This is a genomic window from Nevskia sp. (assembly GCF_051860985.1).
GTDB lineage: Bacteria > Pseudomonadota > Gammaproteobacteria > Nevskiales > Nevskiaceae > Nevskia.
The window spans coordinates 57131-169113 of sequence record NZ_JBIMKV010000007.1 but is presented as its reverse complement, the minus strand read 5'-3'; the positions used below and the strand labels follow the sequence as shown (position 1 = coordinate 169113).

Sequence of the window (111983 nt, the reverse complement as noted above, 5' to 3'; positions counted from 1 at the left end):
CGCACTGGCAGGTGGTGAAGCGCGACGCCAAGGGTGCGAAGTCCGAAGGCGACCACGAGACCCTGGCCGTCGAGCATGTGCCGAAGGCGGTGCTGAACGTGGCCGTGCAGGCGGCGCGGGCGGTCGGCGACGGGCTCTACGGCGTCGACCTCAAGCAGTTCGGCAACGTCGTCAAGGTGATCGAGGTCAACGACAACCCGAACATCGACTGGGGCGTGGAAGACCTGGTGCTGAAGGAAGCGATCTACCGCCGGATCATGGCCTACTTCGTCAAGAAACTGGATGCCCAGACCCGGATGCGCGAGCCGGACTGATGGCTGCCGCGCCTGAGCTCGCGGCCGGCGCGGTCATCCGTCGCGGCCGGCCTCGCGATGTCGACGCGATGCAGGCACTGGAAGCGCTGTTCCCGTCCGACCGCATGTCCCGGCGCAGCCTGCGCCACCTGCTGCAGGCGCCAACGGCGCGGGTGCTGGTGGCCGAAAACGGCACCGGCGCGATGCTCGGCAACCTGATCGGCCTGCGCCGGGCCGGCAGCCGGGCGATCCGCATCTACTCGGTGGTGGTGGCCCCGGAGGCGCGCGGCTCGGGTCTCGGCCGGCGGCTGGTCGAAGCGCTGCAGGCGCTGGCCGCTTCCGAAGGCTGCCAGCGCGTAAGCCTGGAAGTGCGCGCCGACAATGCCGCCGCCCGGGCACTGTACGACCGGCTCGGCTACCGCACGGTCGCCGCCTTGCCCGGCTATTACGACGACGGCTCGGACGGCCTGCGGCTGGCGCGATCGATCCCCTGAGCCTTGCCGGGCAGCACCGGCGCCGTAGCCGGGGCGTCGAGCGACGCCGGCCAGCGCCGCCGCCGTAGCCAGCGCAGCCGGAAGGCGACACGCGCCGCGTGGGCCACTTCGTTCAGGTACCAGGCATTGACCGCCGCGCCGACGAACGCGCCCATCAGCGGCAGCGAGCCGCCGGCCTTGGCCAGCCCGAGCCGGCGGGCGATCGCCGACGACAGGTTGCTGATGCTGAACACCGTCGCTTCCTTGGCCAGCTCGCGTTCGGCGGCGCGTTCCAGACCATCGCGAATCGCGGCATCGCTGGCAGCGGCGTCGTGCTCGATCGCCTCCAGCGCTGCCTGCTTCTCTTCCAGCGTGTTGGCCGAGGCCAGCGCGAAGATCGCCACCGGCAGGCGCTTCAGTGATTCGTCCGTGCAGTCCTCGCCGTAGCACAGGCCGGTGCGATGAATCACTCGGAACGCCTGCACCAGCAGCGTCGGCACGTCCGCCACCAGCCCGGCCGCACCGGCGACGCCGAACAGCGCACCGCTGCCGCCGGCCAGCGCCGCGCCGCGCCGGCCGATCCTGGCCGCCACCCGATCGCAGGATTCCAGCGACCCGGCCGCCAGCGCCGCCAGATCGTCGACACCGGCCGCCCGCAGCACCGAGCGGCGATCGGCCATCCGCGCCGAAGTGCGCTGCACGCCGTCGAGCGCCGCGCGCAGCCAGTCGACCGGGATCGTCCGCTGCACCGCCTTGGCCGCCGGCGACAACGCACGGCCGAACGCCTGGCTGAAGAAATCCGGCGCGTCGTTGCGCCATTCGGTGATCCGCGCCAGCTGCTCGTGTTCGTACGGCGTCGGCGCTTCGGCACTGCGCTTGCGTGAGGCCATGGCGTAGGGGGATTCAGGAAAGGGATGCCGGAGTGTGCCTCGCGCCGCCGTTCGCTGCGCGGGCCAGCGGCGATCGGGCATCATTTCCGGCATGTGCCTGATCGCCTTCGCTTACCACGTTCATCCCGCCTGCCCGCTGGTGCTGATCGCCAATCGCGACGAGTTCCACGGCCGGCCCGCCGCCCCGCTCGGCCCCTGGCAGGACTACCCGGACATTCTCGGCGGCCGCGACCTGCAAGCCGGTGGCGGCTGGCTGGCAATCGACCGCCGCCGGCCGCGTCTGGCCGCCGTCACCAATTTCCGCGAAGCCACGCCACCGCAGCCGGCGCAGTCGCGCGGCGAGCTGGTGCGCGGCTTCCTCGCTGGTGATGACCTGGCGGTGGCGTTCGCCGAACTGCGCCGAGTCGACGGCAACGACTACGGCCCGTTCAACCTGCTGCTGTGGGACGGCGACGACCTGATCGTCGCCACCAATCGCCCGAAGCCACATTGGGAAGCCGTGCAGCCCGGCATCTACGGCCTGTCCAACGGCCGCTTCGAATCACCGTGGCCGAAGACCCGTCAACTGGTCGCCGCGCTGCGCCAGTGGCTCGACAGTCCCACCGGCCGCAACGCGCTGCCGGACGAAGCCGCCGACCTCGAACCGCTGTACACCGCGCTGGCCGACGAGCATCGGCCGGCCGACCGCGAGCTACCCGACACCGGCATCGGCCTGGAACGCGAACGGATGCTGGCCTCCGCGTTCATCACGCTGCCCGGCTACGGCACCCGCGCCAGCCAGATCGTCATGCTCGGCCGTGATGGCCGTGCGCTGTTTGCCGAACGGCGGTTTGGTGCCGATGGTGAGTTGGTGGGTGAGGCGCGGGTGGTGGTGGGGCGCGGCTGAACGGCATCAAGCCAAACGACGTTGGAGACGCCCTGCGGCGCAAAGTCCAGGCCGTTCAGGGATGCGGGTCTTGCCAAAATTTGCCAAACAACCCACGCTCCCGCCATGAGCACGATGAACATCTCTCTGCCTGACACCCTCAAATCCTTTGTCGACGAGCAGGTCAGCCAGCGTGGTTACGGCACCAGCAGCGAGTACGTCCGCGAGTTGATCCGCAAGGATCAGGATCGCCTGCAACTGCGCGGCCTGCTGCTGGCCGGAGCAGCGTCGCCTCCAGCAGCACCCGCCGATGCCCGCTACTTCGAAGGCCTGCGGGATCGGGTACGTAACGCTGCCCAACCCACTGCAAAGGGGTGAAGGCCAAACCCGTCATCCCGCGTGAGCAGGCCAACCGGGATGTGGATGCGATCATCACCGACTACCGAAATAGTGCGGGCGCAGCGGTGACCCTCGGCTTCATCGATGCGCTGGAAAAGGCCTACCGCCATATCGGCCGCCATCCCGCCGCAGGATCTCCGCGCTACGCCCATGAGCTCAGCCTGCCGGGGCTGCGCGCTCGGCCGCTGACGCGCTACCCGCACCTCGTTTTCTACATCGAGCAGCCGGACCACATCGACGTCTGGCGTGTGCTGCATGGACAGCGGAATATCCCGGCGTGGATGCGGGAGCCCGATGGCGCATGACCGCGCGACCGTAGGGCGGACCGCGACCCGCCGATATCGGAAGAATGAATGCAGTACGCGTAGCCCGGATAGAGCGCAGGGAAATCCGGGAAGCACCATCTCCGACGTGCGCGGCGCCCCGGATTTCGCGTTGCTCTATCCGGGCTACGTCGACTCGAACGTACGTTCATCCCCTCAACCGCAACGCCCCATCCACCGGCAGGATCACGCCATTCAGGTAGCCGCTGGCGGGCGCCAGCAGGAACGCTACCGCACGGGCGATTTCGTCCGGCTCGCCGAGGCGGGCCATCGGGATGCGGGCGAGTTCGGCGGCCTGCTGCTCGGCGTTCAGCGCCGTGGATTCGGCCCACAGGATGTGACCCGGGGCGACTCCGTTCACGCGGACACGCGGGGCCAGTTCCACGGCCAGCGTTTCGGTCAGTGACCACAGCGCACTCTTGGCGGCGTTGTACGGCGCGAAGCCGGGCCGGGCGTGACGGGCCAGCGTGTCGAGGATGTTGACCACCGCCGCCCGGGCGCCGAACAGCGGCAGGCAGGCCTGGGTCAGCAGCAGCGGCGCCTTGAAGTTGGAGGCGATCAGCGCATCGAACACGGCCGCCGTGATCGATCCCATCGGCGTGCGCTGGTAGCCGGAGGCGTTGTTGACCAGCGCGTCGAGCCGGCCCCAGCGGGCATGGGCGGCGACGGCCAGCCGGGCGATGGCGGCATCGTCGGCCAGATCGGCCTGCAGCACGGCGGCGGAATCGGCGCGCCGTGCGTTCAGGCGGGCGGCCAGCACCGCGCCATCGGCAACCGAGCTGCGGCAGTGGATGACCACGTTCATGCCGCTGCCATGCAGGCATTCGACGATGGCCGCGCCGACCCGGCGCGCGCCGCCCGTGACCAATGCCACGCCCGACAGCCTGTCCTGCGTCTCGTTGCCCATCACCGGTCCTTTATCCTGTTGCGGGCCGCATTATCGGCCATCGCTGCAGCCCTTCTCCGCCCCGCCACCGGCCCGCGAATCCCGTGAACGATCTGCTGCACGTCATCCTGCTCGGCATCATCGAGGGCATCACCGAGTTCCTGCCGATTTCCTCGACCGGCCATCTGCTGCTGGCCGAGCAGTTCGGGCTCGGCCAGCGTTCGGAGCTCTTCAACATCGTCATCCAGGCCGGCGCGATCCTGGCGGTCACGGTGATCTACCGCGAACGGCTGTGGCGGCTCGCCACCGGCCTGGACGACGCCGGCCAGCGGCGCTACATCGCCAAGCTGGCGGTGGCCTTCCTGATCACGGCGGTGCTGGGGCTGATCGTGAAGAAGCTCGGCTTCGAGCTGCCGGACCAGATCACGCCAATCGCGCTGGCGCTGGTGATCGGCGGCGTCTGGATGCTGGCGGCCGAATGGCTGGCCGGACGGCGGCTGGCGCATGGCGAGATCCTGTGGACGGTGGCGATCGCCGTCGGCATCGGGCAGGTGGTGGCCGGCGTGTTTCCCGGTACCTCACGCTCGGCCACCACGATCTTCGCGGCGATGCTGATCGGCGGCGCCAACCGGGCGGCGGCCACCGAGTTCGCGTTCCTGGTCGGCATCCCGACCATGTACGCCGCCAGCGCCTATTCGCTGTACGGCGAGCTGAAGCACGGCGGCGGCAGCGAGGACTGGGGCCAGCTGGCGGTGGGCTTCACGGTATCGGCGGTGGTCGCCTTCATCGCGGTCAAATGGCTGCTGCGCTACATCCAGACCCACCGCTTCACCGCGTTCGCCTGGTACCGGATCGCGCTCGGCGCCGGCCTGCTCGGCTGGGCGGCGCTCGGCTAGGCGCGCAGCCCCTAGGGCGCCAGCGGCACCCGCAGCAGCGGCGCGCCGACGCCTTCGCTGCTGATGAACATCGACTGCCCGTCGGCGGTGACCGCCAGGGCTTCGGCCTGGCGCAGGAACGGCAGCGAAATCACCTCCGGTGCGGCGGCGAGCGCGGCGATCCACGGCTGGCCTGCGCTGCGCCGCCAGCGCAGCGCGTTCTTGTAGGTCAGCACCAGCAGGCTGCGACCGTCCGGGCTCAGGTCCATCGCGGTCGGCTGGCCGAAGTAGGCGGCCTGCACCGGATTCGCGAGGTGGTCGAGCGGAGTCGGCTGCGGCACGCTGGCGACGTCGCCGAGCCATTCCGCTATCGCCACGCCGACCGGCGGCCGGTTGCGCGGCAGCGGCAGCCGGTACAGCCGCTTCGGCTGCTCGCGCTTGGTCAGCAGCAGCACGCTGTGATCGGCTTCGTCGACCGCCACCGCCTCGCAGTCGCGCGGGCCGCCGTCGTAGCGGAAATCGAGCTGCCAGAGCAGCGTCGCCTTCTTGCCGCTGCGGCCCGGGTCGCGCACCGCGTACAGCGTGACGCTGGGCCGATCGCCGCGGTTGTCGCCGACGTCGGCGATCAGCAGCGCCGGCTGCCCGCGCCAGGTGAAGGCGCTGATGTCTTCCCAGTCGTACGCCCGGGCACCGGCCACGGCGAGCCGGCCAAGGTCTTCACCAGCCACGCCGATGCGGAACAGTTCGGCCTTGCCGCCGCTGTCGTTGTGGCCCCAGAGCACGGTGGGATCGGCTTTGGAAACGGTCAGGCCGCTGAGTTCGTCGAGCCGGGGCGCGGCCAGCCGAGTGGCATCGGGCTGCGACAGCAGCACGCAGGAGTTCAGCAGCAGGACAACGCCGAGCAGCAGGCGGCTGAGGGCGCGGCCGGGGCGGACGTCGGCAGGGGTCATAGCCGGGATCATAGCGGGGCGGTCGGGCCATTCGGCCCGGATGACGCCCACAAAAAACCCGGCAGGCGCCGGGCAAAGTCGAGAAGAGACGAAACAGATAAAGCAAGAGCCTTGCCACGTTTCGTCGAGCGCCGCAATCTGCCGATCGCCGCCCTTGCCGAGCCTCCGAAAGATGCCCATCCACTGGCTACAACACGCTGATTTTGAAGACCTTGGCTGCATCGGCCCCTGGCTTGCCGAACGCGGCCATGCGGTGTCCGGCACGCGGCTGTATGCCGGCGAGGCACTGCCCGACCCTGCGGATTTTGAAGCACTGATCGTGATGGGCGGGCCGATGAACATCTACGAATACGCCGCGCACCCGTGGCTGCGCACCGAAAAGGCGCTGATCCGCGCCGCCATCGACGCCGGCCGGCGGGTGCTGGGCATCTGCCTCGGTGCCCAGCTGATCGCCGACGTGCTGGGCGGCCCGGTCCGCCGCAACGGCGAGCCGGAAATCGGCTGGTTCCCGGTCGAACTGAACGCCGCCGGCCTCGCCGAGCCGGCGTTCGCCGGCCTGCCGCCGCGCTTCACGGCCTTCCACTGGCATGGCGACACCTATGCGCTGCCGCCCGGCGCGCGCGGCCTGGCCCACAGCGAAGCCTGCGCCCAGCAGGCCTTCAGCTGGGGCGACGGCCGGGTGCTGGGCCTGCAGTTCCATCTGGAAGTGACGCGCGACAACGCGGAGGAATGGCTGCGCCACGAAACGCTGCAGCCCTCGCGTCATGTGCAGACGGCGGACGCGATCTTGGCCGATACCGACGCCTTCGCCGCTAACAACGCGGCGATGCGGGCGATCCTCGAACGCTTCCTGCCGGCCGCTTGAGGCCGGCGGCCGCGCGTCTCAGCTGGCCGGCTTGGCGCGGTCGGCCGGAATCACCGCGATGGTGAGCCGGGAAATGCAGACCAGGCGATCGTCGGCGTCGGTCAGGCGGATCTCCCAGACCTGCGAGGTGCGGCCGACGTGCACCGGCCGCGCCGTGCCGGTGACCAGGCCGCTGCCGAGCGGCCGGATGTGGTTGGCGTTGAGATCGAGGCCGACCGGCACGCCGATCGCCGGGTCGGTCGCCAGGAAGGCGGCGATGCTGCCCAGTTCCTCGGCCAGCACGCAGGACGCACCGCCGTGCAGGCGGCCGTAGGGCTGCACGGTGCGGGCATCGACCGGCATGGTGCCGCGCAGGAAATCGGGCCCGACTTCGGTGACCCGAATGTCGAGGTGATGACCCATCGTGTTCGGCGGGGTCGGCAAACCTTCGCCGATGGTGACGGGGCGCTTCCAGAGGCTCATGTCGGTGTCGCGAAAAGTGGGAGGGGCCGCCACTGTAACGCCTGCCGGCGGGGGCCTCCGATAGACTCGCCGCTCCTTCACGGCCGGCCGGAACCTTCATGCCTCGAACTGCGCTACTCGTCGGAGCCACCGGGCTGGTCGGTGCCGCCCTGCTCGATCGCCTGCTGGCCGCGCCGGACTACGCGCAGATCATCGTGCTGGGCCGGCGGGCACCGGCCCGCGCCCATCCGAAGCTGCGCGCGATGACCTCGACGCTCGAGGATCTCGATGCGCTGGCCGATCCGCTGGCCGCCGACGATCTGTTCTGCTGTCTCGGCACCACCACCCGCGCCGCCGGCGGCAAGGCCGGGCTGGAACGGGTCGACTACCACATGGTGCTGGCCGTAGCGCGCGCGGCCCAGGCCGGCGGCGTGACGCGCTTCTTCGGCGTTTCCGCCGCCGGCGCCAGCGCCACCTCGCCGGCGTTCTACTCCCGGGTCAAGGCCAGGATGGAGCGGGCGGTCGGCGAGGTCGGCTTCGCCGCCGTGCACCTGTTCCGGCCGTCGCTGCTGCTGGGCGCCCGCAGCGAATCACGGCCCGGCGAAGCCCTGGCCCAGAAGCTGGCGCCACTGCTGGCGCCGCTGTGCATCGGGCCGTTGCGCAAGTACCAGCCGATCACGGCCGCCGAGGTCGCCGACGCGATGCTGCAGGTGGCCCGCAGCGATACCCGCAGCGGCACGGTGATCCACGACCTGCCGCTATAGGCGGCGGCTATTCGGCTTCCAGCTGCCGGCGCAGCGCGGCGAACTGGGCTTTCTCGGCATCGCTGGAAACCGGGTAGCGCAGGTCCAGCTGCTGCAGGCGGCGGACGATGATGTCGGCCACCGCTGCCCGCATGAATGGCTTGGAATCGGCCGGGATCGCGTACCACGGCGCGTGCTCGCGCGAGGTTTCGTTCAGCGCGTCCTCGTAGGCGTCCATGTAGGCGTCCCAGTGGGCGCGCTCGGCGACGTCGCCGGCCTGGAATTTCCAGTTCTTCTCCGGCTCGTTCAGGCGATCGAGGAAGCGGCGGCGCTGCTCCTCGCGCGAGACGTTGAGCCAGAACTTGAGAATCACCGTGCCGTTCGCCGCCAGGTGCCGCTCATGATCGCGGATCGACTGGTAGCGCTGCTTCCAGAATTTCTTCGGGTGCCGTCCAGGCTGCGGCCGCTGCGCGCCGAGCCACTCCGGGTGCACCTTCACGACCAGCACTTCCTCGTAGTAGCTGCGGTTGAAGACGCCGATGCGGCCGCGTTCCGGCAGCAGGCGGGCGCTGCGCCAGAGGAAGTCGTGGTCGAGTTCCTGCGGCGTCGGCCGCTTGAACGAATGCACCTCGCAGCCGGCGGGGTTGACGCCGGTCAGCACGGCGCGAATCGTCGAATCCTTGCCGGCCGCGTCCATCGCCTGAAAGATCAGCAGCAGCGCATGGCGATCGTGGGCGTAGAGGATCTTCTGCAGGTCATCGAGGGCGGCGACGCTGTCGCGCAGCTGCTCCTTCAGGACATCGTCGTCGGCCGCGCCCTTGGGCGGCGCGGTGCGTGCCTTGCGGACCCGGAAGCGGCCGTCGTCGGGCACCAGGAACGGGCTGTCGACCGGCTGCGAGCCGTCGTCCTTGCTCATGACGTCACCACGGCTGGCGGCCCGGGCAGCACGTAGAACAGCACGCAGAAGAAGTGGAAGGCGCTGCCGGCCAGCACGAAGACGTGCCAGATCGCGTGGTGGTAGCGCAGCCGCGTGGAGGCGTAGAACAGCGTGCCGAAGGTGTACGACAGCCCGCCGGCCAGCAGCAGCCAGAGACCGGCCGGCGGCACGGCGGCGATGATCTCGCTGCCGGCCACGACGCCGCACCAGCCCATCGCCAGGTAGACGCCGAGCGACAGCCACTCGAAGCGGCCGGTGGTGAAGATCTTGAACAGGATGCCGACTGCCGCCAGCCCCCAGGTGAACACGAACAGGCGCATGCCCCAGGGGCTGTCAGCCAGCGCGATCAGCGTAAACGGCGTGTAGGTGCCGGCGATCAGGACATAGATCAGGCAGTGGTCGATGACCCGGAAGATGTGCTTCGGGCGCGGCAGCGGAATCGAATGGAACAGCGTCGAGGCCGCGTACATCAGGATCAGCGAGGCGCCGAAGATCGACCCGGCCAGCAGCTCGCGGGAACCGCCGTAGAGCACCGCCCGCGCCACCAGCACGCACAGGCCGATGATCGCCAGCACCGCGCCGAGACCGTGGGTGAGGCTGTGCGCCAGCTCTTCGCCGAAGCTGTACAGGTTGTGGGTGGCTTCGCGGACCACGGCGCGCACGCGCGCCTCGCCGGGCGGCGCGCTTTCGGCGGCGTCGTGAATCGAGTTGTCAGCGGATTCGTTAATGCCCATGCCCCGTATCGTGATGGCCGGCGACCGGCTTGATCTTCAGCGTCGCGCCATCAGTGGCCACCACGCGGACCCGGCTTCCACTCGCAAGATCAGGACCGCTGACCCGCCACACCGAGTCGTCGAGCCGGGCCTGGCCGACGCCGTTGACGATGTCCGACACCAGGGTCAGTTCCCGGCCGACGAGCTGCCGGCCGCGCTGGTTCAGGCCGTTGTCGGCGTCATCGCTGCGGCGCATCGGCCGGAACCGGAACCAGGCGGCGACCGCCGCCAGCGACAGCAGCGCGAACAGCACGATCTCGCCCGGCCAGCTCAGGCCCGGCAGCACCCAGGCCGCGAAGCCGGTGACGAACGCCGCCGCGCCGATCCACATGAAGAAGGTGCCCGGCGTCAGCACCTCGGCGACCAGCAGCAGCAGGCCGAGCACCCACCAATGCCAGAAGATGAAGCCGTCGTTGAGCAGGCTGTCCATGACGGTCTCCCGGACCCTAGCGCGACGGAGCCTGCTGGCCAGCTGCCTTGCCGGCCAGTTCGGCGATGCCGCCGATCGCCCCGATCACGCTGGCCGCTTCCAGCGGCATGAACACCAGCTTCTGGTTGCTGCTGGTGGCGATGTCCTTCAACGCCTCGATGTAGCGGGTGGCGACGAAGTAGTTGATCGCCTGCACGTTGCCCTGGGCAATGGCCGCCGACACGCTGGCGGTGGCATTGGCTTCCGCCTCGGCCTGCCGCTCGCGGGCCTCGGCATCGCGGAACGCGGCTTCCTTGCGGCCCTCGGCATCGAGAATCGCCTGCTGCTTCTCGCCTTCGGCCTGCAGGATCTTCGACTGCCGCTCGCCTTCGGCCTTGAGGATCGCCGCCGCCCGCGCCCCCTCGGCCTCCAGGATCTGGGCGCGCTTCTCGCGCTCGGCCTTCATCTGCCGGGCCATCGAATCGACCAGATCGCGCGGCGGCTGGATGTCCTTGATCTCGATGCGGGTGACCTTGATGCCCCAGGGGCTGGTCGCCTGGTCGACGACCGCCAGCAGCCGGGTGTTGATGTGGTCGCGCTGGCTCAGCAGTTCGTCGAGATCCATCGAACCCATCACCGTACGCAGGTTGGTCTGCGTCAGGTTCAGGATCGCGTACTGCAGGTTTTGCACTTCGTAGGCGGCGCGGGCGGCGTCGAGCACCTGGAAGAACACCACGCCGTCGACGCCGACCATCGCGTTGTCCTTGGTGATGACTTCCTGGCTCGGCACGTCGAGCACCTGCTCCATCATCGACAGCCGCCGGCCGACGCGGTCGACATACGGCACCAGCCAGTGCAGGCCGGGCGTGAACGTGGCGCGGTATTTCCCGAACCGCTCGATCGTGTACTCGGTGCCCTGCGGCACGGTGACCACGCCCTTGTAGACGGTGACCAGGGCGAACGCGAGCAAGGCAAGCGCGAAGTAGGACATGGCAGTGCTCTCCGGAAGGCGGACCCTTTCGAGTCTACGCGAGCCGGATTGCAGATCGGCTTGCTCGGCCGGGCCGGCCGCGCGTCAGCCGCGCGCGGCCTTGCTGGCCAGCCAGCGATCGATCACGGCTTCCAGCACCGGCAGCGGCATCGAGCCCGGCGTCAGCACCACACGGTGGAATTCCTTGAGATCGAACTGGTCGCCGAGCTGGGTCCTGGCCCGCTCGCGCAGTTCCAGGATCTTCAGCATGCCGAGCTTGTAGCCCAGCGCCTGGCCCGGCCAGACCAGATAGCGCTCGATCTCGGCCGTCGCCTCGACCTCGGCCATGCCGGTCTTGTCGATCAGATAGGCCAGGGCCTGCTCGCGGCTCCAGCGCTTCTGGTGCATGCCGGTGTCGACCACCAGCCGCACGGCGCGGAACATCTCCGCCTGCAGACGGCCGAGGTTGTCGAACGGGTCCTTCTCGTAGCCCAGCTCCCAGGCCAGCCGCTCGGCATACAGCGCCCAGCCTTCGGCATAGGCATTGAACGGCAGCACGGTGCGAAACACCGGCACGTCCTTCAGCTCCTGCGCGATTGCGATCTGGAAGTGATGGCCGGGAATCGCTTCGTGATAGGCCAGCGTACGCATGCCGTAGCGGCTGATCTCGTCGACCTTGCGCAGGTTCGCGAAGAACACGCCGGGCCGCGAGCCATCGAGCGCGCCGGGCTCGTAGTAGGCACCAGGCGCGGAGGCTTCCTTGAACGCCGGAATCGCCTTGACCTGCACGCCGAGCTTCGGCCGCACGTCGAAATACGGCCCTAAGCCCGCGTCGATCTCGTCGATGATCTTCTGGTAGTCGGCCAGCACCTGTTCGCGCACGCCGGGGGCGCTGGCGTCGTACTTGAAGCGCGCATCCTGGGCCAGCGCCGCCACCCGGGCGCCAACGCTGCCTTCGCGGTAGCCCTGCGCGACCAGCAGCGCGTTCATCTCGCCTTCGATGCGCGCCACTTCGGCGAGGCCGATGTCGTGGATCGCGTCCGGCGACAGGGTGGAGGTGGTCTGCTGGCGTACGCACCAGGCGTAGTAGGCGGCGCCGTCGGGCAGCGCCCAGACGCCGTTGTTGTCGGTGACCTTCGCTGCCAGCGCTTCGAAGTTCTCGATCAGCCGGCCATAGGCGGGATAGACGACGTTGTTGATGCTGGCGGCAGTGCGCGCCAGCAGCTGCTTGCGCGTGGCTTCGTCGACATCGCCGAGCTTGGCGAGCTTCTCGGCGAGGCCGGTGTACAGCACGTTCTCTTCCGGCTTCTTGGCGATGAACTCGCGCATCTGCTTCAGCGTCTTGTCGACCACGAACTTCGGCGGCCGGATGCCGCGCGCCTCGCGCAGCTGCTGGCCTTCGAGAATCTGGTCGAAGCGGACACCGAACTGGTCGAGGCGGCTCAGGAAGCTTTCGACGTCGGCTTCCGAGTCGATCGGATGCTGGCCGAGCAGGAAGCTCGGCAGCTCGCTCTGCTCGCCGGCCGTCGGGTTCAGCGGATAGCTGTGGAACATCCACGGCTCGCCGGCCACCGAGGTGGCAAGGAAGTTCTCGAGGATGTCGTAGGACAGCTGCCGGCCTTCGTCGAGCTTGGCCCGGTCATAGGCGTGCAGAACATCGAGCTCGCTCTTCACGAACGCCGCCTGCTTCTCTTGCGCCGCCACCGAGGCATCGCTCAGGCGGCGATCGAAATAGCGGATGCCGAGCGGGTGGGGCGCCAGGCTTGTGACCAGCTCCGGGCTTTCCAGCAGGAAGCGCACGAACACCCGATCGTAGAAACGGTCGATCGAGTACGGCTTGAACCAGCCGACGTTGGCGATCCACAGGCCGGCACCGAGCACGACTACCAGCACCAGGCTGGCGATGATCTTCAGCAGCGTTTTCATCGGTCTGTCCCTTGTTGAAACGCGAAGACCTACCCGTCCACGTCATTCCGGCGCAAGCCGGAATCCAGAGCCGCTCAGACAGAACCCGAGCGCGCGCAGCGGTGTGCCGCACACTGGATTCCGGCTTGCGCCGGAATGACGATGGAGGTGTTTGTCACGAACCGGACGCCGCCGCCATCGGATCGGCCGGCAGACTCCAGCCGCAGCTCTGACCCTGGTTCTGCTGTTCCAGGTAGGCCTTCAGCGGCGCGAAGTATTCGAGGATCGCCGAGGCGTCCATCTGCCGCGTGCCGGTCAGCTTTTCCAGCGTTTCCGGCCACGGCCGGCTCTGGCCGGCGGCCAGCATCGCCATGAACTTCTCGCCGGCGGCCTTGTTGCCGTAGATGTCGCACTCGTGCAGCGGGCCGGTGAAGCCGGCCGCTTCGCACAGCGCCTTGTGGAACTGGAACTGCACGACGAAGCTCAGGAAGTAGCGCGTATACGGCGTGTTGCCGGGGATGTGGTACTTCGCACCCGGGTCGAAATCGTCCTCGGTCCGCGCCAGCGGCGGTGCCACGCCCTGGTATTCCTCGCGCAGCTTCCACCAGGCCTTGTTGTAGTCGGCCGGAGCCACCTCGCCGGAGAACACCTTCCAGCGCCACTGGTCGACCAGCTTGCCCCACGGTAGGAAGGTGATCTTGTCGAGCGCCAGCTTCATCTGCGAGTTGATCACGGCACGCTCGTCAGCCTTGGCGTCCTTGACCAGACCGATCTTCTGCAGGTGGCTCGGCGTCAGCGACAAGGTCACGGTGTCGCCGATCGCTTCGTGGAAGCCGTCATGGGCGCCGCCCTGGAACACGGTCGGCTGATCCTTGTAGAGCAGGTAGTAGTAGATGTGGCCAAGCTCGTGATGGATCGTGGTCAGCGATTCCTCGTCCGGCTGGATGCACTGCTTGATGCGGACGTCGCTGTCGCCGTCCATCGGCCAGGCCGAGGCATGGCAGACCACCTCGCGGTCGCGCGGCTTGACCAGCATCGACTTGGTCCAGAACGAGTCCGGCAGCTTCGGCATGCCCAGCGAGGTGTAGAAGTCCTCGGCGGTGCGGGTCATCTTCTCGGCGAACACGGCATCGGCCTTGTGCGACAGGTCGGCCAGTTCCACGGCCGACGGCTTGCCCTTGTAGCCGGCCAGCAGCGTCTTGTACTCGGCATCGCGCTGCGTCTTCAGCACCGCGCTGACATCAAGATCCGACACGCCCTTGTACGGCTCGACCAGCGGATACAGGTTGGCCCACTGCTGCGCCCACATGTTGCCGAGCAGGTGCGCCGGGATCGGCCCGGATTTCGGCACCACGGCGTCGCCGTACTTGGCGTTGAGCTTGGCCCGCACATGGCAGTGCAGCGCGTCGTACAGCGGTTTCACCTGGCCCCAGAGGCGCTCGGTCTCGGCCGAGAAATCGGCCGGGCTCATGTCGTAGCCGCCGCGCCACCATTCGCCGGCATCGGCATAGCCGGATTCCTTCGCCGCGCCGTTGTAGAGGCCGACGAAGTTCTGGTACTCGTCGCGAATGGGTTTGGCGGTGGCGTGCCAGCCGGCCCAGGCTTCGGCGATTTCCGCCGGCGTGCGCTTGCCGTCGATGTTGTTGACGATCTCCTCGATCGCCGGCAGCGACAGGCACTGCTCGTTGCCGGCCGCGTTCTTGTGGCACCACTGGCCTTTGCCGTAGTTCGCTTCCATGTCCGACAGCACGGTGGCCAGCTTGCTGCGGTTGGCCGGATCGCTCGGCGCCACGGTGTTGAGCCGGATCAGCGCCAGCGCACGGGCGGTGTCGGGCTTCAGATCCTTCAGCGCGTAGTACGGCTTGGCGGCCTGGCCCTGGTTGTAGTTGAACTCCAGGAACTGCTCGCCGTACTTCGAGGCGATCAGCTGCGAATCGTCGGTGATGTAGGTCGCCTGCAGCCACTGCGCCGAGGCGGCGTACTTGCCGAGTTCCTTGGCCTGCTTGCTGAAATCGGCGACGAAGGCATCGGCGTCGGCTGCGGAGACGGAAGCTGCGGCAGCCGGCGTCGCGGCGTCGGTCGCCGGTGGCTTGCTGCAGGCCGACGCGCCAAGCGCGAGGCCGGCGACGATCCCGGCGCGGATCAGATGGGAGGGCATGTCAGTAACTCCTTGAAAGGGGGCGGGGCCTGGCCCGATGCGGTCGGACGCCGCCCGCTGCGAAAAGGTTTGATCGCACGGCAGGCCATCAGCGCACGTTGCCCATCAGCCGCTTGATCGGCTTGGCCATGATCGCCATCAGCAGACCCAGGGTCAGCGCCAGCGCGAAGATCATCAGGTAGCGGTGCGGCGCGCTGGCGATGTCGTCGGCACCCAGATGGCCGGCGATCAGCCCGGACAGCAGGTTGCCGAGCGCGGTGCCGGCGAACCAGGTGCCCATCATCTGGCTGACGAAGCGCGGCGGCGCCAGCTTGGTCACCGCGCTGAGGCCGATCGGCGACAGGCACAGCTCGCCGAAGGTATGCAGCAGGTAGGTCAGCAGCAGCCAGACCGGCAGCACCTTGGTGCCGGCGCCGCCGGTGACCACGATGTCGGCCGCCCAGGCGATCACCACGAAGCCGAGGCCCATCTGGATCAGCCCCAGCGCGAACTTGGCCGGGATCGACGGCTCCAGGTTGCGCCGGCCGAGCTGCACCCACAGCGCTGCGAACACCGGCGAGAAGGCGACGACGAACAGCGGGTTCAGCGACTGGTACCAGCTGGCCGGATGCTGGCCGTCGCTGAAGAAGCTGCCGAAGGCGCTGCGATCGGTGAAATCGCGGGCGAACAGGTTGAAGGTCGAGCCGGCCAGTTCGAAGCCCATGAAGAAGGTCGCGGCGCCGAAGAACAGCACCAGGATCACCGACACCCGCTTGGCTTCGTCGGCACTCAGCTTGCCGAACAGGAACACGTAGCCGAAGAAGAACGCCGCGATGATGACGATCGCCACACCGACCTTCTCGGCCAGCGCCACCGGCTCCAGATCGAACAGGCCAAGCGCAGCGGCGGCGACCAGCGCCGCGAACAGGCCCAGGCCGACGCCCAGCGCGGTCCAGGCGCTGCGACGCTCGGCCGGCGTCTTGGCGCTGGCATCGTCGGCGCTCGGCGGCAAGGTGGCGCGCATGACGTGGAACTGCACCAGGCCCAGCAGCATCAGCACGCCGGCGCCGGCGAAGCCGACCTGCCAGCTGATCTTCTCGCCGATGGTGCCGACCAGCAGCGGCGCCATCACCGCGCCGACATTGATGCCCATGTAGAAGATCGAGAAGCCGGCGTCACGCTGGCCCGACGGCAGGCCGTCGTAGAGCTTGCCGACCATCGCGCTGATGTTCGGCTTCAAGAGGCCGACGCCCAGCACGATCACCACCAGGCCGAGGAAGAACAGCGTGCGGTTGCCGGTCGCCAGCAGGAAATTGCCGAGCGCGATGATGGTGCCGCCGGCGATCACCGCGTTGCGCTGGCCGGTCAGGCGATCGGCGACCCAGCCGCCGGGCAGCGAGAACAGGTAGACGCAGGACAGGTACAGGCCGTAGATCGCATTCGCCTCACCTTCGGTGAGGCCGAGACCGGGATTGCCGCCGACCACCGCTGCCGTCATGAACAGCACCAGCAGGCTGCGCATGCCGTAGAACGTGAAGCGCTCCCACATTTCGGTGAAGAACAGGGTGGCGAGGCCGCGCGGATGGCCGAAAAACGTCGGGTTGGACATGAAGTGGGGCGGGAATCGGGTCAGCGCCGACTATGGCGGCGGCTCGGCGGGGGGGTCAATGACGCACCGCAAAAACCGGGCCTTGCCGTTGTCCGGCCTCAACGGGCCGCGTCCGGGCCGGATCCGCAGCGCGCTGCGGCGGGCCGGCGCCCGGGCGATGTGAAACGGGAGTCACCGGCGCGCTCCTATAATCCGCTGACAAAACCTGCGGTCGAATTCACGACCGCGCCAGTGTCCAGCCCAGGTCCCGCCAACGTGAAGCCCACCCGCCTGCTGTTCTCCGCCACTCGTGGTGCGCGTACGTGAAGGCGCTGATCGAGTTCGCGTTCCTGCTGGCGCGCTGGCTGACCCAGCCGCTGATCCACTGGATGAAGTACCGCGTGGCGCCGGATGCCGCGCTCGGCACGCTGGCGCTCGACCCGCTGAAGCCGGTGGTCTACGTGCTGCCGCAGCGCTCGTGGATCGATCGTTTCGCGCTGGAGAGGATCTGCCGCGATCTCGGCCTGCCCAATCCCGGCCGTTCGGCGGCGGCGCTGCCGACCGTCGATCGCCCCGGCCTGGTCTACCTGCCGGCGCTGCTGGAAACCTTTGCGCCGAAGCATCCCGGCGACACCGATCTGGCGCGGCTGATGGCAACTGCCGCAGCAACGCCGGCGTTCGACGTGCAGATCGTGCCGGTATCGATCTTCTGGGGCCGCGATCCGGGCAAGGAAACCTCGCTGTTCAAGCTGATCTTCGCCGACAGCGTGCAGGCCGGCCGGGTCCGCAAGTACCTGATCGGTGTGGCCAACGGCCGCCATGTGCTGGCCAACTTCGGCAAGCCGCTCGGCTACCGCGACTATCTGGTCAGCGTCACCGAGGACATCGGCGGCAGCACCGAGCAGGCCTCGCAGAAGCTGGCGCGGGCGCTGCCGCGCGCGCTGCATTTCCACTTCCTGCGCGCCCGCACGGCGGCCCTCGGCCCGACCTTGCTGCGCCGTGGCGTGGTGATGAAGGGCGTGCTCGAATCGCCCGGCGTGCGGGCGGCGATCGAATCGGAAGCCAAGCGCCAGAACCTGCCGATCGAGAAAGCCGAGGCGCGCGCCCGCAAGTGCATCGACGAAATCGCCGCCGACTACTCCTCGACCACGGTCCGGGTACTGGAACGGGTGCTGGAAGCGATCTGGAATCGGGTCTTCAAGGGCGTCGAGGTCAAGGGCCTGGAACGGGTCCGGGCGCTGGCGCAGTCGCATGAAATCGTCTTCATGCCGTCGCACCGCAGCCATGCCGACTACCTGCTGCTCAGCTACGTCCTCTACACCAACGGCCTGGTGCCGCCGCACATCGCCGCCGGCATCAACCTGAATTTCTGGCCGGTCGGCAGCCTGCTGCGCAAGGGCGGCGCGTTCTACATGCGCCGCAAGTTCAGCGGCGATCCGATCTACACCGCCGTGTTCCGCGGCTATGTCGACAGCCTGATCCGGCGCGGCTACTCGATCGAGTTCTTCCCGGAAGGCACCCGGTCGCGCACCGGCCGGCTGCTGCCGCCGAAGACCGGCCTGCTGGCGATGGTGGCCGAATCCGGCCTGCGCTCGCGGGCCCGCAAGGTGGCGCTGGTACCGGTGTTCCTCGGCTACGACAAGGTCTTCGAGGTCGGCAGCTACTTCAAGGAACTGAAAGGCGCGAAGAAGCAGAGCGAATCGGCCGAAGGCCTGCTGAAGGCCACCAAGATCCTCGGCAAGAGCTATGGCCGCGCCTATGTGAACTTCGGCGAGCCGGTGATCCTGCAGGACCACGCCGACACGCACCTGCCGGGCTGGCGTGCGGCGCTGGCCGCCAATCCGGACACCCGGCCGGAAGGCTTCAACAAGTGGGTGCGGATGCTCGCCTACGAGCACATGCGGCGCATCAACGCGGCGGCGATCGCCAGCCCGGTCGGCCTTGCCGCCTGCGCGCTGCTGGCCGCACCGCGCCGGGCCGCCACCGAGGACGAACTGGTCGAGCAGATCGGTCATTTCATCGACCTGCTGGAGCCCTGGCCGGGCGGCGACGAGCTGATGCTGCCGACCCCGGACGCCAAGGCGGTGCTGGACTGGGCGGCGCCGGTCGCGCGCATCCAGCGCATCACCCATCCCTGGGGTGACCTGCTGGCCGCCAACGGCCGCGACGGCGTGCTGATGACCTACAACCGCAACAACATCCAGCACCTGTTCGCGGTGCCGGCGCTGATCGCGGCGTTCTTCCGTACCCGTGGCGTGCTGTCTGACGAGCTGGTGCTGACCGGCTGCCGGGCGCTGTACCCGTTCCTGCGCAACGAGTTCTTCCTGCCCTGGCCGGTCGCCGACTGCGAGCGGATCGCCCGCGGCTATCTCGACAAGATGCTGGCCACCGGCCTGCTGACGCGCGACGGCGACTCCCGCCTGCGCCGCCCGGAAGTCGGCAGCGACGCCTACTCCGGCTTTGCCGCACTCGGCCGCGTGCTCGGCGAAACGCTGGAGCGGCAGGCGATGGCGGTGCTGCTGCTGACTGAGGAAAAGAAGCGCAGCGGCACGGTGAAGCGCGAACAGTTCGAAACCGACTGCCGCCTGCTGGCCGAGCGGATGGCGGTGCTGACCGGCCGCGAGGCGCCGGAATTCTTCGACAAGGCGCTGTTCTCGGCTTACCTCGACACCCTGATCGAGGTCGGCGTGGTCAGCGCCGGCGCCGGTGGCGTGCTGACCGTCGACACCCGCTGCGAACGGATCGCCGAACGCTCGGTGGAACTGCTCAGCGACGAGACCCGGCAGACGCTGCAACAGTTGCTGGCCCGTCGCCGCACGCCGAAGCCGGCCGAGGCGGCGGCCGGCCCGGCGCCCGAAAGCGCGCCGGAAGCCGCGCCTGCGGCACCGGAAAACCCGGCCGGACCCGGCGGATTGAACGCTCCGGACGCGCCAATGTCCGACAGGAACGCTGGGCTATAATCCGGCCGCATTACGGCGGGTCCACCCGTCGAACCCGCTCACGAACCCTTGTCCACAGGTATTGAATCCATGCTCAAGCATTCTCGCGCGCTGCTGCTGATGGCTGGCGCCGTGTTCCTCGTTGCCTGCTCGAAGCCGGCCACCGACTCGGCCGCCGCCCCGGCTGCCGGGAACGCCGACCTGGCCACCGACGCCCAGAAGTTCGGTTACGCGATCGGTGTCGATCTCGGCCGTTCGCTGGCCACGGTCAAGGACGAAGTCGACCTCGCCGCGCTGAAGAAGGGCCTCGATGAAGTGGCTGGCGGCAAGGAGCCGCGCCTCGACGACGCCGCGCGCGAAGAAATCAAGAACTCGGTCTCCAAGAAGATCCAGGAGAAGCAGCTCGCCGAACGCGCCAAGGCCGCCGACGAAGCTAAGGGCAAGGGCGAGGCCTTCCTCGCCGAGAACGGCAAGAAGCCGAACGTCAAGACCACCGCTTCGGGCCTGCAGTACGAGACCCTCACCGAAGGCACCGGCGCTGCGCCGACGGCCTCCGACAAGGTTGAAGTCAACTACAAGGGCACGCTGCTGAACGGCGAAGTGTTCGACAGCTCCTACGACCGCGGCCAGTCGGTGACCTTCCCGCTCGCCAACGTGATTCCGGGCTGGACCGAAGGCCTGCAGCTGATGAAGGTCGGCGGCAAGACCAAGTTCTACATCCCGGCCGCGCTGGCCTACGGCGACCGGGGTGCCGGCGGCAAGATCGGCCCGAACGAGACGCTGATCTTCGAAGTCGAGCTGCTGAAGGTCGAAAAGGGCGACGCCCCGGCCGAGAAGAAGTAAGTCTCTCGGCTTGGCAGCACAAGAAGCCCGGCTCTGCCGGGCTTTTTGCTGCCCGCTTGAAATCCCCGGACGGCGGCCGAATGATTTCCGGACCGTTGCCCCCGCGACCCGGAGAACCCCATGGATACCTACCGCCGGCTGTGGCGATCGGATGACGAGAAGATGATCGCCGGCGTCTGCGGCGGAATCGCCGAGTTCCTGGGCTGGACGCCGCTGTCGGTGCGCGTGCTGTACGTGCTGGTCTCGGTGTGCTCGGCGGCGTTCCCCGGCTTCATCGCCTATCTGGTGCTGTGGTTCGTGATGCCACGGGCACTGCCGCCGGCCGACGACGCCGGGCGCCGCAATCCAGCGGTCTGAGCCGGGCGACGCGGCCCGGCGCTCAGACGCAGTTGGCGGCCTCGACGGCGCGGGCGGCGCCCAGTTCGGCGTTGAACTCCTCGTCGGTGTAGCGCGATGGCTCGCCGCCATCGAGCCCCGGCTTGAACAGCCGGCGCGCGGTCTTTTCCTCAAGGAAGGCGATGCGTTCGCGCGCCTTGGCGCAGCGCTCCAGGGTTTCGGCCTTCAGCTTCAGGCCGGCTTCGCGGGTTTTCGGCCCGCCGCCGGTGGCGCTGTCCCGACCCGGCCTGGCCACCGCTGATGCTGGCGGCGCAGCGCCGGCGGGCGGCGCCGACGGCACCGCGATGCGCGTGAACGGCACGCCTTTCGGCGGCGCGTCCTGGGTGAACTGGCGAACGCCGTGAGCATCGGTCCAGCTGTAGATCGACGCGCCGGACACCGCCAGCGGCAGGCAGACGAGCAGGCTCAGCAGCGGGCGACGGATCATGGCTGGCAGTCTAGGCAGCGGCCGCAAGCCGGACAACGAACGGCGCCGAACGGCCGGATCGGAGCGCCTGCCCGGCCGCGTCGCTCAGCGCTTGGCCGGCACAGCGCCGACCGATTTCGCCCAGTCGGCCGCCCGGCCCGGCTGGAATTCCTCGGCTGACGGGCTCAGCAGCACGGTGGCGCCGGCCTGGGTTTCCAGGCCAATGACCAGATAACGCCGGGTCGGCAGGTCATAGACGACTTCGACCGCCGGCAGCAGCACGTCGCCCTGCTGGCGCACGTGCACTTCCTGGACGCGCTGCAGGCGATCGTCGCGGCCGTAGAACTCCACCAGCAGCACCTGCCAGCTCGCTTCGTCGATGTAGTAGCTGCGCCGGGGGAAGGCGCTGCTGCGATCCGACGCCAACGTGGCATCGAGCTGCAGCACGCGGCGCGGCTCGTAGCGCAGCAGGCTCGGGTCCGGATGGCGGGGGCCGAGCACGGCATCGAGCGGGCGATCGCGGGCCGTGAAGCGGTCGGCGGCCCAGGGCACCAGCAGGTCATGGCGAGCGACCAGCTTCCAGCGCCAGCCATCGGGACTGCCGCTGAAGCCTTCGCGCTGGTCGTCGTCATACAGGCCGTCGCTGCCGATCACGGCGGTATCGGCACCGACTTCGGTGGTCGGCTTCAGGCTCGACAGCGAAGGGCCAGGGCTGCGCTGCCAGGCTTTCACGGTGCCGTCGCGCGCTTCGTGGATCAGCTTCAGGTTGCCGGCCAGCCGGGGCGGCGCGCTGATGCCGAACAGCTGCTGGGCCAGCAGCGGCGTCCGCTCCGGGCCTTCGGCGTCGATCCCGCGCAGGAAGCGGCTGCGCTCCTGCAGATCGACCGGCAGCGGCGGCATATCGTCGGTCATCACCACCATCTGGGTGTGCCGCGTGCGGCCGGTGCCGCGCCAGCGCAGCAGATGGTTCCAGATCGCCTTCAGGCCACCCTGCGGGTCGGTGTTGTCGATGTCCGGGAACGGCAGGCCGCGCCCGAGTCCGACCAGCGCGCCGGTGTCGTCGATCCGCGCCTTGCCCGCTGTCGCCTGGGTGTCGGCAGCGAAGGCCGGCGGCGGCAGGTAGGGCGCGCTGGCCGGGTGCACCGGCATCCGGAAGCTGTCCGGCAGCGCCGCCACCAGCGCCCGCTGGCCGGGGCTGAGCATCGCTGCATGGGCCGTGCTGTTGCCCTTGGAGATCGCGTAGCGCGGCGCGTCGTCCGGGGTGCCGAGCACCGGCGCGGGTTCGACCACCGCTCCGGCCTCGCCATCGGCGGCTTCGGCTATGGCCGGACTGGCCGGCAACGGCAGCTCGACGCCGGTGTCGGCCTGCTGGGCATGGACCGGGAACAGGGCAAGCAGCGCGGCGGCCAGCAGGCCGGACAGCGGGTGGGCAGATCGCATGGCGGGCAGATCACGACGAAAGGGCCGGCAACCATAACGCGCGGCAGCGACGGCCGGGATGAACCGTCGGCCCATCGGTCCGATTCGCTTGCCGCACGGGGACCCGCACCGTACATTCGTCGACATACCCTGACGTATGGAAGCCGCAAGCGATGTCCATCGACGTACCGCCGCAGCCCCGCGCCCCCCGTGGCGGCGACGCCGCATCGGCGAAATCGAGCCTGAGCCGCGAGGCCTGGGGCGAAGCGGCGCTGGAGGCGCTGGCGGTGGGCGGCCTGGAAGCGGTGGCAGTGGAGCCGCTGGCGCGCCGCCTCGGCGTCACCAAGGGGAGCTTCTACTGGCATTTCCCGAGCCGCGAAGCGCTGCTGCGCGAGGCGCTGGCGCTGTGGGAAAAGCACGAGACGGTCGATGCCCGCGCCGGCGTCGAGGAACTGACCGACCCGTACGAGCGCATCGTCCGCCTGTTCAAGCAGGGCAACGCCAGCTACAAGGCCGGCCGGCTGTACCTGGCGCTGGCGGCGTCGAGCGATGACCCGGTGGTCGGCGCGGTTGTGCAGCGGGTGTCGTCGAACCGGCTGGCCTACCTGCACCGCTGCTATCTCGATCTCGGCCTGTCGGACGTCGATGCGCGGCTGTGGTCGACCTTCGCCTACGCCACCTTCATCGGCAACCAGCAGGTCCATCGCGACACGCCGGAGCAGTTTCCGGCCGGCGAGGATTTCCGCGCCTACTTCAAGCTGATGCTGAAGACGCTGATCCCGCGGCCGGCGGGTGACGCGGACCGCGCCGACACCCCCGCCTGAAAGCGCGGCAGTGTCCCGCGCCCCGGTTCGCGAGCAGAATCGCGCACCGGCGACGGCCCTCGGCAGCCTGCCGCCGGCCCCTTCGATCGCCGGACGAGGAGCGCTGCCCATGACATCCCGACTCAACATCTTTTCGATCGCGGCGCTGCTGGCCGTCTGTGCCGTCGTCCAGCCGCTGCCGGTCCGCGCGGCCGCCTATGGCGAGGTTTCGGTGCTGGCCCAGGTGCCGATTCCGAACGGCTTCCCGGAAGGCATCGCGGTGCGCGGCAACCGCTTCTACGTGGCCGGGCCGGCAACGCTCGGCACCGCCTTCAACGGCAAGCCGTCGCGGGTGTTCGAGTACGACGTCGCCAGCGGCGCGCTGCTGCGCACCCTCGAAACCCAGGGCGAGCAGGTGTTCGGCGCCGAGCACGCCAATTCCTGCCTGAGCTTCGACGGCGCCGGCCGGCTGTACGTGCTGAACAACCAGCTCGGCACCTTCCGGCTCGATCTGGCGACGAGCGTGCAGGCGCAGTACACGCCGGCCTATCCCGACCTCAAGTCCTGCTCGATCCTCAACCGCGCGCCCTGCTCGCCGACGGTGCCGAACCTGCCGGCGCTGCCGAACGACCTGGCCTTCGACGACGCCGGCAACCTCTACGTCACCGACAGCCTGCAGGCGACGATCTGGAAAGTGCCGCCCGGTGGCGGCCGGCCGCAGGTCTGGTTCCAGGATTCGCGGCTGGCCTCGCCGTACGTCGGCGTCAACGGCCTGCGGCTCTCGCCGGATCGCAGCCGCCTGTTCTTCACGGTGACGCTCGATTTCCTCGGCATCGGCCACGTCTACAGCCTGCCGCTGGTCAGCAAGCCGAAGGCCAGCGACCTGCGCGAGTTCCGCCGCTATCTGGCCGGCGGCCCGGACGGCATCGCCTTCGGCGCCAGCGGCCGGCTCTACGTGGTGCTGGCGCTGCCCGGCCAGAGCGGCATCTCGGTGCTGAATCCCGACGGCAGCGAGTTCGCCCGGATCGGCAATCCCGGCCTGAACCTGATCAAGCCGTTCGATTCCCCGGCCAATCTGGCGTTCGACGGCCTGGGCAACGCGCTGGTCACCAACCACGCGTTCGCCACCGGGCTGCTGCTGCCGAACCAGTTCCAGGTCCTGAAGGTGTTCGTCAACGACACCGCTTCGCCGCTGGCCGAGCCGCTGGTGCCGTGACGGCGCGGGAGCCGACGCGATGACCGATGCCGACCTGCTGCGCGCGCTCGGCGAATCGCCCACCACCCGGCGACGTTTCGCCCTGCTGCAGGCGATTGCCGGCGCCGGCTCGATCTCGCAGGCCGCAAAGGCGGTCGGCATGTCCTACAAGGGCGCCTGGGACGCCATCGACGCGCTGAACAACGCCGCCGATGCGCCGCTGGTGCACCGGCAGACCGGCGGCCGGCGCGGCGGCGGCACCGTGCTGACCGCGCGCGGCACCGAACTGCTGGCGCTCTACGAACGGCTGCGGGCCGAGCAGCAGGCGATGGCCACCCGGATCGCCGAATCGCATGCCCATGCCGCCCGCGACCTGCCGGTGCTCGGCCGCCTGACGATGCTGAGCAGCGCCCGCAACCAGCTGGCCGGCCGGGTGCGGGCGATCGACGCCGGTGCGGTCAACGATCGCATCGTCATCGCGCTGGCCGGCGGCCAGCCGCTGGTGGCGACCATCACCCGGGAAAGCACCCGCGCGATGTCGCTGGCGCCGGGCACGCCGGTCACCGCCCTGATCAAGGCGCCGTGGCTGATGCTGGCCACGCTTGGCGATGCCGGCGCCGGCGGCTGCTCGGCGGAGAACCAGCTCGACGGCGTGGTGCGCCGGATCGACCGCGGCGCGGTCAACGGCGAGGTGGTGCTCGAGCTGGCCGGCGGCCAGACCCTGGTCGCCGTGGTCACGATCGAAGCGATCGAACGCCTCGGCCTTGCCCGTGGCGGTACGGCGCGGGCCCTGTTCGCCGCCGCCAGCGTCATCCTCGTCCGTCTCGGCTGATCCGGCCGCCGCTGTCGGCCTGCGCCTTCGGCCGACGCTATTCCATCGCTATATACTTTCTACCTCATAAAACGAATGACGGGGAATCGCGATGGGCATCCAGACGCGCCGCGCAGCGGCGGCGGGCGGACTTGGCCTGCTGATGCTGGCCAGCCAGCCGGCCACGGCGGACGACAGCGGTTCCGAGGCTGGCGCCGCCGCCCCGGTGTTCTCGCTCGGCGTCGTCGAAGTGCGCGGCGCCCGCTCGCCGATCGTCACGCCGGCCGAATCGGTCAGCGCCGAGGCGATCCAGACCTGGCATCGCGATGACTTGTCGGAGGCCATCAGCCTGCTGCCCGGCGTGCACCTGCAGAACGTCGGCCAGCGCCGCGAGCGGCTGATCGCGGTGCGCGGCTATAGCTCGCGGCAGGTGCCGCTGTTCATCGACGGCGTGCCGGTCTACGTGCCGTACGACGGCAATGTCGACTTCAGCCGCTTCGGCGTCGACTACGTGTCCGAGATCGTCGTCGGCAAGGGCCTGGCCTCGCTGCTGTACGGCCCGAACGTGCTCGGCGGGGCGATCAACGTGATCAGCCGCAAGCCGGTGGCACCGCTGGAAATCAGCGCCGCCAGCCAGTTCGAGCAGGGCGAGGCCGGCGGCACGCTGGCCTCGCGCGCCACCGCCAGCGTCGGTGGTCGCCACGGAAGCTGGTACGCGCACGCCACCTACGCGTACTTCGAATCCGGCGGCTACGCGCTGCCCGACAGCTTCAAGCCGACCGCCAACGAGGACGGCGGCCGGCGCGAGAACAGCGGCAGCGGCGACCAGACGATCGCCGCCAAGGTCGGCTACACCTACCGCGATGACGACGAGATCGCGCTGGCCTATTACCGGCAGGACGGCCAGAAGGATTCGCCGCCGTACGCCGGCCGCGCGCCGGGCGTGCAGGCGCGCTTCTGGCGCTGGCCCTACTGGGACAAGCAGAGCTTCTACCTGTCGACCCGCAACGGCCTGTTCGGCAACCAGGCGACGCTGCGCACGCGCGTCTACTACGACACCTTCCGCAACAGCCTGTCGAGCTACGACAACGCCCGCTATTCCAGCTTCACCCGGCCGTTCGCGTTCCAGGACAGCGCCTACAGCGACTACACCTACGGCGGCAATGCCGACGTCGAATGGCGCTGGAACCCGGACCACGCCACCCGCGTCGCCATCCACGGCAAGCAGGACGTGCACCGCGAGCGCGACGCCGCCGGCCTGCCGCAGGAACGCTACGAGGACTTGAGCGGCGCGATCGCCATCGAGCATGGCTGGCGGCTGACCGAGCGGGTGACGATCACGCCCAGCTACGGTTACTCGGTGCAGCGTGGCCTGCGCGCCGACAACGTCTCCAACGGCAGCACCACCCGCTTTCCGCCCGGCCGCGCCGATGCCCAGAACGCCGAGATGGTGCTGGATATCGCCGCCACCGCCACCGGCCGCCTGACCGCCGGCTTCAGCCGCAAGACCCGCTTCCCGACGATCAAGGACCGCTACTCGTTCCGTCTCGGCTCGGCGATTCCCAACGCCCAGCTGGCGCCGGAATCGGCGTGGAACTACGAGTTCGGCTGGCACGAGCGGCGCGGCCGCTGGGAACTGGACGCCACGCTGTTCCAGAGCGATCTCGACGACGCGATCGAGAACGTCACCATTCCCGCCGGTCAGTGCAGCGCGCCGAATCCGACCTGTTTCCAGCTGCAGAACGTCGGCGAGCAGCGCAATCGCGGCGCCGAGCTGGCGTTCGGCTGGCAGTGGTTCGACGCCTTGAAGATCGACGCCCAGGCCACCCTGCTCGACCGCGACAACCGCAGCCGGCCGGAACTTCGCCAGCTCGACACGCCGGAGCAGAAATACCGGCTGGGCCTGCGCTGGACGCCGCTGGCCGGCGTCACCGGCAAGTTCGAGGCGCAGTACGAGACGCGTCGCTGGTCGACCACCGATGGCGCCCGCTACGCCAACGGCTACACGTTGCTGAACAGCTTCGTGCGCTACGCGCCGGGCCTGGTGCCCGGCCTCGGCATTGAAGCCGGCCTGCGCAACCTGGCCGACCAGAAGTACGCCTATCAGGAAGGTTTCTTCGAGCCAGGCCGCACCTGGCTGCTGCAGCTCGACTGGCGCCTGACCGGCCGCAGCGCCGGTGCCGGGCAATGAACGCGCACCGGATCACCGGCGGCGCGGCGCTGCTGCTGGCGCTGCTGGTCGCGCCGCCGGTGCTGGCGCAGGGCGCGGACAGCGGCTGCACGGCGTTCCGCTGGAACGTCGCCGCCGAGCGGGCGCTGTTCGAGAGCGACGGCACGGCGCTGACGGCGGGCGGCGATGCAGCATCGGCCGCAACGCTGCCGCTGGCGCGGCTCGCCCGGGTCAGCCTGCCGGCGCAGGACACGGTCGACTACCGGCTGCCGCCAGCCAAGCTGAAGCTGGCCGATGGCGCGCACGGCGGCCTGCTGCGTTTCACGGTGCCGAAGGACGGCGAGTACCGCATCGCCCTGTCGTCGGCGCACTGGGTCGACGTCGTCGACGACGCGACGCTGCTGCCGTCGCTCGACTTCCACGGTGCCAGCGGCTGCGCCGCGCCGCGCAAGCTGGTGCGCTACCGGCTGCCGGCCGGGCGGCCGCTGCTGCTGCAGCTGAGCGGCGCGGTCGACGCCACTGTCGGCGTCACGGTGACGCCGGAGCCGTGAACCGGCGCGTCGCCTGGCTGCTGCTGGCGGCGCTGCCGGGCCTCGCCGTCGCCACGGTCACGCCACGAGTCGCCTTCACCGGCAGCGGCGATCCGCAGGCGCTGCTGCAGCCGCTGGACGCCGATGGCCGTCACCGCCAGCAGCGCGGGCTGGCGCTGTTCAACACCGATCACGTCGTGGCCGGCACTGCCGGCGCGGCGGCGATCGACGGCCTCGGCCCGGTCTACAACGCGGCCAGCTGCGACGCCTGCCACAACAGCGGCCACCGGGCGCGCGGCCCGATCGCCGACGGGCCGCTGCCGCTGGCGCTGGTGATCCAGCTCGGCGCGCCGGCCGGAAGCACGCCGCCGTTCGGCGCGGTGCTGAACGCCCAGGCGCTGCCAGGCGTGCCGCCGGAGGGTCGCGCGAGCCTGCGGTTCGAGCGGCGCAGCGGCCGCTATCCGGACGGCCAGCCGTGGCAGCTGCGACAGCCGCGCTACCGGCTCACCGCCGAGGCCGCGCGCCGGCTGCCGAAACGCACGGTGATCCGCCCGCGCATCGCGCCGCCGGTGTTCGGCATGGCGCTGCTCGAAGCAGTGCCGCTGCCGTCGCCGGGCCGCTTCGGCTGGCAGGCGGCGGTACCGACGCTGGCCGAGCAGACCGCGATCGCCTACGCCCACGAGATGGGCATCACCAGCCGGCTGCGGCCGGCCGACGACTGCGGCGCCGCCGAGCGCCGCTGCCGGGACGCGCCGAACGGCGGCGAGCCGGAGCTGGCGGATGCCGATTTCGACGCCGTGCTGGCTTTCCAGCGCGCCTTGCCGGTGCCGGCCGAAGCGCCGCTGGCCGGCGACGCCGAAGCGGCCGGCCGCGCGCTGTTCATCGCCACCGGCTGCAGCGGCTGCCATCGCGAGCAGCTGGCCGTCGCCGGCATCGACGGGATCGACGCCATCACCGCCTGGACCGACCTGCGCAGCCACGACCTCGGGCCGGCGCTGGCCGACCGCGATCTGGCCGGCCGCCGGCAGCCGACCCGCTTCCGCACCGCGCCGCTGTGGGGCCTGGCGGCCGCCAGGGCCAAGGCGCCGCTGTTGCTGCTGCACGACGGCCGCGCCGCCAGCGTCGAGGAAGCCATCCTCTGGCACGACGGCGAGGCCCGACCGGCGCGGCGAGCCTTCGAGCGGCAGACCGCCACCGCACGGACGCTGCTGCTGGCCTGGGTCGAAGGCCGCTGAACCGGCCGGCTGGCGGCGGACCTGGCAAAGCGGGACGAGACTGGTCCGGCTTCCGAAAGCCTGGATTCATCCTCCATTTCTTATATTTTCTAGGTTCCGCACCGGTTCGCATGCCGCTCTGACGATAGATGCAAACCGGGGCAGAACCAGCAAAGGAAACGGAATATCAAACAATTTTACAATTAATTTCAATATTTTATGAAATTTCGATGCCAACCAGGCCACCGCTGATTTCACTCACCGATGCTGGCAAACGCCGGATCGGGCATCGATTGTCTCGATACCGACAATATTCATATTTCCACAAGGTAGAAGCGGCTTCGACGCTGGAAAGTATGGTCCGAACCGGACTTTCCGGAGTGCTTGCCCGTGTTGTCATCCCTGTTGTCACGATGGTCGGCTGCAACCGTCGTCCTGCTGGCCCTGCTCGGGCTGTCCCCTGTTCCCGCCAAGGCCGCTGACGAGGCCCCTGCACAGCGTCTCGACGACAGCTGCGGCTGGACCGAGCCGAACGGCAACACCGCCTACCCGGAAACCCATGCCCGCTACTTCCGGCTGGCGCTGCCGCGCAACAATCGCACCCGCGGCCTGCGGCTGCGGATCGACGGCGTCTACCTGGCATCGCGCTACTTCTCCTACCAGTTGTACGGTGGCGCCTTCGACGCCATCGATGCACTGGCTGACTACCAGATCCAGCCGAATCCCGGCAGCCAGTCGCCGCTGGCCGGCATCACCCGGATCGATCCGGCCGTCCGCCCGGGCGGGCAGTACACGGTCTACGTGGTGTTCGCCGACAAGCCGGCGAGGCCGGCTCCGAACACGCTGTATGCCGGCGATCTCCGGCTGCCGTTGGGCCGCAACTACCTATTCCTGCGCGCCTACCTGTCCACCGGTCTGGTGCCGCTGCCGCGCATCCGCTACCAGCAGGACGACGGCAGCCCGGCGCCGGACGGCCTGTTCGAGCGCAGTGCCTGCAACGACAGTGCGCCGCCGGCTTCTCTGAACGACGGCGGCCCGGATGGCAGCAAGGGGAGCGAGGCTCCTGCGGCCGGCGCGAAGGCCGCACCGGCCGGCGCTGGCCTGCTGGCCGGTTCGACCGGCCGCGACATCCGCTTCGAGGTCTACCAGCCGCGCCGGGCGCTGGGCAGCGGCGTGGTCTACAACCAGAACGCCGGCTTCATGTCGGCCAAGATCGAGCGCCGCGACGAGCTGGTACTGGTCCGCTTCCGCGCGCCAAGCGTGCCGGGCCGACGCGGCGCCGTGGTGCCGGATGTCCGCTACTGGTCGCTGTGCCAGAACCGCCACCTGCTGCAGACGGTGATCGCCTGCGTCGCCGACCGCGATGCCGCCATCGATGCCAGCGGCTACTTCCACGCCGTGGTCGGCGACCTCGCCGGCCGGCCGCTCGGCGCCGATGCCCAGCACGGCTTTTCCTACCTGCCCAGCGCCGGGCTGCTCGACAACGGCCTGCTGATCGTCCGCCAGCTGCTGGCCCTCCCGGACTTCCCGGGCGCGATCAACGCAGTGCCGGCCGATGCCGATCCGCAGACCGTGCTCGGCGACTACAACCCGCAGGCCACCAGCTGCCCACGCGCCGTTTTCAGCGCCCGCATTCGGGCCGGCGACCGCGCCGCACAGATCTTCGCCGCCTGCCGCGCGGCGCGCTGACGCGCCGCAGAACCTCCCCGCGTCAACCCTGCGGGTCGTATTTACCATTGGGCGGTGGATCGCCGCGCGCGACGATCCACGCCGAATACGACAAGCGCCATCGCAACAAGATGGCCACCAGGGGAGAACCGCATGATCCGCAGAACCATCGGCCGGCGCCGCGCCGGCCTTGTTGCCGTGCTCGCTGCGACGGCAGCCTTCCTGACGGCCTGCGGGGAATCCGCCGGCGCGCTGCCGCCGGCCGGGTCGGCCCATCTTGCCGCGCCGGCCGTGGCCGCCGCTGCCGTGGCCAAGGCGGTACCGGCAGCGACGCCGGCACCGGTGGCCCGCACCTACACGATCTGTCCCGGCGCCAATGCCACGCGCGAAGCGCTGACGGCCTTCTTCGACGCCCGCGAAGGCGACACGATCGCCTTCTGCGCCGGCCGCTTCAGCCTGTCGACCGGGCTGATCATGAACAACAAGCGCGGCATCACCATCAAGGGGGCCGGCCGTGACCGGACCATCCTGAGCTTCAAGAATTCCGATGCCGCCGAAGGGCTCAACGTCAGCCACGCCGACGGCATCGTCATGCAGGGTTTCACGGTGGAGGACACGCCCGGCAACTCGATCCGCGTGTTCCGCAGCCGCTACGTGACGTTCCGCGACGTGCGCGCCCAGTGGTCGGACTACAAGACCTGCTCGACCCGCCTCGACGCGCCGAACTCCTGCACCCGGCATGGCGCCTACGGGCTCTATCCGGTGCTCTGCCAGCACGTGCTGATCGAGGATTCCGAAGCCTTCGGCGCCAGCGATGCCGGCATCTACGTCGGCCAGACCTCGGACGTCATCGTTCGCCGCACGCGCGCCGAGTACAACGTGGCCGGCTTCGAGTTCGAGAACACCTACCGCGCCGAGTTCGTCGACAACGTCGCCACCAACAATACCGGCGGCTTCCTGATCTTCGACCTGCCGGGCCTGGCCCAGTACGGCGAGAAGAACCTGGTCCACCGCAACCGCGCCTACAACAACAACTTCCCCAACTTCGCCCCGGCCGGGAACATCGTCGGCAGCGTGCCGAAAGGCACCGGCATGCTGGTGCTGGCGTCGGATCAGCTGGAGATCCGCGACAACGAGATCAGCGACCACGACACGATGGGCATCGGCATCGTCAACTACGGGCTGATCGATCCCAACGAAGCCGACCTGCGCTACGACTTCTACCCGGAAGGCATCGAGATCCACGGCAACCGCTTCCGCGACAACGGCGGCACCCTGCAGCTGCCGAGCCCGCAGCGCGGCGAGGCTTCGCTGCTGCCGCTGCTGCTGAAGCTGAAGAACTACGGCCGCTCCGCGCACATCGTCTGGGACGGCAGCGTCGATGCGCCGAACGGCTGCACCGAGTATCCGAAGGATGCCGCCGGCGTGCCGCTGAACCAGCCGAACCCGAACGAGACCGGCCGCACCGAAGCCCGCAGCGACGAGCGCGGCCGGCCGAACTACGGCCCGAACGATCCCGGCCCGAACTGCGGCGGGGCACGCTACAACGCCTGGAAGTTCAACACCGCCGGCCAGCTGAAGCTGCCCGAGAACGGCCTGTGCATCGCCGAAGACAACCAGTTCACCAGCACCCGGCTGCTGACCGCGTTCGCCACGCCGTTCGTCAATGCCCGGCTGAGCACCAGCGAGCCAGGCCAGCTGGCGCTGGACCTGCTGAAGCCGGTGTCGACCGACCTCCGTCCGCACCGCTGCCAGCTGCCGGCACGGCCGGCGCCGAGGCTGCAGCTGCCGTTCGTGCCGGACCCGGCCAACGGCGACCGCCGGCCGTCCGACGCCGAAGTGCAGGCGGCCTGCAGCGGCGGCCGTCCGGGGCAGGTCAACCGCGCGGCACTGGCCTACAACTGCCCGCGGCTTGACCAGTACGGCCTGTTCGCCAACCCCGCCGACCCGCGCACGCGGCCCGTGCAGGGCGTGGAGTACGACCTCAACACGGCGCTGTTCAGCGACTACTCCACCAAGTACCGCTTCCTGTTCCTGCCCGAGGGCCAGCCGGCGAGCTATCGCGATCGGACCAGCCACGGCGTGGTGGCGACCTTCGATTTCCCGGTCGGCACGGTGATCGCGAAGAGCTTTTCGTTCAAGGCCGGCAACGCCGAGAACGTGGTGGAAACCCGGCTGCTGATCCGCCGCCAGACCGCCACCGGCCCGACCTGGGTTGGCCTGCCGTATATCTGGCGCACGCTCGGCGACGGCAGCCGGGTCGCCGAGCTGCACGTCGAGGGCGGCACGGCCAGCGTCCGCTACGACTACGTCGATCCCGATCCGGAAGTGGTCGGCAGCAACGGCAAGCGCCTGCGCTACACCGGTGCGGTGCCGCGCTACACGATCCCGGCAGCGCTGAGCTGCGTCACCTGCCATGGCAACGATGACCGCGAAGCCGGCGCGGCGCCGATCGGCCCGAAGGCGCGCAACCTCAACAAGGCGCATCGCTACCCGGACGGCACGGTCCAGAACCAGCTGCAGTACCTGAGCCAGCGCGGCCTGCTGAGCGGCCTGCCGGCCGATCTGTCGGCGATCGAGAAGCTGCCGCGCTTCAACGTGCCGGGCGATGCCGGCGACCTGCCCGGCTCCGATCAGGACCTGCATCACCGCGTCCGCGCCTACCTGGAAGTGAACTGCGTGCATTGCCACAGCGGCGGCGGATCGGCCGCCAACTCCGGCCTGTTCCTCGATTCGTTCCGGCCGGTCGACGTGCGCTACGGCATCTGCAAGCGGCCGATCGCCGCCGGCCGGGGCTCCGGGGAAGGCCGCCGCTACGACATCGTGCCGCGCGATGCCGGGACCTCGATCCTGCCGTTCCGCGTGGGCTCCAGCGAAGCCGGCGTGCGGATGCCACCGGTCGCGCGCAGCGTCACCCACGGCGAAGCGGCGGCGCTGATCACCCGCTGGATCGACGACGTGCTGCCGACCGCCGACACCGAAGACAACAGCTGCTCGGGGCTCGGGCTGCTGCGCCGCTGAGCGGCACTACAGGCGCATCGGCGAAAGCGGCGACGGAACCGCACGCGCCCCCGAAGTCCGGGCATTCCGGGCTTCGAGGGCGCGGTCGCCGGGCCGCGGCCGGCGGGGTTGTCAGCGCCGCGCGGGCCGCTGAAGCTAGCGGCCCTTTCCTGCCGAATCCCGCTCATGGAATCCAGTGTCCTCATCGGCCGCGGTGCCGACGCCGACAGCCCCCAGCAGTGGCTGCTGGCCCGCTACGGCAATCGCCACGGCCTGATCGCCGGTGCCACCGGCACCGGCAAGACGGTGACCCTGCAAAGCCTCTGCGAAGGCTTTTCCGACCTTGGCGTGCCGGTGTTCGCCGCCGACATCAAGGGTGATCTGTCGGGCCTGTCGATGGCCGGCAATGCGGCGCCGAAGCTGGTCGAGCGGGCGGCTCACGTCGGCCTGACGAACTACGCGCCGACCGTCTACCCGGTGGTGTTCTGGGATGTCTTCGGCGCCCAGGGCCATCCGCTGCGCGGCACGGTGTCGGATCTCGGCCCGCTGCTGCTGGCGCGACTGCTGGGCCTGAGCGAGGTGCAGGAAGCGGTGCTGCAGCTGGTGTTCAAGTACTGCGACGACCAGGGCCTGCTGCTGCTTGATCTGAAGGATCTGAAGGCCGCACTCAATCACGTCGCCGAGAACGCCAAGACGCTCGGCCCGGACTACGGCCTGATCTCGAAGGCCTCGATCGGCGCGATCCAGCGCGGCCTGATCGCGCTGGAGGCCGGCGGCGCGGAAAGCTTCTTCGGCGAGCCGGCGCTCGATCTCGACGATCTGATGCGCCAGGACATGACCGGCCGGGGCGTGATCAACATCCTGGCCGCCGACCTGCTGTACCAGAAGCCGGCGCTGTACTCGACCTTCCTGCTGTGGCTCCTGTCGGAGCTGTTCGAGCGGCTGCCGGAGGCCGGCGATCTCGACCGGCCCAAGCTGGTGTTCTTCTTCGACGAAGCGCATCTGCTGTTCACCGATGCGCCGAAGGCGCTGGTGCAGAAGGTCGAGCAGGTGGTGCGGCTGATCCGCTCGAAAGGCGTCGGCGTCTACTTCGTCACCCAGAACCCGCTGGATCTGCCGGACAACGTGCTCGGCCAGCTCGGCAACCGCGTGCAGCACGCGCTGCGCGCCTTCACGCCGCGCGACCAGAAAGCGGTGAAGGCGGCGGCCGAAACCTTCCGGCCGAACCCGAAACTCGACGTGACCGAGGTGATCCAGCAGCTCGGCGTCGGCGAGGCGCTGGTGTCCTGCCTCGGCGACGGCGGCGTGCCCGGCATCGTCGAACGCACGCTGATCCGGCCACCGCGCTCGCGGATCGGCGCCATCAGCGCCGACGAACGCAAGCTGGTGCGCGGCCGCAGCCCGGTCGGTGCCAAGTACGACACGCCGGTCGATCGCGAATCGGCTTACGAAAAGCTCAACGCCCGCGCCACGGCAGCGGCCGAAGCCAGCGCTGCGCCGCCGGCGGCCACTGCCTCCGCCGGCAGTGGCTGGTGGGACCAGGGCAGCGCCCAGCCGCCTGCGCCTCCAGCCGACAAGCGGCCCGCCGCAGCGCGGCCATCCAATCGGGAATCAGTGCTGGAGGCCGCCGCCAAGAGCGTCGTGCGCAGCGTCGGTTCGCAGGTCGGCCGGGAAGTCGGCCGCCAGTTGCTGCGCGGCCTGCTCGGCTCGCTGGCTGGCGGCAGCCGCCGTCGCTGAATCCCCGTCCCTCCTTCGATCCCGATCCGCCGTGAAAGCTATCCGTGTGCTGCCCACCACGCTCGCCGCACTCGGCCTGCTGGTTTCCGTGCTGGCGGTCACCCCGTGCGCGACCGCAACTGCGGCCGCCGCCCCGCCGGCACTGACGCTGGACAAGTCCGTGCTGCTGATGCGCCACGGCTTGCGCTCGCCGAACCAGACGCCGGAGCAGCTGGCGAAGTCGGCCAGCCGCCCCTGGCCGGCCTGGCCGGTCGGGCCGGGGCTGCTGACGGCGCGCGGGGAATCGCTGCTGCGCTCGCTCGGCGGCTGGTATCGCCTGCATTACGCCGACGCCGGCCTGCTGCCGGCCAGCGGCTGTCCGGCGTCCGGCGCCATCACCAACTGGGCGGACAATGCGGCGGCGCGCATTCCGCTGAGCGGTCAGGCGGTGCTCGACGGACTGGCGCCCGGCTGTGATCTCAAGGTCGCGTTCGCGCCGCAGACGGCGCCCGATCCGCTGTTCAACCCGGTGGGCGCCGGCACCTGCCCGATCAAGGCCGGGCTGGCGCTGAAAGCAGTCAGCAAGGCGGCCGGCGGCGATCTGGATGCGGCCTCGGCCAAGGTCCGGCCGGCGCTGCGCCAGCTGCAGGCACTGCTGCGCGTCCGCAGCGTGGCGGGCTGTGCCGACGGTGCCTCGTCCTGCGGCCTCGACGGCGTTGCCAACCTGCTCGGCGAATCCCCGGACGGGCCGAAGCTCGAGGGCGGCATCGCGCGCGCCGCAACCATCAGCGAAAACTTCCTGCTCGCCTATGCCGACGGCCGGCCGGAAGACGAGATCGCCTGGGGCGAGGCCACAACCCCGGAGGCACTCTTCGAACTGGCGCCGCCGCGCAACCTGTTCCTCGCGCTGACCCGCAAGCCGCCGTACCTGGCGGCGCGCCACATGACCTCGCTCGGCCGCGCCGTGCTGGCCGAGCTCGATGGTTCGGTCGACAACGGCAAGGCGGCGCGTCTGGTGCTGTTCATGGGCCGCGACCAGCATCTGGCCGGCATGTCGGGCCTGCTCGGCATCGACTGGACCCTGCCGGGGCAGCCGGACGACGCCGCGCCCGGCACGACGCTGGCATTCGAGCGCCTGCGCGATGCCCGGGGCCAGGCCTATGTGCGCCTGAAGCTCTGGTACCAGACGCTGGTGCAGATGCGCGGCGACGTGAAGCACGATCGCGCAACACCGCCCGGCGAGCTGCTGCTGCACGTGCCAGGCTGCGCCGCTCAGGAGATCGACGGCGCCTGTCCGCTGCCGGTGCTGCGCGCGCGGCTCGACGCTGCCTTCGCACCGGAATGCCCGATCCGGACGCCGTAGGCATCAGGCACCCAGCACGCCCGTTTCGGCGCGCACTGCGCAGGCGCACACGGGCGTCGTCACGAAAAAGCCCGCCGGTCGGCGGGCTTTTTCGTGATGCGGGTGCGGATCAGCGCGAGGAAATCGGCGCGTAGTCGCGAACCGGGGCGCCGGTGTAGACCTGGCGCGGACGGCCGATCTTGACGCCACCCGGCTCGGCGGTCATCTCGCTCCAGTGCGCGACCCAGCCGACGGTCCGGGCGATCGCGAACATCGGGGTGAACATGTTCACCGGGATGCCGAGCGCCTTGTAGATGATGCCGGAGTAGAAATCGACGTTCGGGTACAGCTTGCGCTCGCGGAAGTAGTCGTCGTTCAGCGCGATCTCTTCGAGCTTCATCGCCAGTTCCAGCTGCGGATCGTTGATCTTCAGCTCCTTGAGCACCTTGTGGCACTGCTCGCGGATGATCGTCGCGCGCGGGTCGAAGTTCTTGTAGACGCGGTGGCCGAAGCCCATCAGGCGGACGCCCGAGTTCTTGTCCTTCACCTTGGCCATGAAGTCCGGCACCTTCTTCACGTCGCCGATCTCTTCGAGCATCTTCAGCACGGCTTCGTTGGCGCCGCCGTGCGCCGGACCCCACAGCGCCGCGATGCCGGAAGCGATCGCCGCGTACGGGTTGGTGCCGGTCGAACCGGCCAGGCGCACCGTCGAAGTCGAGGCGTTCTGCTCGTGATCGGCGTGCAGGATGAACAGCACGTCGAGCGCCTTGGCGGCGACCGGGTTCACCTCGTACTCCTCGGCCGGCACCGCGAACATCATGCGCAGCAGGTTCGAGCAGTAGTCGAGGTTGTTCTTCGGGTACATGAACGGCTGGCCGAAGTACTTCTTGTACGCGGCCGCCGCGATCGTCGGGATCTTGGCGATCATCCGGTGCGCGAAGATCTCGCGGTGCTTCGGATCCTTGTTGTTGGTGGTGTCGTGATAGAACGCCGACAGGCTGCCGACGATGCCGGTCAGCATCGCCATCGGATGGGCGTCGTAGTTGAAGCCGTCAAAGAAGCCGCGCAGCGACTCATTGATCATCGTGTGACGGCGGATCGAGGCCTCGAAGGCATCGAGCTGAGTCTTGGTCGGCAGCTCGCCGTGCAGGATCAGGTAGGCGACCTCGATGAACGTCGAGTGCTGCGCCAGCTGGTCGACCGGATAACCGCGATACAGCAGGATGCCCTTGTCGCCGTCGATGTAGGTGATGGCGCTCTTGGTCGAGCAGGTCGACGTGAAGCCCGGATCGTAGGTGAACAGATCCAGCTTGTCGTAGACCTTGCCGACATCGAGGCCAACCGGACCCAGCGTGCCTTTGACGGCCGGCAGGTCGACCTTTTCGCCGGTCTCGTTGTTGATCAGGCTGTAGCTAGGCGTCGTCATCGCATCATCTCCGTCGGACCGTGGGGACATCACGCTGTATGCCCCGCAAAAAATGTGCAGTGCCGCATTCAATCCGCGCAATTCCACGTCTGCACGCCCTGAGGCGGCGGAAAGGTCTTGGGGGATATCCCGGCGAGTCGGTGAAGCATAACGATTTTCCCCACCTTTCGGCGAGCGCGGACTGCAGGCGGATCGTTCCGATCGACGATTTTCCTGCCCGAAAAACGAAAAAGCCGCCCGAAGGCGGCTTTTTCAAGCGCGGCAGACGTGCTGCCTGCGGCTTGGTCTCAGGCAGCGGCGCCGGCGTAACGCTTGCGGAACTTGTCGATGCGGCCACCGACGTCGGCCACCTTCTGCTTGCCCGTGTAGAACGGGTGGCACTTCGAGCAGACTTCGATCTGCAGATCACGGCCGACCGTCGAACGCGTGGCGAACGTATTGCCACAGCTGCAGTTGACGTTGATGGCGACGTAGTTCGGGTGGATGTCGGGCTTCATTGCGATCTCTCGGAATTTGCAGCCCGGACGGATCGGCTCGGGCAAAGGGACGCGGAGTGTAAAGAAGCCGCTTGCGAACGGCAAGCCGCGAAACCGCCGTCCGTCAGTCGCTCTCGGCCTCGACGTCAACGGTGTGCTCGTCACCTTCGTCCGACACCCAGACCCGCACCGTCATCGGCCGGCAGCACACCGAGCAGTCCTCGGAATAGGTCTGCGAGCCGGCCGACAGATCGACGATCAGCGGAATTTCCTCCCAGCAGGCCGGGCAGGTGACACGCGTTTCCTCGAGCCCGTCGGCGTCCTTGGCGTCCGGTTCCGCCTCGCTGACTTCCTCGACCTCCACCGTGTACTCGTCGTCCTCGTCGACGATCAGGCGCACGGTCATCGGCGTGTCGCAGACGCAGCATTCCTCCTCCCAGGTCTTCGAACCCTTGGCCGGATTGACGGTCAGCGGAATCGCTTCGTGGCAGGCCGGGCAGATGACTTCAACGTCTTCGCGCATGGTCGGGCGGACAGTGAGCTAGAGAAATTCGGCGATCAGTGTATTCAGATGCGCGCGCCCGAGGGAGGTCGGCCGGTGGTGGCCATTGACCTGCTCGACGAGCCCTTTGGCGGCCAGCGCCGACAGCGTGTCGGCGAGCGCGGCGAACGTCAGGCCGGTGCGGGATTCCAGAAGTTCGGCGGTGAAGCCCTCGTTCAGCCGCAGCGCATTCATGACGAATTCAAACGGCAATTCGGCGGCATCGAGACGGCGCTGCTCCTGGATCGCGCCGGCGCTGCCGGCACCGGACTGGAAGCTGCGCGGCAACTTGTGGCGGGCGCGCCGCTCGATGCCATCGGCGAATGTTCGCTTGCCGTGGGCGCCGGCGCCGATGCCGAGGTAATCGCCGAACTGCCAGTAGTTGCGGTTGTGCCGGCACTGGCGGCCAGCCGTCGCGTAGGCCGACACCTCGTACTGCACGTAACCGGCATCGGCCAGCAGGGCCTGACCGGCCAGCTGCATGATCCAGGCGCTGTCATCGTCCGGCAGCGGTGGCGGCTGCGCCGCGAACGCGGTGTTCGGCTCCAAGGTCAGCTGGTAGTAGCTCAGGTGCTCGGGCGCAAGCCGGATCGCCGCGCGCAGGTCGGCCGTCGCTTCGGCTTCAGTCTGCTGCGGCAGTGCGTACATCAGGTCCAGATTGAGGTTGTCGAAGCCGGCGCGGCGGGCGATGTCGACGGTCTTCACCACGTCGCCATGGCCGTGGATGCGGCCCAGCCGCTTCAGCATCGCGTCGTCGAGGCTCTGCACGCCGATCGACAGCCGGTTGACGCCGGCCGCGCGGTAATCGCGGAAATTGCCCGCATCGACGGTGCCGGGATTGGCTTCCAGCGTGATCTCGATGTCCGGCGCGAAATGCAGCCGGGCGGCGAAGGCGTCCAGCACGCGGCCGATGGCCCGGCCCGAGAACAGGCTCGGCGTGCCGCCGCCCATGAAGATCGACGTGATCGGCCGCGGCTCGGGCTGCGCCAGTTCGAAATCCAGATCGCGGATCAGCGCGTCGACATAGGCGTCTTCCGGCACGGCGCCGCGCAGGCCGTGGGAATTGAAATCGCAGTACGGGCATTTCTGCACGCACCACGGGAAATGCAGATAGAGCGCCAGCGGGATCGCCGCCGGATCGAAGCTCACGGCTGCGGCAGTTGCGCCAGCAGCGCCGCGAACGCACGCGCCCGGTGGCTGCGGGCGTTCTTCGCCTCGGCACTCATCTCGGCGGCGCTCAGGCCGGTTTCCGGATCGAGGAACAGCGGGTCGTAGCCGAAACCCCGCTGGCCGCGCGGTGCGTCCAGAATCTGTCCTGGCCAGGCACCGAAGGCGATCAGCGGCACCGGGTCATCGGCGTGGCGCAGCAGTGCCAGCACCGAGATGAAACGGGCGCCACGCTGGTCGTCCGCGACACCGGCCAGCGCTGCCAGCAGCTTGGCGTTGTTGGCGGCATCGTCGCCGTGGCGGCCGGCATAACGCGCCGAATGCACGCCGGGCGCCCCACCCAGGGCCGCCACTTCCAGCCCCGAATCGTCGGCAATCGCCGGCAGACCGGAAACACGCGCCGCGTGGCGCGCCTTGATCAGCGCGTTCTCGACAAAGGTCGGCGCGCTTTCCTCCGGCTCGACATCACTGAACTCCGACACCAGCCGCAGCCGGTAACCGAGCGGCGCCAGCAGCGCTTCGAGTTCGACGAGCTTCTTGCGGTTGCGGCTGGCAAGCACCAGATCAGCCATGACGCGCGCCCTGGATCAACCGCCCAGCGCCGCCCGCTGCGCGACGCAGAGTTCGGCGATGCCCTTCTGTGCCAGCGCCAGCATTGCGTCGAGTTCGTCGCGACGGAAGGCGTGGCCTTCGGCGGTGCCCTGCACTTCGATGAAGCCGCCGGCTTCGTTCATGACCACGTTCATGTCGGTCTCGCAGCCGGAGTCTTCCGGGTAGTCGAGGTCGAGCACGGCGACGCCGTTGACGATGCCGACCGACACCGCCGCCACCTGGCCGTGCAGCGGATCGCGCTTGAGCTTGCCGATCTTGCGCAGGTGGGCGACGGCGTCGACCAGTGCGACATAGCCACCGGTGATGCTGGCGGTGCGGGTGCCGCCGTCGGCCTGCAGCACGTCGCAGTCGATGGTGATGGTGATGCCGGCCATCGCATCGAGATCGAGCACCGAACGCAAGCTGCGGCCGATAAGGCGCTGGATTTCCTGGGTGCGACCGTTCTGCTTGCCCTGCGCGGCTTCGCGCTTGGAGCGGGTGTGGGTCGAGCGCGGCAGCATGCCGTACTCGGCGGTCAGCCAGCCGCCGTCCTTCTTCCAGGCCGGGCCGCGCTCCTCGATGCTGGCCGTGCACAGCACCCGGGTGTCGCCGAACGCCACCAGCACCGAGCCTTCGGCATGGCGCGTGAACTGGCGCTCGATGGTGACGGCGCGCAGCTGGTCGGGGGCTCTACCGGAGGGTCTGGTCACGAGGGGAGGCTGGGGAAACGGAATGGGCGCGGAGTATAGCGCTGCGCACTTTCGGCCAAGGCCAGCGCCAGAGCAGCAAAACCGCAAGGATCGCCGCGTATACCAGCGGCTCGCGCAGGTCCTTCTTGACCAGCCAGACGTAGTGCAGCACGCCCAGCGCGGCAGCCGGATAGACGAGCCGGTGCAGTGTTTTCCAGCGTCGGCCGAGCCGCCGCTGCCAGCCGTCGGTCGAGGTGATCGCCAGCGGCAGCAGGAACAGCCAGGCGGCGAAGCCGGCGGTGATGTAAAGCCGCTTGACCAGGTCCTCGGCCAGCTGGGCCAGGGCCAGCGCCGGTTCGAGAATGTTGAGGTCGAAGACGATGTAGACCGCGACATGCAGGCAGATGTAGGCATAGGCCCACAGGCCAACCGTGCGGCGCAGCTTCAGCGGCCAGAGCCAGCCGCTGAAGCTGCGCAGCGGCGTCATCGCCAGGCTCAGCAGCAGCAGGCGCAGCGACCAGTCGCCGAGCGCGCGTTCCAGAAACTCGATCGGATTGGCGCCGAGCGCACCGTGCAGCGTGCGCAGGCCAAGCAGCACCAGCGGCGCCAGACAGCCGGCCCAGACCAGCAGCCGCGCCAGCCGCAGTCGCGCCGCAGCCGACATCAGTAATAACGGCGCAGGTCCATGCCGGCGTACAGCGGCGCGACCTCGGGATAGCCGTTGAACATCAGGGTCGGCCGGCGGCGCAGCTCGCCGAGCCGCCGCTCGCTGGCCTGGCTCCAGCGCGGGTGGTCCACGTCCGGATTGACGTTGCCGTAGAAGCCGTACTCGGACGCGCCGATCGCGTTCCAGGTGGTTTCCGGCTGGCGTTCGGTGAAGTGGATGCGGACGATCGACTTCGCGCCCTTGAAGCCGTACTTCCACGGCGTGATCACGCGGATCGGCGCGCCGTTCTGGTTCGGCAGCACCCGGCCGTACAGTCCGACCGCGACGAAGGCCAGCGGATGCAGGGCCTCGTCGATGCGCAGGCCTTCGCGGTACGGATAGGGCAGCACGCCACGCTTGATCAGCGGCATCTGCTGCTCGTCGGCCAGCGAGAAGAACTGCACGAACTTCGCCTTGGACGTCGGCTTGAAGCGCTTCAGCAGATCAGCCAGCGGAAAGCCGACCCACGGCACCACCATGCTCCAGGCTTCGACGCAGCGCAGGCGGTAGATGCGCTCCTCCAGCGCGTGCGGCTTGAGCAGCGCGTCGAGATCGAGCGGACCCGGCGCTTCGCATTCGCCGTCGACCATCACCGTCCACGGCCGTGTCCGCAGGGAACCGGCGTTGCGGGCCGGTTCGGACTTGTCGGTGCCGAACTCGTAGTAGTTGTTGTACTCGGTGATGTCCTGATAGCGGCTCGGCGTCTCGTCACCGGCGAAGTTGCGCTTCTGGCCGACGGCGAGCGCCGGCAGTTCGGCCGCCGCCGGGGCGGCGCTGGCGGCCGGTGGTGCGGCCTCGCCGCAACCGGTCAGCGCCAGACCGGCGCCCGCCAGGCCGAGGCGCGCCAGAAACTGGCGCCGATCGGCATGAACCGCCTCGGGCGTGATCTCCGACGGCGCAATGGGAAACGGTGGTGTACTGCGAATCAGCATGGGGTCACTCCTGCGAGCCTGCCCGAAAGACAGCCGCCCGGGCCGGCAGTTGCCCGTAACATAGGCAGGGAACGAAAGAACATGAATTCCGGACGCGTGAGCACAGCAGACAACCCCGCCCTGCAGGACCTGATCGACACCTTCGACATGCTCGGCGATTGGGAGGAGCGTTACCGCTACCTGATCGAACTGGGCCGCAAGCTGCCGGACATGCCGGAAGCCGAACACGACGAGGCGCACAAGGTGCGCGGCTGCATGAGCCAGGTCTGGCTGGCCGGCGATGTCGACGCCGAGCAGCGCCTGCACCTGCGGGGCGATTCCGATGCCCATATCGTCAAGGGCCTGATCGCGCTGATCCTGGCGCTGACCGACGGCCGCACCGCGCGCGAAGTGCTGGACACCGACATCAAGGCCGCGTTCGCGCAGCTGGGGCTGGAAAGCCATCTGTCGATGAACCGCCGCAACGGCTTCTACGCGATGGTCGAGCGCATCCGCCAGATGGCTGCAACGGCGGCGACGGCCGCCGGCTGAAGCGCGCCGCCGGCCGCTGGCCGGCTCAGAGCGGATAGATCATCGAGTTCGGAATCATCTCGCTGTCGTAGATGAATTCGCGGCGCGCGAACTTGAGGCCATCCGTGGTGCGCACCACGACATCAAGACTGCGGCCGACGTTGTAGACCGTGCTCAGCTGGCTCAGCTTGGTGCGGAACACCGCGTAGTTCGCTTCCACCTCGAAGCGTCCTTCCCCGGCCTCCAGCAGGCGCGGCAGGCCAACCACATGGCGCTGGTAGTAGGGGTCGTGGAACAGCGTCTCGCGGATGCCGTAGGCGCGGTCCTTCAGCATGCCCTTGCTTTCGAAGCTCAGGGTCGCCAGCGGAAAGCCACGCTCGTGGTTTTCGCGCGGCTGCACCCGGTAGACGCAGTCCTCGGTGAAGAACTCCGGCCACTGCTCCCAGAGGCCGGCATCGACGACGTGCGCGTAGTCGGCGTAAAGCTGGACCAGCGCCTGCCAGTCCTCGAAACAGATGGCTGATCCCGGCGCGGCACTCATCGACCCATGACCTCGCGCCAGTAGCGGTACATGCCGCGGATCAGCGTTTCGGTGACCATGTGATCGGTATCCGCGACCTCATCGCCACCGAGTTCCACGAGCGTGCGATGCGCAGGCCTGGCCTCGAAGCTTTCCTGCGAGAACTCGATGACCTCGCCGTCGTCGGCCGACACAAAACCGGCCGGCCCGAACAGGTTGGCCTGCCGCAGACGCCGTTGGGTCATCTCCGGCGTGTCGTCCTCGAAGCCGAAGTGGGTCCAGACGAAATCGAAATGGCCGTGGCCATCAGGGACAATCTGCCGGGTCGACACGCTGTTGACCTGCTGCTGCAGGATCACGCTCGGGAACAGCGTGGTCATCACCGCCGTCGGGCCGTTCCACCAGGGCTCGGGGACGATGTCGAGAAAGCGCGCGTCGTTGAGCTGCATCGTCTGCTTGAAGCTCGAGACCCGCGACACCTCGGTCACGGCGCCGGCATTGCCGCGCGTCGAGATCATCGCCGCGTGGCGGTGGCGCGCATCCATGACCATCTGCGCGCGGTTGTCGGCGCGCCACAGGCCGAAGGTCACGAACCAGGTGTGCAGCAGGCCCGGGTGATACGGGTCCTTGATGTTTTCCTGCATCAGCTTCCAGTTGCCCGGAATGCGCTGGCGGTTGTAGCCGAGGATGTTGAGCTTGCGGCCATCGAACAGGCGATCGAAGTAGCGCAGCACCTCGGGGCCGACGAAGTCCTCGAACGACTCCACATCGTGATCAAAGCTGGCGAACACCACACCGCCGCGCACCGCGACCTTGAGCCGGGTCAGGCCGTGCTCGGCGAAGTTGAAATCGGCCGGCATGCCGCCCTGCACCACGCCATCACGCTTGACGCCGTGGCGCATCGGCACGCCTCTGAGGCGGCCGTCGAGCGCGTAATTCCACTGGTGGTACGGACAGACGAAGGCCTGCGCATTGCCATGGCGCGCGCGGCAGAAAGCCACACCGCGATGCGCGCAGGCGTTCTCGACGATATGGATCGCCCCGTCGAGCGCGCGCACCAGGATCACCGAACGCTCGCCGATCTCGGTGCGCTTGTAGTCGCCCGGCTTGGGGATTTCCGCTTCCAGCCCGACGTAGCACCAGTGCTTTTCGTAGAAGAAGCGCTGCAGTTCCCGCGCGTGCAGCGCCGGATCGTTGTAGACCGCGAACGGGATGCGGCTGGTGCCGCGCTCCCAGTTCATCGGCGCCGCCGTCAGTTCGGCAAGGGCAATCGGCGCGTTCATCGCGATGCGCTCAGGCCAGCCGCGCCAGCACGGCGGACAGTTCGGCCGGGCTGTCCATCATCAGGCAGTGGCCGCCGGCCAGACGATCGAGCGTCCAGCCCGGCGCGTTGGCGTAGCGCGCGGCTTCGGCCTGGAACGGGCTCGGCTGCCAGTGGTCGGCCACGATGTAGCTGCGCGGAATGGCAGCGGCCGCGCCGCTCAGCAGCACCGGCCACTGGAAGGTGGCCAGCGACTGCGCGTTGCACTGCCGCTCCATCCATTCGGTGGTCGCCGGCGTCTGGCCGAACAGCGCGCCGGGAATCGGCGGAATCAGGCCGTCATGATCACGCGCCTGATGGAAGTGGCCGATGAAGATGTCCGCGGCCTCCTTCGGCAGGTTGCGGCGGATGCAGTCGGCCAGGTTCTCGCCGTGGGTCGGCACGAAGGCATCGAGATAGACCAGCCGCTTGATCCGCTCCGCACAGCGATCGGCTGCCGAGGTGATCACCATGCCGCCGTACGAGTGGCCGACCAGAATCACTTCGTTCAGTTCCTCGGCGGCGATCAAGCCGAGCACGTCGCGGGTATGGGTTTCCAGCGTGATGCGCTCGCAGCCCAGATGGCGGCTTTCGCCATTGCCGGTCAGGCTCGGCGTGAACACCGTGTGGCCGGCGGCACGCAGGGTTTTCGCGACCTCGCGCCAGCACCAGCCGCCGTGCCAGGCGCCGTGAATCAGGACGTAATGGGCCATGCTCCGACTCCTCGTTCGTTGTCGTTGTTGTGGTGGTCAGTTCGCGACCCGCACGTCGATCCGGCCGAGCCCGGCGATCGAGCCGACCATCCGATCGCCCGGCAGCACGGCCGCCACGCCTTCCGGCGTGCCGGTCATGATCAGATCGCCCGGCTCCAGCGCATCGAACATCGACAGCTGGGCGATCGACTCGGCGACCGACCAGATCAGCTTGTCGATGTCCGACGACTGCCGGGCCTGATCGTTGACGCTCAGCGCGATCGCCGCGTGTTCCGGATGGCCGATGTCGGCGGCGCGGTGGATCGCGCCGATCGGCGCCGACTGCGCGAAGGATTTACCGAACTCCCAGGGCCGGCCCTTGTCGCGGGCGTCGAGCTGCAGGTCGCGGCGAGTCATGTCCAGACCGACCGCGTAGCCGTAGACGTGATCGAGCGCGGTCTCGACCGCGATGTCGGCACCGCCCTTGCCGATCGCCACCACCAGTTCGATCTCGTGATGGAAATTCGCGGTGCGCGGCGGATACGGAATGATCGCCGGCAGGCTGGCATCGACCGCCGCCTGCGCCGGCTTCATGAAGAAGAACGGCGCTTCGCGATCCGGATCGCGGCCCATCTCGCGGGCATGGGCGGCGTAGTTGCGGCCGACACAGAAGATGCGGTTGACCGGGAAACGGTCAGCTATGCCGGCGATGCTCAGGCTGCGCGGCTGGGGGGCGGGAATGGCGTAGGTCATGGCAGTGGATGGCGGCAGTGGAATCAAAGCCGTTCTTCGCGCCACAACCCCAGCGCCTGCTGGATCGGACGGTCGGAAAAGCTGAACAGCATCGTGTCGCGGTCGGCGCGCAGTCGAAGCGGATGCCAGGACGGCACGACGAAGACATCGTTTTCGGCAAAGCGGTACGTCTGGCCGGCGATCTCGGCCTCGCCGCCGCCTTCGAGGCAGACGTGGATCGTGCCGTCGGTACTGCGCAGGCGGCGGGTCTCGAAGCCGGCCGGGATGGCTTGCGTGAACGCGGCGATGGTCGGCATCGGCGACGCGCCGGTCGCCGGATTGACGTAGCGCAGCTTGTGCGCGAGGTGCGGATCGGGGTTGCCTCCGGCGGCGATCGCCTGCAGTGAAGCGCGCGTCTTCGCATGCGGATAGACGAACACCCGGGTCGGGTCGGCCGGCGCCGGCTGGTAATCCATCGGCAGCAGGTTGGCGCCGTAGCGGGCCAGCGCATCGCCTTCCGGGCGCGTCACCGGCTGCTGGTGGGCGGCGGCCTTCTCGGCGAAGCCGGCGTCGAGGAAGCGCACCGTGGGGATGTCGAGCCCGTCGAGCCAGACCACTGGCTGGGCGCTGTCATTGCCGTGATCGTGGAAGGTCCAGGCCGGCGTGATGATGAAATCGCCGCGCCGCATCGTCGTGCGTTCGCCGTCCACCGCCGTGTAGGCACCTTCGCCGTCAAGCACCAGCCGCAGCGCAGACTGCGTGTGGCGATGGGCCGGCGCCACTTCACCCGGCAGGATCAGCTGCAGGCCGGCGTACAGCGACTGGGTGATCGCCGACTGGCCGCGCAGACCCGGGTTTTCGAGGATCAGCACCCGCCGCTCCGCTTCTTCGGCCGTGATCAGCCGGCCGGCTTCCATAACCTGCTCGCGCAGCTCGGCATAGCGCCAGATCGCCGGCTGCACCGGCGAACGCGGCGACGGCGGCACCAGTGCGCCGAGCACTTCCCACAGCGGCGTCAGGCCGTGGGCGGCAATTCGGTCGTAGTAGGCGCGGCGGGCGTCGGTCATCGGCGGGGCGGGGCCTGGTCATGGGGCGGAAGCGAACGGCGGCGCCATCATCACGGTGCTTGCGTTATCAACCAATAGAATGTTCTGAATACATAACATCACGTTTGTGATTGATGGGAATGCCATGGACCTGCACCAGATCGACTTGAACCTGCTGGTCGTGTTCCGTCAGCTGATGGCCGAACGCCGCGTGTCGCGGGCCGCCGAATCGCTGGGTCTGACGCAGCCGGCGGTCAGCAATGCGCTCGGGCGGCTGCGCCGGCTGCTCGGCGACGAGCTGTTCCGGCGCACCTCGCGCGGCATGGAACCGACCCCGTTCGCGGAAGCGCTGGCCGAGCCGGTGGCCAACGCCCTGAGCCTGCTGCATAGGGCGGTGAATCAGCGCGCCGCGTTCGACCCGGCGACCGCCGATCGCGCGTTCACGATCGGCATGACCGACATCGGCGAGATCTATTTCCTGCCGGCGCTGATGGAGATGCTGAGCCGCGAAGCGCCACAGCTGACCATCAGCACGGTACGCAACACGGCGATCAACCTGCGCGATGCGATGGAGGCGGGCCAGGTCGATCTGGCGATCGGCCTGCTGCCGCAGCTGAAGGCAGCGTTCTTCCAGCGGCCGCTGTTCTCACAGCGCTATGTCTGCCTGATGCGCCGCGACCATCCGCTGAGCCGGGCGCCGCTGACGCTCGACGCCTTCGCCGCCGCCGAGCATGTGGTGGTGATGTCGGCCGGCACCGGCCACGGCCGCGTCGATGCGCTGCTGGACCGCCAGAAGATCGCGCGCCGCGTGCGGCTGCGGGTGCCGCACTTCGTCGCCGTCGGCCACATCCTGGCAGCCAGCGACATGATCGCGACGGTGCCGGCGCGCTTCGCCGAAACCGTCACCGCGCCGTTCGGGCTGGTGGCGCTGCCGCATCCCGCCACTTTGCCGGACATCGCCATCAACCTGTTCTGGCACACCCGCCAGCATCAGGACCCGGGCAATCGCTGGCTGCGCGAACGGCTGCTGCAGCTGCACGCCGATCCGGCTGCCGTCAGGGCCTGAGCCGGGCGATCCAGGCGCGGGTGTCGTAGCCGAACGCCACCTGACCGTCCTGCTGGTGCTGGTCGAACAGGCTGCGCAGCGCCTCCAGCAGCGGCGCGCGCGCCGGGTCGCCGGCCGGCGGCGTGTAGGACGACGACAGCAGCCGGCCTTTCAGGCCATCGAAATCGAAGCGTTGCTGGTAGTCGAAGCTGATCGGCCGGGTGGCCGACGGGCCGAAATAGCGGGCGATTTCCTCGGCCGAGGCCTGGTGCGGCTGGCCGGCCGCGTAGTCCGGGCAGCGCGCCATCAGCAGCGTTTCGTAGGCTTCGGCAAAGCGGCTGTCGATGCGCCGCACGTTCCAGATCAGCGCCGCATGGCCGCCCGGCCGGAGAATCCGCAGGCTTTCGGCCCGCGCCGCTTCCGGCTCGAACCAGTGGTAGGCCTGCGCCGCCGTCACCAGGCTGACGGACGCGGCCGGCAAGGTCGTGGCCTCGGCGGTACCGGCGACGCTGGCAAAGCCCGGCTGGCGGCCAAGGTCAGCCTCGGCGGCCGCGCGCATCGCCGCATTGGGTTCCACCGCGTGCACGGCGAGGCCCGCAGCCAGCAGGTCGCGGCTCAGCAGACCGGTGCCGGCGCCGATGTCGGCCACGGCATCGCCGGGCTGCAGGCCAGCTTCGGCCATCAACCAGCGGCTCAGCGCCGCCGGATAGCCCGGACGGTAGCGGCGGTAGTCGTCGACCCGGTCACCGAAGCGTTCGGTCGGGCGGTAGCGGTCGGGGGCGTGCATGGCGCGTGCGGGTGAACAGAAAGGTCGCATTGTGCCGCGCCATCCCGTCGCGCTTGTCACGACAGCCGACGAAGCGGCCGGATCGCGCGACGACCCCGCGCCGCGCCGGCCGGGCCCCGGCCGGCAGCGGCAGACGGTAGGCTTGCAGACGCTCACTTTTCGTTGCCGATCGCCATGGACGTCGTCGAGATCCTGTCGCAGTGCGGGCTGTTCGCCGGTCTCGAGGACTCCGCCATCCGCAGGCTGGGCAGCGTCTGCCGCATCGTTCCGGTGGCCGGCGGCCAGCAGCTGTTCGCCGCCGGCGGTCCTGCCGACTGCCTGTACATCGTCGCCAGCGGCCGCCTGCGCGCCCATCGCGGCGATGGCACGGTGGCCGGCGACATCTCGCGGCTGGAGCCGATCGGCGAAATCAGCGTGATGACCGACGAGCCGCGCAGCGGCGAGGTCTACGCGCTGCGCGACAGCCTGCTGCTGCGCATCGAGCGCGACGCCCTGCTGGCCTTCATCCAGCAGCATCCGTCGGCGCTGATGGCGATCACCCGCGTGCTGATCCAGCGCCTGCGCCACAACCTGAGCGCCGTCGCCGGGCCGCGGCCGCCATCGCGGCCGGCGCTGGCAATCATGCCGGCCGGGCCGTCGGTGCCGCTGGCCGGCTTTCTGGAACGGCTGGAGGCGGCTTTCCGCCGGCAGGGCGAAACGCCGGAGTGGCTGGACGCACGCCGCGTCGATGCAGCACTCGGCGCCGGTGCGGCGCAGACGCCGCTCGGCGGCGGGCCGGGCCATGAGCGGCTGATCCAGTGGCTGGCCGAGCGCGAGCAGGGCGGCCATCGCCTGCTGTACGTCGGCACGCCGGGCGGTGATGCCTGGAGCGAGCGCTGCATGCGCCAGGCCGACCGGGTGCTGATCGTCGCCGATCCGAGCCTGCGCCCGGTCGACAGCCCGCTGCCCGGCGTGCTGCGCCGGACGCTGCTGCGCACCCCGGTGGAGCTGGTGATGCTGCGCGAAGGGCCGACGCCGGTCCCGACGCTGCGCGACTGGATGGCGAACTGCGATCTCGACAGCCACCACCACCTGCACCCGCTGCGCGCCGGCGACCACGACCGGCTGGCCCGCCTGCTCAGCGGCCGGGCGCTGGGCCTGGTGCTGGGCGGCGGCGGCGCACGCGGCTTCGCCCATATCGGGCTGGTGCGCGCGCTCGAGGAAATGGGCCGGCCGATCGACCTGATCGGCGGCACCAGCATGGGCGCCTTCTTCGGCGGCCTGCTGGCTTGCGGGGCCGACAGCCGCGAGCTGCGGCGGATCGCCGAGGACACCTTCGTGCGCCAGAACTACCTCAACGATTTCGTGCTGCCGCGCGTGTCGCTGATCCGCGGCCGGCGCTTCGGTGCGCGGCTGCGAGCGATCTTCGGCGAGCAGATGATCGAGGAGCTGCCGCTCGGCTATTTCTGCGTCAGCAGCAATCTGACGCGCGGCGTGACGATGACCCACCGCCAGGGGCCGCTGTCGCTGTGGATCGGCGCCAGCATGGCGGTGCCCGGCGTCGCGCCGCCGGTGGTCTGGAACGGCGACCTGCTGGCCGATGGCGCGATCATCAACAGCCTGCCGACCGACATCATGCGCAGCGAGGGGCGGGGTCCGGTGATCGCCTCCGACGTGTCCACCGAAGGTGCCCTGAGCCTGCCCGGCGTCGACGGCCCGGACCCGGAAGCGCTGTTGCGCCAGGCCCGCAACGGCCCCGGCCTGCGACTGGCCGACATCCTGTTCCGCAGCGCCACGCTGACCAGCGAAAGCGGCACCAAGGCCCGCGCCGGCCTGGCCGACCTGTACCTGCGGATGCCGGTGTCCGGCATCGGCCTGTTCGACTGGAAGCGCATCGACGAGCTGGTCGAGCGCGGCTACCGCCATGCCCAGCGGCTGCTCGCCGGTTTCGCCGAGCGGATCGACAGCGATCGCCACGGCTGACACCACGGCGCGCCTCGCCCGCGGCAGCAGTAGCGACGGCAAGCGCCGCCGGCAGCAGGCACAAAAAAAGCCGCCGGACTTGCGTCCGGCGGCTTTTCAGCAGCAGCGGGTCGGTCTTACTTCTTGATGACCTTGACCGTCAGCGGCTTGTTCAGCACCTGGAACTCGACGCGGCGGTTCTCGCTGCGGCCGGCTTCGGTCTTGTTGTCGGCAACCGGCTTGGACTCGCCGTAACCGACGGCGGCCAGACGCTCCGGCGCCACGCCCTTGGCGGCGAGGTAGGCCTTCACCGAGTTGGCACGACGCTGCGACAGCGCCTTGTTGTAGGCGTCGGTGCCGCGCGAGTCGGTGTGGCCACCGATTTCGAGCGTCAGCTTCGGCTGAGCCGCCAGGCCCGGCACGATCGCGTCGAGGATCGCCTTCGCTTCGGCCGTCAGCTGGTCCTTGTCGTACTCGAAGTTGATGCCGCGCAGCACGATGGTCTGCTCGATGATGCAGCCCTCGGCATCGACCTTGAAGCCCTTCGGCGTGCCCGGGCACTTGTCGAGGTAATCGGCAACGCCGTCACCATCGCTGTCCAGCGGGCAGCCGACGGCATCGACCCGGACGCCGGCCGGCGTGTTCGGGCACTTGTCGTTGGCGTCGATCACGCCGTCCTTGTCGCTGTCAGCCGGCGGCGGCGGGGGCGGCGGCGGCGGTGCCACGGCCACCGGCGGGGCCGGCGGCGGCGGCGCGACGTACGGCTTGCCGAACGCGTACTGCAGGCCGAAGCCGAAACGGCCATCGCCCAGCTGGTCCTTGTTCGGGTACGAGCTGTTGTTGAAGTCCAGCAGCCAGCGCGCTTCGGCGCGCACCGCGAAGCGGTCGTTCAGCGCGATCAGCAGACCGCCGCCGGCGTTGACGTACGGATTGATGCTGTCGGTGTCGTTGGTGGTGTCGAGCTGGTCGCGGACGCCGCCGGCGCCGACCAGCAGGAACGGCCGCACCGGGCCCTTGACCAGCGGCACGACGAAGTCGATGCCGAGGCCGAACTGGGTGTCATCGCCGTTATCGGAGGTCCGGCGCAGCGTGTTGCCGAAACCGCTGAGCTCGATGTTCAGGTGTTCCGCCAGCGGCTTGCCGTAGAACACGACGGTACCGCCCACGCCGTAGTCGGCGTCACGGTCGGAATCCGGCACCACGTAGTTGCCGAGCACGGCACCGTACGGGTTCCTCGACAGATCGCCGGCGGCCAGCGTCGGCAGCGCAGTCGTCACGCCGAGGCCGAGCATGAGCGCAAGAGCGGTTTTCGTCATTGCGGAAACTCCTTGTTGGGGTTGTTCGAAAAGGGACAACGTACGGCCATGATAGCGTCCTGACACCGATGGCTGGCGATTCCGATGCCCCCGTCGGTGCCGAACGGTGGCGATCTTGCACGATCGCGGTGCGTTGCGAGCAGATGACGGGGACATCAGGCGCCACCGCCGAAGACCGCCGATTCAGGCCCGGAGTTCCTTGCGCAGGATCTTGCCGACGTTGGATTTCGGCAGCGCATCGCGGAATTCGATCGCCTTCGGCACCTTGTAAGCGGTCAGGTGCGCCTGGCAGTGGGCGCGCAGCGCCGCTTCGGTCAGGGCCGGATCGCGGCGCACGACGAACACCTTCACCGCTTCGCCGCTGCGCGCATCGGGCACGCCGATGCAGGCGCACTCGAGCACCCCCGGGTGCAGCGCAACGATGTTCTCGATCTCGTTCGGATACACGTTGAAGCCGGATACCAGGATCATGTCCTTCTTGCGGTCGACGATCCGGAACCAACCGTCGGCGTCGACGGTGGCGATGTCGCCGGTGCGCAGCCAGCCGTCGGCCGTGAAGGCGGCGCGATTCTCCTCCGGCTTGTTCCAGTAGCCGCGCATCACCTGCGGCCCCTTCACGCACAACTCGCCCGGCGTGCCGACCGGCACCTCGCGGCCTTCGTCGTCGCGCAGCGACACCCAGGTCGATGGCAGTGGCACGCCGATGGTGCCGTTCCAGTCCGGGCGATCGAGCGGCGAGAAGCAGACACCGGGCGAGGTTTCCGACAACCCGTAGCCTTCGGTCAGCGCCACGCCGGTCAGCGCTTGCCAGCGCTCCGCGACCGCCTGCTGCACGGCCGCGCCGCCGCCGACGGTGAACTTCAGCGCCGAGAAATCGACCGAGGCGATGCGCGGGTGATTCAGCAGCGCGTTGAACAGCGTGTTGACGCCGGTGAACGCGGTGAACGGCTGGCGGGCCAGTTCGGCGACGAAGCCATCCATGTCGCGCGGATCGGTGATCAGCACGTTGCGGGCGCCGATATGGGCGAACAGCAGCGCGTTCACCGTCAGCGCGAAGATGTGGTACAGCGGCAGCGCGGTGATCACCACGTCGCGGCCCTCGTCGAGCTTCGGGCCGATCCAGGCCTGCATCTGCAGCAGGTTCGCCACCAGGTTGCCGTGGCTCAGCGTGGCGCCCTTCGACAGCCCGGTGGTGCCGCCGGTGTACTGCAGGAAGGCGATGTCGTCATGACCAAGCGGCACGCGGTGATAGGGCTCGGCGCGGCCGCGCGCCAGCACCGTGCGGAACGGCAGGCTGCCCGGCAGCCGCCACGGCGGCACCTGCCGCCTGAGCCGCTTGACGACGAAGTTGACCAGCGCCCCGCGCGGGAACGGCAACAGATCGCCGATCTGGGTGGTGACCACCGCTTCCACGGCGGTGTCGGCCAGCACCTGGGCCAACGTCGCCGCGCAGTTCTCGACCACCACGATCACCCGCGCACCGGAATCCTTCAGCTGGTGCTTGAGTTCGCGGGCGGTGTACAGCGGGTTGACGTTGACCACCACCAGGCCGGCGCGAAGGATGCCGAACACCGTGACCGGGTACTGCAGCAGGTTCGGCATCATCACCGCGACCCGGTCGCCCGGCTGCAGGCCGGCGACGTTCTGCAGCCAGGATGCGAAATCCTGTGACAGGCGGTCGAGATCGTCGTAGCTCAGCCGGGTGCCGAAGTTCTCGAATGCCGGCAGGTCGCGATAACGCTCGCAGGCGCGGTCGATGACAGCGGCCAGCGAGGCAAAGGCCTGCGGATCGATGTCGGCCGGCACGCCGCTGCCGTACTGGCGCAACCAGACCCGTTCCGGCCCCGTCGATTGCTGCGCCGCTCCGCCGTTCGCCATGCAATTGCCTTCTTATCGAGGGCCGCGTCGAGCGGCGGCCTGGTTCACTGCACTACTCCGGTGGGCCGGATTATAGGGATGGGGTCCCGCCGCGCAGCCAGTCGGCGAAGCTCGGCTCGCCGGTGGCCGCCGCCGCCTGTTCGGCGGCCGCCAGCCAGGTCGCCAGCCGCTGGTCGTCGTCATCGTCGCGGGCGATGTCGGGCGCTGCGCCACGACACCACAGCCAGAGATCGGCCAGCCGGTACGACGCCGGGTCGCGGGCCGGCAGCAGGCGCCGTTCCGCACCGCTTTCGCCGAGCGCGCCGCAGGCGATCAGCGGCCGCACCGCGCGCGCCATGCGTTCGCCATCCACCGCCAGCCGCCGCTCGATGTCGGCCATCGGCAACGGCGGCTGACCGGCGGCGAAGCGCCGAACCACCAGCATCATCACGCGGATCGGCAGGTATTCGATTTCCCGGCTGGTCGGCAGCGGGATCTCGATGGCGCCGACCAGCTGCCGGGGATGCTGCAGGTAGAACGCCAGCCGGCAGCCGAACAGCACGATCAGCCAGCTCACGTACAGCCAGATCAGCAGGATGATCAGGATCGCGAAGCTGGAGTAGATGGCGCTGTAGCTGGAGGCGCCGGCGACGAACTTGGCGAAACCGATGCTGGCGGTTTCCCAGGCGAAGCCGGCGAACAGGCCGCCGCCGACGGCCGCCGACATCCGCACCCGGGTGTTCGGGATGAAGCTGTAGATGAAGGTCAGCGCGGCGACGATCAGCACGTACGGCATCAGCTTGGTCACCAGCAGGATCGTGGTGCCGAACGGCTCGTACAGCGCCAGCGTTGTCACCACGGTGCTGGAGCGCACCGAGGCGGTCAGCGCGATCGCCGAGAACACCAGCACCGGGCCGATCAGCAGCACCGACAAGTACTCGCCGAAGCGCTGGGTCAGGCCGCGCTCCTGGCGGATTTTCCAGATGAAATTGAAGCTGGCCTCGATCTTGGAAATCATCGACACCGAGGTGTACAGCAGCAGCGCGATGCCGATCGAGCCGAGCACACCGACCTTGATGTTGTCGACGAAGGTGATGATGTTGCCGCTGATCACCGCCGCCTGGTCGCCGAGCGGTTCGAGCGCACGGTTGAGGATCGGCTCCAGCTGGTTGTGCACGCCGAATGCCTTGAGCACCGAGAACGCCAGCGCCAGCAGCGGCACCAGCGACAGCAGTGTGGTGTAGACCAGGCTCATCGCCCGCAGCGAAATCTCGCCTTCCAGCAGATCGCGCAGCAGGGCCAGTGCGTAGCGACCCGGCTTCAGCAGCCGGCGCCCGAGCGTGGAGGTGGGTTCGCGCAGCCACAGCAGGTCGTGGACGCGTTGATAGGGCGGCGGGAGCATGGCCCGGATTGTCGCGACCACAGGCAGCGCTGTCCATGCAGCAGGCGCTTGCCGCAGCAAGGCCCCCGCACCAGGCGGGCGAGGCCGGCGCGCAGGAAAAGACTTCGCGCGGGGGTGTCCGTGCCGTTGCCGTTCCGCAGGTCTTCGCGTCTACCGCGCGAGCCCCGCTTGTCGCCGTTCGCCAGCAGCGATAATGCCGCTCCGACTGCCGCTGCCCCGAACCCGAGATGGACCGTCCCCGCACGCTGGAAGCGCTGAAGCGCTGGTTCGGCTTCGACCACTTCCGGCCCGGGCAGCAGGCGGTGGTCGAGGACGCGCTGGCCGGCCGCGACCTGCTGGCGATCATGCCGACCGGCGGCGGCAAGTCACTGTGCTTCCAGCTGCCGGCGCTGCTCAGGCCCGGCGTGATGGTGGTGGTGTCGCCGCTGATCGCGCTGATGCAGGACCAGGTGCGGCTGCTGCGCGACAACGGCATTGCCGCCGCCTTCCTGAACTCGTCCTTGAGTGCGCGGGAATCGTCCGACACGCTGTCGGCCCTGCTGAAAGGCGAGCTTCGGCTGCTGTACCTGGCGCCGGAACGCCTGCTGACGGCCGATTTCCTCGACGGATTCCTGCCCCGGCTGCAGGAGGCGCAGGGGCTGTCCGGCTTCACCATCGACGAGGCGCACTGCGTCTCCGAATGGGGCCACGATTTCCGGCCCGAGTACCGGCAGATGCACTGCCTGCGCGAGCATTTTCCGTCGGTGCCGGTGTTCGCCTTCACCGCGACCGCCACCGGCCGCGTGCGCGACGACATCGTCCACCAGCTCGGCCTGCACGCGCCAGCGATCCACGTGTCCAGCTTCAACCGGCCGAACCTGCATTACGCAGTGCGCGCCAAGGGCGGCCGCAGCTACACCGAGCTGCTCGAACGCGCCCGCAGCCGGCCGCAGGACGCCGGCATCGTCTACTGCCTGTCGCGCAAGCGGGTCGACGAACTGGCCGACAGCCTGCGCGACGCCGGCATCCGCGCGCTGCCGTACCACGCCGGCCTGAGCGCCGACGTCCGGCGGGCGAACCAGGACGCCTTCATCCGCGACGATGCGCAGGTGATCGTCGCGACGATCGCCTTCGGCATGGGCATCAACAAGCCGGACGTGCGCTGGGTCGTGCACTACGACCTGCCGAAGACCATGGAGGGCTACTACCAGGAAGCCGGTCGCGCCGGCCGCGACGGCGAGCGCGCCGACTGCTGGCTGTATTTCGGCATCGGCGACCTGAAGACCGCCGAATTCCTGATCGCCCAGAAGGTCGATCCCGCCACCGGCGCACCGCTGGAAGCCGAGCAGCGGCTGGCCAAGCAGCAGCTGCGCAAGGTGCTCGACTACGCCGAATCCACCGAATGCCGGCGGGCGATCCAGCTGCGCTACTTCGGCGAGAACTTCGATCCGCCGTGCGGCGCCTGCGACAACTGCAACGAACCGAAGCCGGTCGAGGACTGGACGCTGGAAGCGCGGCAATTCCTTTCGGCCATCGCCCGGCTCGCGCAGCGCAACGAGCGCTACGGCGCGGCCTATGTGATCGACGTACTGCGCGGCGCCGAAACCCAGAAGCTGATCGATCGCGGCCATCAATCGCTGTCGGTCTACGGCATCGGCAAACAGCGTTCGCAGGACGACTGGCGCCTGCTCGTGCGGGCGCTGATCCACCAGGGGCTGGTCGAGGAGTTCGGCCACGAGTTCCCGGTGCTGCGCCTGAACGAGGCCAGCCGCGCCGTGCTCAAGGGCGAGCGCAAAGTGGTGTTCGCGGTGGCGCCGAAAGCCGAGAAGAAGAAACGCACGCGCACTGCGGCCGCCGGCGAGACCGCTACGCCGGAAGGCGATGCGCTGTTCGAGGTGCTGCGCAGCCTGCGCAAGCAGCTCGCCGACCAGCAGGGCGTGCCGCCGTACGTGGTGTTCAGCGATGCCTCGATCCGCCAGATGGCCGAACGCCAGCCGCTGACCAGCACGGCGTTCCTCGACATCTCCGGCGTCGGCAGCCGCAAGCTGGCGCAGTACGGCGCTGCGTTCACGGCGGCGATCCGCAGCTTCCTGGTCGACAAGGGCCTGGCAGCGCCGGAAGCCCCGGCCGAAGACGCCAGCGCCTTCGTCGTCGACGACAGCCGCATCGTCGACGACGACCTGCCGGACACCGTGATCGCCACCCAGGCCTTGTTCGACCGCGGGCTCGACGTCGACACGATCGCGGCCCGGCGCGGGCTCGACGCGGCGACGATCACCGGCCACCTCGAAGCACTTCTGGCCCACGGCGCAGCCATCGACCTGTCCCGGCTGATCGCCCACGACCGGCTGCAGGAGATCGTCGCGGCGCTCGAACAGCACGGCGAACTGCGGCTCAAGCCCGCCTACGAGGCGCTGCAGGGCCGCTTTCGCTACGAGGAGCTGCGGCTGGTCCGCGCCTGGCGGCACGGACGCCAAGCGCCGGGCTGACGCGGCGGATGTCCCGCTGACGGCACATGAGGGTTCGTCATGCTTGACATCGTCCCGCGCTTGACACTCGAAAAACCACTGCTATGATGCGGTGCATCAATTGTTGCGTCGCAGCATTGAACCCGCCCGTCACACGAGGAGTAGCGCAAATGAACTTTCAGAGCGTTGTTGAAGATGTCAAAGGCCGCGTCGAGACCCTGTCCGGCCACAGCCAGAAGGTTGCCGAAATCTCGATCGAAAGCCTGAAGCAGGCTGGCGATGTGGTGGTTGGCGGCTACAAGTCGCTGCTCAACGAGAACACCACCGCCGCCAAGGAAATCTATTCGGCTGCCGTGTCGAGCTTCGAGAAGGCGAAGACCGACGGCCTGAAGGCCATCGCCGCCGACCCGATCAGCTACCTGCCGGCCACCGACACCCTGGTGGCCCCGTTCAGCCAGACGGTCACCGTCGTCTCGCGCACCGGCGAGGAGCTGTACAAGGTGGTCAAGACCGGCGTGGAAACCATCCAGGCCCAGCTGACCGGCAAGTCGCCGGCCGCGAAGGTGGCCAAGGCCGCCAAGGCCACCACCAAAAAGGCCGCCGCCACCGTGAAGAAGGCCGTCAAGGCCGCCGAAAAGGCCGCCGAGTAAGCAGCGCCCGCGTCCGCCGATGCGGACCACCCTGAGCCGCGCTGCCCGCAGGGGCGGCGCGGCTCAGTCGTTTTTGGCCTCTGGCCCACGATCATGAACAAGCAGACCTTGCTCGACGGTCTCGAAACCATTGCCCAGCACGAAGCGCAGGCGCTGGCGGCCCATCGGGCCGCGCTGCGGCAACGCTGGCAGGTGGCGCGCCGCACGCGCACCTTCGCCGAACTGCTGCGCCACCAGATCGATCTGCTGCCGCTGACCACCCGCCGGCTGCGCGATGACCATCGCCAGCGCGTCCTTCTGTTGCGGGCGCTGCTGCGCAGTCCGGCCGGGCAGGAGCGGCTGGCGTCCTAGCTGCCGGCGCTGTCCGGCTTCGGCGCGGTCTTGCGGGCGGCCGCCCGCTTGCGCGGCGCCTTCGGCCGGGCGGCACCCGCGACGCCGGCCGCGCCCTTGGCGGACTTGCCGGCCCGACGCACGCCGGCCGCCGCCGGCTCGGCCACCTTGACGCTGACCTTGGTCGCCGACACCAGCCGCTGCCACGGCGCGCTGGCCTTCAGGCTCTGCAGGTTGTCCTTGACGAAGCTCGACGGATCCAGCGTTTCCGCCGCCGCTCCGAGCTTGTCGCGGACGAAGTTCATCAGGTCTTCCTGCAGGCCCGCGACATCCGGCAGGCCGAGGAAACGGCGCAGTTCCTCGGGCTTGACGTCGATCTCGATCTTGATCTGCATGGCGACGCTCCTCGAACCGTGGCGAATTCCTTTCAGGCGGCCGACACGAACAGCCCGATCACGCAGCCGACCGAGGCGATCCAGACGATCGAGCGCAGGGTGGCGAGATCGGCGATGTAGAGCACGCCGTAGACCACCCGCAGGCCGATGAAGCTAAGCGCCAGCAGGTCGATCCGCGCCTGCGGCACGGCGGCCAGGTGGGCGATGATCACCGCCGCCGCGAACGGCGGGAACGCCTCGAAGCCATTGGCCTGGGCCCAGTTGGCGCGGGCCCGCCAGCCGTCGAGGCGGGCCAGCATCGCGCGCGGCGCGCGGTTGTCGAAATCACGGCCGCCGGCACCGAACTTGGCCAGACCGGTGAAGGCCAGCGGCAGGTAGGCGGCGATCAGCACGCACCAGTAGGCAGTCGTCATCGGGATTCTCAGTGTCCGGTCAGCAGGCGCTGCGCTTCGCGGTAGGTGGCCGCCGTGCGGGCGATGACCGGCTCGGGCAGCGCAGGGCCAGGCGCGGTCTTGTTCCAGGTCAGCGTTTCCAGGTAATCGCGCACGTACTGCTTGTCGAAGCTCGGCGGGCTGATGCCGGGCTGGTACTGGTCGGCCGGCCAGAAGCGCGAGGAATCCGGCGTCAGCACTTCGTCGATCAGGTGCAGGGTGCCGGCGGCGTCGACGCCGAACTCGAACTTGGTGTCGGCGATGATGATGCCGCGCGTGCGCGCGAACTCCGAGGCTTCCCGGTACAGCCGCAGGGTGATGTCGCGCACTTGGTGGGCGAGCTTCTCGCCCACCAGCTTCACAGTGTCCTCGAACGAGATGTTGGCGTCATGCTCGCCCTTCGGCGCCTTGAACGCCGGCGTGAAGATCGGCTCGGCGAGCCGGCCGGCCAGTTCCATGCCCTTCGGGATCGGGATGCCGCAGACCGCGCCGGTGGCCTGGTAATCCTTCCAGCCGGAGCCGATCAGGTAACCGCGCGCCACCGCCTCGACCGGCAATGCCTTGAGCTTCTTCGCCACCACGGCGCGGCCGGCGCACTGCGCGAGTTCGGCCGGCGTCAGCCACCGGGCGAGATCGACCGAGGTGTCGAAGTGGTTCGGAATCAATGACGAGAAGCGCGCCATCCAGAACGCGGTCAGCGCGTTCAGCACCGCGCCCTTGCCGGGAATCGGATCGGGCAGGATCACGTCGAAGGCGGACAGGCGATCGCTGGTGACGATCAGCAGGTGGTCGTTGCCCAGCGCGTACAGGTCGCGCACCTTGCCGCTGTGCAGCTTCGGCAGGCTGGTGATGGTGGCTTCGTGGAGCGGCGTGGTCATGACGATCAGGCTCCGGCAAAAAAGTAGCGGCCGCCGCTGGCGATCGCGATCACTGCCAGACCGAGCAGCAGGTTGATGCCGACGAACAGGCGAATCTGGCCGACCCGGCGCCCGGCTTCCGGCACGTCGCCGGCCAGCACCGCCAGCTTCAGGCGCTTCAGCGGCGCGAAGTAGACGTGCAGCGCCAGCGCCATCATCACCAGCCCCAGGGTCAGCATGATGTGGACATGCGGGCCGACCGCCGCCATGCCGCCGAGCTTGCGGATCAGGTGCAGGCCGGTGCCCAGCAGCAACGCCGCCGACAGGAACACGTAGCCAAAGAAGCGGTGCAGCACCTGCGCCCACAAGGTGGTGCGGGTTTTCGCGTCGATGCCGGCGAGCGTCGGCCGCAGGCAGACGTAGGCGAAGAACATGCCGCCGACCCAGATGGCGGCGAACAGCGTATGGACAGCAGTGGCGAGACCCATGGTGCGGACGGTGCAGGTGGCGAACAGGGCGTCACTGTATTGAAGTGACTCCGGACACGCCACGAAAAAAGCCGCCGGACGAATCCGGCGGCCTTGTCGGTGCCGCAACCCGGGTCAGGCGAGGTCGAAGCGGTCCAGGTTCATCACCTTGCTCCAGGCCGCGACGAAGTCGGTCACGAACTTGGTCTTGGCGTCCTTCGCGGCATAGACCTCGGCCAGCGCCCGCAGCTGCGAGTTGGAGCCGAACACCAGGTCGACGACGGTGCCGGTCCACTTCAGCGCCCCGGTCGCGCGGTCGCGCCCTTCAAGCACGGCGGCATCACCGGCCGATTTCTTCCAGACCGTGCCCATGTCCAGCAAGCTGACGAAGAAATCCTGGCTGAGCGTTTCCGGCCGCTGGGTGAAGACGCCGTGGCAGGCCTTGCCGACGGTGACGCCGAGCACCCGCAGGCCGCCGACCAGCACGGTCATTTCCGGCGCGCTCAGGGTCAGCAGCTGCGCCTTGTCGACCAGCAGCTCGGCCGGCGAGACCGAGACACCGGCCTGCACGTAGTTGCGGAAGCCATCGGCCACCGGCTCCAGCGGCGCGAACGAGGCGACATCGGTCTGCGCCTGCTTGGCGTCGGTACGGCCCGGCGAGAACGGCACCGTGATCTTGACGCCGCCCTTGGCGGCAGCCGCCTCGATCGCCGCCGCGCCGCCGAGCACGATCAGATCGGCCAGCGATACCGGCTTCTTGCTCTTGGCGTTGAAATCCTTGCGAACCTTTTCCAGCGTCTTCAGCACCTTGGCCAGCTCGGCCGGCTGGTTCACCGGCCAGTCCTTCTGCGGCGCGAGGCGGATGCGCGCGCCGTTGGCACCGCCGCGCTTGTCGCTGCCGCGGAACGTCGCGGCCGAGGCCCAGGCGGTGGTCACCAGCTGGGAGATGCTCAGGCCGGAGGCCAGCAGCGCCTTCTTCAGGGCCTCGATCTCGCGGGCGCCGACCACCGGACCTTCGTGCGCCGGCACCGGGTCCTGCCAGATCAGCGTCTTCTTCGGCACCAGCGGGCCGAGGTAGCGCGCCACCGGACCCATGTCGCGGTGGGTCAGCTTGAACCAGGCGCGGGCGAAAGCATCGGCAAACGCCTTCGGGTCCTTGTGGAAGCGCCGGGAGATCTTTTCGTAGGCCGGATCGAAGCGCATCGCCAGGTCGGCCGTGGTCATCATCGGCGGGTGGCGCTTGCTCGGATCGTGGGCGTCGACCACGTCCTGGGCGCCGGCGCCGTTCTTCGGATGCCACTGGTGGGCACCGGCCGGGCTCTTGCTGAGTTCCCAGTCGTACTTGAACAGCGTGTCGAAATAGCCATTGTCCCAGGTCGTCGGGTTCGGCTTCCAGGCGCCTTCGATGCCGCTGGTGATGGCGTCACCGCCCTTGCCGCTGCCGTGCGTGCTGAGCCAGCCGAGCCCCTGGGCCTCGATCGGCGCGCCTTCCGGTTCGGCCCCTACATGGGAAGCCGGGCCAGCGCCATGCGCCTTGCCGAAGGTGTGGCCGCCGGCGACCAGCGCCACGGTTTCCTCGTCGTCCATCGCCATGCGGGCAAAGGTTTCGCGGATATCGCGGCCGGAGGCCACCGGGTCCGGCTTGCCGTCCGGGCCTTCCGGATTGACGTAAATCAGGCCCATCTGGACGGCGCCGAGCGGGTTGGCCAGATCGCGGTCGCCGGAGTAGCGACTGTCGGCCTTGTCGCTGGTCGCCAGCCATTCGGCTTCCGGACCCCAGTTGATGTCCTCGCTCGGCTCCCAGACATCAGCGCGGCCACCGGCGAAGCCGAAGGTCTTGAAGCCCATCGATTCCAGCGCGACGTTGCCGGCCAGGATCATCAGATCCGCCCAGGACAGCGACTTGCCGTACTTCTGCTTGATCGGCCACAGCAGGCGCCGGGCCTTGTCGAGATTGCCGTTGTCCGGCCAGCTGTTGAGCGGTGCGAAGCGCTGCTCGCCGGAGCCGGCGCCACCGCGGCCATCGGCGATGCGATAGGTGCCGGCGCTGTGCCAGGCCATGCGGATGAACAGCGGCCCGTAGTGGCCGTAGTCGGCCGGCCACCAGTCCTGGGAATCGGTCATCAAGGCGCGCAGGTCCTTGATCACTGCATGCAGGTCAAGCTTCTTGAAGGCGGCCGCGTAATCGAAGCTGTCGCCCAGCGGATTCGCGCGCGGCGAATGCTGATGCAGGATCTTCAGGTTCAGCTGGTTCGGCCACCAGTCGGCATTGGTCCGGACGCTGGCGACCGCGGCAGTCGGCGAGCCGCTGGAAAACGGGCACTTCTTTTCACTTGTCATGTGATCTCTCCTGTTCAAACCCGCGAGGTGCTTGTCGCGCTCAGAGCTTCAGGGCCGGCGCGTGGCCTGACCATACGCAATGCGCTGCCCCGCTTCCAAGCGTCGGCCCGGATTGCTCGCAGCAGCACCGGACAAGGCGCAGTCTGGAGACCGGCGATGAATGGGTAAAGACAATCGTATTCATCCTTTGCATGGTCTTTGACTATGTTCCGGCGCAGCAGTTCCAGCTGTCCGCAGCCGATGGCAGCGCTCGGGGCCTGAGGTTGAATCTGATAGATTCCGCTGACTTCGCGCCTGTTCCACCGGACTTTTCATGACCAAGCCGACGCTGCCGCCCGTGATTGCCCCGAGCATCCTGTCCGCCGATTTCGCGCGCCTCGGCGAAGACACGGCCCGGGTGCTGGCCGCCGGTGCTGACTGGGTTCACTTCGACGTGATGGACAACCACTACGTGCCGAACCTGACGATCGGCCCGATGGTCTGCGAGGCGCTGCGCAAGTACGGCATCCGCGCGCCGATCGACGTCCACCTGATGGTTGAACCGGTCGATCCGCTGGCGCAGCTGTTCGCCAAGGCCGGCGCCACCTCGATCACCTTCCACCCGGAAGCGACCCGGCATGTCGACCGCAGCCTGCAGGCGATCCGCGACGCCGGCTGTCAGCCGGGCCTGGTGTTCAATCCGGCGACGCCGCTGGACCACCTGCGCTACGTGATGGACAAGGTCGACATCGTGCTGCTGATGTCGGTCAACCCCGGTTTCGGCGGCCAGAGCTTCCTGCCCAGCGCGCTCGACAAGCTGCGCGAGGCGCGCCGCCTGATCGACCAGCACCACGCTGAAACCGGCCACGCGATCCGCCTGGAAATCGATGGCGGCGTGAAGATCGACAACATCCGCTCGATCGCCGCCGCCGGGGCCGACACCTTCGTTGCCGGCTCGGCGATCTTCAACACGGCGGACTACGCCGCTACCGTCGCCGCGCTGCGCGCGGAAATCGCCAAGGCTTGAAGTCTTGCGCGCTTTCCGGAGTGGCTCGGCCGACACTCCGGCGCATGACTTCAAGGGGCGGCAGCCCTGGGCGAGGCGTAAGGCGATAATGCGACGGCGGATGGCAAACGAAGGCAACTGCGGGTGGCGATGGCGCTGATGGCAAGCGCTGCACCTTTCGCTGCGTGCTGTCCCGCCTCCTTCCAGACGCTTCACGACTCCATGACCTACACGCATGTCGCGCTGACGCGCGAACTTCCCGGCGACCTCGACACGCCGGTCGGCACCTTCCTCAAGCTCGCCAACCGGCCGTACACCTACCTGCTCGAGTCGATGCACGGCGGCGCGCAGTGGGGCCGCTACTCGTTCATCGGGCTCGGCGCCCGCGAGGTGATCCGCATCAAGGGCCTGACGGTCACGGTGACCGTCGACGGCGCGGTGACGCAGACGCTCGACGCTGCCGACCCGATCGCCTGGCTGCGCGACCACGCCGCCCGCATCCGCGTCGAGCCGAACGCGCGCCTGCCGCGCTTCTCCGGCGGCTTCGTCGGCTATTTCGGCTATGAGTGCGTGCGCCTGTTCGAGCCACGGCTGAAAGCCGCCAAGCCCGATCCGCTCGGCACGCCGGACGTGCTGCTGATGCGCTCGGACGAGCTGGTGGCCTTCGATTCGCTGCGCGCCAGCCTGACCCTGATCGTCCACGCCGACCTGTCGCAGCCGGATGCCCGGGCGCGCGCCGAAGCACGGCTCGACGAGATCGAGGCGCAGCTGGCGCGTCCGGTGCCGACACCGGCCGCGCCACCGGCGCCCGCGGTGCCGCCGACTTTCGTGTCCGGCTTCGGCGAAGCGGCCTTCAAGGCCGGCGTCGAGCGGATCAAGGACTACATCGCCGCCGGCGATGTCATGCAGGTGGTGCCGTCGCAGCGGATGAGCGCCCCGTTCAGCGAACCGCCGGTGGCGCTGTACCGCGCGCTGCGCCGGCTCAATCCGAGCCCCTACCTGTACTGCCTGAACCTCGACGACCACCACATCGTCGGCTCCTCGCCGGAAATCCTGGTGCGGGTCGACCGCAACGAGGTCACCGTGCGGCCGATTGCCGGCACCCGCGTGCGTGGTGCGACGCCGGACGAGGACCGCCGGCTGGAAGCCGAACTGCTGGCCGATCCGAAGGAGATCGCCGAGCACCTGATGCTGATCGACCTCGGCCGCAACGATGTCGGCCGGGTCGCCGAAACCGGCTCGGTGCGGCTGACCGAGAAGATGATCGTCGAGCGCTACAGCCACGTGATGCACATCGTGTCCAACGTCACCGGCAAGCTGCAGCCGGGGCTCGATGCGCTCGACGCGCTGGCGGCCACCTTCCCGGCCGGCACGCTGAGCGGCGCGCCGAAGGTGCGGGCGATGGAAATCATCGACGAACTGGAGCCGGTCGCCCGCGGCATCTACGGCGGCGCCGTCGGCTACCTCGGCTGGGACGGGAACATGGATGTGGCGATCGCCATCCGCACCGCCGTGATCAAGGACGGCATGGTCCACGCGCAGGCCGGGGCCGGCGTGGTCGCCGATTCGGTGCCGCAGTCGGAATGGGACGAAACCGTCAACAAGAACCGCGCCGTGATGCGCGCGGCGGCCGATGCGCTCGGCGTGAAGCCGCGCGCTTGAGCACGCCGCGCACCGCGCTGCGCCGCTACCGGGCCGATGACGGCGTGGTGCTGAGCGCCGATGTCGGCGGCGATCCGGCCGCGCCGGCGGTGATCCTCAGCCACGGCGGTGGCCAGACCCGGCATTCCTGGCGCGGCGCGATGCGTCGCCTGCTTGCCGATGGCTACCAGGTGATCAATGTCGATGCCCGCGGCCACGGCGACAGCGACTGGTCGCCGAGCGGCGACTACGGCATCGACCGCATGTGCGCGGACCTGCGCGGCATTGCCCGGACCCTGCCGGCGCCGCCGGCGCTGGTCGGCGCCTCGATGGGCGGCGCCGCCTCGCTGCTGGCGGCCTCGGAGGCGGGCGTGGCGCAGGCGCTGGTGATGGTCGATGTGGTGCCGAGGCTGAACCGCGAAGGTGCGGAGCGGATCGTCGCCTTCATGCGTGCCCGGCCGGACGGCTTCGCTTCGCTCGACGAGGCCGCCGAAGTGGTGGCGGCGTTCTACCCGCAGCGGCCGCGGCCGCGCGATCCGACCGGCTTGCTGAAGAACCTGCGCTGGCGGGGCGACGGCCGCCTGCACTGGCATTGGGACCCGGCGCTGGTCGCCGATCCGGACGGCGTCGCCGAGCCGCCGCGCTTCACCGAAAAGCTCTACGCCGCCGCCGAGCGGATCCGTGTGCCGACGCTGCTGGTGCGCGGGATGGAAAGCGACGTCGTCAGCGACGACGGCGTCGAGGAATTCCGCGCCTGCCTGCCGGCGCTGGAAGTCTGCGATGTCGCGGCCGCCGGCCACATGGTGGCCGGCGACCGCAACGATGCCTTCAACGACGGCGTGGCCGACTTCCTGCGCCGCCACCTGCCGCGCCCCTGACCGAGCGCCGACGCGGCGCGGAGCGCGGCCGCCGAAAGCTCAGCCGACCTTCGGCAGATGCTTCAGCGATTCGTTGATCGCCTCGGTCGGGTACTCGTAGTCCTCCAGCCCGCCGGACAGGTACTTGTCGTAGGAGGCCATGTCGAAATGGCCGTGGCCGGTCAGCGCCAGCAGGATCACCTTCGGCTCGCCGGTTTCCTTGCAGCGCAGCGCCTCGTCGATCGCCGCCCGCACCGCGTGGCAAGACTCCGGCGCCGGGATGATCCCTTCGGCCTGGGCGAACTGCACGCCTGCCGCGAAGGTCGCCACCTGCGGCACCGCCAGCGCTTCGATGTGGCGCTCGAACAGCAGCTGCGACACCAGCGGCGAATCGCCGTGATAACGCAGGCCGCCGGCGTGGATGCCCGGCGGCATGAAGTCGTGGCCGAGCGTGTACATCTTCATGATTGGCGTGTAGCCGGAGGCATCGCCGTAGTCATAGGCATAGGCGCCCTTGGTCAGGGTCGGGCAGGAGGTTGGCTCCACCGCCACGCAGCGCAGGTTCTGGGCACGCTTCTCGCCGCAGAGCTTGTCCGACAGGAACGGGAAGGCGATGCCGGCGAAGCTCGAACCGCCGCCGCAGGGCCCGAAGATCACGTCCGGATACAGGCCGATCTTGTCGAACTGCTTCTTCGCTTCCAGGCCGATCACGGTCTGGTGCAGGGCCACGTGGTTGAGCACCGAGCCGAGCGTGTAGCAGACGCCGGGATCGGCCGCCGCTTCCTCCACCGCTTCGGAAATCGCCAGCCCGAGCGAACCCATCGAGTTCGGATCGGCGGCCAGCGCACGCCGACCGGCCTCGGTGCGATCAGTTGGGCTGGCGAACACTTCCGCGCCCCAGGTCTGCATCATCGAGCGGCGAAACGGCTTCTGCTGGAAGCTGACCTTGACCATGTAGACGCGCACCGGCAGGCCGAACATCTGGCCGGCGTAGGCAATCGAGCTGCCCCACTGGCCGGCGCCGGTTTCGGTGGTCAGCCGCTTGGTGCCGGCGATCTTGTTGAAATAGGCCTGCGGCACCGCCGAGTTCGGCTTGTGCGAGCCGGCCGGCGACACGCCTTCGTACTTGTAGAAAATCTTGGCCGGCGTGCCGAGCGCCTGCTCCAGGCGCAGCGCGCGGATCAGCGGGCTCGGCCGCCACTGGGCGTAGATCTGGCGCACGGCTTCCGGAATCTCGATCCAGCGCTGGGCCGACATTTCCTGCTCCAGGATCGGCCCCGGGAAGATGGCGCCCATCTTCTCCGGCGTCACGACATGGCCATCGGCCCCCAGCGGCGGCGCCGGCGGCTGGCGCAGGTCAGCCACCACGTTGTACCAGTGCTTGGGGATCTCGTCGGCTTCCAGGTTGATGCGGAGCGGCGTCATTTCTCGTGGTCTCCTCAGGTGAATGGCTCGCGCTGCCAGCTTATCGGCAACCGGAGCTGCCGTGCCGCGCGAAAGTGCGGCCGGCCCGACCGGAAGCGCGGCGGCCGGTTAAACTGCCGGCCCGCAACCGTTCCGATCCCGTCCGTCATGACCCGCTGGCGTCGTTCTTCCTGAGTGGCAACCGGTTCGTGCCGACGGCGCGACCCGCGACGGGCCCCGCAACACGGCGGGCCGAACACTGAAAACGACTCCAGCAGGCCGCGTCATGATCGTGATGATCGACAACTACGACTCCTTCACCTACAACCTCGTCCAGTACTTCGGCGAGCTGGGCGCGGAAGTCGCCGTGCACCGCAACGACCAGATCACGGTCGATGAAGTGGCGGCACTGAATCCCAGCCATATCGTGCTGTCGCCCGGGCCGTGCACGCCGAACGAGGCCGGCATCTGCCTGGCGCTGATCGAGACGCTCGGCAAGCCGGGCCGCTTCCCGATCCTCGGCGTCTGCCTCGGCCATCAGTCGATCGGCCAGGCCTTCGGCGGCACCGTGCGCCGCGCCGCCAGCGTGATGCACGGCAAGACCAGCCCGATCCACCACCACGCGACCAGCGTGTTCCGCGACCTGCCGACGCCGTTCACCGCCACCCGCTACCACTCGCTGATCGTCGATCGCGAGGGCTTCCCGGCGGAACTCGAAGCCACCGCGTGGACGGTGAAGGCCGACGGTTCGCCGGACGAGATCATGGGCCTGCGCCACCGCAGCCTGCCGATCGAGGGTGTGCAGTTCCACCCGGAATCGATCCTGACCGAGCACGGCCACGCCATGCTCAAGAACTTTCTCGACAACTGGAGCTGATCCGGTCATGACGCCGCAGGCCGCGCTGGCGCGCACCATCGAGCACCGCGAGATCTTCCACGACGAGATGATCGCGCTGATGCGCCAGATCATGGGCGGCGAGGTGTCGCCGGTGATGCTGGCCGCCATCCTGACCGGGCTGCGGGTGAAGAAGGAAACGGTCGGCGAGATCGCGGCGGCGGCGATGGTGATGCGCGAGTTCTCGGTCAAGGTGCCGACCCCGGGCGGCGTGGCCGACCGCCATCTGGTCGACATCGTCGGCACCGGCGGCGACGGTTCCAACACCTTCAACATTTCCACCGCATCGATGTTCGTGGCGGCCGCAGCCGGCGCCAAGGTGGCCAAGCACGGCAACCGCAGCGTGTCGTCGAAATCCGGCAGCGCCGACGTGCTCGAAGCGCTTGGCGCCAACATCGAGCTGGCGCCGGATGCCGTCGCCCGCTGCCTGGCCGCCACCGGCATCGGCTTCATGTACGCGCCGAAGCATCACCCGGCGATGAAGAACGTCGCCGCCGTGCGCCGCGAGATGGGCGTGCGGACGATCTTCAACATCCTCGGCCCGCTGACCAACCCGGCCAGCGCGCCGAACATCCTGATGGGCGTGTTCCATCCCGATCTGGTCGGCATCCTGGTCCGCGTGCTGGATAAGCTCGGCGTGCAGCGGGCGCTGGTGGTCTGGGGCCGCGACGGCATGGACGAGATCTCGCTCGGTGCGGCGACCCTGGTCGGCGAGCTGCGCGACGGCGCGATCCGCGAGTACGACATCCACCCCGAGGACTTCGGCCTGCGGATGGCCGCCAGCCGCAACCTGGCGGTAGCCGACGCCGGCGAATCGAAACGGCTGCTGCTGCAGGCGCTCGACGATGTCGAAGGCCAGGCCCGCGACATCGTCTGCCTGAATGCCGGCGCCGCGCTGCATGCGGCCGGGGTGGCCGCGTCGATCGCCGATGGCGTGGCCCGTGCCCGTACGGCGATCGCCAGCGGCGCGGCGCGCGCGAAGCTGGACGCTTACGTGGCGGCCTCGAACGCCGCCGCTTCCGAAACCTGAGCCGCACGCCCATGAGCGACATTCTGGAAACCATCCTGGCCCGCAAGCGCGAGGAAATCGCGGCGCTGCAAGCGCGCATCGACATCGGCACCCTGGAGCGCATCGCGCTGGCCCAGCCGGCGCCGCGCGGCTTCGCGGCGGCGCTGACGGCCAAGGCCGCCACCGGGGCGGCAGTGATCGCCGAGATCAAGAAAGCGAGCCCGTCGAAAGGGCTGATCCGGGCCGACTTCAATCCCGGCTGGCTGGCCGAGGACTACGCGCGCGGCGGGGCGGCGACCCTGAGCGTGCTGACCGACCGCGACTTCTTCCAGGGCCATGACGACTACCTCGTCGAGGCCCGCCAGCACACAGCGCTGCCGGCGATCCGCAAGGATTTCCTGATCGACGAGATGCAGATCGTCGAGGCCCGCGCCATCGGCGCTGACTGCGTGCTGCTGATCGCCGCCGCGCTGGCACCGAGCCGGCTCGGCGAACTGGCGCGGCTGGCGCAGGAACTGGAGATGGACGTGCTGATCGAAGTCCACGATCGCGCCGAGCGCGACGCGATGATCGGCCTGGATCTGCGGCAGCCGGTGCTGCTCGGCATCAACAACCGCAACCTGCGGACCTTCGAGACGCGGCTGGAAACGACAATCGAGCTGCTCGACGGAATTCCGGCCGGTTACGACGTGGTCACCGAAAGCGGCATCGGCACGCCCGCCGACGTGCGGACGATGCTGTCGGCCGGCGTCCGACGCTTCCTGATCGGCGAATCGCTGATGCGCCAACCCAGCCCCGGCGATGCGCTGAAACAGCTGATCGGCTGATCGGCCGGGGTCCCGCCGCGCGCGGCGGCGGGGCCAGCTCAGCTGGCAGCCTTGGTCTTGGCCAGCCTGCCGCTGGCCAGCAGCACGATGCTGCGGCCCTGCGACAGCACGACGCCGTCTTCCTCGAGCTTCTTCAGCACGCGGCCGGCCATTTCCCGCGAGCAGCCGACGATCCGGGCAATTTCCTGGCGGCTGACCTTGACCAGCGTGCCGCGCGCGTGGGCCTTGGCATCGGGCTGGGCCGCCAGGTCCATCAGCGTGCGCGCCATGCGGCCGGCGACATCGACGAAGGTCAGGTCACGCGGCGGCCGGAGGTATCACGCAGGCGGGCGGCCAGCTGGCCGGCGACCTCGAACATGATGTCCGGCTGTTCGCGGACAAACGTCCGGAACGCCGGGTAGCTGACTTCCGCCAGCAAGGTGGCCGTGCGGGTGCGGACCACGGCGGTGCGGACGTTCTGCTCGGGGAACAAGCCCATTTCGCCGAAGAAATCACCGGCGTTGAGGTAGGCCAGCACCATTTCGCGGCCGTCCTCGTCTTCCACCAGCACGCTGACCGAGCCGGTCAGGATCAGGAACAACGACTGCGGCTGGGTGCCGGCGTTGACCACGACCTGCTTGGGTGCGTACGAGCGCTTGTGGGCAATGTTGACGAAGGCCTGCACAGCCGGTTTTTCAAGCACGCCGATTCCCTCGAGTTGTCCCTGGTGCACGCCGGAATAACAGTCGCCAGCGTAAAATCTTGAATCAGAAAATATCACAGCTCTGGAAGCGGTCGGAAAATCAAATGGAAGCTCGGGTCAAGTGGCACGAAAACGCCGTTTTCATTGCAGAAAGCGGCAGCGGTCACGGCATCGTTGTCGACGGTCCGGCCGAGATCGGCGGCCGCAATCTGGGCCCGCGGCCGATGGAGCTGATGCTGATGTCGGTCGGCAGCTGCTCGGCCGTCGACATCGTGCAGATCCTCAAGAAGGCGCGGCAGCCGGTCAGCGGCTGCGAGGTGAAGGTCAGCGGCGAGCGCGCCGACACCGACCCGAAGGTATTCCTGAAGATTCACCTGCACTTCATCGTGTCCGGCGCCGGGCTTTCGGAAAACCACGTCAAGCGGGCGGTGCAGCTGTCGGCGGAAAAGTACTGCTCGGCGTCGATCATGCTCGGCAAGGCCGCCGAGATCACCCACGGCTACGAGATCGTCGCCGCCGACTGAGTGCCGGCACGGCGGTGTCTCCCGACGGTCACATTGATCCGGGAGATTTGTTGGATAATGTCGCCCCTTCGCTGGCGTGCCCAGGCATACGAAGGTGCTCGTTTTCCTGTCTGCGCCCCACTGGGAGATGCACGTTGGCAAAGCCCACGAACAATCCGAAGCTCAAGCTGCTGGGTTTCAACAACCTGACCAAGTCCTTGAGCTTCAACATCTATGACATCTGCTATGCGCGCAATTCGGCGCAGCAGCAGGAGTACATCGAGTACATCGACGAGGCCTACAACGCCGAACGCCTGACCGCGATCCTGACCGAGGTCGCGCACATCATCGGCGCCAACATCCTGAACGTGGCCCGCCAGGACTACGACCCGCAGGGCGCGTCCGTGACGATGCTGATCTCCGAAGGCCACCTCGACGGCCTGCCGACGCCGACCAACACCAAGTCCGGCAAGGGCAAGGACAAGGAATCGGTGGTGGCGCATCTCGACAAGAGCCACATCACGGTCCACACCTATCCGGAAAACCATCCGGACGCCGGCATCTCGACGTTCCGCGCCGACATCGACGTGTCGACCTGCGGCAAGATTTCGCCGCTCAAGGCCCTGAACTACCTGATCAAGAGCTTCGAGAGCGACATCGTGGTGATGGACTACCGCGTGCGCGGCTTCACCCGCAACGTGCGCGGCATGAAGCACTTCATCGACCACCAGATCGACTCGATCCAGAACTTCCTGTCGCGGGAAGCGAAGGAGAAGTACGACATGGTCGACGTCAACGTCTATCAGGAGAACATCTTCCACACCAAGATGCGCCTGAAGCAGCTCGATCTCGACACCTACCTGTTCGGCGAAGGCGTGTCCGAACTGCCGCCGCGCGAAGCCAAGCGGATTCGCGAGCGGGTCGACCACGAAATCATGGAAATCTTCTATGGGCGCAACATCCAGCGCTGAACGCTGACGAAGCCCCCAAGCCCGCCTTTCCGGCGGGCTTTTTCGTGGTGGACGGCAGCGTCAGCGCCCGAAAGCAGCTCGAAAAAGCCGTAGAGCTGGCCAATCCGGCCTGTTTTGCATTCACAGCCCGACGGGCGCGGTGAAGAACAACCATCGCGGCCATCTAGACGTCATCAGACTGTTAAAACAGAATCAGGAAACGGAACAATTTCAAGTCTTCTCCACTGATTCCAACCGACTGCCGGCAGAATCGACGTGAATCCGAAGTTCGGCCCCCTCGCCGCCGTTTTCACTTTGCGCAGGCACGACGCCCAGGCGATCCGCGACGATTGGCGTCGCGAGTTCACCGAAGACTGCAACCGCGCCGCGCTGTCCAACATCCGGCAGCTGTTCTGGGCCGCGACCCTGCTGAACCTGGTCGCGCTGGCCACCTATGACCTGCCGATCTTCCTCGCCGGCCTGTTCGAACGGCACCGGATGTACGGCGACCTGGTGGTCTGGCGGCTGGCCAACATCACCGCGCTCGGCAGCTGGTTGCTGGTAGCACGCGCACTGGGCCCAGCGCCGCCACCGGCGACCGCGCACCGGATGACCAGCGTCGCCATCCCGATCGCGCTGGCGCTGTGCGTCTGGCATGCGGTGCTCAGCCAGACGCTGGCGGTCGACGTGTCGATCTACGCGCTGGTGCTGTTCGTGGTCGCCGGCATGATCGTCACGCCCCACCGCAGCAAGCTGATCGCCTATCCGATCGGCTTCGTCGCGCTGGTCACCGGTATCGTGCTGATCAACCCGAATCCACTGGTGGTCTACGCCATCGGCGTCAATGCCTTCTGCCTGACCGCCTGCGCGATGCTCGCTGACGAGGTCTGGTACCGCGCCGCCATCCGCAATTTCGTGCTGCGCCGGACGCTGATCGAGGAACGCGCGCGCGCCGACAACCTGCTGCACAACATCATGCCGACGGCAATCGCGGAGCGGCTGAAGCACGGCGAAAACCACGTCGTCGAGTTCCACGACGAGGTCTCGGTGATGTTCGCCGACGTCGTCGGCTTCACCCAGCTGGCCACCGAACTGCCGCCGCCGCAGCTGATCCAGATGCTGGAAACGCTGTTCCAGGCCTTCGACGAGATTGCCGAGCAGCACGGCGTGGAGAAGATCAAGACGGTTGGCGACGCCTACATGGCGGCCGCCGGCGTGCCGACAGCGACGGCGGATCACGCCGACCGGATCGCGCAGATGGCGCTGGCGATGCTGGCGGCCGGCGAGCGCATCGGCCGCGAATCGGGCATGACGCTGAACCTGCGGATCGGCATCGACGCCGGGCCGGCGATCAGCGGCGTGATCGCGCAGAAAAAGTTCGCGTACGACCTCTGGGGCGACACGGTCAACACCGCCAACCGGATGGAATCGACCGGGGCGATCGGCCGCATCCATGTGACCGACGCTTTCCGCCAGCGGCTCGGCGACCGCTTCGTGTTCGAACGCCGGGGACCGCAGGAACTCAAGGGCAAGGGCCTGGTGCCGAGCCATTTCCTGGTCGGCATGGCGGCGGCGCAGGCGGCCTGAACCGCGATGGCCGGCGCGGCCCGAAGGCGCGCCGCCGGCCCGAAAAGCGCTTACCAGTGCTCGCCCTTGAAGACGTTGGCGAACACCACCTGCTCCAGCGTCGGCTTGTCGGCCTTGCGATCCTTGTCACGGGCGCCGCGCGCCGCCGTCGAGGACGGGAACAGCTGGAAGCCCTTCGACAGGATGTAGTCGTTGAGCTTCGGCCACACCGCGTACGACAGCGCGGCGGCAGTGCCAAGCGGCGTGGCGATCGATTTCGGCTCCTCGACGATCGCCTTGATGACGGTATCGGCGGCGTCGTCCGGCGACCAGGTCGGGATGTACGAGTAGATCTTGGTCGGCGCGATCATCGGCGTGCGCACCAGCGGCATGTAGATCGCCGTGGTGCGGATGTTGCTGCCCTTGACCTCCGCCGACAGACAGCGGGTGAAGGCATCCAGCGCGGCCTTCGACGCCACGTAGGCGGAGAAGCGCGCCGCGTTGGCCAGCACACCGATCGAACTGATGTTGATGATGTGGCCTTCCCGGCGCTGGGTCATCGTCGGCAGCAGCGCCATGATCAGGCGCACGGCACCGAAGTAGTTCAGTTCCATCGTCCGTTCGAAATCGTGGAAGCGGTCGAAGCTTTCCATCACCGCGCGACGGATCGAGCGGCCGGCGTTGTTGATCAGGATGTCGACATGGCCGAAGTCGCGCAGCACCTTGGCGGCCATGCGGTCGATCGCGTCCATGTCGATCAGGTCGCAGGGGTAGACGTAACTCTCGCCGCCGGCCTTGGCGATGATGTTCTGGGTCTCGATCAGCGCCGATTCGGTGCGTGCGACGAGGATCACCTTGGCACCCGCGATGGCCAGGTTCTTCGCCGTGGTGAAGCCGATGCCGCTGGATGCGCCGGTGACCAGGATCACCTTGCCCTGCACCTTGGCGATCAGCTCAGCGCTCGGTCGGTAGTGGATGTCGAGGAACTGCTCCCAGTAGCCCCAGATCGCCTTCACGTAATCGCGGAACTCGGGGCACTTGATGCCGGTGCCCTTCAGTGCTGCGCGGGCGTTCTTGTCGTCGAACACGGCGCGATTGGTGATGTAGCCGAGCACCGAGATCGGTGCGCCAATCGCCTTGGCAACCTGCTTCTTGACCGAGTTCGGTAGCGCTTCACCGACCTGGCCGCCGAGCTTGCGGACTGCACCTGGCATCGTCGGCAGCGCCAGCTTCTTCGCGAAGCGCGGCCCATGCGCGGCCTTGAGGATCGACTGGATCAGGTCGCCGACGCTGGGGGAGTTCGACTGGACCAGATGGAAGGTCTGGCCGTTCAGGCCGTCCTTGTGGGCGATCGCATCCAGCGCATCAGCCACGTAGTCGACCGGGGCGATCGGCACCTTGCCGCCTTCGATGCCGAGCAGCGGCAGCCATTTCGGAATCCGGTGACTCAGCTTCTGGATGGTCTTGAAGAAGTAGTAGGGGCCGTCGATCTTGTCCATCTCGCCGGTCTTGGAATGACCGACGACCGCGCCCGGCCGGTAGACCCGGAACGGCACCTTGGCTTCGTCCCGGACGATCTTCTCGCTCTGGAACTTGGTGCGGAAGTACGGGTGCTTGACCGGCTGGCCTTCGTCGAACATGTCCTCGGTGAACTTGCCGACGAAATCGCCGCCGGCCACCGCCACGCTCGACACGTGATGCAGCACCACGTCGCCGCCGAGGCTGTTGGTGAACGCCACGGTGTTGCGGGTGCCCTCGTTGTTGATGCGGTCGCCCTGCTCGTCGCTCATGTTCATGTCGTAGACGGCGGCGAGATGGAACACGTGGTCGACCTTGCCCTTGAGCTTCTTGAGCTCGGCGGCCGGGACCAGGCCCGGCGTGGTGATGTCACCCGGCACCATGTGCAGGCGGTCGCCGGCATCGCCGTAGCGCTCCTGCAGCTGCGAGAACTTGTCCTCCGATTCCGCCCGCACCAGCACATGCACGATGGCGTCGGGGCGCGCCAGCAGGCGCTCGATCAGATGCTTGCCGATGAAGCCGGTCGCGCCGGTGACGAAGTAATTCATGTCTGCTCCTGGGCGGCCCGTGCAGGCCGGTCTTGAATGCGGTCGGGCAATCGTAAGCCCTGCCGCGATGCACCACTATCTGCGCCGCTGCTGTTGCGCCTGGCGGCGGGCCAGCCGCTCGGCGCGGTCCTTGTCGCTGCCCCAGATCACCTCCGGGAACAGCAGCACGCGCAACAGGCCGATCAGCATCCACAGATAGCTGACCGTGAACAGCAGCCCGCAGAACAGGCTGATCCATTCGAAATTCGCCGACACGTACTTGATGCCCCACCAGGACATCACGTCGGTCAGGCTGGCCGCCAGACCGACCGGAAATACCCACTGGTAGACGCGCAGCTGGTTGAACTGCAGCGAGAACGGAATGCCGACGATGAAGAAGCTGGTGGTGAAGCCGAACAGGTGGGCGTGGCTGAAGGCGATCAGCTTGCCGAGCGACATCTGCTCGAAGTAGGCACTGGCCGAGCCGTGCAGGTTCAGCTGGTAGCTGATCTCCGAGGCACCGAACACGAAGGCGATGCCGAAGATCACCACGGCCATCGCGATACCGCGCTTGGCCGCCGGCGGAAAGTTGCGCAGGTTGATGTCGATCGAGTGCGCGGAAAACGGCACCAGCCGCCAGATCGTCAGGTTCAGTGCGAAGAAGAAGGCCAGCAGCGCAACCGGCCCGCCGATGGTCTGCCAGGCCGGCCGGTCCGGCGCCAGCTGAACGATCTCGCTGGCCGCCACCGGCTGCTCGCTGAAGAAGTCGAAGCCATCGGGCTGGGCGTCAGCAGGCGCGTCGGCCGACTGGGCGGTCGTCGCAGCGGCAGCAGGTGCTGCCGGTGCTGGCGGGTCATCGGCGCGGGCTGCCGGCAGCGGTCCGCTCGCCAGGCCTGCGGCCAGCAACAGCGCAAGCAGGCCGTGCACAACGCCACGCGCCGCGCGCATCAGGCGTTCTTCAGCCGCACGTACAGCAAGGTACCGGCGTTCTTGACGGCAGCGGTGATCGCCGCATCGAGCCCGGTACCGCTGGCGGCCGGCAACCGATCCACCGGTACGCCGGTGAAGCGGGCGTAGACCGGCGACTTCGCCGCCTGCGGCAGCTGCCGGGTATTCATCGGCTCGACCGCCGTGACGTTCAGCTGGCGATCGGTGGTCAGCAGCAGGTAGAACGGCTTGCCCTGGTATTCGGCGGCCACGATCAGCGCCGTACCCGACGGCCGCTGGTCAACCAGCGGGATGTAGATGGTGTTGTCGTCGGCCTTGCTCAAGGACGCACCCAGCGCGCTGGCACGGGCCAGATCGGCGTCAGTCAGCAGCGCATCCTTCGGCAGCCAGGTCTTGATGCCCGGAAAGCGGGCCTGCACTTCTTTCGGGATCAGGCTCAAGGCATCCAGCCAGTCGCCGGGTGCCTTCGGCGTCGAAGCCTTGAAACCCGGATTGGCCTTCGCCGCCGCTTCCTCGCCGTTGGCGATGCCATCGCCATCGGAATCCTGCTTGTCGATGGCCTTGAAGGCAGCGAGGCTCTTGCCGGCAGCCTTGAACGCTTCGCCATAGGCGTTCAGCGCCGTGCCGCCGCCGTCCCGGTGGCAGGCATTGCAGCTCGGCGCGTAGCCAAACTGCTGCTTGTACATCAGCGCGAAGACCGGCTGGGCCTGCGCGGCCGCACTCGCGATCCCCAAAGCCATCCCGGCGAACGCCGGAAGCCAGCGGCGGCCTGCGGCAGCACTGGATGCCGGCTTGCGCCGGAATGACGAGCAAGGAAGGGGCATCATGGGATCTGAAACCTCTAGAAATCGAACATTCCGGGCACCACCGCCCGCATCTCGTCCAGCAGTTTCGGATTCTGCGCGAGTGCGGCCTGCAGGCGTGCGTGCTGCAGCGAATCGGCCGGCGGCATCAGCTTGTTGGCGCGGTCGGTGCCCTGGTAGCGCGGCCAGTCGAGCGCTTCGCGGATCGCCTCCTTGGCCTTGATGTTGGCCAGCACGGCGGCCTCGTCGGCGCCGCTCATGAAGTTCAGCTTCTTCGCCGGATTGCCGCGATGGCAGGCGAAGCAGTATTGCTCGTACGGCTTCAGCGGCGAGTTCGCCGCCAGCACCACCGGCGGCTCGCCGCTGGCCACCGGTGGCGACAACTCGGACGTGTCGAGGCAGCAGTAGTTCAGCGGCGCACTGGCAAGCGCCGCCAGCAGCGCGTTGACGGTCTTCACCCGCGAGTAGACGGCCGGCGCGAAGAAGTGTTCGTCGATGCGATCGACGGCCGTTTCGAGCCTCGCGGCATCAAAGCCGGCAGCCGCTTCCAGCAACTGCCGGTCGGCATCGGAGAAAAGCGCGGCGAGACCGTAGACGCCATCCAGATCAGCCGCCGTCAGCAGCCGCTTCGGCGGCCGCGGGCTCAGCGGATCGAACGCCGCCTGCAGCTTCGGCAGGCGGTCGAAGGCGTCGAGATCCTCGTTGGTCCGGGCACCCTCGCCGGGCTTCGGCTGGCGCGTCGTCAGCCGCCGCCACCAGCCCTTGATGCCGCGCGCCTCCTCGATCGGATCGCGGTTGGCGAGATCGCTCTCGGCCACCGCGATGCCACCCGCCGGCCAGTTGGCCGCCTGCAGCGTGCGCAACTGCTGCGCCTCGGCGGACTGCGCATCGAAGCCGGCCGGATTGTCGAGCCAGCGCAGCGCCAGCTTGAGCATGATCCGGCGGCAGTCGGCGGACGTGCCGCAGGCGTCGATCCACAAGCGTTGTGTCGCCGGGATGAAGCCGCCGACGTCGGTCAGCTGGTCGAAGCGCTCGGGCACGCCGAGCGGGTTCGCCAGCGGCACGCCGAGATACGGCTGGCTGTCGCCGCGCGCAGCGCTGATCGCGGCAGCCGTGGCCGGCGCGCCGTTGGTCTCGTTCCACGGCCGCTGCGGGAAGATCGGCACCGCGCCCTGATGGCAGGTGGTGCAGACCGCGCGCCGGGCGTAGACCAGCTTGGGAATGCAGCCGGCACAGTAGTTCTGCACCAGCTGGAATTCGTAGCGGCCGGCCGCCTCGTTGTAGCTCAGCACTTCGATTTCGGATGCGTTCTCGACGAAGCCGAGGAACAGCTGGCCGCGCGGATTCAGGCCCAGCGAGGCCGGCGTCGCCGCAGCCTGGAAATCGGCCGCGACCAGCACCCGCGGGTGCGCCTCATCGGCCAGGCCTTTCAGCAGCGAGCGGCCCTGCGGCACCAGCAGGGTCAGCGGTGCAGCGCCGTCCGGATCCTGCTTGCCGATCAGCGCGACCAGCCTGTCGAACGGATACGGGATCTGGCCGTGGGCGGCGATCAGGTGATCGAACAGCGAGCGGGTGCCGTCCGGCGGCAGATCGTCGGCCGGAATCAGCGCGGCACTCGGCGCATCGTGGGCCAGCGCACCGGGCTGTTTCGCGCGCTGGCGGATGCCGCTGCTCTCCTCGCTGCCGCAGGCCGCCAGCAGGCCGGTGGCGAGAACCGCAGCGACGAGCCCGCGCATCGCCCTGGTCACATCAGCTTCAGGAATTCGCGCAGCGCCAGCTTGTCGGCCGGCGACAGGCTGACGCCGAACTGGTGGCCCTTGTTCTCGACCGGGTCATCGCACTTCATGAACAGCGGGCGGTGCGGATCCGCACTCGCGAAGTTGGCGATCGGCGTACCTTTCGACACCGGCAGCTTGATCAGGCCCTGGCCATCCTCGCGCGGCGCCAACCAGAAATCGCGGTCGACCGTGGTGATCTTCTGCGGACGATGCGGCGTCACGCCAGGATCGTCGGAGGTCATCAGCTCGGCATAGGCCTGCTCGAACTGCGCGATGCGGCCCTTGACCGTGTAGTCAAGCGTCTTGCCATCGGCAAGCCGGGTCTGTTCGCCGATCGCGTTGTTGTGCAGGAACGGCGCGGTGGCCCAGACCGACAGCAGCGAGATGTTGCGGTAGTAGCCGGGGCCGCCTTCGATCTTGCGCTCGCCGGACTTCACGCCGCCGACACCCGGCACCATGCGGTTGACCACGTTCGGCACGCTGCCCGGTGACGGCCGCTGCTTGTAGTCCTCGCTGGAGAACTCCTCCCAGATGTGGCCGGTGTTGTGGTTGTCGTGCAGCGCGCGGCACCTGTTGGTGCCGATGATGTTGAACGGCGTCGGTTCGTCGTTGCCAAGCCAGTCCTGGCCGAACACCTCGTCCTTCGCGAACTGCGCGGGCCGCAGCCGGCCGCTCGCGTCCTTGGCCATGTGCTTGGCGATGAACGCAGGGCTGCTGCGCTCGGCTTCGGTGAATTCGTACTGCCAGTAGGCTTCCGAGCCGAACACGTGGCCGTCGTAGTAGCGCTCCAGCGCCGCCTTGTCCTGGCGGACGTTCTCTGGCGCGACCTTGGTCGAATGGCAGCTGGCGCATTCGCGCGCGAACACCTTGCGGCCCTGCGGGACTTTCGCGAGGTCGATGTAGTCGAGGCCGGCCTTGCCGTCGACATCCTTCGCCGCCGCCAGATAGTTCGGGCCGCCGGTGATCAGGAAGGCCGCGAGGTCGTCCATCTTGGCGTCGGCGTAGTTCCAGGGCTCGCAGTCACGCGCGCACTGGGCGATGCGGAACGGCTTCTGCGCCGCCTTCTCGCCGAACAAGCTGCCGGGTGACGGGAAGTTCGGCGTCCAGCATTCCTCGGTGCACATGCCGATGTTGACGTAGACGCGGATCAGCGCGAGGTGATCGCCAACGGAATCCTCGCCGCCTTTCAGCACGTGCTGGGTGCGGCCCTTCTCGAGCTTGCCGGTGATCGGATCCTTCATCGTGTGCGTGAACACGCGCCGATTCTGGAAATCCATGATGTTGTTCTGGGTGCCCGGATTGTTCTGGAAATCGTTGGCGACCAGGCTGGTATCGATGGTGCCGTTACGGCCGGCCTGCAGCGCGATGCGGGCCAGCGAATCCTCCGGCGCGCCCTGGAAGAACATCGTCGGCTGGTTGATGTGCTGGTTGCCGATGGTCGCCGAAATGTTTTCCCACTTCGGCAGGTTCGGATTGGCCGGCGGTCGAGTCGGATCGAAGCCGACATGGCACTGCACGCAGGGATGGCCGACTACGTAGCGCAGGTTCTTTTTCAGCTCGTCCGGCTGGTACGGCGAGCGGTTCGGGTCGAACACGATCTTGCCGCTGGCGTCCTTGGTCGGGTCGGCCTTGTACTTGCGATAACCGAGCACGCCGGAGGAATGCTCGTCCGGGCAGCGGTCCCACCAGTAGGTGCTGGCATCGCCTTCGCTGCAGTCCGGGTCGTTGATCAGGCCGTATTTCTCGAAGCGCTTCGACCGCTCGCGGGTATCGAGCCACGGGTACCAGATGTCCGCCATGCCGTTCGGCACGGTGCGGGCGAAGTGCAGGTAGATCTCGTCCTGGTTGCCGAAGGTGCCCTTGAACCAGACATCGCGGCCGCGCCGGGCCTGCGCGCGCAGCGTCCGCGCCTTTTCCGGGTCGCGCGCTTCGACATCCTTGAACAGCTGGTTCACATAGCGGCAGCTTTCTGCGTCGTAGCCGGTTGGCTGCGGCTGGTCGCAGGGCGGCGGCGCGGCCTGCGGAATCGGCGCGAAGGTCCAGTTGATCGGCCCCTGCCAGTCATGCTGGTAGTGCTGGGCACCGTCGGGCCAGACCTTGCGGGCGGCCAGCGTGGCGTAGAAGTTGGCGTCGTACCAGGCGCGCTTGGCGTTCAGCTGCGGCGTGCCCTTGTAGGTGCCGAGCGGCAGCAGGTCGCGCTTGGCGAGGTCTTCCAGCGACACCGAGCGCACGGTCATGCCGTAAGGCGCATCACTGACCGGATAGAGACCGGCCTGGCCGGCCGCCGGTACCGGCGTCGTGGCGGCAGCCGGTGCAGCGGTGGCGCCCAGCACGCTCGGCGGCAGTAACAGGCAGGCCGCCAGCGCGGACGAAAGTCGCAGTGTCTGCTTCATCGAAATCCCCGGAAAAACGCACTCTTGCGGTGCATTCGACGGTGAGTGTACAGCCTCGACCGGCATTTCCATACTGGGGCGTATTGATGCAGCTGACGAACGATTCGTCTGCGGACGAGGCGAAATCGTCCGCCACCGCCGGGCTCTCAGGCGGCAGCCGATGCGGCTGGGATGCGGGTCAGTCGGGCACGACCAGGGCGATGCCGAGCGCATCGCGCAGCTGCGCGATGCGCTCCGTCTGCGCTGCCGGCGTGTACGCCAGCGCCGGCAGCCGCCCCCAGACCGGTGCCGGCCAGGCCGGATCGTGGTCGTAGCGGACGATGTGATGGACGTGCAGCTGCGGCACCACGTTGCCGAGCGCCGCGACATTCAGCTTGGTCGGCGAGAACAGCGCCGTCAGCGCCCGCGACAGCCGCACCGATTCCTGCAGCAGCAGCAGCTGGTCGGCATAGGCCAGCTCGTGAATCTCCCGAATGCCGGCCCGGCGCGGCACCAGCAGGGTCCAGGGATAGCGGGCGTCGCTGGACAGCAGCACGCGCGACAGCGGCAGATCGCCGATCAGCGCGGTATCAGCGCGCAGCTGCGGGTGCAGGGACCAGTCGGATTCGGTCATCGGGAGGGACAGTCGGGCGGAGGGACGGCGACCGGGATCACTTGGTCAGCAGCAGCTTGCCGGCGCGCGTCAGCTGCAGGCAATAGCGTTCGCCCTGATGGACGATCACCCGGCGGCGGCTGTCCGCGAACAGCGTCCGGGTATCGAGTTCGTCGTCGCCGGCCATACGCGTGTCAGGCACGGCGGCAGCAATCCTCGGCGCATCGGCGCGGTTGGCATCAGCGAGATCACGGTCGAATGCGGGCATGACGATCAGCGTCCAGAGAGGGGCTTTCTTGCGAATGATTATCATTAGATAAACCAATCACCGCAAGTCCGCCCGTTCCGGCCCCGCCCCGGGCTCAGCCGCCGACACCCAGCAAGGCGGCAACGCCCAGCGCCGCAAACAGCGCCGCCGCGATATAGCGGATCGCCGCAAACGACAGCTTGCGGGTCAGCTGTGCCGCGAAGATCACGGCCGGCGCGTCGGCGATCATCATGCCCAGCGTGGTGCCGCAAACCACGGCGAGCAGCGCGTCGTAGCGCGCCGCCAGGGTCACGGTCGCCAGTTGGGTCTTGTCGCCGATCTCGGCCAGGAAGAAGGTCACCACGGTCAGCGCGAAAACACCGTAGCGGCCGACCGGCTTCGGCTCCTCATCGTCAAGCGTGTCCGGCACCAGCGCCCAGGCGGCGATGCCGAGAAAGGTCAGACCGACGATCCAGCGCAGGGTGTCAGGCGCGAACTGATCTCGCACCCAGGCCCCGAACAGGCCGGCCAGCCCGTGGTTGGCGATGGTGGCAACCAGGATGCCGGCCAGGATCGGCCAGCGGGCATTGCGGAAACGGCAGGCCAGCAGCAGCGCCAGCAGCTGGGTCTTGTCGCCGATCTCGCCGATCGCGACAACCGCCGTGGAAACACCGAAAGCTTCAAGCATGGGAGGGACTCGGGGTCAGGCGAACGTGGACGATTGACACGCGGCCCCGCCCGACCCGGGGAGGACTGCGCGTCAAAGGTCTCGCCTGATGCGGGAAAGGGCTTCCCGATCTGGATGCGCCACGGCCGTAAAGCCGATTGTGTTGACGCATCCCCCGATCCATCGCGAGCCGGATGACCGACCGCACGCCGGGTGACTACTCCCCAATGAGCGGGCGCAGTCTACCCGATTGCATCGCGCTGCCGGGCGATCAGCGCGTCCTTGTCGGCCCACAGGCCGTTGACCCAATGCTGGAAGCGCTCGCGGAACGCCTCATCATCCTGGTAATGGCCGCCGAGCAGGTCCGCCGGCAGCGGCTTGACATCCACCTGCACGAAGGCTGCGTTCTGCTCGCCGCACAGCCAGCTCCATAGCTTGGAGCGCGCGTTGCCGGTCGGGCGATAGATCAGGGTCACGTCGATGAGCCCGGCGAACTGCTCGCCCATCGCATTCAGCGTGAAGCTGAAGCCGCCGGACTTCGGTCGCAGCAGATGCCGGTACGGCGAGCCCTTGGCCGCTGCCTTCGCCGGCGTGTAGCGGGTGCCTTCAAGGAAGTTGACGACCGCGATCGGACGCCGCTTGAACTTGTCGCAGAAACGCCGGGTGGTTTCGAGATCATCGTTGCGCAGACCCGGATTCTTCGCGATCGCTGCGGCCGAATTGCGCTTCATGAACGGCATGTCCAGCGCCCAGCAGACGAAGCCGACCAGCGGAATCCAGATCAGCTCGCGCTTCATGAAAAAGCGCGGGAACGGGGTACGGCCGTACATCACGTCGAACAGGATCAGGATGTCGGCCCAGCTCTGGTGGTTGGCAACGATCATCCAGCTGCGCGTCGGGTCCAGCTGGCCGTGGATCGCGCAGTTCTCGCGCCGGCCGTGCAGCACCCGGAACACCTGCTGGTTCCAGCCAACCCAGCCGTGGTTCGCGCACCAGGCGATCCAGGCATCGAGCGGCCGCGTGAGCGCCGGAAATGGCTGCAGCAGCAGTTTCAGCAGCGCGGCGGGCAGGATCAGCATGCCCGCCCAGACCAGCAGCACCACGAGCATCGCCAGGAACGTCAGAACCCCGATGGCCTGGGGCGGCAACCAGCGCTTCATCGACTCAGGGCGCCTCGACTTCCGCCGTCTCGTGATACTGCGGACTCAGCTCGCGCACCGCTTCGACCAGCGCCGCGACGTTCTCCGGCGGCGTGCCGGGCACGATGCCGTGGCCCAGGTTGAAGATGTGACCGTTGTGCGGGCCGTAGTCGTCGAGGATCTTGCCGACCAGTTCGCGAATCGTTTCCGGCGGCGCGAACAGCGCGGCGGGATCGAAGTTGCCCTGCAGTGCCACGCTGCCGCTGACCATGTTGCGGGCATCGCCGATGTTGGTGGTCCAGTCCACACCCAAGCCCGCGCAGCCGGTCGCCGACATCTCGATCAGGAACTGGCCGCAGCCCTTGGAGAACAGGATCACCGGCACGCCGGGCGCCAGCACCTTGAGGCGATCGACCAGTTTCGCCATCGAGGCCAGCGAGAAGAACTTGTAGCCCTCGCGGTCAAGCACACCGCCCCAGGTGTCGAAGATCATCAACGCATTGGCGCCGGCGTCGGCCTGCGCGGCCAGATACAGCGCGACGCTTTCGGTGAGCTTGTCGAGCAGCGCCTTCAGCAAGTGCGGCGCGCCGTAGCGCATCGCCTTGGCGTGACGGAAATCCTTCGAGCCGCTGCCCTCGATCATGTAGGTCGCAAGCGTCCAAGGGCTGCCGGCGAAGCCGATCAGCGGCACCCGGCCGGCCAGGCCTTTCTTGCAGGCGCGGACGCCGTCGATCACGTAGCGCAGCTCGGTTTCCGGGTCCGGAATCGGAAGCCGGGCGATGTCGTCGGCAGTGCGCACGGTCTTTTCGAAGGCCGGGCCTTCGCCTTCGGTGAAATGCAGACCGAGCCCCATCGCATCCGGCACGGTCAGGATGTCGGAGAACAGGATCGCCGCGTCGAAGCCGTAACGATCGATCGGCTGCAGGGTCACCTCGCAGGCCATGTCCGGCGACTTGCACAGGTTCATGAAATTGCCGGCGCGGGCCCGCGTGGCGCGGTACTCGGCCAGATAACGGCCGGCCTGGCGCATCAGCCAGACCGGCGTGCGGTCGACCGGCTGGCGCTTCAGCGCCCGGAGAAAGCGATCGTTCTGCAGAACTTCGGGCTTGAGGATGGTCATGATGCGAGCGCGCCTGCGATTTCGGTTTGGATGGCCAGCGCCGCAGCGCGGGGGTCTTGTGCATCTCGGATCGGCCGGCCGACGACGAGATAGTCGGCGCCCGCCTGCAGCGCCAGGGTCGGGGTCATCACCCGCTTCTGGTCGCCGACACCGGCCGCCACATCGTTGTCCACCGGGCGGATGCCGGGGGTGACGCAAATCAGTTCCTGCGGCGCTTCCCGGCGCAGCTTGGCGACTTCGAGCCCCGACGACACCACGCCGTCGCAGCCGGCCGCCAGCGCCCGGCGGGCCCTGGACAGCACCAGCGCCTCGACGTCGCAAGCAAAGCCGAGGTCGTTGAGATCACCGCGATCGAGGCTGGTCAGCGCCGTCACCGCCAGCACCTTCAGGCCGTTGGACTTGGCTTTCGCCGCCGCCTGCATGATCGACTGGTTGCCGTGAATGGTGCAGAACTGCGCGCCCTGCTCGGACAGCCGCGACACGGCGCGGGCGACTGTTTCCGGAATATCGAAGAACTTCAGGTCGACGAACACCTTCTTGTCCTGCCGACGCAGCCAGCCCAGCAGTTCGAAGAAGCCCGGCGCCATGCACAGCTCCATGCCGATCTTGTAGAACGTGGCGCCATCGTCGATGCGTTCGACCAGCTGGCGGGCGTCATCGGCTTCCGGGACATCGAGGGCGACGATCAGGCGGTCGCGAGGGGCGATGCTGCTGCGGCTTTCGCTCAAGGTTTCAGATTCCGAATAAAAACAACGTCGAGTGCCGCCCCGCGCAGCGCGCCGGCCTTGCCAGTGTCCAGTACAACTGACAGCGGCATTCTAGCCGTGCATCGGATGGCTGTCCGCTCACGTACAGAAGTGCATGCGTGGCCGTCGGTGCAGCCGGTTTGCTGCACCACCAACGGCCCCCGCATCATCGTCCGCAGGGCGGTCAGCCCCGCCGCAACACAGGGTCATCCCTCCGTTGCTGCGGGCCGGCGGCTCCGTCATCAATGCCATCTGTCCGACCATCCGAGCCGCGCCATGTCCGAGTCGAGCGTGCTGTCGAAATTCTCCGCCCCCGCGATCATCCGGCCGCGTGCCGCGCGCCTGCTGGCCGCTGCCGCACTGGCGGTTACCACGGCGACCGCCGGGGCCGGCGCCAGCGCCGAACCGGTGCTGCCGGCACCGCTCGACCCCGACGTCTTCACCGGCATCCTCAAGGCCTACAAGAACTGCCGCGCCAAGTACGCCGAGATGGACGCCCGCGTCGACGCCGCCGGGGTTCGCGACGGCAGCTACTACCGGGTGCCCGGTTTCCCGTACTTCCGGACCGATCGCTACGCGGCCTCGTACAAGGACGAGGTCAAGGGGCTCGACGACACTGCCGGCTGGATGCGGCGGATGCGCGAATTCGACCAGGAAGCGCGCGAATTCGAATACCGCAACCTCGGCATGTCCGAACAGGAAATCGGCACCTGGCGCTACGACCTGCTGGCCTGCGGCGGCGGCCTCGCCAGCCTGGAGATGTTCGAGGACGACAACCTGGCGTTCCTGCGCCGCCAGGTCGTGCCGGGCAGCGAGTACCGGCCGAAAGCACCGCCGCTGACCGAGCAGCAGCGCAAGGCCGTCGCCACGCACGACGCCGATGTCCGCAAGCGCTTCAGCGGCGCGTTGCCGACCAGCCCGGCCGACACCACCCTCACGCTGTGGACCGCGACGCCGGTCGAGGACCTGCGCCTGATCGAAGCCGGCTACGGCAAGGCCGTGCCGGACGAACTCGGCGTGCCGGCACTGATCGAATCGCAGTGGCGCGCGTTCGCCGAACGGCATGCGCCGGCCCTGTGGATCGAAACCGCCGGCGTGCGTGACCAGCCAGGTGCGCCGGTCGTCCGAGATGGCGCGTTTACCGTCGATCCGGCGCAGCCGCGCTTGCACTACTACATCACCTTCACCCGCCTCGGCGGCCAGACGCTGACCCAGCTCAACTACTTCATCTGGTTCGCCGGCCGCGAAGGCAACAGCGGCGCGCTGGACAGCCTGATCTGGCGCGTCACCCTCGACACCAACGCCCAGCCGCTGATCTACGAAAGCGTCAACGCCAGCGGCCGCGATCACCTGTGGTTCGCCGCCCAGCCACTGAAGCGCCGTCCGGCCCGCTCGAAGGCCGACGACAACGGCCCGCTGTTCCCGCAGGCCGAACCGATCACCGGGTCGGTCGCCCTGCGGCTTTCCGCCGGCAGCCATGCCCTGACCCGGGTCGTTCCGCTGGCCACCGCCAGCGCTGCCGGCACAGCGGGCAACGCCTACCAGCTGCGGCACTACGAAGAGGTATTCACCTTGCCGGCCGGCGACGGCAAGACCCGCAGCCTCTACGACGTCAGCGGCGTGATCCCCGGCATCCGCGACGATGAGCAGGCCCGACTGGCCGGCGATCGGGTCGTCGCACCCGGCGCGCTTCACGTGCTCGGCCGAGTGCCGACCGCCGTTGCCGGCAGCCGGCATTTCGACGACGCCGACCGCCTCGAACAGCTGCTGACCGTGCCGCCGGTCAAGCACGCGGCCCTGCGCTGATCGCGCGATCATCGACAGCGCAGCGGGCACTTTCGACACGCTCTAGACCGGCCCGATCGCCATCGGGCCGGCCTCGATCAAGTCGCCAGCAAAGCCTGGATCCGGGCCGCGCTCGGCGAGCCCTGGGCCTTGAGTTCCTGCGCGAACAGCGCGATGCGCCATTCCTCGATCAGCCAGCGGGCCGGGTGGAACGGGCCCTTCAGATGCTGGGACACGGCGCGGATCTGCTTGAGCATCTCCAGATCGCGCTGCGGCTTGTGCGGCAGGCGTTCGGCGCGGATCGTCGCCGCTTTCAGATAGACCGCGATGCGCGGCCAGGCCTCGTCCGGAATCTGGTCGATGAAGCCAGGCGCGAACAGGGTCTGCAGCTGCTGGCGCAGATCGGCATTGGCGTCCGGCCAGGGCTTGGCGGTGGCATCCAGCTTCTTGCGCAACTCCATGCCGGCCACCAGCCAGGCGCAGACTTCTTCCAGCCGCTTGACCGCCTCGCGACCGAACTCGCCGCGCTTGGCGAGTGCGGCATGGAACGCAGCTTCGTCGCGGATCGCCGCCGGATTCCAGTAGCTGCGCGCCGCCCGTTCGGCAACCCGAAGCGCCAGCTGTTCGGCGGATAGCCCGGTCTGCGCCAGCGAGATGCCGAGCTTGGCGCGAGCGGTCTTCGCCAGATCCTTGAGCCGGTCGGCGACCCGGGCCAGCAGCAGCGCCTGGGTGCCGATCGCATGGGCCTGGTTCGCGGCCTCGGCAGATTCGAACAGCTTCAAGCCGATGCGCTCGTTGGCACTGACTAGGGCCGGATAGGCGCGGGCGCCACTCACTTCGATGAACGTCGGCATCGCGCCGAAATCCCAGTCGAGCACCACGTCGCGCGTCCAGCGCTTCGCCTCGGGGCTCGCCTCGGCGCGCTTGCCGAGTTCGGTACGGGCCGCGCCGCCGAAGCGCTGCTGCAGCGCGACCAGCGACTCCGCTTCGCCGATCGCCTTGCCGTCCGCCCCGACCAGCACCAGCCGTGGCTTCAGGTGCGCCTCAAGCTTGGGCAGCGCGAAATCCTCCGGCTTCAGCTGCACGCCGTTCATGTCGCGGAACTTCGCGCAGATCGCATCGAGCAACTCGCCTGACGCCGGATTCGCGGCATTGGCGATCGCGTTCGCGTACTCCGCAGCCGGCGTGCACAGCCGGCGCAACTGCATCGGCAAGGAGCGGATCAGCGCTTCGATCTTGGCTGGCAGGAGGCCGGGCACCAGCCAGTCGAAGCGCGCAGCTGGTAGCTGGAACAGGGCGGCGATCGGAATCTCGAAGGTCACGCCGTCCTCATCCGCACCCGGCTCGTGCGAATAGCTCAGTTCGATGCGCTGCCCGGCAAGATCCAGATGATCCGGGAACAGGCTGGCGACGTCGGCGTTGGCGCCAGGCTTCAGCGCGTCGGCTTCGGCCATCGTCAGCTGGCGCTGCGCGGCCGGCTCCTTGCGCAACCAGTTCTTCAGGCCGACCGTGGTGCAGATATCGGCCGGCAGCAAGGTGTCGTAGAAGTCGAAGAACTGCGCGTCGTCGGCAAGCAGGTCCGGGCGGCGCAGCCGCGCTTCCTTGTCGCGAACGTCGTCACAGAGCGCGAGGTTCTTCTCGAGGAAGGCCGGTTTGTTCGGCATCTCGCCGCGCACCAGCGCTTCGCGGATGAAGATCTCCCGCGCATGCGCCGGCTCGTCGCGGCCGTAATGGCGGGCGCGCCGCAGCACCTGCATGCCGAACAAGGTGACCACTTCCATCGCCGTGACTTCGCCGCGTTCGGCATGCCAGACCGGGTCCTGCAGCACGCGCTTGACCAGATGCGGCGCGACATCGGCGAGCCATTCCGGCTGGATCTCGGCATTGACGCGGCCGAACAGCTGGCTGGTCTGCGCCAGCTGCGCGCTCATCATCCACAGCGGCGGCTTCTTCGAAAGGGTGGAGCCCGGAAACACCTTGAAGCGCCGGCCTCGGGGACCGTTGAAATCCGGCTTCTCGCGATCCTTCTGGCCGATGTGATCGATCAGGCCGGCGAGCAGCGCCTTGTGGATGTCGGGATAGAGCTTGTCGAGCGGCTGGTCGGTCTTCGGCTTCTGGGCGTCATCCTTGCCCAGCATGTCGACGATCTGCTTGTGGACCGACTCCCATTCCTCCAGCCGCAGGTAGCTCACGAAATGCTCCTTGCAGACTTTCCGCAGCTGGCGATTGGAGCTGGCCGCACTCCACTGCTGGTAGCGCGCCCACAGGTTCAGCAAGGTGAAGAAATCGGACTTCGGATGCCGCCACTCGGCGTGCTTGAGCCGTGCGGCGTTCTGCTGGTCCGGCGGCACCTCGTGCGGGTCCTGCACCGAGAGTGCGGCCGCCAGCACCCAGACATGCTCGCGATACGCGGTGCCGCGTGCGGCGACCGCGATGCGCGCGATGCGCGGATCGAGCGGCAGCCGGCCGAGATCGCGGCCGAGCGGGGTGATGCGCTTGGCGTCATCGAGCGCGCCGAGCGTCTGCAGCAGCCGGTAACCCTCGGCGATGTGACGGCCTTCCGGCGCATCGAGCCAGGGGAAATCGTCGACATCACCCAGACCGAGCGACGCCATCTGCAGGATCACGCCGGCGAGGTTCGAGCGCAGGATTTCCGGATCGGTGAACGCCGGCCGCGTCTCGAAGTTCGGCTGATCGTAGAGCCGAAGGCAGACGCCGGGGCCGACACGCCCGCAGCGGCCGGCACGCTGATTCGCCGCAGCCTGCGAGACGTTCTCGATCTGCAGCTGCTGCACGCCGAGGCGCGGCGAGAAGCGGTTGATGCGCGCGGTGCCGGTGTCGACGACATAGCGGATGCCAGGCACGGTCACCGAGGTTTCGGCAACGTTGGTAGCCAGCACGATGCGCGGCGCACCGCCGCTGGAGAACACCTTGTCCTGTTTCTCCGCCGGCAGCCGCGAGTACAGCGGCAGCACCTCGGCGCGCGGGAAGCGGCCGGGCAGGCTGCGGGCGAGATCATTGATCTCCCGTTCCCCCGGCAGGAAGACCAGGGTGTCGCCGACGCGGCCGGACTGCCACAGGCTGTCGATGCCGTTGGCGACCGCGCCTTCAAGATCGTCATCCTGATCCGGTTCGCGGTAACGCATCTCGACCGGATAGGTGCGGCCTTCGACCAGCAGGATCGGCGCGGGCTCGCCGCGCGCATTGGCGAAGTGCCGGGCCAGCTTTTCCGGATCGAGCGTGGCCGAGGTGATGATGACTTTCAGTTCCGGCCGGCGCGGCAGCAGCCGCTTCAGCCAGCCGAGCAGGAAGTCGATGTTGAGGCTGCGCTCGTGGGCCTCGTCGATGATGATCGTGTCGTAGGCCAGCAGCTCGCGATCGCGGCTGAGTTCCGCGAGCAGGATGCCGTCGGTCATCAGCTTGATCAGGCTGCGCTCCGACATCCGGCGATCGAAGCGCGTCTCGAAGCCGACCAGCTCGCCGACCTTGCCGTCGAGTTCGGCGGCGATGCGGTTGGCGACACTGCGTGCCGCCAGCCGGCGCGGCTGGGTATGGCCGATCAGGCCGCGCGTGCCGCGGCCGAGTTCCAGGCACAGCTTTGGCAACTGCGTGGTCTTGCCGGAGCCCGTCTCGCCGCAGACGACAACGACCTGATGGTCGCGGATCGCGGTGATCAGCTCGTCCTTGGCCTGCACCACCGGCAGCTCGGCCGGGTAGCGGATGGTTTCCGGACGCAGCCGCGCACGGTTCTCGGCGGCCAGCAGGGCGGCTTCGACGTCCTTCTCGAAACGAGCGACGTCGAACTTCGGGTTGTTGCGCGCGCCCGCCATGGTGCGCGCCAGCCGCGCGGCATCGCGCAGCAGCAGCTGGTCGCGGATCAGGTCGAAACGGGCTTGCAGCGAGGGCGTGGCGGTCACGGGCGGCGGCACAGCGGGAGCGGCCGCCATGATACGGCAGCCCCCGTGCGTGCCGGCCGCTTGCGCGATCGGCTCCCGGCGCGTGAAATCGCGCCCTGATCACGGCAGGGCGAGCGGGCATGAAGGTACTGGTCACCGGCAGCAGCGGCCATCTGGGCGAAGCGCTGATCCGCACGCTGCAGGCGCGCGGCGACGAGGCCGTCGGCATCGACATCAAGCCGTCACCGTTCACCGATCGCGTCGGCTCGATCGCCGATGCCGCCTTCGTTGCCGCCTGCATGGACGACGGCATCGACGCGGTGCTGCATACCGCGACGCTGCACAAGCCGCACGTCGAAACCCACACGCGGCAGCAGTTCGTCGACACCAACATCAGCGGCACGCTGAACCTGCTCGAAGCCGCCGTAAAAGCCGGCGTGCGTGCCTTCGTCTACACCAGCACGACCAGTGCCTTCGGTGCCGCGCTGACCCCACCCGCCGATGCACCGGCGGCGTGGATCACCGAGGCCGTGATGCCGGTGTCGAAGAACATCTACGGCGCCACCAAGCTGGCTGCCGAAGACCTCTGCCAGCTGTTCCATCGCCTGCATCGGCTGCCATGCGTGGTGCTGCGCACTTCGCGCTTCTTCCCGGAAGCGGACGACGACAGCACTGCCCGTGCCGCCTTTGCCGACACCAACCTGAAGCTCAACGAATTCCTGCATCGCCGGGTCGAGATCGAGGACGTGGTCGGCGCCCACCTGCTGGCGATCGAGCGGGCAGCGGCGATCGGCCACGGCTGTTACATCATCAGCGCCACCACGCCGTTCCTGCCGGCCGATGCCGCAGCACTGCGCCGCGATCCGGCGGCCGTGCTGCGCGAACGGCTGCCGCAGTACGCAGCGGAATATGCGCGCTGGGGCTGGCGGATGGCCGACAGCCTCGACCGCGTCTACGACAACCGTCTGGCGCGCGAGCAGCTGGGCTGGCAGCCGCGCTGGGATTTCGCGGCGCTGATCGCCAGGCTGGCGCGCAACGAGGACTGGCGCAGCCCGCTGGCGCTGGTCGTCGGCCGCAAGCCGTATCACGATGCGCCGCCCGCCGGGCCGGGCCCGTATCCGGTTGGCACCGGTCCTGCGTCAGCGCGCTCCTGATTCTCTTCCTGGCTCCACTCATGCCGAACCCTGCCCGCGTCATCGCCGATGATGATTCGCTTCTGCCGCCCCGCGTCCGTCGCTTCGCTCCGACGTCGGGGGCGCGCCGGTGAAGGCCTTCGTCCGCGGCGATCTCGATGGCTTCGTCGGACTGGCGCTCGACAACCTGGTGCTGCTGCTGCTGATTTCCGGGCTCGGCCACTTCGTGCTCGGCTTCGACGATGCGCTGCTGCTCGGCACCGTGCTGCCCGGGGCGGCGGTGTCGCTGCTGGTCGGCAACCTGTTCTACGCCTGGCAGGCGCGCAAGCTGGCCGCGCGTGAAGGCCGCGACGACGTCTGCGCGCTGCCGTTCGGGCTGAACACGATCACCGTGTTCTCGTTCGTGTTCCTGGTGATGCTGCCGGCCAAGCTCGCGGCGATCGCCGCCGGCAGCGCCGACCCGGCCCGCGCCGCCTGGCAGGCCGGGCTGCTGGCCTGCTTCGGCACCGGCGTCATCGAATTCGCCGGCGCCTTCGTGGCCGGCTGGGTGCGCCGCCACACGCCGCGTGCAGCACTCTTGTCGACACTGGCCGGGCTGGCGCTGGCCTTCATCGCGCTCGGCTTCCTGATGCGGGCGTACGCGCACCCGCTGATCGGCATCGTCACGCTGACGGTGGTGCTGATCGGCTACTTCGGCCGCGTCCGCTTCCGGGGCGGGCTGCCGGTGGGCGTCGTGGTACTGCTGCTCGGCATCGCCCTGGGCTGGACGCTCGGGCTGGCGCCGACCGGCCCGCTGCCGCCGCCGGCGCGGCTGGCGCTGCCGGTGCCGGTGCTCGGCGCGCTGCGGGACAGCCTGCGCTTCGAGCAGTTCATGGCCTACGCGGCGGTGATCGTGCCGATGGGCCTGATCTCGGTGGTCGGCTCGATGCAGAACCTGGAATCGGCGGAAGCCGCCGGCGATCGCTACGACACCCGCTCGTCGCTGGCCGTCAACGGCATCGCCACCCTGATCGCCAGCGCCTTCGGCTCCTGCTTTCCGACCACGCTGTACATCGGCCATCCGGGCTGGAAGGCGATGGGCGCCCGCGCCGGCTACTCGACCCTGAGCGGACTGTTCATTGCGCTGCTGTGCTTCAGCGGCACGATTGCCCACGTGGCCTGGGCGGTGCCGATCGACGCCGGCATCGCGATCCTGCTGTGGATCGGCATCGTCATGAGCGTGCAGGCGTTCGATGCAACGCCGAAGGCGCACTTCCCGGCCGTGGTGGTCGGCCTGCTGCCGGGGCTGGCGATGTGGGGGGCCTTGATGCTGAAGGCCGGCCTGCGCGCGGCCGGGGCCGGCACCGAAGGCGGGCCGGGCATCACCGAGGCACTGCTGCCGGCCTTCCATGCGGCGGACGTCTGGGCCGAAGGCGCGTTCGCGCTGGAGCAGGGCGTGGTGTTCAGCGCGATGATCCTGTCGGCGGCGACGGTGGCGATCATCGAGCGCCGCTTCGTCACCGCCGCCATCTGGATGGGGGTCGCCGCCGCGCTGTCGGCCACCGGCCTGATGCACTCGTTCCGCTACACCGGCGCTGACACCAGCCTGAGCTTGCAGCCGGCCTGGCCGTTCGTGATGGCTTATCTGGCGGCGGCCGGCGTGCTGGTCGCAACCCGCTGGCTGACCGTGCCGGACGACGGGCCGTCAGCGCACTGAGTCGGTGGCAGCCGTGACAGCGGCCGTGGCCGGGCGCTGCCATTCAGGCGGCATCACCAGCACTTTCAGGCGGTCGATCAGACGACCCGGGCGCAGCACATCGCGCCACATGTCGGCGAACTCGTGGAAATTCAGGGTGATCGCGTTGTAGCTAGTCGGCTGGCGCTGGGCGATGCCGTAGTCGACCCGCTCGCCCTCCGGCTCGAACGTGCCGAACCAGCGGTCGAACAGGATCAGCGCGCCGCCGAAGTTCTTGTCGATGTACTGCGGATTGCGGCCGTGGTGCACGCGGTGATGCGAGGGCGTGTTGAACACGTATTCGATCCACGGATGCAGCTTGTCGACCACTTCGGTGTGCACGAAGTACTGGTAGGCGAGGTTGACGCCGTACAGGAAGAACACCACCGACGGATGCACGCCGAGCAGCACCATCGGCATCCAGAACAGCCACCAGCCGGTGATCGAGTACAGCAGGCTCTGGCGCATCGCCGTGGTCATGTTCATCACGGTGCCGGTGTGATGGACGACGTGGGCGCTCCAGAACCAGCGGATGCGATGGCTGCCCCGGTGGAACCCGTAGTAGCAGAACTCCACGGCGAATAAGATCGGCACGATGGTCCAGCCATTGACCGGCAGTTCGTCGATCAGCCGGTGCTGCCAGAACCAGGCGACGGCCGCCGCCGTGACCAGCGCATGGGCGATGACCTCGAAGACCTGGTACGCGCCGCCGAGCATCAGGTTGGCGACGATCTCCTTGATCTGGAACGGCTCGCGGCGGCCACGACCGCGCATCACCTGCCATTCGATCGCGAAGGCGATCAGGAACAGCGGCGTCATCGCGGTCAGCACCACCTGCTTCCAGTCGATGTGCGGGCCGAACATCGTGTCGATCAGTTCCATCACCACGGCGCTATCTCCTCGTCGTTATGGCGTGGATTTTCGACCGATTCCGCTTGCGCGGCTTGATCGTCCACCGCCATTCTTTTGATCTTTCACGCCACCGCCGGACCGACGCGCCGCCGATGCAGGGACAGGTTTCCGCCACCTACGTGCGCCTGCTGCACGAATACCTCGCGCGGCGTGGCCACGACGCGCAGGCGGTGCTGGGCGAAGCCTTGCCGACCGATGACGGCAGCGGGCTGCTGCGCGTGCCGGTGACGCACTGGGCGGCGCTGCTGGCGCGGGCCGATGCCGTGCTGCAGGAACCGGCGCTGGGGCTGAAGGTCGGCGCCGGCATCCAGCCGTCGCACTTCGGGCTGCTGGGCTACCTGACGCTGTGCAGCGCCACGCTGGGCCAGGCGCTGGCGCGGCTCGCCGATTACGAACGGCTGGTCTACGACGTCAACCAGGTGCGGGTGACGATGCTGGCCGAGGGCGTGGCGCTGGAATGGGGCGACGAGCGCGGCCGGCCCGGCCAGCGGGTCGACGAATGCGCGATCGCGGCGCTGGTCGCTTATGCCCGCAACATCACCGCGCAGCCGGATGCCGCGCCGGTGGCGGTGCGCTTCATCAATCCGGCGCCCGCCGATGTCGGCCCGTACCACGCGTTCTTCGGCTGCCCGGTCGGCTTCGCGGCCGCCACCACGCAGGTGCTGCTGTCGCCGACGCTGATTGCCGCGCCGCTGCGCCAGCCCGATCCGGCGCTGCACGCGCTGCTCGATGCCCAGGCGCGGGCGCTGCTGGCGCGGCTGCCGCCGGCCGACGATTTCGAGCGCCGGCTGCGCGAAACGATGGCCGCCGGCCTGCGCTCCGGCGACGCCAGCCTGGCGGCCTGCGCGACGCGGCTGCACTGTTCGGCACGAACGCTGCAACGGCGGCTGGCGGCTGCCGGCTCGACGTTTCAGCGGGCGCTCGATGACACTCGCCGGCAGCTGGCGGAGTCCTGGCTGGCGGATTCCCGCCTGAAGCTTGCCGAGGTGGCGCAGCTGCTCGGCTACACCGACCAGGCCGCATTCACCCGTGCGTTCCAGCGCTGGACCGGCATCGCGCCCAGTCATTGGCGCCGGGGCCAGCGCTGATCGCCGACCGCCCCGCGTTGTATCCGCGCCGCTCGGGTCGTAAAATCATATTTGAATAACGTTATGCAATTTATTCATAAGACTCCCCCGACGCGACACCCGCCATGATCTTCCGCCAGTTCTTCGACCCGGTTTCCAGCACCTACACCTACCTCATGGCCTCCGGCCGGGGGCGCGAGGCCGTGATCATCGATCCGGTGAAGGAGCAGGCCCATCACTACCTCGCCGCCATCGACGCGCTGGAGCTGCGGCTGGTCCGTGCCATCGACACCCACACCCATGCCGACCACATCACCGCGCTCGGCGACCTGCGCACCGCCACCGGCTGCGTGACGATCATGGGCGAGTTCACCAAGGCCAGCTGCGTGTCGGAACAGATCCGCGACGGCGAGACGCTGAACGTCGACGGCATCCGCCTGCAGGCGCTCTACACGCCGGGCCACACCGACGAATCGTTCAGCTTCGTGCTCGACCCGGCGCATCCGGAAGCCGTGTTCACCGGCGACGTGCTGCTGATCCGCGGCAGCGGCCGCACCGATTTCCAGGGCGGCGACCCACGCAAGAGCTGGGATTCGATCGTCAACCGGCTGTTCCGGCTGCCGGACACGGTCACCGTCTATCCCGGCCACGACTACAAGGGCTGGAATGCCTCCTCGATCGGCGAGGAAAAGCGCCACAACCCGCGCCTGGCCGGCAAGACCGAGGCCGAGTACGTGGCGATCATGAATGGCCTGAACCTGCCGAACCCGAAGCTGATGGACATCGCGGTGCCCGCCAACCTGGCCTGCGGGAATGCCTGAGGCCGTGGCCGATGACAACGCCGGGCCCGGCTGGCTGAAGCTGTTTCCGCTGCTCGCTGATCTGCGCCGCAGCGGCCCGTCCGACCTTGCGCAGGACGGCCTGGCCGGCACCATCACGGCGATCCTGCTGATTCCGCAGGCGCTGGCCTATGCGCTGCTGGCCGGGCTGCCACCGGAAGTCGGCCTGTACGCCAGTGTCCTGCCGGTGATCGTCTACGCCCTGCTCGGTTCCAGCCGGGTCCTGGCGGTGGGGCCGGTGGCAGTGGCGGCGGTAATGGTGTCGGCGGCCCTGATTCCCTATGCCGGCAACGATCCGGCCCGCTACCTGACCGGCGCGCTGATGCTGTCGGGCTTAAGCGGCGTGATCCTGCTGGCGATGGCGGCACTGAAGCTGGGCTGGCTGACCCATTTCATCAGCCACCCGGTGCTGTCCGGCTTCACCACCGGCGCGGCGCTGTACATCATCGGCACCCAGCTCTCCGGCCTGACCGGCATTCCGGTGCCGCGCGATGCCGGCGCCGACGGCATTGTCCAGGCCCTGTTCCTGGGCCGCGACCGGCTGAACCTGCCGACGCTGGCCTTCGGCCTCGGTGCGATGACCCTGCTGTTCGCCGCCCGTGCGCCGCTGCAGCGGCTGCTGACCGGCTTCGGGCTGAAACGCGAAACCGCCGGCAGCATCGGCCGCACCGCGCCACTGCTGCTGGTGATCGCCAGCACGGTGCTGTCGTCGGCCTTCGACGCCCACGGCAGCTGGGCAGTCGCCGTGGTCGGCGAAATTCCGCACGGGCTGCCCCGGCTGTCGCTGCGCGTCCTGGCCGAAGACGGCTGGCAGCGGCTGCTGGCGCCGGCGGCGATGATCGCGATCATCGGCTACGTCGAAAGCATCTCGGTGGCCAAGGCGCTGGCCTTCCGGCGGCAGGAGAAGATCGACCCGGACCGCGAACTGCTGGCGCTCGGCAGCACCAACCTGATCGCGTCTGTCGCCGGTGCGATGCCGGTGGCCGGCGGCTTCGCCCGCTCGATGGTCAACTACGAGGCCGGTGCGCGGACCCAGCTGGCGGCAGTGGTCACCGCGCTGTGGGTGGCGCTGGCGGCGCTGCTGTTCACCGGCCTGCTGGCGCCGCTGCCGAAGGCGGTGCTGGCGGCGATCATCGTCGTCGCCGTCTGGCAGCTGGTGGATTTCTCCAGCCTGCGTCACAGCTGGCGCTACGACCGCGGCGATGGCGCCGCCCAGGCGGCAACCATCGCCGGCGTGCTGGCGCTCGGCGTGGAAGGCGGATTGATGATCGGCGCCGGGCTGTCGCTGCTGCTGTTCCTGTACCGCACCAGCCGGCCGCACATCGCCGTGGTCGGCCAGGTTGGCGACAGCGAACATTTCCGCAACGTGCTGCGTCACGAGGTGCGCACCTGGCCGGACCTGCTGCTGATGCGCATCGACGAGACGCTGTACTTCGCCAATGCGCCGCGCGTCGAATCGGAGCTGCAGGCCCACATCGTCGAAGCCAGGCAGCCGAAGGACGTGGTGCTGGTGATGTCCGGCGTGGCCTATGTCGACACCAGCGGACTCGACGTGCTCGAAGGTCTGGAGCAGGCGCTGCGCCAGAACGGCAGCCGGCTGCACCTGGCCGAGGTCAAGGGCCCGGTGATGGACCGCCTGGCCGGCACCGACTTGCTGGCCGCGCTCGGACCGCAGCGGGTGCACCTATCGGCGCACCGCGCGATCGCCGCGATTCGTGCGCTCGGGAGATGATTTGGTGACATAATTTTTACAAATCCCCGTCCTTGGAGTGTGCGATGAAGCGGCAACTCGTTCTGGCAGTGCTTGGCGTCATGATCGGCTCTTCCGCACTGGCCGATCCGGCCCCGGGGCACATCGACTGGAACTACGACGGGGATCACGGCCCGAAGCACTGGGCCGAGCTGGCGCCGGACTTCGGCGAATGCGCGCGCGGCAAGGCTCAGTCGCCGATCAACATCAGCCACGCCACGCCACGCGCCGATCTGCCGGACCTCGACGTCCACTACCACACGGCGCCGCTGCGCATCCTCAACAACGGCCATACCGTGCAGGTCAACGCGCCGGACGACGACACGCTGAGCGTCGGCGATCACCGCTATCACCTGGCGCAGTTCCACTTCCACACGCCATCCGAGGAACACCTCGACGGCAAGACCTACGCGATGGAACTGCACATGGTTCATCGCGACGACGAAGGTCACCTGGCGGTGCTCGGCGTGATGATCCGCAACGGCAAGCGGAATCCGGCGCTCGACCATGTGCTGAGCCACCTGCCGAAGGACGCCGACGGCGACCACGACGTCGACGATGTCGTCGATCCGGCCTCGCTGCTGCCGAAGGATCTCAGCTACTTCTATTACGAGGGCTCGCTGACCACGCCGCCATGCGCCGAGCACGTCGCCTGGTATGTGCTGGAACACCCGATCCAGGCCTCCAAGCAGCAGATCGCCAGCTTCAAGAAGCTGTACTCGCACAACGCGCGGCCGATCCAGCCGCTGAACGCGCGCACCGTCTACGCCCATCGCGCACACGCGCCCGCGCACCCGTAAGGGCGGACCGGCGGGGGTCGATCAGCGCGACCGGCGGCGCTTGCCCGGCCGGTCGGCTTCGGTCGCCGCCTGGCCCAGCGACCGCGCGACCTCGACGAAGGCGCGCGGGATCGCGGCATCGTCGAAACGGCGGTGGATGATGCACAGCGCCACCGTCGCCCGGTCGGCCGGCGCCAACGGCACGTGGACGATGCCGGGAATGCTCAGACTGCGGCCGGATTCGGTGACCAGGCTCAGGCCCAGGTTGGAAGCCACCAGCGCGGCAGCGGTCAGGACATCATCCACTTCCTGGACCCGCTGCGGCGTCAGCCCGCGGTCGTGGAACAGGCGCATCAGGTAGTCGATGAAACCGGGCCTTGGTGCCCGCGGATACAGCACCAGCGGCTCGCGCGCCAACTCGGCCAGCGACAGGCTGGCGCGCTTCGCCAGCGGATGACGCTCCGGCACCACGACCGACATCGGCTCGGTCTGGATCACTTCCCAGGCCAGATCCGGCTCCTCGGTGAAGAAGCGGTTGAAACCGACATCGATGCGCCGCTCGCGCAGCGCCTTCAGCTGGGCCGCGCGATCGAGGCTGTGCAGCACCACCTCGACATTCGGCAGACGTTCGCGGAACGCGCGGACGATCTTCGGGATCGCGCCGAGCACCGCCGAGCCGAACACGCCGACATCAAGCCGGCCGATGCGGCCCTGACCGGCCAGCTTTACGCGCTCGCCGGCCTGCTGGGCCAGTGCCAGCAGGTTGCGGGCTTCCTCGAAGAACAGTTGGCCGGCCGCCGTCGGTTCCACGCCGGCGGCGCTGCGCACCAGCAGCTGCACGCCGAGCGATTCCTCGAGCATCTGCACGTGGCGCGTCAGCGGCGGCTGCGAGATATGCAGCTTCAGCGCGGCCGCCCGGAAACTCTTCTGCTCCACCACGGCCACGAAGCAGCTGAGCCGGCGGAAGTCCATGAAACTCGAAGCCATGCGCGGAAGCCCTGATTTCAGCAGTGGGCGATGCCGATCTTGTATCACCCGGAGCGGCCAAAGGTATTAGACGGATACCGCCCCCGCCACTAGTTTCGATGCCGCCACCGATGACAGCGCAACTCCGTAGAGGCGACTTCCGATGCCGATCATCCAGGTCAACATGCTTGAAGGCCGCAGCACGGCGCAGAAGCGCGACCTGCACGCGGCCCTCAGCCGGGCAGCGGTGAGCGCGCTGGGCGTGCCGGCGGAGTCGGTCCGCGTGCTGATCCACGAACTCGGGCCGGAACACTTCGCGCTGGCCGGCATCACCGCCGGCGAGCTGCCGCTGTCGAAGCGCCGGCGCGACACGGCCACCGTCGTGCCGCCTGCGATCGACGCCATCACCCGGTAGCGACACCGCCGATCCGCCGGCAGAAGCGGACGGCGCCACGCGATGAGGAGAACCGCATGACCGCAACAAGCACCCGCCTGCCGCCGGGCTTCGAGGCGCTGGAGGCCTTCGTGCCGTACTGGTCGCTGGACACCAACGACCAGCGCCGGGCGGCGCGCTCCACCGCCGCGATGGACGACATCCAGCGCTTCTACGACGCCATCGTCGGCTGCGCCGAGCAGGCCATCGTCCACTGCGAGCAATTCGCGCTCGGCCAGATGCCACCCGCCAGCGAGCGGCTGTTCAAGCTGCTGCTGGCGATGAACCACGCAGCGATCGCGGTGGAGATGCACGGCCAACCGCGCGCCCACGATTCGACGTGGCCGAGCGCGGTACGGATTTCCCAGGGCCCGTGGCCGCATGGCGGCCGGATCTGAGACGGAGCAGACCGACATGAGCGCAGTGATCGATAACCCGGCGGCCGGCAGGCACGTCATCGACGAACGCAGCTTCACCCTGGCCGCCGGCCTCGGCACCGGCCCGGTACCGGTGGAGCCGTACCGCTCGCCCGAGTACTTCGAGCTGGAACGCGAGCGCGTGTTCAAGCGCGCCTGGCTGTGCATCGGCCGGGTCGAGCAGCTGCCGCAGCCGAACAGCTACTTCACCAAGGACATCGAGATCTGGAAGGCCTCGGTGCTGGTGACACGCGACAAGCACGACAAGATCCGCGCCTTCCACAACGTCTGCAGCCATCGCGGCAATCTGGTGGTCAATCAGACCTGTGGCGTCGCCGAACGGCTGGTCTGCCGCTATCACAACTGGCAGTACCGCAACGACGGCGACCTGATCGGCGTGCCCGACCAGAAGCATTTCTTCGATCTCGACAAGAAGACCTGCGGCCTGACGCCGATCAGCTGCGAAGTCTGGGAAGGCTTCATCTTCCTCAATCACCAGCGCCAGCCGGAAGTGTCGCTGGCCGAATTCCTCGGCCCGTTCGGCACCCGCTACGCCGGCATTCCGTACTTCAATCTCGACGAGACCATCGTCATCCAGGCCGATTTCAAGGCCAACTGGAAGCTGATCGCCGACGCCTTCGCCGAGCCTTACCACGTGCCGAGCCTGCACCCGGCGACGCTGGCGCCGGGCTTCGCCCATCCCGAGGAGAACCGCTACGCGCGGCCCCTGAGCGCGATGGCGCACGGCATCCACCGGCACTTCTCCGCCTACGGCAACCCGCACTACGTGCCGGCGCCGACGTCGAAGGTCGAGGCGCTGGTCTACGTGCAGGACACCGGCGGCGTGCTCGGCGGCGACGCCAGCGACAACGCCGCGGCGCTGACCGCCCACCCGGCGATCAACCCGACCAAGAATCCGAACTGGTCAGCCGATGTCACCTGGATCTTCCCGAACTTCAACATCGACTACTCCACCGGCGGCTTCTGGACCCACGAGTTCTGGCCGGTGGCCCACGACCGCACGCACTGGACGCTGAAGATCTACATCCCGAAGACGATGTCGATCCGCCATCGCCTGCAGCTGGAGCACTACGCCTGCCGCTGGGCCGAGGTGGTGCTGGAGGACGTCACCAACTGCGAGCGCATCCAGCGCGGGCTGGAGAGCGGCGCCAAGGACACGATGATCCTGCAGGACGCGGAAATGCTGATCCGCCACTCGCTGCACGTGCTCGACCGCTGGGTGAAAGCGGATCGGGTCGCCGACGCGCTGCGCTGACACGCCTCGATCCCATACAACGACGGCGGCCGGACCCGGCCGTCGCGATCAGGAGAGCCCCGCATGACCCACGATGAACGCCGCGCCACCGCTGCCGATTCCGTTGCCGCCGACACGACCCTGCCATCGCGACGCGCCGTGCTGAAAGGCCTTGCGGCCGGTTCGTTCGCCGCGTCCGCCGCGCTGCTGCCGGCGCCGGCCGAAGCAGCCGCAACCGACCCGAACTGGGTGGCCGAGGCCGATGTGCTGATCGTCGGCAGCGGCGTGGCCGGCACAGCGGCGGCGCTGGCCGCTGCCAGCCGCGGCGCCAGCGTGATCATGCTGGAGAAGCTGCCGTTCAAGGGCGGCACCACCGCCAAGTCCGGCGGCGTGTTCTGGATTCCGGACAACGCCTGGCTGAAGTCGCAGGGCGTGGCCGACACCCGCATCGACGCGCTGCGCTATATGGTGCGGCTGGCGCATCCGCAGCGGTATCTGGCCAGCGATCCGCTGCTCGGCATCAGCCAGCCCGAGTTCGATCTGATCGCCGCGTTCTACGACCACGGCAGCCGCGTGGTCGACACGCTGGTCGCCAGCACCGGCCTGAAACTCGTGCCGTGGACCACTTGGGAAGGCAAGGCCTATCCGGACTACTACTCGGACCTGCCGGAAAACACCGTGCGTCGCGGCCGCTCGCTGGTGCCCGATGTCAGCGGCCATCCGGAACGGGTGATCTGGCCGAACGGCGGCGGTGCCGGCGAATCGCTGCTGTGGCAGCTGCAGCAGGGCTTCGACAAGCTGCCGATCCAGCTGCTGCTCGATCATGCGGTGCTCGATGTCACCCGCGATGCCGGCGGCACGATCAGCGGCCTGCGGGTCGATCGCGGCGATGCCGCGCCGGTCGCCTTCAAGGCGCGCCGCGCGGTGGTGTTCGCCAGCGGCGGCTTCACCCACAACCCGGAGCTGGCGCGCAGCCATCTGAAAGGCCACATCTGGGGCGGCTGCGCGGCACCCGGCTCGACCGGCGACTTCATCGGTATCGCCCAGCGCGCCGGTGCGGTGCTCGGCAACATGAGCAACGCCTGGTGGGGTCAGGTGCCGGTCGAAGTGGCGCTGAAGACGCGCAGCGTGCCGGTCGATGTCTGGTCCGCGCCAGGCGACAGCATGATCCAGGTCAATCGTCACGGCCGCCGCTTCGTCAACGAGAAGATCCAGTACAACGAGCGCACCCAGGCCCACTTCATCTGGGACCCGGTGCGGGGCGAATACCCGAACCTGCTCGGCTTCATGATCTGGGACGCGCGCACCGCCAAGCACTACGCCGGCTACGACCCGATTCCGGCCGCGAACGCCAGACTCGATCAGATCATCGAGGGCGCCACGCTCGAAGCGCTGGCCGCCAACATCGAGGCGCGGCTGGCGAAGATCGCCGCCCACACCGGCGGCCTGGCGCTCGACAAGGCTTTCCTGCGCAACCTGCGCGCCAGCATCAAGCGTTACAACGCGGCGGCGAAGAAAGGCGTCGACGAGGACTACGCGCGCGGTCAGGCGACGATCGAGATCGCCTTCCAGTTCATGAATGCCGCGAAGGCGCCGAACCCGTATCCAAACATCACGATGCACCCGATCGCCGACCGTGGCCCGTACTACGCGGTGATCCTCGGCGCCGGCACGCTCGATACCAAGGGCGGCCCGGTGATCAACCCGAAAGGCCAGGTACTCGATGCCCGGTCGCAACCGATTCCGCGCCTGTACGCGGCCGGCGACTGCATCGCCAGCCCGGCCGGCGCGGCCTACTGGGCCGGCGGCGGCACCATCGGCCCGGCGATGACCTTCGGCTATCTGGCCGGCGCGGCTGCGGCCGGCGAGGGCGTCCGGACATGAGGCGGCGACTGGCCGCATTGATGCTGCTGATCGCCCCGTCTGCGGCGATCGCCGACAACAACGACGCAGGCATCAGCTTCAGGACGCAGGTGCAGCCGATCCTCGACGCCCAGTGCGTGTTCTGCCATGTCACCGGTGCCGAGAACGGCGGCCTGAATCTCGGCCGCCGCGTCGCCCGTGCCTCGCTGCTGGCGGCGAGCAGCGAAGCGCCGATGCCGAGAGTCACGCCCGGCTCGGCGGCGCAGAGCTACCTGATCCACAAGCTGCGCGGCACCCAGCTGAGCGCGGGCGGCAGCGGCAACCGGATGCCGATGAACGATCCGCCGAGGCCGCTCGACGATGGCCAGCTGACGCTGATCCAGCGCTGGATCGAGGCCGGCGCGCCGGACAACTGAAGCCGCGCGGCTACAGCCCCAGCGCCTGCTTCAGCCGGCCGCTGACCTGCGGGCTCGCGACCAGCGAGGCCTGCTCGGCTGCCAGCTGCACGTGCGGCGCCGGCGCCGGCGCCATCGTCTGGCGAATCAGCCGCCGAGTTTCGCAGGCGGCACGGCCTGCGGCGATCAGCGGCCGGACCCGCTCCAGCACGGTGTCGACAAACGCGACGTCGTCGCCGTCGATGATCTCGCTGTAGATGCGGAGCTGCTGTGCAGCCGCCGGCGTGATGGCATCGCCCGGACTTCCACCGCATCGGTGAGCAATCGTCGGCAGCCAGGTTCCCGCTGACGACCGCGCCCCCGCCGCTCCTCGAACTGTGCGGCCCATCACAGAAGCGCAGTCGTGTCGTGCCGTTCACGCAACACCTCGCACCCGACTGCCCCATGATGGCGGCGCCGGCTTGCAACGCGACTTGCGTCACGTCACATCGGATCGGATCGGGGGACTGACTTTGATCATGAACGCCTGGCAAGGCTATCGAGACGAAGGTCAGCGAGCACTGCAGCTTTTGCCATCCGATCGCCAACTGTCATGGCCGGCACCTGCATCCGGACCTGGGCACTTCACGTAACGCATCAGCTGTCACGCCGTTTCGTTTTTCTGACACCTGATTCACGACAACCGGCTCGCCGGCCCCGCAACTTCTTCCGCTTCGGACTCCAGGGAAACTCCAATGGCCTCTGTCATTGCTCCACGTCTCCTGCCTGCATTGCTGTGCAGCGTCCTGCCGCTGGTGATGCCCGCCGCACATGCGGCCGGCGCGGAGCCGGACCCGTTCGCGATCGCCCCGCAACGAGACGCCTCGCTGCGCAGCGAGGTGACCAGCGCGCCATTCACCGTCTACGGCCTTGATGTCGATGCGCCGATCAGCGTCTCCGCCGGCAGCTACAGCATCAACGGCAGCGCGTTTTCGTCCGGCGTCGGCCTGGTTCGCAACGGTGACAGCATTCGGCTCAAGGCTGAGGCCGCCGAGAATTTCGGCGAGACCCGCAGCATCGCCGTCACCGTCGGCAGCGTCACCAGCCCCTTCGTGGTCAGTACCGTCACGCGCCGCGCGACACCGGACCTGTTCCGCTTCTCGCCGGTCCTCGGCGCCGCGCCGGGGCTTGAGTACTTCAGCGACGCCGTCACGGTGTCCGGCATCAATACGGCGGTGCCGGTGTCGATTGCCGGCGGGCTGTACAGCATCAACGGCGGCGCCTGGACGGCCGCCGAGGGGCAGGTCGTCAGCGGCGACGCCGTCCGCGTTTCGGTGATCGCCGCCACCGCGCCGGCCAACAGCGCCACGGCGACGCTGAACATCGGCAATCGAAGCGCGCCGTTCTCGGTCGTCAACGACGGCGCCGACACCGTCCCCAACCCGTTCCAGTTTTCCGGCCCGGTCAACGGCCTGCCGACCATGGGACAGACCAGCAGCACGATCACGGTGTCGGGCATCGCCGCACCAGCGCCGATCGCCAGCCCCGACGGAACACCGTTCCAGATCAATGGCGGGCCGTTCTCGTCGCTGCCGGGCGTCGTCAATGCCGGCGACAAGGTGGCGCTGTATGTCACGTCGGCCGCGCTGTTGAACGAACTGCGCAGCGGCTCGATCACCATCGGCGGCGTCGGCGCCACGTTCTTCGTGCGAAGCGATGCCGCCATCGACCAGGTGCCGGACGCCTTCGCCTTCCGCGCCGCCACCGTGCCCCCGGGAACCGAGGTGATCAGTTCGCCGGTGCTGGTCGGCAACATCAATTCGGCGACGCCGATCAAGGTCAGCGGCGCCGACTACAACATCAACGGCGGAGCCTATACGGCGCTGGAGGGCATGGTGATGCCCGGCGACCTGGTCACCCTGAAGATGCTCGCCGCAGCCACCTCCGGGCAGGCCCAATCGGCCACGCTGACGATCGGCAGCGGCATCAGCAAGTCCCGGCAGGCGACCTGGAAGGTCACCGCCAAGACGCCGAGCGCGCCGAACGCCTTCAAGCTCGTCAACGCCGATCTGTACGCCGGTGGCGTGGTTCCGCCGGGCAGCATCGTCACCACCCAGCCGGTGGTGGTCCGCAACGCCCGCAAGGCCGTTGCGGTGAAAGTCACAGGTGGCTACTACAGCATCAACGGCGGGCGCTACGTGTCGACCGACGGCACCGCCATCAATGGCGACTCGATCACCGTGCAGGCGAAGGCGGTCGCCGAATATGGCAAGAGCGCGACCGTCAAGCTGAGCCTCGGCTCGCAGTCGTCAAGCCTCACCATCAGCACCTCGGCGGACCCGGTCGCCGCGACGAAGTCCGCGTTCGACGGCGTGACCGGCTACATCTACCGCGCGCTTTCACCCGTGCCGCTGCGCGTGTTCGTCGCTTACCCCCCTGGCTGGACAGCGCAGGATCGCAGGGCCGCTCGCGTGCAGTTCTTCGGTGGCGGCTACAACCACGGCGACGCCGAATCGGCGATCGGCGCCGCCCGGAGCTGGGCCAAGCGCTCGGGCTATGTCGGCATCGCGCCGGACTATCGGGTCAACGACCGCTTCGGCAGTTCGCCGGTCGCCATTGCCGACGACAACCGGCTGGTCATCAAATGGGTCATGGACAACGCAGCCATGCTGGGCGTCGACCCGCTGCGCGTCGTCGTCGCCGGCGGTTCCTCGGGCGGCGGCAGTGCCTTCTTCGCTGCCCTGCCGGAGCCGCCGGCAACGACCGATCCGGCCAGCACGCCGCCGTTCCCGGTGGCGGCCGTATCGATCCGCAGCGGCGCCATCGAGGTCGGCGTCGGCGACGGGACCTTCGCTTCGCCGAGCACCGACTACTTCTTCCCGGTTTCCAACGCGATTTCGCCGGCGCGCAACCTGAAGGCCGGCATGCCGCCGGTCATCATGATCCACGGCAATGCCGACGAGCAGGTGCCGCAGTCGACCACGATCGCCGCCTGCAGCCAGATCCGCCAGCTGGGTATCCGCTGCCAGTACAAGAGCGTCGCGGGCGGCCGTCACCGGCTGTCATCGAGCGCAACCGAGCAGGCCGACCGCGACGACGAAGCCTTCATGACCTCCATCGGCGTGCTGCCGTCGCTGCGCTGAGGCCGGGCTGCCTGTGGTGACGCTGCGGCCAGACGGACAGCCGCAAGCGCCGGTGGACGACCTTCAGCCGTACTTGGCCAGCAGCCGCGTCTTCTCGGCCAGTCGCCGCGCCAGCTGCGCCGGATCGCTGCTGCGGGCGATTTCCTGCTCGAAGTCACAGGCCATCATCTCGTAGAAGGCGCGGTCCAGCGCCTTGCGGGCGGCGGCGAGCTGCTGGGCCACCGTGTCGCACGGGGTTTCGGCTTCGATCATCGCCAGCACGCCGCGAATCTGGCCTTCGACCCGCCGCAGTCGCATCACCACCGCCTGCCGGTGGTCGTCGCTGGCGGCATCCGAGGCGCTGCCATTCGCTTCCGGCAATGCATTTACGGATGCGTTCCGCTCACGTTTTACATACCCCATACCGTATACTCCATCCCTCATTTTCAACCACTGTAGCGGGCGGTGGCAGCGCTGTCAGCCCGCGATTCGACCGGGGAGATTCGTTGCCATGACCGTACTGATGGATACCGACAGCTGGCTGCGCGCCGCTGGCGGCGGCTTGCTGATCGGCCTTGCCGCCGCGCTGATGATCATCTTCAACGGCCGCATTGCCGGCGTCAGCGGCACGCTCGGAGGCCTGCTGCTGGACCCCGCGCCCAGCGAGCGCCGCTGGCGCAGTCTGTTCCTCGGCGGCATGGTGCTGGGTGCGCTGCTGTTGACGACGGTGGTCACGTCGCTGCCGCCGGCGCAGCTGCAGACCGGCTGGCTGGGCATGGCGGCGGCCGGGCTGATCGTCGGTTATGGCACCCGCATGGGCTCCGGCTGCACCTCCGGCCACGGCGTCTGCGGCATCGCCCGGCTGTCGCCGCGGTCGATCGTCGCCACCCTCACCTTCATGGCCTTCGGCGTCGCCACCGTGTTCGTGATCCGTCACCTGTCCGGAGCTGCCGCATGAAGATCGCCCTCATCGCCCTGCTGGCCGGCCTGCTGTTCGGGGCCGGTCTTGCTCTCGGCGGCATGACCAATCCAGCCAAGGTCGTCGGCTTTCTCGACGTCAGCGGTCGCTGGGACCCGTCGCTGGCCTTCGTCATGGGATCGGCACTGCTGGTGAC

The 111983-nt window shown here is 68.4% G+C and carries 103 protein-coding genes, 1 pseudogene and 1 riboswitch (2 of these 105 running past the window's edge); of the genes and pseudogenes, 51 read left to right on the top strand and 53 right to left on the bottom strand.

What is annotated here, in order from left to right; genetic code table 11:
• Both ACTIGJ_RS09280 and ACTIGJ_RS09275 read left to right on the top strand, forming a co-directional pair.
• On the top strand, positions 1-314 hold the 3' end of the coding sequence (locus tag ACTIGJ_RS09280; protein WP_439640021.1) for a RimK family protein. Its footprint begins 1159 nt before the window's first position; only the last 314 of its 1473 coding nucleotides appear in the window; its start codon lies off the left edge, out of view; its stop codon occupies positions 312-314.
• On the top strand, positions 314-787 hold the full coding sequence (locus ACTIGJ_RS09275) for a GNAT family N-acetyltransferase (protein ID WP_439640020.1): 474 nt from the start codon (positions 314-316) through the stop codon (positions 785-787). Before ACTIGJ_RS09280 ends, ACTIGJ_RS09275 begins: the two co-directional genes overlap by 1 nt.
• On the opposite strand, the gene ACTIGJ_RS09270 is transcribed toward ACTIGJ_RS09275, so the two are convergent.
• Positions 739-1656, bottom strand: coding sequence for an EcsC family protein (locus tag ACTIGJ_RS09270; RefSeq protein ID WP_439640019.1), 918 nt, complete (start codon positions 1654-1656; stop codon positions 739-741). The two genes, ACTIGJ_RS09275 and ACTIGJ_RS09270, sit on opposite strands and share 49 nt — an antisense overlap.
• Before the next feature lie 91 nt (positions 1657-1747).
• On the opposite strand from ACTIGJ_RS09270, the gene ACTIGJ_RS09265 reads away from it, so the two are divergent.
• The 3 genes from ACTIGJ_RS09265 to ACTIGJ_RS09255 all read left to right on the top strand — a co-directional run bounded on the left by ACTIGJ_RS09265 (position 1748) and on the right by ACTIGJ_RS09255 (position 3225).
• Positions 1748-2542: an NRDE family protein gene (locus ACTIGJ_RS09265; RefSeq protein ID WP_439640018.1), complete on the top strand. Its 795-nt coding sequence runs from the start codon at positions 1748-1750 to the stop codon at positions 2540-2542.
• A 105-nt stretch (positions 2543-2647) separates the two neighbouring features.
• The gene (locus ACTIGJ_RS09260) at positions 2648-2899 is read left to right on the top strand and encodes a type II toxin-antitoxin system ParD family antitoxin (RefSeq protein ID WP_439640017.1); all 252 of its coding nucleotides are present in this window, start codon (positions 2648-2650) and stop codon (positions 2897-2899) included.
• A complete protein-coding gene (locus ACTIGJ_RS09255; RefSeq protein ID WP_439640016.1) occupies positions 2896-3225 on the top strand; it encodes a type II toxin-antitoxin system RelE/ParE family toxin in 330 nt (109 codons plus the stop codon). The genes ACTIGJ_RS09260 and ACTIGJ_RS09255 overlap by 4 nt, the downstream gene beginning before the upstream one ends.
• 166 nt (positions 3226-3391) lie before the next feature.
• Here the strand turns inward: ACTIGJ_RS09255 and ACTIGJ_RS09250 are convergent, their stop codons facing one another.
• The gene (locus ACTIGJ_RS09250; RefSeq protein WP_439640049.1) at positions 3392-4117 is read right to left on the bottom strand and encodes an SDR family oxidoreductase; all 726 of its coding nucleotides are present in this window, start codon (positions 4115-4117) and stop codon (positions 3392-3394) included.
• 116 nt (positions 4118-4233) lie between these two features.
• Between ACTIGJ_RS09250 and ACTIGJ_RS09245 the strand changes: the two genes are divergently transcribed.
• Positions 4234-5025 carry an undecaprenyl-diphosphate phosphatase gene (locus tag ACTIGJ_RS09245; protein ID WP_439640015.1) on the top strand — a complete coding sequence of 264 codons (792 nt, stop codon included), beginning with the start codon at positions 4234-4236 and terminating at the stop codon, positions 5023-5025.
• Positions 5026-5036: 11 nt separating this feature from the next.
• Here the strand turns inward: ACTIGJ_RS09245 and ACTIGJ_RS09240 are convergent, their stop codons facing one another.
• Positions 5037-5954: a hypothetical protein gene (locus ACTIGJ_RS09240; RefSeq protein ID WP_439640014.1), complete on the bottom strand. Its 918-nt coding sequence runs from the start codon at positions 5952-5954 to the stop codon at positions 5037-5039.
• Between the two features lie 172 nt (positions 5955-6126).
• Between ACTIGJ_RS09240 and ACTIGJ_RS09235 the strand changes: the two genes are divergently transcribed.
• Complete coding sequence (locus tag ACTIGJ_RS09235; RefSeq protein WP_439640013.1) at positions 6127-6819, top strand: type 1 glutamine amidotransferase; 693 nt, start codon at positions 6127-6129, stop codon at positions 6817-6819.
• Between the two features lie 18 nt (positions 6820-6837).
• Here the strand turns inward: ACTIGJ_RS09235 and ACTIGJ_RS09230 are convergent, their stop codons facing one another.
• Positions 6838-7281: a hotdog fold thioesterase gene (locus ACTIGJ_RS09230; RefSeq protein ID WP_439640012.1), complete on the bottom strand. Its 444-nt coding sequence runs from the start codon at positions 7279-7281 to the stop codon at positions 6838-6840.
• A 98-nt stretch (positions 7282-7379) separates the two neighbouring features.
• Between ACTIGJ_RS09230 and ACTIGJ_RS09225 the strand changes: the two genes are divergently transcribed.
• Entirely contained in the window at positions 7380-8024 is a 645-nt protein-coding gene (locus ACTIGJ_RS09225) for an NAD(P)H-binding protein (protein WP_439640011.1), read from the top strand.
• Between the two features lie 7 nt (positions 8025-8031).
• On the opposite strand, the gene ACTIGJ_RS09220 is transcribed toward ACTIGJ_RS09225, so the two are convergent.
• The 7 genes from ACTIGJ_RS09220 to ACTIGJ_RS09190 form a co-directional block, all read right to left on the bottom strand.
• The gene (locus tag ACTIGJ_RS09220) at positions 8032-8919 is read right to left on the bottom strand and encodes a PPK2 family polyphosphate kinase (RefSeq protein ID WP_439640010.1); all 888 of its coding nucleotides are present in this window, start codon (positions 8917-8919) and stop codon (positions 8032-8034) included.
• Positions 8916-9674: a PAQR family membrane homeostasis protein TrhA gene (trhA, locus tag ACTIGJ_RS09215; protein WP_439640009.1), complete on the bottom strand. Its 759-nt coding sequence runs from the start codon at positions 9672-9674 to the stop codon at positions 8916-8918. Before trhA ends, ACTIGJ_RS09220 begins: the two co-directional genes overlap by 4 nt.
• On the bottom strand, positions 9664-10143 hold the full coding sequence (locus ACTIGJ_RS09210; RefSeq protein WP_439640008.1) for an NfeD family protein: 480 nt from the start codon (positions 10141-10143) through the stop codon (positions 9664-9666). The genes trhA and ACTIGJ_RS09210 overlap by 11 nt, the downstream gene beginning before the upstream one ends.
• Positions 10144-10159: 16 nt before the next feature.
• A complete protein-coding gene (locus tag ACTIGJ_RS09205; RefSeq protein WP_439640007.1) occupies positions 10160-11113 on the bottom strand; it encodes an SPFH domain-containing protein in 954 nt (317 codons plus the stop codon).
• A gap of 84 nt (positions 11114-11197) precedes the next feature.
• A complete protein-coding gene (locus ACTIGJ_RS09200) occupies positions 11198-13018 on the bottom strand; it encodes a DUF885 domain-containing protein (protein WP_439640006.1) in 1821 nt (606 codons plus the stop codon).
• A 154-nt stretch (positions 13019-13172) separates the two neighbouring features.
• Positions 13173-15155 carry a M2 family metallopeptidase gene (locus tag ACTIGJ_RS09195; RefSeq protein WP_439640005.1) on the bottom strand — a complete coding sequence of 661 codons (1983 nt, stop codon included), beginning with the start codon at positions 15153-15155 and terminating at the stop codon, positions 13173-13175.
• Between the two features lie 88 nt (positions 15156-15243).
• Positions 15244-16743, bottom strand: coding sequence for a peptide MFS transporter (locus ACTIGJ_RS09190; protein WP_439640004.1), 1500 nt, complete (start codon positions 16741-16743; stop codon positions 15244-15246).
• Positions 16744-17045: 302 nt separating this feature from the next.
• Here ACTIGJ_RS09190 and plsB point away from each other — a divergent pair, with 302 nt between their 5' ends.
• From plsB to ACTIGJ_RS09175, 3 genes are all read left to right on the top strand, one after another.
• On the top strand, positions 17046-19682 hold the full coding sequence (gene plsB / locus ACTIGJ_RS09185; RefSeq protein WP_439640003.1) for a glycerol-3-phosphate 1-O-acyltransferase PlsB: 2637 nt from the start codon (positions 17046-17048) through the stop codon (positions 19680-19682).
• A 69-nt stretch (positions 19683-19751) separates the two neighbouring features.
• The gene (locus tag ACTIGJ_RS09180) at positions 19752-20504 is read left to right on the top strand and encodes an FKBP-type peptidyl-prolyl cis-trans isomerase (RefSeq protein WP_439640002.1); all 753 of its coding nucleotides are present in this window, start codon (positions 19752-19754) and stop codon (positions 20502-20504) included.
• 120 nt (positions 20505-20624) lie between these two features.
• The gene (locus ACTIGJ_RS09175) at positions 20625-20861 is read left to right on the top strand and encodes a PspC domain-containing protein (protein WP_439640001.1); all 237 of its coding nucleotides are present in this window, start codon (positions 20625-20627) and stop codon (positions 20859-20861) included.
• 22 nt (positions 20862-20883) lie between these two features.
• On the opposite strand, the gene ACTIGJ_RS09170 is transcribed toward ACTIGJ_RS09175, so the two are convergent.
• Together ACTIGJ_RS09170 and ACTIGJ_RS09165 are read right to left on the bottom strand one after the other, a co-directional pair.
• Positions 20884-21327 carry a DUF4124 domain-containing protein gene (locus tag ACTIGJ_RS09170; RefSeq protein ID WP_439640000.1) on the bottom strand — a complete coding sequence of 148 codons (444 nt, stop codon included), beginning with the start codon at positions 21325-21327 and terminating at the stop codon, positions 20884-20886.
• 84 nt (positions 21328-21411) lie between these two features.
• Complete coding sequence (locus ACTIGJ_RS09165) at positions 21412-22746, bottom strand: DUF1329 domain-containing protein (protein WP_439639999.1); 1335 nt, start codon at positions 22744-22746, stop codon at positions 21412-21414.
• 152 nt (positions 22747-22898) lie between these two features.
• Between ACTIGJ_RS09165 and ACTIGJ_RS09160 the strand changes: the two genes are divergently transcribed.
• The 10 genes from ACTIGJ_RS09160 to ACTIGJ_RS09115 all read left to right on the top strand — a co-directional run bounded on the left by ACTIGJ_RS09160 (position 22899) and on the right by ACTIGJ_RS09115 (position 37195).
• A complete protein-coding gene (locus tag ACTIGJ_RS09160) occupies positions 22899-23549 on the top strand; it encodes a TetR/AcrR family transcriptional regulator (protein ID WP_439639998.1) in 651 nt (216 codons plus the stop codon).
• 109 nt (positions 23550-23658) lie between these two features.
• The gene (locus ACTIGJ_RS09155; RefSeq protein ID WP_439639997.1) at positions 23659-24744 is read left to right on the top strand and encodes an SMP-30/gluconolactonase/LRE family protein; all 1086 of its coding nucleotides are present in this window, start codon (positions 23659-23661) and stop codon (positions 24742-24744) included.
• A gap of 19 nt (positions 24745-24763) precedes the next feature.
• Positions 24764-25555, top strand: a complete 792-nt coding sequence (locus ACTIGJ_RS09150; RefSeq protein ID WP_439639996.1) for a TOBE domain-containing protein — start codon at positions 24764-24766, stop codon at positions 25553-25555.
• Between the two features lie 91 nt (positions 25556-25646).
• Positions 25647-27725, top strand: coding sequence for a TonB-dependent receptor plug domain-containing protein (locus ACTIGJ_RS09145; protein WP_439639995.1), 2079 nt, complete (start codon positions 25647-25649; stop codon positions 27723-27725).
• A complete protein-coding gene (locus tag ACTIGJ_RS09140; RefSeq protein WP_439639994.1) occupies positions 27722-28255 on the top strand; it encodes a hypothetical protein in 534 nt (177 codons plus the stop codon). Before ACTIGJ_RS09145 ends, ACTIGJ_RS09140 begins: the two co-directional genes overlap by 4 nt.
• Entirely contained in the window at positions 28252-29469 is a 1218-nt protein-coding gene (locus ACTIGJ_RS09135) for a di-heme oxidoredictase family protein (protein WP_439639993.1), read from the top strand. The genes ACTIGJ_RS09140 and ACTIGJ_RS09135 overlap by 4 nt, the downstream gene beginning before the upstream one ends.
• 369 nt (positions 29470-29838) lie before the next feature.
• Positions 29839-31137, top strand: coding sequence for a hypothetical protein (locus tag ACTIGJ_RS09130; protein ID WP_439639992.1), 1299 nt, complete (start codon positions 29839-29841; stop codon positions 31135-31137).
• A gap of 132 nt (positions 31138-31269) precedes the next feature.
• Positions 31270-34137: a parallel beta-helix domain-containing protein gene (locus ACTIGJ_RS09125; protein WP_439639991.1), complete on the top strand. Its 2868-nt coding sequence runs from the start codon at positions 31270-31272 to the stop codon at positions 34135-34137.
• Positions 34138-34302: 165 nt separating this feature from the next.
• A complete protein-coding gene (locus tag ACTIGJ_RS09120; protein WP_439639990.1) occupies positions 34303-35853 on the top strand; it encodes a helicase HerA-like domain-containing protein in 1551 nt (516 codons plus the stop codon).
• Positions 35854-35884: 31 nt separating this feature from the next.
• Entirely contained in the window at positions 35885-37195 is a 1311-nt protein-coding gene (locus tag ACTIGJ_RS09115) for a hypothetical protein (RefSeq protein WP_439639989.1), read from the top strand.
• A gap of 109 nt (positions 37196-37304) precedes the next feature.
• Here ACTIGJ_RS09115 and ACTIGJ_RS09110 read toward each other — a convergent pair whose 3' ends face one another.
• The 8 genes from ACTIGJ_RS09110 to msrP form a co-directional block, all read right to left on the bottom strand.
• Complete coding sequence (locus ACTIGJ_RS09110; RefSeq protein ID WP_439639988.1) at positions 37305-38600, bottom strand: citrate synthase; 1296 nt, start codon at positions 38598-38600, stop codon at positions 37305-37307.
• Between the two features lie 287 nt (positions 38601-38887).
• Positions 38888-39097, bottom strand: coding sequence for a 50S ribosomal protein L31 (gene rpmE / locus ACTIGJ_RS09105; RefSeq protein WP_439639987.1), 210 nt, complete (start codon positions 39095-39097; stop codon positions 38888-38890).
• A 103-nt stretch (positions 39098-39200) separates the two neighbouring features.
• A complete protein-coding gene (locus ACTIGJ_RS09100) occupies positions 39201-39599 on the bottom strand; it encodes a CPXCG motif-containing cysteine-rich protein (RefSeq protein ID WP_439639986.1) in 399 nt (132 codons plus the stop codon).
• A gap of 18 nt (positions 39600-39617) precedes the next feature.
• Complete coding sequence (gene hemW, locus ACTIGJ_RS09095) at positions 39618-40766, bottom strand: radical SAM family heme chaperone HemW (RefSeq protein ID WP_439639985.1); 1149 nt, start codon at positions 40764-40766, stop codon at positions 39618-39620.
• Positions 40763-41356, bottom strand: a complete 594-nt coding sequence (rdgB, locus tag ACTIGJ_RS09090; RefSeq protein WP_439639984.1) for an RdgB/HAM1 family non-canonical purine NTP pyrophosphatase — start codon at positions 41354-41356, stop codon at positions 40763-40765. Before rdgB ends, hemW begins: the two co-directional genes overlap by 4 nt.
• A gap of 15 nt (positions 41357-41371) precedes the next feature.
• Positions 41372-42085: a ribonuclease PH gene (gene rph, locus ACTIGJ_RS09085; protein WP_439639983.1), complete on the bottom strand. Its 714-nt coding sequence runs from the start codon at positions 42083-42085 to the stop codon at positions 41372-41374.
• On the bottom strand, positions 42066-42728 hold the full coding sequence (locus ACTIGJ_RS09080) for a sulfite oxidase heme-binding subunit YedZ (protein WP_439639982.1): 663 nt from the start codon (positions 42726-42728) through the stop codon (positions 42066-42068). Before ACTIGJ_RS09080 ends, rph begins: the two co-directional genes overlap by 20 nt.
• The gene (gene msrP, locus ACTIGJ_RS09075) at positions 42728-43702 is read right to left on the bottom strand and encodes a protein-methionine-sulfoxide reductase catalytic subunit MsrP (RefSeq protein ID WP_439639981.1); all 975 of its coding nucleotides are present in this window, start codon (positions 43700-43702) and stop codon (positions 42728-42730) included. Before msrP ends, ACTIGJ_RS09080 begins: the two co-directional genes overlap by 1 nt.
• 96 nt (positions 43703-43798) lie before the next feature.
• Here msrP and ACTIGJ_RS09070 point away from each other — a divergent pair, with 96 nt between their 5' ends.
• A complete protein-coding gene (locus ACTIGJ_RS09070; protein ID WP_439639980.1) occupies positions 43799-44233 on the top strand; it encodes a SufE family protein in 435 nt (144 codons plus the stop codon).
• Between the two features lie 25 nt (positions 44234-44258).
• Here the strand turns inward: ACTIGJ_RS09070 and ACTIGJ_RS09065 are convergent, their stop codons facing one another.
• Genes ACTIGJ_RS09065 through gtdA form a run of 5 tightly spaced genes read right to left on the bottom strand, consistent with a single transcriptional unit; the run spans position 44259 to position 48523 of the window.
• Positions 44259-44753 carry an aromatic-ring-hydroxylating dioxygenase subunit beta gene (locus ACTIGJ_RS09065; RefSeq protein WP_439639979.1) on the bottom strand — a complete coding sequence of 165 codons (495 nt, stop codon included), beginning with the start codon at positions 44751-44753 and terminating at the stop codon, positions 44259-44261.
• Positions 44750-46015 carry an aromatic ring-hydroxylating dioxygenase subunit alpha gene (locus ACTIGJ_RS09060; protein WP_439639978.1) on the bottom strand — a complete coding sequence of 422 codons (1266 nt, stop codon included), beginning with the start codon at positions 46013-46015 and terminating at the stop codon, positions 44750-44752. The genes ACTIGJ_RS09065 and ACTIGJ_RS09060 overlap by 4 nt, the downstream gene beginning before the upstream one ends.
• A gap of 10 nt (positions 46016-46025) precedes the next feature.
• A complete protein-coding gene (locus ACTIGJ_RS09055) occupies positions 46026-46745 on the bottom strand; it encodes an alpha/beta fold hydrolase (protein ID WP_439639977.1) in 720 nt (239 codons plus the stop codon).
• A 36-nt stretch (positions 46746-46781) separates the two neighbouring features.
• Positions 46782-47477: a fumarylacetoacetate hydrolase family protein gene (locus tag ACTIGJ_RS09050; protein ID WP_439639976.1), complete on the bottom strand. Its 696-nt coding sequence runs from the start codon at positions 47475-47477 to the stop codon at positions 46782-46784.
• Between the two features lie 23 nt (positions 47478-47500).
• Positions 47501-48523, bottom strand: coding sequence for a gentisate 1,2-dioxygenase (gene gtdA, locus ACTIGJ_RS09045; protein ID WP_439639975.1), 1023 nt, complete (start codon positions 48521-48523; stop codon positions 47501-47503).
• A 124-nt stretch (positions 48524-48647) separates the two neighbouring features.
• Here gtdA and ACTIGJ_RS09040 point away from each other — a divergent pair, with 124 nt between their 5' ends.
• The gene (locus ACTIGJ_RS09040) at positions 48648-49568 is read left to right on the top strand and encodes a LysR family transcriptional regulator (protein ID WP_439639974.1); all 921 of its coding nucleotides are present in this window, start codon (positions 48648-48650) and stop codon (positions 49566-49568) included.
• Here the strand turns inward: ACTIGJ_RS09040 and ACTIGJ_RS09035 are convergent.
• Positions 49558-50334, bottom strand: coding sequence for a class I SAM-dependent methyltransferase (locus tag ACTIGJ_RS09035; protein WP_439639973.1), 777 nt, complete (start codon positions 50332-50334; stop codon positions 49558-49560). The two genes, ACTIGJ_RS09040 and ACTIGJ_RS09035, sit on opposite strands and share 11 nt — an antisense overlap.
• A 174-nt stretch (positions 50335-50508) precedes the next feature.
• Here ACTIGJ_RS09035 and ACTIGJ_RS09030 point away from each other — a divergent pair, with 174 nt between their 5' ends.
• Positions 50509-52296: a patatin-like phospholipase family protein gene (locus ACTIGJ_RS09030; RefSeq protein WP_439639972.1), complete on the top strand. Its 1788-nt coding sequence runs from the start codon at positions 50509-50511 to the stop codon at positions 52294-52296.
• Between the two features lie 116 nt (positions 52297-52412).
• Here ACTIGJ_RS09030 and ACTIGJ_RS09025 read toward each other — a convergent pair whose 3' ends face one another.
• The 3 genes from ACTIGJ_RS09025 to ACTIGJ_RS09015 form a co-directional block, all read right to left on the bottom strand.
• Positions 52413-53591 (bottom strand): OmpA family protein, encoded by a 1179-nt coding sequence (locus ACTIGJ_RS09025; RefSeq protein ID WP_439639971.1) that lies wholly within the window; start codon positions 53589-53591, stop codon positions 52413-52415.
• Positions 53592-53774: 183 nt separating this feature from the next.
• Positions 53775-55469 (bottom strand): AMP-binding protein, encoded by a 1695-nt coding sequence (locus ACTIGJ_RS09020; RefSeq protein WP_439639970.1) that lies wholly within the window; start codon positions 55467-55469, stop codon positions 53775-53777.
• A gap of 70 nt (positions 55470-55539) precedes the next feature.
• Entirely contained in the window at positions 55540-56850 is a 1311-nt protein-coding gene (locus ACTIGJ_RS09015; RefSeq protein WP_439639969.1) for a YihY/virulence factor BrkB family protein, read from the bottom strand.
• 227 nt (positions 56851-57077) lie between these two features.
• Here ACTIGJ_RS09015 and recQ point away from each other — a divergent pair, with 227 nt between their 5' ends.
• The 3 genes from recQ (at position 57078) to ACTIGJ_RS09000 (ending at position 60298) form a co-directional block, all read left to right on the top strand.
• Complete coding sequence (recQ, locus tag ACTIGJ_RS09010; RefSeq protein WP_439639968.1) at positions 57078-59318, top strand: DNA helicase RecQ; 2241 nt, start codon at positions 57078-57080, stop codon at positions 59316-59318.
• A 149-nt stretch (positions 59319-59467) separates the two neighbouring features.
• Positions 59468-59947, top strand: a complete 480-nt coding sequence (locus tag ACTIGJ_RS09005) for a hypothetical protein (protein ID WP_439639967.1) — start codon at positions 59468-59470, stop codon at positions 59945-59947.
• Positions 59948-60040: 93 nt separating this feature from the next.
• Positions 60041-60298 (top strand): hypothetical protein, encoded by a 258-nt coding sequence (locus tag ACTIGJ_RS09000; RefSeq protein ID WP_439639966.1) that lies wholly within the window; start codon positions 60041-60043, stop codon positions 60296-60298.
• Here ACTIGJ_RS09000 and ACTIGJ_RS08995 read toward each other — a convergent pair.
• The 5 genes from ACTIGJ_RS08995 to katG form a co-directional block, all read right to left on the bottom strand.
• Positions 60295-60672 (bottom strand): DUF6489 family protein, encoded by a 378-nt coding sequence (locus ACTIGJ_RS08995; protein WP_439639965.1) that lies wholly within the window; start codon positions 60670-60672, stop codon positions 60295-60297. The two genes, ACTIGJ_RS09000 and ACTIGJ_RS08995, sit on opposite strands and share 4 nt — an antisense overlap.
• Positions 60673-60704: 32 nt before the next feature.
• Positions 60705-61085 (bottom strand): MAPEG family protein, encoded by a 381-nt coding sequence (locus tag ACTIGJ_RS08990; protein ID WP_439639964.1) that lies wholly within the window; start codon positions 61083-61085, stop codon positions 60705-60707.
• Positions 61086-61093: 8 nt separating this feature from the next.
• The gene (locus ACTIGJ_RS08985; protein ID WP_439639963.1) at positions 61094-61981 is read right to left on the bottom strand and encodes a phosphoribosylaminoimidazolesuccinocarboxamide synthase; all 888 of its coding nucleotides are present in this window, start codon (positions 61979-61981) and stop codon (positions 61094-61096) included.
• A 5-nt stretch (positions 61982-61986) separates the two neighbouring features.
• A complete protein-coding gene (locus tag ACTIGJ_RS08980; protein ID WP_439639962.1) occupies positions 61987-62448 on the bottom strand; it encodes a CopD family protein in 462 nt (153 codons plus the stop codon).
• A 114-nt stretch (positions 62449-62562) separates the two neighbouring features.
• The gene (gene katG, locus ACTIGJ_RS08975) at positions 62563-64767 is read right to left on the bottom strand and encodes a catalase/peroxidase HPI (RefSeq protein ID WP_439639961.1); all 2205 of its coding nucleotides are present in this window, start codon (positions 64765-64767) and stop codon (positions 62563-62565) included.
• A gap of 313 nt (positions 64768-65080) precedes the next feature.
• On the opposite strand from katG, the gene rpe reads away from it, so the two are divergent.
• The 3 genes from rpe to ACTIGJ_RS08960 all read left to right on the top strand — a co-directional run bounded on the left by rpe (position 65081) and on the right by ACTIGJ_RS08960 (position 68271).
• On the top strand, positions 65081-65773 hold the full coding sequence (rpe, locus tag ACTIGJ_RS08970; protein ID WP_439639960.1) for a ribulose-phosphate 3-epimerase: 693 nt from the start codon (positions 65081-65083) through the stop codon (positions 65771-65773).
• A 201-nt stretch (positions 65774-65974) separates the two neighbouring features.
• On the top strand, positions 65975-67414 hold the full coding sequence (gene trpE, locus ACTIGJ_RS08965) for an anthranilate synthase component I (RefSeq protein ID WP_439639959.1): 1440 nt from the start codon (positions 65975-65977) through the stop codon (positions 67412-67414).
• On the top strand, positions 67411-68271 hold the full coding sequence (locus tag ACTIGJ_RS08960; protein WP_439639958.1) for an alpha/beta fold hydrolase: 861 nt from the start codon (positions 67411-67413) through the stop codon (positions 68269-68271). The genes trpE and ACTIGJ_RS08960 overlap by 4 nt, the downstream gene beginning before the upstream one ends.
• Before the next feature lie 39 nt (positions 68272-68310).
• Here the strand turns inward: ACTIGJ_RS08960 and ACTIGJ_RS08955 are convergent, their stop codons facing one another.
• A complete protein-coding gene (locus tag ACTIGJ_RS08955; RefSeq protein ID WP_439639957.1) occupies positions 68311-69675 on the bottom strand; it encodes a TrpB-like pyridoxal phosphate-dependent enzyme in 1365 nt (454 codons plus the stop codon).
• A gap of 265 nt (positions 69676-69940) precedes the next feature.
• Here ACTIGJ_RS08955 and ACTIGJ_RS08950 point away from each other — a divergent pair, with 265 nt between their 5' ends.
• From ACTIGJ_RS08950 to trpC, 3 genes are read left to right on the top strand one after another with little or no spacing between them, the layout of a single operon-like run.
• Positions 69941-70531: an anthranilate synthase component II gene (locus ACTIGJ_RS08950; protein WP_439639956.1), complete on the top strand. Its 591-nt coding sequence runs from the start codon at positions 69941-69943 to the stop codon at positions 70529-70531.
• A gap of 7 nt (positions 70532-70538) precedes the next feature.
• Positions 70539-71579: an anthranilate phosphoribosyltransferase gene (trpD, locus tag ACTIGJ_RS08945; protein WP_439639955.1), complete on the top strand. Its 1041-nt coding sequence runs from the start codon at positions 70539-70541 to the stop codon at positions 71577-71579.
• 11 nt (positions 71580-71590) lie between these two features.
• Complete coding sequence (trpC, locus tag ACTIGJ_RS08940; protein ID WP_439639954.1) at positions 71591-72385, top strand: indole-3-glycerol phosphate synthase TrpC; 795 nt, start codon at positions 71591-71593, stop codon at positions 72383-72385.
• Between the two features lie 38 nt (positions 72386-72423).
• Here trpC and ACTIGJ_RS08935 read toward each other — a convergent pair.
• Positions 72424-73067: pseudogene (locus ACTIGJ_RS08935) on the bottom strand (cyclic nucleotide-binding domain-containing protein).
• Between the two features lie 104 nt (positions 73068-73171).
• On the opposite strand from ACTIGJ_RS08935, the gene ACTIGJ_RS08930 reads away from it, so the two are divergent.
• From ACTIGJ_RS08930 to ACTIGJ_RS08920, 3 genes are all read left to right on the top strand, one after another.
• Positions 73172-73591: an OsmC family protein gene (locus ACTIGJ_RS08930; protein WP_439639953.1), complete on the top strand. Its 420-nt coding sequence runs from the start codon at positions 73172-73174 to the stop codon at positions 73589-73591.
• Positions 73592-73725: 134 nt separating this feature from the next.
• Positions 73726-74541, top strand: a complete 816-nt coding sequence (gene speD / locus ACTIGJ_RS08925) for an adenosylmethionine decarboxylase (RefSeq protein ID WP_439639952.1) — start codon at positions 73726-73728, stop codon at positions 74539-74541.
• A 294-nt stretch (positions 74542-74835) separates the two neighbouring features.
• A complete protein-coding gene (locus ACTIGJ_RS08920) occupies positions 74836-76107 on the top strand; it encodes an adenylate/guanylate cyclase domain-containing protein (protein WP_439639951.1) in 1272 nt (423 codons plus the stop codon).
• Positions 76108-76157: 50 nt separating this feature from the next.
• Here ACTIGJ_RS08920 and ACTIGJ_RS08915 read toward each other — a convergent pair whose 3' ends face one another.
• The 11 genes from ACTIGJ_RS08915 to pyrF form a co-directional block, all read right to left on the bottom strand.
• Entirely contained in the window at positions 76158-78152 is a 1995-nt protein-coding gene (locus ACTIGJ_RS08915) for an SDR family oxidoreductase (RefSeq protein WP_439639950.1), read from the bottom strand.
• 75 nt (positions 78153-78227) lie between these two features.
• On the bottom strand, positions 78228-79079 hold the full coding sequence (locus tag ACTIGJ_RS08910; RefSeq protein ID WP_439639949.1) for a hypothetical protein: 852 nt from the start codon (positions 79077-79079) through the stop codon (positions 78228-78230).
• Positions 79079-79819, bottom strand: coding sequence for a thrombospondin type 3 repeat-containing protein (locus ACTIGJ_RS08905; RefSeq protein ID WP_439639948.1), 741 nt, complete (start codon positions 79817-79819; stop codon positions 79079-79081). Before ACTIGJ_RS08905 ends, ACTIGJ_RS08910 begins: the two co-directional genes overlap by 1 nt.
• Positions 79820-79920: 101 nt before the next feature.
• Positions 79921-81618: a hypothetical protein gene (locus tag ACTIGJ_RS08900; protein ID WP_439639947.1), complete on the bottom strand. Its 1698-nt coding sequence runs from the start codon at positions 81616-81618 to the stop codon at positions 79921-79923.
• 8 nt (positions 81619-81626) lie between these two features.
• Positions 81627-84053, bottom strand: coding sequence for a hypothetical protein (locus ACTIGJ_RS08895; RefSeq protein ID WP_439639946.1), 2427 nt, complete (start codon positions 84051-84053; stop codon positions 81627-81629).
• 178 nt (positions 84054-84231) lie between these two features.
• The gene (locus ACTIGJ_RS08890) at positions 84232-84666 is read right to left on the bottom strand and encodes an HIT domain-containing protein (protein ID WP_439639945.1); all 435 of its coding nucleotides are present in this window, start codon (positions 84664-84666) and stop codon (positions 84232-84234) included.
• Between the two features lie 37 nt (positions 84667-84703).
• The gene (gene hemP, locus ACTIGJ_RS08885) at positions 84704-84847 is read right to left on the bottom strand and encodes a hemin uptake protein HemP (protein ID WP_439639944.1); all 144 of its coding nucleotides are present in this window, start codon (positions 84845-84847) and stop codon (positions 84704-84706) included.
• A 160-nt stretch (positions 84848-85007) separates the two neighbouring features.
• Positions 85008-85580 carry a TMEM165/GDT1 family protein gene (locus tag ACTIGJ_RS08880; protein ID WP_439639943.1) on the bottom strand — a complete coding sequence of 191 codons (573 nt, stop codon included), beginning with the start codon at positions 85578-85580 and terminating at the stop codon, positions 85008-85010.
• 92 nt (positions 85581-85672) lie between these two features.
• Positions 85673-85797: riboswitch (yybP-ykoY riboswitch) on the bottom strand.
• Positions 85798-85801: 4 nt separating this feature from the next.
• Positions 85802-86719 carry an acetyltransferase gene (locus tag ACTIGJ_RS08875; RefSeq protein ID WP_439639942.1) on the bottom strand — a complete coding sequence of 306 codons (918 nt, stop codon included), beginning with the start codon at positions 86717-86719 and terminating at the stop codon, positions 85802-85804.
• Between the two features lie 4 nt (positions 86720-86723).
• Positions 86724-87818 (bottom strand): uroporphyrinogen decarboxylase, encoded by a 1095-nt coding sequence (gene hemE / locus ACTIGJ_RS08870; protein ID WP_439639941.1) that lies wholly within the window; start codon positions 87816-87818, stop codon positions 86724-86726.
• Complete coding sequence (pyrF, locus tag ACTIGJ_RS08865) at positions 87815-88546, bottom strand: orotidine-5'-phosphate decarboxylase (protein WP_439639940.1); 732 nt, start codon at positions 88544-88546, stop codon at positions 87815-87817. The genes hemE and pyrF overlap by 4 nt, the downstream gene beginning before the upstream one ends.
• A 294-nt stretch (positions 88547-88840) precedes the next feature.
• Here pyrF and ACTIGJ_RS08860 point away from each other — a divergent pair, with 294 nt between their 5' ends.
• The gene (locus ACTIGJ_RS08860; RefSeq protein ID WP_439639939.1) at positions 88841-90370 is read left to right on the top strand and encodes a hypothetical protein; all 1530 of its coding nucleotides are present in this window, start codon (positions 88841-88843) and stop codon (positions 90368-90370) included.
• 77 nt (positions 90371-90447) lie between these two features.
• Here the strand turns inward: ACTIGJ_RS08860 and hrpA are convergent, their stop codons facing one another.
• Positions 90448-94266: an ATP-dependent RNA helicase HrpA gene (gene hrpA / locus ACTIGJ_RS08855; RefSeq protein WP_439639938.1), complete on the bottom strand. Its 3819-nt coding sequence runs from the start codon at positions 94264-94266 to the stop codon at positions 90448-90450.
• A 119-nt stretch (positions 94267-94385) separates the two neighbouring features.
• On the opposite strand from hrpA, the gene ACTIGJ_RS08850 reads away from it, so the two are divergent.
• Together ACTIGJ_RS08850 and ACTIGJ_RS08845 are read left to right on the top strand one after the other, a co-directional pair.
• On the top strand, positions 94386-95399 hold the full coding sequence (locus tag ACTIGJ_RS08850) for an NAD-dependent epimerase/dehydratase family protein (protein ID WP_439639937.1): 1014 nt from the start codon (positions 94386-94388) through the stop codon (positions 95397-95399).
• 109 nt (positions 95400-95508) lie between these two features.
• A complete protein-coding gene (locus tag ACTIGJ_RS08845) occupies positions 95509-97074 on the top strand; it encodes an NCS2 family permease (protein ID WP_439639936.1) in 1566 nt (521 codons plus the stop codon).
• Here ACTIGJ_RS08845 and ACTIGJ_RS08840 read toward each other — a convergent pair.
• Complete coding sequence (locus tag ACTIGJ_RS08840; RefSeq protein WP_439640048.1) at positions 97063-97974, bottom strand: sterol desaturase family protein; 912 nt, start codon at positions 97972-97974, stop codon at positions 97063-97065. The two genes, ACTIGJ_RS08845 and ACTIGJ_RS08840, sit on opposite strands and share 12 nt — an antisense overlap.
• 122 nt (positions 97975-98096) lie before the next feature.
• Between ACTIGJ_RS08840 and ACTIGJ_RS08835 the strand changes: the two genes are divergently transcribed.
• From ACTIGJ_RS08835 to ACTIGJ_RS08820, 4 genes are all read left to right on the top strand, one after another.
• Positions 98097-99092: an AraC family transcriptional regulator gene (locus ACTIGJ_RS08835; RefSeq protein WP_439639935.1), complete on the top strand. Its 996-nt coding sequence runs from the start codon at positions 98097-98099 to the stop codon at positions 99090-99092.
• Positions 99093-99196: 104 nt separating this feature from the next.
• Complete coding sequence (locus ACTIGJ_RS08830) at positions 99197-99892, top strand: MBL fold metallo-hydrolase (protein ID WP_439639934.1); 696 nt, start codon at positions 99197-99199, stop codon at positions 99890-99892.
• A complete protein-coding gene (locus tag ACTIGJ_RS08825; RefSeq protein ID WP_439639933.1) occupies positions 99885-101642 on the top strand; it encodes a SulP family inorganic anion transporter in 1758 nt (585 codons plus the stop codon). Before ACTIGJ_RS08830 ends, ACTIGJ_RS08825 begins: the two co-directional genes overlap by 8 nt.
• Positions 101643-101686: 44 nt before the next feature.
• Positions 101687-102460, top strand: coding sequence for a carbonic anhydrase (locus tag ACTIGJ_RS08820; RefSeq protein ID WP_439639932.1), 774 nt, complete (start codon positions 101687-101689; stop codon positions 102458-102460).
• Between the two features lie 21 nt (positions 102461-102481).
• Here the strand turns inward: ACTIGJ_RS08820 and ACTIGJ_RS08815 are convergent, their stop codons facing one another.
• On the bottom strand, positions 102482-103426 hold the full coding sequence (locus ACTIGJ_RS08815) for a LysR family transcriptional regulator (RefSeq protein ID WP_439639931.1): 945 nt from the start codon (positions 103424-103426) through the stop codon (positions 102482-102484).
• Positions 103427-103568: 142 nt separating this feature from the next.
• Here ACTIGJ_RS08815 and ACTIGJ_RS08810 point away from each other — a divergent pair, with 142 nt between their 5' ends.
• From ACTIGJ_RS08810 to ACTIGJ_RS08790, 5 genes are all read left to right on the top strand, one after another.
• Positions 103569-103820 (top strand): tautomerase family protein, encoded by a 252-nt coding sequence (locus ACTIGJ_RS08810; RefSeq protein ID WP_439639930.1) that lies wholly within the window; start codon positions 103569-103571, stop codon positions 103818-103820.
• A 56-nt stretch (positions 103821-103876) separates the two neighbouring features.
• Positions 103877-104236, top strand: a complete 360-nt coding sequence (locus ACTIGJ_RS08805; RefSeq protein ID WP_439639929.1) for a hypothetical protein — start codon at positions 103877-103879, stop codon at positions 104234-104236.
• Between the two features lie 16 nt (positions 104237-104252).
• On the top strand, positions 104253-105530 hold the full coding sequence (locus tag ACTIGJ_RS08800; protein ID WP_439639928.1) for an aromatic ring-hydroxylating oxygenase subunit alpha: 1278 nt from the start codon (positions 104253-104255) through the stop codon (positions 105528-105530).
• Positions 105531-105593: 63 nt separating this feature from the next.
• Positions 105594-107393, top strand: coding sequence for an FAD-dependent oxidoreductase (locus tag ACTIGJ_RS08795; protein WP_439639927.1), 1800 nt, complete (start codon positions 105594-105596; stop codon positions 107391-107393).
• Positions 107390-107788, top strand: a complete 399-nt coding sequence (locus tag ACTIGJ_RS08790) for a hypothetical protein (protein ID WP_439639926.1) — start codon at positions 107390-107392, stop codon at positions 107786-107788. Before ACTIGJ_RS08795 ends, ACTIGJ_RS08790 begins: the two co-directional genes overlap by 4 nt.
• Positions 107789-107798: 10 nt before the next feature.
• Here the strand turns inward: ACTIGJ_RS08790 and ACTIGJ_RS08785 are convergent, their stop codons facing one another.
• Positions 107799-108155: a hypothetical protein gene (locus ACTIGJ_RS08785; protein ID WP_439639925.1), complete on the bottom strand. Its 357-nt coding sequence runs from the start codon at positions 108153-108155 to the stop codon at positions 107799-107801.
• Positions 108156-108537: 382 nt separating this feature from the next.
• Between ACTIGJ_RS08785 and ACTIGJ_RS08780 the strand changes: the two genes are divergently transcribed.
• Positions 108538-110889 (top strand): alpha/beta hydrolase, encoded by a 2352-nt coding sequence (locus ACTIGJ_RS08780; protein WP_439639924.1) that lies wholly within the window; start codon positions 108538-108540, stop codon positions 110887-110889.
• A gap of 63 nt (positions 110890-110952) precedes the next feature.
• Here the strand turns inward: ACTIGJ_RS08780 and ACTIGJ_RS08775 are convergent, their stop codons facing one another.
• Positions 110953-111249, bottom strand: coding sequence for a metal-sensing transcriptional repressor (locus tag ACTIGJ_RS08775; protein ID WP_439639923.1), 297 nt, complete (start codon positions 111247-111249; stop codon positions 110953-110955).
• A 130-nt stretch (positions 111250-111379) separates the two neighbouring features.
• On the opposite strand from ACTIGJ_RS08775, the gene ACTIGJ_RS08770 reads away from it, so the two are divergent.
• Together ACTIGJ_RS08770 and ACTIGJ_RS08765 are read left to right on the top strand one after the other, a co-directional pair.
• A complete protein-coding gene (locus ACTIGJ_RS08770) occupies positions 111380-111826 on the top strand; it encodes a YeeE/YedE family protein (protein WP_439639922.1) in 447 nt (148 codons plus the stop codon).
• On the top strand, positions 111823-111983 hold the 5' portion of the coding sequence (locus ACTIGJ_RS08765) for a DUF6691 family protein (RefSeq protein ID WP_439639921.1). Its footprint extends 259 nt past the window's final position; the window shows 161 of its 420 coding nt (coding positions 1-161); the start codon lies at positions 111823-111825; its stop codon lies off the right edge, out of view. The genes ACTIGJ_RS08770 and ACTIGJ_RS08765 overlap by 4 nt, the downstream gene beginning before the upstream one ends.

Coding starts and splice junctions, on each gene's coding strand:
- ACTIGJ_RS08915 (WP_439639950.1), bottom strand. CDS start 78,152: ATGAATTACTTCGTCACCGGCGCGACCGGCTTCATCGGCAAGCATCTG.
- ACTIGJ_RS08840 (WP_439640048.1), bottom strand. CDS start 97,974: ATGGAACTGATCGACACGATGTTCGGCCCGCACATCGACTGGAAGCAG.
- rpmE (WP_439639987.1), bottom strand. CDS start 39,097: ATGAAGCCCGACATCCACCCGAACTACGTCGCCATCAACGTCAACTGC.
- ACTIGJ_RS09015 (WP_439639969.1), bottom strand. CDS start 56,850: ATGCTCCCGCCGCCCTATCAACGCGTCCACGACCTGCTGTGGCTGCGC.
- ACTIGJ_RS08795 (WP_439639927.1), top strand. CDS start 105,594: ATGACCCACGATGAACGCCGCGCCACCGCTGCCGATTCCGTTGCCGCC.
- ACTIGJ_RS09020 (WP_439639970.1), bottom strand. CDS start 55,469: ATGGCGAACGGCGGAGCGGCGCAGCAATCGACGGGGCCGGAACGGGTC.
- ACTIGJ_RS09270 (WP_439640019.1), bottom strand. CDS start 1,656: ATGGCCTCACGCAAGCGCAGTGCCGAAGCGCCGACGCCGTACGAACAC.
- trpC (WP_439639954.1), top strand. CDS start 71,591: ATGAGCGACATTCTGGAAACCATCCTGGCCCGCAAGCGCGAGGAAATC.
- ACTIGJ_RS09265 (WP_439640018.1), top strand. CDS start 1,748: ATGTGCCTGATCGCCTTCGCTTACCACGTTCATCCCGCCTGCCCGCTG.
- ACTIGJ_RS08830 (WP_439639934.1), top strand. CDS start 99,197: ATGATCTTCCGCCAGTTCTTCGACCCGGTTTCCAGCACCTACACCTAC.
- rdgB (WP_439639984.1), bottom strand. CDS start 41,356: ATGGCTGATCTGGTGCTTGCCAGCCGCAACCGCAAGAAGCTCGTCGAA.
- ACTIGJ_RS09180 (WP_439640002.1), top strand. CDS start 19,752: ATGCTCAAGCATTCTCGCGCGCTGCTGCTGATGGCTGGCGCCGTGTTC.
- ACTIGJ_RS08895 (WP_439639946.1), bottom strand. CDS start 84,053: ATGAAGCAGACACTGCGACTTTCGTCCGCGCTGGCGGCCTGCCTGTTA.
- ACTIGJ_RS09275 (WP_439640020.1), top strand. CDS start 314: ATGGCTGCCGCGCCTGAGCTCGCGGCCGGCGCGGTCATCCGTCGCGGC.
- ACTIGJ_RS09040 (WP_439639974.1), top strand. CDS start 48,648: ATGGACCTGCACCAGATCGACTTGAACCTGCTGGTCGTGTTCCGTCAG.
- trpE (WP_439639959.1), top strand. CDS start 65,975: ATGACCTACACGCATGTCGCGCTGACGCGCGAACTTCCCGGCGACCTC.
- ACTIGJ_RS09160 (WP_439639998.1), top strand. CDS start 22,899: ATGTCCATCGACGTACCGCCGCAGCCCCGCGCCCCCCGTGGCGGCGAC.
- ACTIGJ_RS08860 (WP_439639939.1), top strand. CDS start 88,841: ATGTCCGAGTCGAGCGTGCTGTCGAAATTCTCCGCCCCCGCGATCATC.
- ACTIGJ_RS09100 (WP_439639986.1), bottom strand. CDS start 39,599: ATGCGCGAAGACGTTGAAGTCATCTGCCCGGCCTGCCACGAAGCGATT.
- ACTIGJ_RS08880 (WP_439639943.1), bottom strand. CDS start 85,580: ATGCTTGAAGCTTTCGGTGTTTCCACGGCGGTTGTCGCGATCGGCGAG.
- ACTIGJ_RS09260 (WP_439640017.1), top strand. CDS start 2,648: ATGAGCACGATGAACATCTCTCTGCCTGACACCCTCAAATCCTTTGTC.
- ACTIGJ_RS09235 (WP_439640013.1), top strand. CDS start 6,127: ATGCCCATCCACTGGCTACAACACGCTGATTTTGAAGACCTTGGCTGC.
- ACTIGJ_RS08835 (WP_439639935.1), top strand. CDS start 98,097: ATGCAGGGACAGGTTTCCGCCACCTACGTGCGCCTGCTGCACGAATAC.
- ACTIGJ_RS09165 (WP_439639999.1), bottom strand. CDS start 22,746: ATGCGATCTGCCCACCCGCTGTCCGGCCTGCTGGCCGCCGCGCTGCTT.
- hemE (WP_439639941.1), bottom strand. CDS start 87,818: ATGACCATCCTCAAGCCCGAAGTTCTGCAGAACGATCGCTTTCTCCGG.
- rpe (WP_439639960.1), top strand. CDS start 65,081: ATGACCAAGCCGACGCTGCCGCCCGTGATTGCCCCGAGCATCCTGTCC.
- ACTIGJ_RS09205 (WP_439640007.1), bottom strand. CDS start 11,113: ATGTCCTACTTCGCGCTTGCCTTGCTCGCGTTCGCCCTGGTCACCGTC.
- ACTIGJ_RS09110 (WP_439639988.1), bottom strand. CDS start 38,600: ATGACGACGCCTAGCTACAGCCTGATCAACAACGAGACCGGCGAAAAG.
- ACTIGJ_RS08850 (WP_439639937.1), top strand. CDS start 94,386: ATGAAGGTACTGGTCACCGGCAGCAGCGGCCATCTGGGCGAAGCGCTG.
- ACTIGJ_RS08955 (WP_439639957.1), bottom strand. CDS start 69,675: ATGACGCCGCTCCGCATCAACCTGGAAGCCGACGAGATCCCCAAGCAC.
- ACTIGJ_RS08815 (WP_439639931.1), bottom strand. CDS start 103,426: ATGGCTTCGAGTTTCATGGACTTCCGCCGGCTCAGCTGCTTCGTGGCC.
- ACTIGJ_RS08785 (WP_439639925.1), bottom strand. CDS start 108,155: ATGGGCCGCACAGTTCGAGGAGCGGCGGGGGCGCGGTCGTCAGCGGGA.
- ACTIGJ_RS09050 (WP_439639976.1), bottom strand. CDS start 47,477: ATGACCTACGCCATTCCCGCCCCCCAGCCGCGCAGCCTGAGCATCGCC.
- ACTIGJ_RS09190 (WP_439640004.1), bottom strand. CDS start 16,743: ATGTCCAACCCGACGTTTTTCGGCCATCCGCGCGGCCTCGCCACCCTG.
- ACTIGJ_RS09060 (WP_439639978.1), bottom strand. CDS start 46,015: ATGAACGCGCCGATTGCCCTTGCCGAACTGACGGCGGCGCCGATGAAC.
- ACTIGJ_RS09055 (WP_439639977.1), bottom strand. CDS start 46,745: ATGGCCCATTACGTCCTGATTCACGGCGCCTGGCACGGCGGCTGGTGC.
- ACTIGJ_RS09125 (WP_439639991.1), top strand. CDS start 31,270: ATGATCCGCAGAACCATCGGCCGGCGCCGCGCCGGCCTTGTTGCCGTG.
- ACTIGJ_RS08890 (WP_439639945.1), bottom strand. CDS start 84,666: ATGACCGAATCCGACTGGTCCCTGCACCCGCAGCTGCGCGCTGATACC.
- ACTIGJ_RS08985 (WP_439639963.1), bottom strand. CDS start 61,981: ATGACCACGCCGCTCCACGAAGCCACCATCACCAGCCTGCCGAAGCTG.
- ACTIGJ_RS08930 (WP_439639953.1), top strand. CDS start 73,172: ATGGAAGCTCGGGTCAAGTGGCACGAAAACGCCGTTTTCATTGCAGAA.
- ACTIGJ_RS09175 (WP_439640001.1), top strand. CDS start 20,625: ATGGATACCTACCGCCGGCTGTGGCGATCGGATGACGAGAAGATGATC.
- ACTIGJ_RS08790 (WP_439639926.1), top strand. CDS start 107,390: ATGAGGCGGCGACTGGCCGCATTGATGCTGCTGATCGCCCCGTCTGCG.
- ACTIGJ_RS09005 (WP_439639967.1), top strand. CDS start 59,468: ATGAACTTTCAGAGCGTTGTTGAAGATGTCAAAGGCCGCGTCGAGACC.
- ACTIGJ_RS08800 (WP_439639928.1), top strand. CDS start 104,253: ATGAGCGCAGTGATCGATAACCCGGCGGCCGGCAGGCACGTCATCGAC.
- ACTIGJ_RS08980 (WP_439639962.1), bottom strand. CDS start 62,448: ATGGGTCTCGCCACTGCTGTCCATACGCTGTTCGCCGCCATCTGGGTC.
- ACTIGJ_RS09035 (WP_439639973.1), bottom strand. CDS start 50,334: ATGCACGCCCCCGACCGCTACCGCCCGACCGAACGCTTCGGTGACCGG.
- ACTIGJ_RS09140 (WP_439639994.1), top strand. CDS start 27,722: ATGAACGCGCACCGGATCACCGGCGGCGCGGCGCTGCTGCTGGCGCTG.
- ACTIGJ_RS09030 (WP_439639972.1), top strand. CDS start 50,509: ATGGACGTCGTCGAGATCCTGTCGCAGTGCGGGCTGTTCGCCGGTCTC.
- ACTIGJ_RS08810 (WP_439639930.1), top strand. CDS start 103,569: ATGCCGATCATCCAGGTCAACATGCTTGAAGGCCGCAGCACGGCGCAG.
- katG (WP_439639961.1), bottom strand. CDS start 64,767: ATGACAAGTGAAAAGAAGTGCCCGTTTTCCAGCGGCTCGCCGACTGCC.
- ACTIGJ_RS08910 (WP_439639949.1), bottom strand. CDS start 79,079: ATGCGCGCGGCGCGTGGCGTTGTGCACGGCCTGCTTGCGCTGTTGCTG.
- recQ (WP_439639968.1), top strand. CDS start 57,078: ATGGACCGTCCCCGCACGCTGGAAGCGCTGAAGCGCTGGTTCGGCTTC.
- trhA (WP_439640009.1), bottom strand. CDS start 9,674: ATGGGCATTAACGAATCCGCTGACAACTCGATTCACGACGCCGCCGAA.
- ACTIGJ_RS09210 (WP_439640008.1), bottom strand. CDS start 10,143: ATGGACAGCCTGCTCAACGACGGCTTCATCTTCTGGCATTGGTGGGTG.
- ACTIGJ_RS09230 (WP_439640012.1), bottom strand. CDS start 7,281: ATGAGCCTCTGGAAGCGCCCCGTCACCATCGGCGAAGGTTTGCCGACC.
- ACTIGJ_RS09220 (WP_439640010.1), bottom strand. CDS start 8,919: ATGAGCAAGGACGACGGCTCGCAGCCGGTCGACAGCCCGTTCCTGGTG.
- ACTIGJ_RS08905 (WP_439639948.1), bottom strand. CDS start 79,819: ATGGCTTTGGGGATCGCGAGTGCGGCCGCGCAGGCCCAGCCGGTCTTC.
- ACTIGJ_RS08900 (WP_439639947.1), bottom strand. CDS start 81,618: ATGCGCGGGCTCGTCGCTGCGGTTCTCGCCACCGGCCTGCTGGCGGCC.
- ACTIGJ_RS09145 (WP_439639995.1), top strand. CDS start 25,647: ATGGGCATCCAGACGCGCCGCGCAGCGGCGGCGGGCGGACTTGGCCTG.
- ACTIGJ_RS09000 (WP_439639966.1), top strand. CDS start 60,041: ATGAACAAGCAGACCTTGCTCGACGGTCTCGAAACCATTGCCCAGCAC.
- ACTIGJ_RS09240 (WP_439640014.1), bottom strand. CDS start 5,954: ATGACCCCTGCCGACGTCCGCCCCGGCCGCGCCCTCAGCCGCCTGCTG.
- ACTIGJ_RS09025 (WP_439639971.1), bottom strand. CDS start 53,591: ATGACGAAAACCGCTCTTGCGCTCATGCTCGGCCTCGGCGTGACGACT.
- ACTIGJ_RS08995 (WP_439639965.1), bottom strand. CDS start 60,672: ATGCAGATCAAGATCGAGATCGACGTCAAGCCCGAGGAACTGCGCCGT.
- ACTIGJ_RS09155 (WP_439639997.1), top strand. CDS start 23,659: ATGACATCCCGACTCAACATCTTTTCGATCGCGGCGCTGCTGGCCGTC.
- ACTIGJ_RS09150 (WP_439639996.1), top strand. CDS start 24,764: ATGACCGATGCCGACCTGCTGCGCGCGCTCGGCGAATCGCCCACCACC.
- ACTIGJ_RS08875 (WP_439639942.1), bottom strand. CDS start 86,719: ATGAAGCGCTGGTTGCCGCCCCAGGCCATCGGGGTTCTGACGTTCCTG.
- trpD (WP_439639955.1), top strand. CDS start 70,539: ATGACGCCGCAGGCCGCGCTGGCGCGCACCATCGAGCACCGCGAGATC.
- ACTIGJ_RS08825 (WP_439639933.1), top strand. CDS start 99,885: ATGCCTGAGGCCGTGGCCGATGACAACGCCGGGCCCGGCTGGCTGAAG.
- gtdA (WP_439639975.1), bottom strand. CDS start 48,523: ATGACCGACGCCCGCCGCGCCTACTACGACCGAATTGCCGCCCACGGC.
- ACTIGJ_RS08950 (WP_439639956.1), top strand. CDS start 69,941: ATGATCGTGATGATCGACAACTACGACTCCTTCACCTACAACCTCGTC.
- ACTIGJ_RS09195 (WP_439640005.1), bottom strand. CDS start 15,155: ATGCCCTCCCATCTGATCCGCGCCGGGATCGTCGCCGGCCTCGCGCTT.
- ACTIGJ_RS09120 (WP_439639990.1), top strand. CDS start 34,303: ATGGAATCCAGTGTCCTCATCGGCCGCGGTGCCGACGCCGACAGCCCC.
- ACTIGJ_RS09065 (WP_439639979.1), bottom strand. CDS start 44,753: ATGAGTGCCGCGCCGGGATCAGCCATCTGTTTCGAGGACTGGCAGGCG.
- ACTIGJ_RS09200 (WP_439640006.1), bottom strand. CDS start 13,018: ATGAAAACGCTGCTGAAGATCATCGCCAGCCTGGTGCTGGTAGTCGTG.
- ACTIGJ_RS08990 (WP_439639964.1), bottom strand. CDS start 61,085: ATGACGACTGCCTACTGGTGCGTGCTGATCGCCGCCTACCTGCCGCTG.
- ACTIGJ_RS09225 (WP_439640011.1), top strand. CDS start 7,380: ATGCCTCGAACTGCGCTACTCGTCGGAGCCACCGGGCTGGTCGGTGCC.
- ACTIGJ_RS08805 (WP_439639929.1), top strand. CDS start 103,877: ATGACCGCAACAAGCACCCGCCTGCCGCCGGGCTTCGAGGCGCTGGAG.
- ACTIGJ_RS08770 (WP_439639922.1), top strand. CDS start 111,380: ATGACCGTACTGATGGATACCGACAGCTGGCTGCGCGCCGCTGGCGGC.
- ACTIGJ_RS08820 (WP_439639932.1), top strand. CDS start 101,687: ATGAAGCGGCAACTCGTTCTGGCAGTGCTTGGCGTCATGATCGGCTCT.
- ACTIGJ_RS09080 (WP_439639982.1), bottom strand. CDS start 42,728: ATGTCGGCTGCGGCGCGACTGCGGCTGGCGCGGCTGCTGGTCTGGGCC.
- ACTIGJ_RS09170 (WP_439640000.1), bottom strand. CDS start 21,327: ATGATCCGTCGCCCGCTGCTGAGCCTGCTCGTCTGCCTGCCGCTGGCG.
- msrP (WP_439639981.1), bottom strand. CDS start 43,702: ATGCTGATTCGCAGTACACCACCGTTTCCCATTGCGCCGTCGGAGATC.